Source organism: Calothrix sp. UHCC 0171, assembly GCF_034931845.1.
Lineage (GTDB): Bacteria > Cyanobacteriota > Cyanobacteriia > Cyanobacteriales > Nostocaceae > Brunnivagina.
In genome coordinates this window covers 1-108,212 of sequence record NZ_JAYGHN010000022.1, presented here as the reverse complement: position 1 = coordinate 108,212, position 108,212 = coordinate 1, and the positions used below count along the sequence as shown (strand labels likewise).

Sequence of the window (108,212 nt, the reverse complement as noted above, 5' to 3'; positions counted from 1 at the left end):
CTTGCCAAGCATGAAAGGCTGACACGGAGAGACGGGGACGCGGGGACGCGGGGAATAATAAATGACTAATGACTCTTTCAAGTCAGGAGGGTAAGGAGAGGTGTAAATTTTTTCCAGAATTTTCTGAACAGCAATAATCTTCTAATTAGACAGCAACAATCTTCTATACAGCAATACACATGATTCTATATGGTTATTTGAAAGTGTGAAAGTCCCTATCAAATTTCGGTTAGTGGTGTTCAGCCCTTACTAGTTTCCCATTGCTTACTGCCGCGATGCGATTAACAAGATTAACCTCTCGATCGCGATCGCCTTAATCTATGGATGCTAATCTCTAGATGCAGGGAATAATGGGGATCATAATTTAAGCGAACAGTTTTGAGTTGTTGTAATCAACCTCTCTACATTGTGCTTAGATTAAGGTGCTGTGCCACTTTTCATAATCCTGTCACAACAAGGAAGAATTGATGAATGGTACTGATAATCATCGCCTTAATCCCAGTCAGATTCAAAATCAACCCAAAACTGCGATCGCTTTTTTGTACTGAAATACAATAGCCAAAAACAGTGACAACTGTTACAATGCGACTAATTTTATTTTTTGCAACTGCCATTAGAGGTATATTAGGAGTTAAGAGTTGAGATTTTTGATTTTTGATTGCCGATAAAGCCTCTCAATTACATCCAATCACATACAACTCCATCTCCTAAAGACAGCCTTTCTGTGCCTCAAAGCACAACCTTGGGTGAATTGTGGGAATGTATGTCAGCGAGAAGTCTGCTCATCCCAACTTTACGGATTGACATTTATCTGTCCGCAACAACTTAGCTTGCCAGGGATTGTTGTTAAATTCTCAATCTCAACATCGCAGCCAAGATCAAAATAGTGTTCGTTTTCTGTTTCCGAATTCAAACACTGATATTTTGGATGTTCAAGGAGTGTTAGTTTTAACTCGTTGCCACTCAGTAACTCTAAGCCGATGCCGATTCTCAGAACTTCTGGAACTGTTATTTCTCCCTCAGTACCAGGATTTACAAACAGGATCAACTGGTTATTGCCAAGAATTATTTTTTGCCAAATAATTGTCTTGGAATTTACACCAAGTTCTGGTAATAATTTTACGAGGGCATCTTTTAAAGCAGCAGACAATAACGCAGATGTGAGGGAAGCGTTTAAGTCACTTTCCTCTAAAATTAGCTTGCCCGTTACTGGTATAATTTCTAACAGACGTAGAGGTTGACCTTTGAGAACGGAGCTAATATTAACGCGAATATTTTCGGCTGTGAGTTGAATTGATGTGAGGTGAAGTCCTTGATAAACGGCGCGGTTAGCAAAAATAGAAATCTTGGGTATTGTTCCGGTCAAAAGTTGCCTATCACTGGCTTGAATATCAATTTCCAAATCTTGGATGGCGCTAACTTGCGATCGCAAAAAAAGCTGAAGAGCAGCTTTTAACACCCTAGTAACTAAACGGAAGCCGGAGGTTTGTGTCATTTGTGAATTTATTTGGGACATCTTATTTTTCAACCACAAATATTTAGTTTAGTCAAGAAAAATGATTACTCAAACAAGTTTGAACTGTCACATTCGACTTTAGTTAGTAGATTGCAAAACATATACTATTTACTTAACTCTAATTCCTGTAAACTCAGTATTAATATCATGGAGGCTAGGTTACAAAAAATACTTTCTCAGTGGGGAGTAGCCTCGCGTCGCCAAGCCGAGGAAATGATTCGGCAATCGCGAGTGCGGATAAATGGCACATTGGCGCATATCGGACAAAAAGTCGATCCCGATTGTGACATCATCACTGTTGATGGTAATCCGATTACTGTAGCAGCACGTCCAGAATTGATATATTTATTGCTAAATAAACCAGTTGGAGTCGTTTCGACTTGTGACGATCCGCAAGGAAGACCAACAGTTTTAGATTTGCTACCGCAAGAATTAAATTCTGGTCAAGGGATTCACCCCGTTGGTCGTCTTGATTTTGAATCGACCGGAGCATTAATTTTGACCAATGATGGCGAGTTGACTTATCAACTTACGCACCCGCGTCACAGTATATCTAAAACATACCGTGTTCTCCTGCAAGGACATCCGTCCGAAAGTGTGTTAGAAACATGGCGACAGGGAGTAATACTTGACGGTAGAAAAACGCGAAAAGCATTAGTGCGCGTCATCAAAAGATTGGCAAACCAAACCAGTATAGAGATTGTGTTAAAGGAGGGACGAAATCGCCAAATTCGTCGTGTTGCTGAGATTTTAGGATATCCAGTAATCAAACTACAGAGGACTGCGATCGGTCCAATTAAATTACATTCACCAGGACAATCTTTTTTACCAGAGGGTTCCTATCGTTCCCTCACAGATTTGGAAATTGGCAATTTACATTCATCTGTTTCAATTAGTTCCTATTGACGATTTTGCTGAGTTAAGGAGTAGTAAAGAAAATGAAATGGTTGCGAAGGAAGGAAACACAAGCACTAAATCCTTCAGTTGAGGAGCAAAGAGAGCAAGCACTCGCAGAAATCGGAGCAAAACTAAAATCTACACGGGAAGGATATGGTTTTGAGCTTGATGATGTGGTTAACTATACAAAAATAGTTCGCAAATTGTTAGAAGCAATTGAAGAAGCCGATTTAAACAATCTGCCGGAACCAGTTTATATTCGGGGTTTAATCAGAAGATATGCTGATGCACTCGGTTTGGATGGAGAGCAAATGGCAAACCAACTTCCAATAGAGGAGGTTCACCGTGTCAACCTCAAACCCAGTTGGACAGAAAATTCCCGGCAACTCCGTCCATTCCATTTGTATTTACTTTATATCGGTGTCATTGTTTGTTCGGTTAGTAGCCTGTCGCATGTTTTAAATACAACCACAATTGCCAATAATTTAGAATTGGAAGCAAAATCTCCAAAAGAAGTATTTACTTCTAAACAGCAAGACAAGGAACTAACCCTAGAATCGGTAAACAATAAACAAAACAGTAACATTAATGGCGACTTGAACAATAAACAGGTACAAGTCGGTGTAGTCCTCAAAGACTCATCATGGATTCGTGTAGAAGTTGATGGGAAAACAGAATTTGAAGGACGTTTACCTCAAGGAACTAATCGGACTTGGAAAGCACAATCACAACTAACTGTCAAAACTGATAATGCTGGAGGGGTGATGGTTAGTGTTAACCAAGAACAACCCAAGCCAATGGGAAAACTAGGAAAAGCTGAACAAGTTACAGTTGCGGCGAATACTCGATCTTGAAGAAAGATGCGGGGATGCGGGAACAAAGAGATTTGGCAAATATCTCCTTTTCCCAGCTTCCTCTTTGCCTTTCCCACTGTCCAGGTTTTCCCTTCTTCGCTCTTGCTACTTCTTCTGGGGTGCGCGTCCGTAGAGAATAGTTAAATCCCGCAATTTTGTGCTTAGGTCTGAGGTTAGCATATTCGGTTGATATCGCCACTCCCAGTTACCTTCCGGTTTGCCAGGAAAGTTCATCCGCGCATCGGTTCCCAAGCCGAAGATATCCTGTAATGGAATTATCGCTTGATTTGCGATCGCGCTTAATGCCAAGCGAATTAAATCCCAGTGGATACCGTCGTTACTTATACTGCCTAAATACATCCAGAGATTGCGTTTTTCCCAATCATTAGCATTATTCCACCATCCCACACTCGTATCATTGTCATGAGTGCCTGTATAAACTACAGCATTGCGTTGGTAGTTAAATGGTAAAAATGGGTTGCCAGGATCGGAACCAAAGGCAAATTGTAAGACTTTCATTCCTGGAAATTCATATTTATCGCGCAATTGCTCGACTTCTGGGGTTATCACTCCCAAATCTTCGGCTAGAACGGGTAGTTTACCTAATTGTTGGCGAATAGCAGCGAATAACTCATCTCCAGGAGCTTTTACCCATTCGCCATTTTCTGCGGTTTCCTCGCCTTGCTCAACAACCCAATAAGCCTCAAATCCGCGAAAATGGTCGATACGAATAATATCGACATAATCAAGCATTGCTTCAAAACGCTGTATCCACCATTTAAAGTTTTGTTTTTGGAGTGCTTCCCAGTTGTAAACAGGATTGCCCCAAAGTTGACCTGTAGCGCTAAAGTAATCGGGTGGGACACCAGCCATTAAAGCTGCTTCGCTAGTTTCTTCATCCAAACAAAAGATATCTGGATTCGACCAAACATCGGCGCTATCCTGAGCCACATAAATGGGGATATCGCCAATAATTTCGATCCCTTGCTTGTTTGCGTAGGTTTTGAGATGAGACCACTGATAAAAGAATTGAAATTGGAGGAATTTATGGTAGAAAATTAAATCAGCGAGTTCTTGAGTAGCTTTAGCAATCCTTTCTGGTTGACGCTTTGCCAATTCTGGTTCCCACTGCATCCAACTAGCATTTTGATTAACTTCTTTCAAAGCCATAAACAAAGCATAATCGTCTAACCATTTGGCTTTTTTTTCACAAAATTTAGTAAATTCTTTTTTTTGTTTCGCTTCTGCTTGATTTTTAAAATTTTGACAAGCTAATTTGAGTAAATGAGTTTTGTAAGATATAGCTTGGTCATAATCAACTTTATGTGCTGGAAAACTCGGTATGCTGCCAAAATCCCAATCAGCTAAGAGATGTTCTTCCTGTAACTTATCAAGACTTATTAGTAGTGGATTCCCAGCGATCGCAGAATAAGACATGTAGGGAGAATTACCATAACCAGTAGGTCCCAATGGTAAAACCTGCCAATATTGTTGAAAACCCTCTTTCAGAAAATCAATAAAACGATAAGCTTCATCACCCAAATCACCAACCCCAAACCGACTAGGGAAACTGGTTGGATGTAACAAAACACCACTGGAACGAGGAAATGGCATAAATACCCTAACTTATAAAAGGAACCGATAACCCAACGAATTTAGCACGAAACAAAATCAGATTAATTCTATGTATCGAAATCCAGTACCCACAGTTGATATCATTATTGAACTGAGCGATCGCCCTCATCGTCCAATAGTTTTAATTGAGCGTCATCATGAACCGTTCGGATGGGCTATACCTGGAGGGTTCGTTGATTATGGTGAATCTGTAGAATTTGCCGCAAAACGCGAAGCCCAAGAAGAGACAGGATTAGAGGTGGAATTAATCGAGCAATTACTAGTTTATTCTGACCCTAAACGCGACCCACGCCAACATACATTAAGTATTGTGTTTCTTGCCACCGCCACGGGAGCAGCTAAAGCTGGAGATGATGCCAAGAATTTGGGGATTTTTGATCCTTGGCAGATTCCCAACATCTCAAATCAATTATGCTTTGATCACGATCGCATTTTAAGTGACTACTTGAAATATCGAAATTACGGTATACGTCCGCAATTGGCTCTTTAATTCTGGAGATAGGATATTAATTACCAAGCGGTTCCGGAACCGTAAATAATCAGACTTTCTCCTGCAACTCTGACATTCTCTATATCAATGGGGAGCAAAATACCTTTGCTGGTAATTTTCTCTTGGAAATAAACTTCCGAAATCCCAGTATATTGGGACAATTGGGAAATACTGATTGGCAAATTTCCTAACTTGAAATTAGTCTGATTTTCTAAAGCAATTAGATTGCGACTATTATTACTAACGATTGGTTTTCCCTCAACTTCAATATAGAGAGAATTATCTTTAAGTCCAGGTATCTTTGATAACGCTTGGGCAAATTCAGCGCGATTCCCTTCACCCAAATCATTGGCAATTCCTTGTGTATCAACTATGGTACTGATTTTCAACTTGCCATTTTCAATACTAGTAATTGCATCCTTAACAATATCTCCTACAAATTGCGATCGCACCAAAATATCTATATCATTTTGAGTTAATGTGACTTCCCCACGACTAGAGGGGAATTTTGCCAGAGTAGTAGTGATTTTAGTAAAAACACGATTTTCTGCTTCCCGAAGTTGTGCGGGGGTTTGCGGTAAAACTGGAGTTACAGTTTGCGAAGAATCGGCAGAATGCGATCGCTGAGACTGTAAACTAGTTGGCATTCGCGTTAACTGATACCAGACAAATAGCGAAAATAACGCCATCACCGTAACTAAACTACCAGATACCCATAACAACCGCTTTGCTAACACCATATTCAACCAGCTTTAAATACATTTACATCTAAAGACAACCGACTGGATAATCATTTCAGATTTTCAACGATGCAGACCTAACAGATGCGATAATGCCTGATGGAGAAATTATGCGATCGCACTAAACCTATAATATCTATGAAACACCAAGTAATTCGCACCGATAAAGCGCCGGCACCAGTTGGTCCTTATAATCAAGCAATAGCAGCTTCTGGACAAATGATATTTGTTGCCGGACAAATTCCCCTTGAGCCTGAAAGCATGACAATTGTTGGTGATGGGGATATTGTCAAGCAAACCGAACAGGTGATGGCAAATCTTAGTGCAATTCTGACTGCTGCTGGTGGAGATTTCAGCAATGTCGTCAAAACAGGTGTTTTTCTCAAAGATATGAATGATTTTGCGGCGATGAATGCAGTTTATGCCAAATATTTTCCTGAAGATTCTGCACCTGCACGAGCATGTGTAGAAGTCTCGCGTTTACCCAAAGATGTCTTGGTGGAAATTGAATGTATAGCGGTAGTTTAAGCTGTTGTCGCGACATTTTTGCTCAAGAAAGCAGGTGAAAATCCACACAACCATATTTTTGAGGCAAAACAAATAAAAATCAGCTTGATTACTAATAGGATGATTCAGTTTTCAGGTTTCGTTTCAAAGCTGCAATTATCTGAGTGTTTGCTTCTGGAAATGCAAATTTTTCCAATTCATCTAACCCAACCCAGCGTACTTCATCACACTCAATTGCTTGGGGAATTCCGGAAACGTAACAGCAATAATGAACCGTCAGTGTCACTCGTAAATGAGTATATGTATGATCAATAGTAATTAAACACTCTCCGACTTCAATTTCAATTCCTAATTCTTCCTGAATTTCCCGTTTAATACACTCTTCCACGGTTTCTCCTGGTTCTATTTTGCCACCAGGAAATTCCCATAATCCTCCCATGGTACCACCAGGAAGACGGCGATCGATTAATATTTGTCCTGCATCATTCTTGATGACGGCGACACCGATAATTTTGTGTGGTGGATTCATAGGATTAAGGATATTGGGGAAAGGGAAGAAATATTAACTATTTGATTTATCTGTGTTGGCGTAGCCACTCCTCCGGAGTATCGCTTAATTTTACGTATTTAGCCTAAAGAGTAGAAAATTAGATATGGAGAAGATTAGAACCATGTAATATGAATGTAGTTTGTCGTCTTCCTAGAAGAGCCGCACCCAAATAATAAAACTCGGCAAATATTACACATACCTGCCGATCTGATATTTTATAACGAATTGCAACTCATTTTTCGATTTCACCCTGAATATGCAGGGTTAAGATTAAATTTTTGAATATGGAATTTTACTTCTGGACAAGGATTTGGCAGAGAAATAGGCTAACTTTTAGTTGTTTAACTGCGTAGGGGTGAAACCATAAACCTCAAAAATGAAAGCAAAATAAAGTACAAATAATTAATTGACAATCTGCAATTGTTATTGACTATTTACACTACTTTTCGCTGTCATCAGTTTCAGTTCCTTTGAGTGCAACTTCAAAGTTCATCCGTTGTTCAGCATTCCGCAAGAAATAACCGCTCATCATCGCAGAAGCTAATAAACGCCCAAGATTCTCTCTGTTCGTTGTAATTGTCACCCCAAAATGCTCTGAAGGTAGATGCCCCAATAGCCCCATAATATTGCGCTCCATCACTTGAAATACCTCAGCCGAAGATGGCTTAGATAATTGGGTAACGGTTTCAGGACTCAGGGATTTAACGTATTGCCACAGTAAATTACTGGCTTCAGATTCGCTATCAAAAAACTCAGAAACTCGATTCGATTGGTTACTCACTTTTGCCTCCTATACTTCTACAGTTAGCTTATATTGTTATGCAATTTTAATTGTAGATGCTTGTAATCTGTCAGACGATTGTCCGGTTATTGATCGCGTTTTTCTCTTGCAACCTAATGTAACAAGCTTACTGTAATATTGGCAGTCGTTGTAACCGTACTATTTCGAGAGTGTTTTCTCACCAATCCAATATTAGCCAAAATTCATTAACCATCAATACTTACCCAGAATCTAACTTGCCAAATATTCCACCATATCCATCTTGGATTTGCGTAATTTAGTCAGTGCTTCACGTTCGATTTGTCTCACTCTCTCACGACTGATACTGAGGATTTCACCAATACGGGCAAGTGTCATTGATTGTCCATCAGCTAATCCGAAGCGTAGCGATATAACTTCACGCTGTTGGGGTGTGAGGTCTGCCATTAAACGCTCTAATTCTTTAGTAAGGGAAGATTGCATGACATACTCTTCAGGTGTGCCATTTGTATCTTCAAGCATTTCACCGAGTTCAGTGTCATGATTATCTCCCAAACGCAAGTCTAAGGAAAGGGGCGATCGCGATTTTTCGAGATATTCCCGTACCTGTCTGGGTGTCAGATCGAGTTCTTGAGCCAATTCTCCCACACTGGGTGCGCGCCCAAATTGCTGGGACAACTGGCGCTGTGCTTTCTTAATCTTATTTAATTTTTCGGTAATGTGAATTGGTAAGCGAATAGTCCGTCCTTTCTCAGCTATAGCACGAGTTATCGCTTGGCGTATCCACCAATAGGCGTATGTTGAAAATCTATATCCTTTAGTGGGGTCAAATTTTTCTACACCCCTTTGCATTCCAATACTACCTTCTTGAATTAAGTCAAGGAGGTCAACATTTCGTTTTATATATTTTTTGGCAACCGACACAACTAGCCGCAAATTCGCTTCCACCATTTTACGTTTAGCGAATTCCCCTTCGGCGATCGCATGATTTAATTCTTGCGTATCCAGGCTTGTGGCTTTTGCCCACTCGTCCAGAGAGGGTTGACGACCTAATTGAGTTACAAGAGACTCCCTCACGTCATACAAGCCTGCTATTCGCTGCACCTGTTTGCCATAGAAAATCTCTTCTTCGTGGCTTAAGAGTGGCACTTTACCAATCTCACGTAGGTAAGTCCGCACGAGGTCTGTGGGTGTCTGAGCGGTCTTCATGGGGCTAATCTTGAGTAATTGTGTGTGGATAGTTGAGTTGGATATGTAGGCAATTTATATACCTACGATGTGAGTCCCAATCAAGTTGGGATTCTGGGCTGAGATTGTTTTTATCCTGTTTCGGAACAGGTGCCTAGTTAGATAAACTAGTTGCTCTGAATATATGGTTAATTAATTGTGCTTAAGTTACTCTTTTATGCATTTAAGCTGCAAGTACCTTGGGTTAGATAAAGCGTAACTGAGTAAACATTTATTTTCTCATTTTGTATTAAAAATTGTAACATTTATTAGAAATGCTTGGCTACCCCTGATACCAAGATTTTCCAGTTTTGATTAACCATAGGGCGTAAAAATACGCAAAAACGACCCACAGATTTAATTCCGAGAATCATCAAGAAAAGTAAACTTCTCTCATATTAGAGGGCGAGGGAAAAAGGAAATATTTTTGAAATGAATCATTAAATCCTCTATCCCCACGTCCCCATACCCTAAACTGCCGTATATTCCTGAATTACACGCACATCTAAATCAGTGGTTTGTAACGAACGAATTGCGGCGGCAGTGGCTTTGGCTCCAGCAATCGTTGTGATAATAGGGATTTTGTAAGTTAAGGCAGTGCGGCGAATGAGTCGCGCATCAGTTTGAGCTTCTTCTCCAGAGGGTGTATTAATAATTAACTGGATTTTGCGGTTTTTGATGGCATCGAGGACGTGGGGACGACCTTCGTGTAACTTTAATATTAGCTCCACATCTAAGCCATGCTCCTTTAAAGTACGACGGGTGCCCTCCGTGGCAATTACCGCAAAGCCCATGTCAATAAACTCTTGGACTACGGTTACTGCTGCGGCTTTATCGCGATCGCTCATCGAGACAAACACGGTTCCTTGGAGTGGCAATTGCTCTCCGGCACCGAGTTCGGCTTTGGCAAATGCACGTCCAAAATCGATGTCAATACCCATGACTTCCCCAGTCGAACGCATTTCCGGTCCGAGTAATGTATCCGTACCTGGAAATTTGTTAAACGGTAACACCGCTTCTTTGACGGCAATGTGGGCAGGAATTACTTCTTTGGTAAAGTTCAATTCTGTTAAAGTTTTACCCGACATTATTAAAGATGCCAGTTTGGCAAGGGGTACGCCTGTAGCCTTTGATACAAAAGGAACAGTTCGCGAGGCGCGGGGGTTAGCTTCTAAGATGTAAACCTGTGGCGAGTAGCTTTGGGCGTTGATGACGGCAAATTGAATATTCATTAAGCCGATCACTTTCAGGGACTGTGCTAGTTGCACCGTCCAATTACGGATTTTGTCAAGTACCGCAGGTGGTAAAGATATGGAAGGTAAAGCACAAGCAGAGTCACCAGAGTGAATACCAGCTTGTTCGATATGCTCCATAATTCCACCGATGACAACCATCCCTGTGTGATCAGATATGGCATCAACATCGACTTCAATGGCATTTTCCAAGAATTTATCGATCAAAATCGGGTGTTCAGGTTCGACTAATACGGCAAACGTCATGTATCGTTCGAGTTCAGTGTCTGAATAGACGATTTCCATCGCTCGTCCCCCTAAAACATAGCTGGGACGGACAACAACAGGATAACCAATACGTTTGGCGACAACCAAAGCATCTTCATAGGTGCGGGCAATACCGTTGGGTGGTTGAGCAATATCAAGTTCCTTCAGGATTTTCTCAAACCGTTCCCGATCTTCGGCGGCATCGATAGAATCGGGAGAAGTACCCCAAATTTTGGTACTGATATTTTCCCCAGTTCTCTGCAAATACTCTTGCAATGGCAAAGATAATTTTAGTGGTGTTTGTCCACCAAATTGGATGATAATGCCGACGGGATTTTCAGCTTCGATGATGTTGAGAACATCTTCTTTAGTGAGGGGTTCAAAATAAAGTCTATCGCTAGTGTCGTAGTCTGTGGAAACTGTCTCTGGGTTGGAATTGACCATGATTGTCTCGTAGCCAGCATCTTTGAGAGCATAAGCGGCGTGACAGCAGCAGTAATCGAACTCAATACCCTGCCCAATGCGGTTGGGACCACCACCCAAAATCATCACTTTGGGCTTCGTAGTAGGCATGATTTCCGTTTCTTCTTCGTAGGTGGAATAGTGGTAAGGGGTAAAGGCTTCAAATTCCGCAGCACAGGTATCTACCGTTTTGTAAACGGGAATGACACCAAGTTGTTTACGGTAACTACGAACTTCATCTTCGGTGGTTTTTGTGGCATAGGCAATCTGCCGATCGCTAAATCCTTGACGTTTGATTTCATACATTTGCTCTTTTGTCAATTGCGTCAAAGGAATACGTTTGAGGAATTTTTCGACTTCGAGAATTTCCTGCATCTTATCGAGGAACCAATGATCGATTCCCGTGAGTTCGTAGATATCATCAAGACTCATTCCCAATTGCATTGCATGACGCAAAGCAAAAATGCGATCAGGGTTAGGAGTACGAAGTTGAAAGCGGATTTGTTCACCACTGGGTAGTTTTTCTTGGCGATCGCATCCCCAACCAGCACGTCCTGTTTCTAAAGAACGTATTGCCTTTTGGAAGGATTCATTAAATGTCCTACCGATTGCCATGGCTTCGCCGACGGATTTCATTTGCGTCGTCAGGACGGGTTCAGAGCCGGGGAATTTTTCAAAGGCAAACCGGGGAATTTTCGTGACAACATAATCTATTGTTGGTTCAAAGGAAGCTGGAGTTTGTTTGGTGATGTCATTTCTAATTTCGTCCAGGGTATAGCCTACTGCCAACTTCGCCGCCATTTTGGCGATCGGGAAACCAGTAGCTTTAGAAGCCAGGGCGGAACTGCGGGAAACGCGGGGATTCATTTCAATGACAACAACATCACCATTGACTGGGTTAACGGCAAATTGAATGTTAGAACCACCCGTTTCTACGCCAATTTCGCGAATGATTTTGATTGCCATATCGCGTAGGCGTTGATATTCTTTGTCGGTGAGGGTTTGGGCGGGAGCAACAGTAATCGAATCCCCTGTATGAATCCCCATGGGATCAAGGTTTTCAATGGAACAGATAATGACAACGTTATCTGCCAAATCACGCATTACTTCCAGTTCGTACTCCTTCCAACCCAATAATGACTGGTCGATGAGAATTTGAGAAACAGGAGATGCGTCGATACCTCCCTGTGCCATTTCCGCAAATTCCTCTTCGTTATAGCTGATACCACCACCAGTTCCCCCCATTGTGAAGGCAGGACGAATAATTAAAGGATAAGTACCAATCTTGTGGGCAATTTCCTTTGCCTCCGCTAAAGACGAAGCTGTACCGCTAGGGCAGACTGCCACGCCAATTTTAGCCATTGCTTCGTTAAACAGTTTTCGATCTTCGGCTTTTTCAATGGCTGGTAACTTAGCACCGATTAACTCAACACCATATTTTTCCAAAACCCCATTTTTTGCCAAAGCCACGGCAATATTCAGGGCTGTTTGTCCCCCCATTGTTGGTAATAAAGCATCAGGTCGCTCCTTGGCAATCACTTTGGCGACAAAATCTGGTGTTAGTGGTTCAATGTAAGTGCGATCGGCTGTTTCCGGGTCAGTCATAATCGTTGCGGGATTAGAGTTGACCAAAATTACTTCATAACCCTCTTCACGTAGGGCTTTACAGGCTTGGGTTCCCGAATAATCAAACTCACATGCCTGTCCAATGACGATTGGACCAGAACCTACTAATAAAATTTTCTTGATATCGTTGCGGCGGGGCATAGTATTAACTGGGGAGTAGGAGAATACAAATCCAAATTATTGTACGGGAAAAGGGAAACGGGGATGCGGAGACACGACTGGAGGACAAAGAATACATTTTTCTACGCCTCCCACTCTCCCCCTTGCTGTGTCTCCCTTCTGCTCCAATACCTATTCCCCATTCAAAGCTGGAAAATTCTATTATTTTATTTTGGATATTCCCCGTACCAATATTTATTAATCTTCAATTAATCTTGATTAATGGCGATCGCAGTTGCATCTGCATTTTTTACGTAGGCAAAGTTATTAATATAACTTCACTGCCTATTTGCGTAATAATTTAAACTCGTGTTTATTGCGTAAGTTTTAATTTTTTAATGATTTTTTTAATTTTTAATAATTTGATAATGATTGAGGATTGTAGAAAGACGCAAGTATAATTAAAAGGCAGAGAATTCAATGATTGTCTCTCTGCCTTTAGATACATTTTTGTTAAGACTTAAATATTGGTAAATTTTGTCCTAAGTGTTGTAAAAACTTTTGAATGTGTGTTGCATTCGCAAGTCTAAAAATCGCAATCTATTAGTTTCCGGCTAGTTCTCAACTAGTTATGTGCTGGTTGGACAAATCCTAAAGTTAAGCTATCTTTTGCTAAGAAGTGAGATAAATGATAAGCTCTTTCTTCAGTTTTCAGCAGAATTTGCTCGTACAAGTATCGAGTAGCTCTATCTCCTAAGCTTTCTGCCTGGGCAGCTTGACGGCGAATCAGTGCAATCATAGCTTGCTCTGCTTGCAGATCATTTTCTACCATTTGGCGGCATGAAAATACGCCATCAGGTTCTTGTTCAAAACAGCAAAGTTCAGCCAATTTTGTTAGGGATGCAACTGGTACACCTCCAAGCCCATCCAAGCGTTCACCGATGTCATGGACATGTCCTTGTACTTGCTCGTAGCTTTCATTGAAGAACTCATGTAATGAGTGAAATTCTGCACCTTCAACAACAAAATGATGTTTTTGATACTGTAGGTAAAGCGCTTGAAAACTTGCTAATACGACATTAAATCCTTCGCATACAGGAGTTGTGACACTTTTGTCGAGAAGGACAGGATTGTCATAAACTTGACCAAAGTTGCGTAACAAAGTTTTTGTCTCAGACATTGTTCTCCTCCTAATGAACAGTTTTATTTTTATAAACTGCTTAGTCTCTACATACTAGCATCCAAAAATATGAAAGCAAGCCGGATAAATATTAAATAGTTTGATATTTTTTTATGATGGCAATATCTTTGTTTTTGATATTTTGTATAAGTATTTATACAAAATAATTGTAATTAATCGTGCCTGTTCAAATACTCAAAATTAATACAAACTAGTCCTTACCTCTTCCCCCTACTGTGAAGACGACATAAAGCGATCGCAGGTATAATTCCTAAAATCAGGGCAGTAGTTCCTTGTTCGCTTAAATAAGATACTTGGTCGCGGTAAACTTCAGGAATGGAAGTTTGGGTTAAAGATAGTAACCACAATAGGAAACTGATTAATAAAAAAGCGCATGAATTCAGAAAAGTCCACCACCAAGATTTTTTGGTATACCGACGCAAAATCAGCCATTGACAAAAACCAATCCAAATCCCCGAAAAAATGTAAGCACTAGTCGATGCCACACCGAGAATTATTGTTTCCTGAAGAGATAATTCGCGGTTTAAAGACTCAGCAAACGTCCAAATGTAACTTATCCAAGTATCCGATACCTTAGTCGAAACTAGCCAGCCGAAACTAGTTGCAAACAGCCACCACCAACCAGAAATATAACGACGCATAACGATCGCTTGATCGCCGGCAAAAATTAGCGCAAAAATTGACAAACTAGCATAAGTACCCCAATCATACCAAATTTCCTGTACCCCTGGGGTCAATTTTGGCATCAATTGTTCAGTAATACCTTTTTCCACGGCAATACTAACAATCCCACCAACCACCCACCCCACCAGCGTCATGAAAGTAAACGTCAGGAAAAACTGCCGACGCTGCGATCGCGGGATGATGAAGTCGCTGTTCGGTGAGGTATCAATGGCATGAGTTGGAGTCGCATCAACATTAGCAGCATTTTGATTAGGTTCGGCTTGCATAAAAATTAAGTAGTGATTTAGTCTATTAATTTACGTTTTACATTTCTCTTCAAGTTATAGCTGAAGGGCAATAAAAACCCGAATAATTACTGTAAATCCCGATGAATAGGGACTTGTAACTCCTAGACACCTGACTTGACAAATTTAGCATTACCAGAGAACTGTACGTAGTAATGTATAGGAACTGACAAATTTAAACACAAATATGGATGAGAGAAAAGGAAAAAAAAGAAAAGTTAAATTGCCAATCCGTAATCACCAATGCCCAAATTTTTGATTTTTCTGGAACCGGAATTACTACAATTACATTTGATGCTAGATAATGAAAAAGCTTTGACCATAACTACTAAGTTCTCTAGCGCCCATAAAATCAGAAATAAGACCTATGCGAACTCACTATTGCGGCGAACTCCGCGCATCAAATATTGGAGAAACTGTCACCTTGTACGGATGGGTAGACCGTCGCCGCGATCATGGGGGCGTGATATTCTTAGATTTGCGCGATCGCACTGGCATTGTCCAAATTGCTAGCAATCCGCAACGTACCCCAGATTCCTACGAAACGGCGGATGCACTACGTAACGAGTATGTAGTGGAAATTATCGGCAAAGTCAGCCAACGTCCTGAAGAATCACTAAATAGCCGTATTCCTACGGGTGAAGTAGAAATATATGCTGAAAAAATTACACTTCTCAATCCTGTCCGCAAGCAGTTACCTTTCCAAGTATCGAGTGCAGACAGCGACCCAGTCCGGGAAGATTTGCGTTTAAAGTATAGATATTTAGATTTGCGCCGCGAAAGAATGGCGAACAACTTGCAGTTGCGCCATCAAGTGATTAAAGCCATGCGTCGCTTCCTGGAAGATGCTGAAGGCTTCATCGAAGTCGAAACACCAATCTTAACCCGTTCGACACCTGAAGGTGCCCGCGATTATATTTTGCCTAGTCGCGTCAATGAGGGTGAATGGTTCGCACTGCCACAATCCCCACAACTATTTAAACAAATATTAATGGTATCGGGATGCGATCGCTATTATCAAATCGCCCGTTGTTTCCGCGATGAGGATTTGCGTGCCGACAGACAACCGGAATTTACCCAACTCGACATGGAAATGAGTTTCATGTCCCAGGAAGAAATTATTGAACTTAACGAAAAGTTAATTTGTCATATCTTCAAAACCGTTAAAGGAATTGAGTTACACCATCCCTTCCCCCGTCTCACCTATGCAGACGCAATGGAAAAGTATGGTAGCGATAAACCGGATACCCGCTACGGCTTAGAACTTGTTAATGTTTCTGATATCCTCAAGGATAGTGGATTTAAAGTCTTTGCAGATGCCATCAAAAACGGTGGCATTGTCAAAATTCTCCCGATTCCTCATGGGAATGATGCCATTTCCAATGTCCGCATTAAACCTGGTGGCGACATCTTCAAAGAAGCAACGGAAGCTGGAGCAAAAGGTCTAGCATATATTCGCGTCCGTGACAACGGTGAGATTGATACAATTGGTGCTATCAAAGATAACCTCAGCGAAGCCCAAAAGCAGGAAATTCTTACCCGCACAGGCGCAAAACCCGGACATTTACTACTGTTTGCGGCGGCTGATACAGTCACTGTAAATAAAACCTTAGATAGATTGCGTCAATTTGTTGCTAGAGAATTTAATTTAATTCCCGCCGATAAAATCAATTTGTTGTGGGTAGTTGATTTCCCCATGTTCGAGTGGAATGCTGGGGAAAAGCGTTTAGAAGCATTACATCACCCTTTTACAGCTCCTCATCCCGATGACATCAATGACTTAAAAACAGCCCGTGCCCAAGCATATGACATCGTCTTCAATGGGTTTGAAATTGGTGGTGGTAGTCGTCGGATATATCAACGGGAAATTCAAGAACAGGTATTTGAGGCGATTGGCTTGTCTCCCGAAGAAGCACAAAGTAAATTCGGTTTCCTATTAGAAGCCTTTGAATATGGTACACCTCCCCACGGTGGTATTGCCTTTGGTATCGATCGCCTGGTAATGTTATTGGCAGGTGAAGAATCTATCCGGGATGTTATTGCTTTCCCGAAAACTCAACAAGCACGGTGTTTGTTAACAGATGCGCCTTCGGTGGTGGATGCCAAACAACTCAAAGAATTGCATGTGGCTTCGACATTCAAACCCAAAGCGTAATTAATGGGGGGAAGCAAATGTGGGGACGTAGTATGACTACGTCTCTATAAATTGTTGTGAATATTCTGGGCAGCCCATCATTAATTTTCACATTTGTATATATTGCCTGGGAGCCGCCAAGTTTACCAATAGCTTGATATATTGGTTTGCAAGGAGTTTATCCAGGTATATTAGAGAGCGATCGCCAGTTTTGGTTATAGTTAATAGTGGTTACTTACATTACAGTTATTTGAACTTTTGTAAATCACTTGTCATCAAAAATTTTCCTATTTCCTCATTTGTCGTTTCAACCTCTCCAATTCATCATCAGTTTCCAAACGACGAAATTGTTCTTCTAAATCATCAAAACTACTCGAAGACATTTTCGCGGCGGAACTCCACCAACCAGTGTTTTCTACAGGCTCCTGAGTTTTCGTTTCCTGGGTTTTAGCTTGTTGTTGGTTACGCACTTTCTGGGCTTCTGCCGCTTTTAACTGCACTTCTTGCTTGCGGACTTGAATTTTTTGCAATAAATCTTTAGCTTGCTTAGCACGTTCCTTCACCCCTTGCATATGTCCCCATTGCTGATTGCCTTTACGTAGCAATGAAGCTTCATGCTCCTGTGCTGCTGTGGCTAAATCTAATCGATTTGCAGCTTTTGCCTTTTCGATGCGGATATGCCATTTTTGAATTTCTGTCGCTGTTGCTAGGATATCATCCTGCGATCGCTTTTCTTGTAATTGTAATTCCGTAATCAACTTTAAAGTATCTTGTTCCTGCTCGCGCAACTGTTCTAACAGCGCCTCCAACTCCAAATGTGGATTGTTTCGCAAAAATTCTTCTAAACGATGTTCTAGAAACCGACTCAAGTCATCGAATAATCCCACTGTGAGAACTCCAGAGTTTAATTAATACAATTTATTGTAGTCATTATGCTGTCTTGCGGAAAGTCAAGCATCGCAAGTGAGTCATAGATTAAACTAATTTTTCTGTTCCCACTAACTCATCACGGGATGAAAATAGAAAGCAAATCCTAATACCGCATAGGCAGCTAACAACAAAGTTCCTTCCAACCAATTTGATCTACCATCTGAACTAATTGTATTCGCAATCAAGACTGACACCGCAACTGCCACTAATTCAAACGGTTTAAAATCTAAATCCATCGGTTGTCCAAGTGCTTTGCCTGCTAAAACCAAAACTGGGGCAACGAAAAGGGCAATTTGCATACTGGAACCAACTGCAACCGATAGCGATAAATCCATCTTATCCTTCATCGCCACACTGACTGCTGTCGCATGTTCTGCGGCATTACCAACAATGGGAACCAAGATAACACCAGTAAACAAAGCGGTTAAACCTAGTTTTGAGGTGGCAACTTCCAAGGAATCTACCAAGAGTTCCGACTCTACGGCAACTAACAAAGTACAAACAAGTAAAACACCACTCCATAACCAAATATTCGGTTGATGATTGGGAGTTTCTAAAGCTTCAGTTTCCGCTACACCCACTTCATACAGGTAAGAGTGGGTTTTCATGGAAAATAACAAAGTTAATATGTACACCAAAATCAAGATTACAGCTACAGCAACCGAAAAGTTTTCTACTACTTCCTGACTAATCCCTTGCGAAGTGTAATTCATTGCCGTTGGTAACAACATGGCAATTACTGCCAAATTCATCGAAGCTGCATTCACTCTGGCGACAATCGGTTGGAACGTTTGTTCTTTGTAGCGGAGTCCACCGAGTAACATTGCTAAACCCATTACCAGTAATAAGTTACCAATAATTGAACCTGTAATACTGGCTTTGACGACATCAACCAATCCAGCTTTTAAGGCGACAAGGGCAATAATCATTTCCGTCGCATTACCGAAGGTAGCATTTAGTAAACCACCAAGTAAAGGTCCAACCACAACGGCGATTTCTTCTGTGGCGACACCCATCCAAGCCGCTAAGGGGAGAATTGCCAAGCCCGCAGTCACAAAGACGACAAGTTCTCCCCACTCGAGGAAGTGTGCGGCTAGGGAAACCGGGATAAATAACAATAAAACTAGAAATACTATATTTTTAACGGACATTGTTCACCTTAATTTAGAAGCAATGGGTATTTGAGAAAACACGGAGACGCTGGGACACAGAGGTACGGAGACGAAGAAAAATAGAATTTTCCTATCTCTCCAGTCTGCGATGCTATATTCCCATCTAGCATAATCCTTGGAGTATGGATATATGGCTCCGAATTTTTACTGTTTTCTCTGGGATTCTAGTTTTGTAAACTCAAGTTATGTTTTAATTCACATTTATAACTTTCGTTAAACTTTTGTCGTAAAAATTAAAGTCAAGTCTGAGATAGTATCCTATTAATGAGGTTTAATGTATTAAAACACTATTAAAATTTAATTGTTTCTCAAGCTCAATTCCTGGAGATGAAGGTGATTGCAAATGCAATTTAATCAAAGCCTTTATCAACAAGTAATTGCCATTTCGCCAGCAAAAAGGTTTAAACCCCCATCTCATCCACTTTCTAGTTTGGTATCGGAGTTTCAGTTTCCGTCACAAAAATTAATTGTGTGGGGAGAACTTCCCCTCAAATGGGAATTGCGAACTGTTTTAAATAACATCTTCATCAAAATCAAGTCTTCGATACCCTAGGTAAAGGTGATTATTTACTACAATCTAGAAACAAGGTAATGACTCGCAAATTTGGAACTATTATTGCAAAATGAGTAGTAATGGTTGAGAACTTTCACCTTTAATGATTGTGGGCGTTGGCGTTAATCACTCCCTAAGGGGATATCACAACTGTAGAGAATTTTATATTTTGAATGTCTTTGACACAATTGCAAGTTTATCTAAATCATTTGGAATAATACTACATGACTTCTGCTGCTGAACGACCAGTCAATTCTGGTTCTAATCTGATGCCGCAAGCAAATATTGCGGTGAATAATAACCCTTTGCAGACTGCTGCGGGTGTATATGTGACGGTTCATGGGCACTTTTATCAACCACCCAGGGAAAATCCTTATTTGGACGCGATTGAGCGACAACCGAGTGCTTCACCGTTTCACGATTGGAATGAACGCATCCATCATGAGTGTTATCGTCCCAATGCTTTTGCCAGAGTATTTAACGATAAAGGCGAAATATTGGGGATCGTCAATAATTATGAGTATATGAGCTTCAATATCGGTCCCACCTTGATGTCTTGGTTGGAAAGGCACGATATGGAAGTATATCAACGGATTTTGGAGGCTGATAGAAAATCCCAAGCGCGCCTGAACGGACATGGAAATGCGATCGCACAGGTATATAACCACATCATTATGCCTTTGGCGAACGATCGCGATAAATATACGCAGATACGTTGGGGGAAAGCAGACTTCAAATCCCGATTTGGACGTGATCCCGAAGGGATGTGGTTGGCGGAAGCGGCTGTAGATTATGCCACTTTAGAGGCTTTGGTGGCGGAAGGGATTCGTTTTATTGTTTTGGCTCCATCGCAAGCACAGCGCTGTCGTCTACTGCCGACAGAAAATGATCCCCATCCCGAATGGCACGAAGTTGGCGGGGGACAAATTGATCCCACCCGTCCCTATCGCTGCTATTTACAAAACAATCATGGGGAGGCGGAAGATATTGCCTCTTCAGAAAGACCCTACATCGACATCTTTTTCTACGATGGTCCGATTTCAAGAGATATGGGTTTTAGCGACGTGGTTTATAGTTCCAGCCATTTCGCTGGACGAGTAGGTGCCGCCATAAGAGGCGATCGCCGTCAAGCCCAATTAATTTCTGTTGCCACCGATGGGGAAACCTTTGGACACCACAAAGGAGGAACGGAAAAAACCCTGGCTTATGCTTTTATTGGCGAATTTGCGAAACATGGCTGGACTGTGACTAATTTCGCCCACTATCTCAGCTTAAATACCCCCACTTGGGAAGTTGAATTAAAACCTGTTACAGCTTGGAGTTGTGCCCACGGTGTCGATCGCTGGCAAGATGATTGTGGTTGTGGTGGCGCTCCCGGTTGGCATCTCAAATGGCGGCGACCTTTACGGGATGCATTAAACTGGTTGCGGGATGAATTAATTAAGGTTTATGAAGAACATGGGCGCAAATTATTTATTGATCCCTGGCAAGCAAGGGATGAGTATATTGAAGTAATTCGCGATCGCCAAAGCTTTAGTCCTGCTGCTTCCCATGATTCCGCAAGTATCAATCGTTTTCTTGCTCGCCATCAAACCCACAAGTTAACTGAGGCGGAAAGAATTGATGCCCTGCGACTTTTAGAAATGCAGCGCCATTCTTTGTTAATGTTTACCAGTTGTGGTTGGTTCTTTGAGGAACTTTCCCGTCCGGAAGGTACGCAAATTCTCCGTTATGCGGCTCGTGCGTTAGAACTGGCAGGTGATGTATCTGGCTTGCAACTGGAAAGGGCATTTATTAAGCGTCTTGCTGCTGCCCCCTGTAATATTGAGCAATTCCGCGATGGTGCGGACGTTTACCACCAACTAGTGACAACGGCGCAAGTCAATTTCAAACAGGTTGCTGCCCAGTATGCGATTACTTCCCTATTTAACCGCCATCAAGCTCCGGCGCACCAGCAATCCAGTAGCAATGAGAAGCGTGTATATTGCTACATTGCTACAGAGTACGATTACCAGATACAACGTATGGGAGCTAGCTCTCTAGCGGTTGGGCATGTAAACTTGGTTTCAGAAATTACTTTAGAAAGCGAAGATTTAGTTTTTGCGGTGTTGCATCTTGGTGGTTGGGATTTTCATTGCTGCATCCAACCGTTTCAGGGTAGACGTGTCTATAGCCATTTAAAAGAGCAGCTATTTGCAGCTTTACAGCAGGCAAGCGCAGCGAATACGATTCTGGCAATGGTGCAAATATTTGGTGAAGAAGCATTTAGTTTGCAAAGTCTCTTTGCTGAGGAAAGACACCGAATTATGCGGTTGTTGAGTCAGGAAACCCTATTACGGCTCGACCAGCTTTATACTCAGACATATCGGGATAATTACGGAGTAATTATGGCATTTCACCGCGATGATTTGCCAGTGCCGCAAGAGCTACAAGTCGCTGCGGATATTGCTTTGGGACATCGTTGTATGTCGCTGTTACGGAAATTGGAGCAAGATATTGCCGAACCCACACAAATAATTAATGATTTAGTGGAGTTGAAAGCCGCAGCCACGGAAGCCGAGCATTTGCGTTGTCGGTTGAATATACCGGAAGGTAAAGCAATATTAGAACAGATAGTATTGCGATCGCTTTGGCAATTGTTGCACGATGCTAGTAGTAGTTTTGCCGATGATATGCAGCGCTTTGAAAATTTGGTGGATATTGCCCATCAGCTAAATATCGGTATTTCTTTGGAGCGATCGCAGGAGTTGTATTTCCATTGCTTGTACAATTATATTATTCCTGGATGTAATGATGCTGTGGCAAATAATGAAGATACTATGCAGTGTCAGCAGTTACTCAAGCTGGGACAGAAGTTAGGAATTTGTGTTAGCCCTTGGTTAGATAATTTGTAGTTGTCGCGGTGAGAAAAGTTGACAACTGGGGAAATGTGATGCTGTTCAATCCTCCCTGGTTGTTTAACTGGCTAAAACATCAAGATTTCACCATGAGATTCTACAGGTGTTGGTTCAATTTCCCAAACTAAACCTTCACCCTGACTCAATGCCACTTCAATATATAAATGTTCAACCGATGACATCGCCATATCTTCATTATTTTCAAAAGCTTGTAAATCTTCCGTCAATAAACGCAACTTAAATCCAGCCGGAATTAATCCACCCGATACAGCATTCCGCAATTCAATTCGCCAAATATAAGCTGAACTATTCGCTTTCGGTAGTACCCGCAACTCATATTTACCACCATCTATTGTCAATTCACGCACTAGTGCTGTGGTTGTTTCTGCTAATTCCGAACTCCTGGCTCCCAAGGAAATGGGCTGAATTTCTATTTTTCCCCAGCCAATACTTGCAGCTAAATCTGATACACCACGCTGCATCCAATCCAATACAGAAAATTGCGTGGGCATTCCCTGACGCAGTTGATATAGCTGTTGACGATAGTTGCTATTTTCCAGCAATGCGCCCCAAATTCCAAACGGTATCGCCAGACGTGGGGTAAATATTTCGGGATTGCCCAATCTTTGCAGAAGATTTTCGGCTTGTGTTGCAGGTAATGCCGTTAACAGGGGAATTTCGGCACGAATAACTTCATCGGGGCAAAGTTGACGCGCCATCCACAAGACATTGATATCGAATACCTCTTCTTGACTGATAGAATAAGTGCGATCGCTAGCATCATAATTTGCCTTGGCTTTAAGTTGGGCATGGGTTGTATATCCCCAAATTCGTAACCAACCTGCTTCTGGTTCAACTTGAACAGCGATATAGTATTCTGCTGCCCAGGTGGGAATATCTACCCATTCTTGGGGGACGCGCATTTCGCTAATATCAATTGCTTCACTGGGAATAATCACTAAACGTCCGGCTTCACAATCAATACCAGTACCATTCGTAATTTCCCAGAAGCTTGGTAAGGAGGCATTATTGGGAAAGACATTGGCTTCTGGTACGTATTCTTCCCGCAACCAAGGTAAGAGGATATTCAAACTTAATTGGTTGAGATAGGCATTCCAACGACTATTTACTGTCGAAAATCTTACAGTTTGTTGCCAAGCCCTGGTGATATCATCTGGTGCGATTTCTAACAGCATTTGAGATGTGTCAGTAAAGGTTGAGGATGTGTCAAAAGTCATAATTACTACTCCTGGGCTGAGAGAGGACGGCTGTAAAAACTTTTTAACCACTCCTCGATGACGGTATTTATATAATTCAGTACCGTCGAGTTGAGGGAAATATGCAGCGTGTCTCGGCTCCAGTTAGCTAGCTTGAGTAGTAAGGCTTCTCGTACTTTGGTTAACCGTCGAGAAATCGTATATTGCTTGATTTCTAGTTGTTTGGCGATTTGTTGTTGTGTCAATCCTTGGGCATAGTAAAGTTGGAGGATTTGTCTTGCTTCTGAGTCGATTTCCTTTAATCCTGCTTCTAAGATATTACCCATGTTGTTTAACTGCGCTTGTCTATCGCTTTCTTCTTCTTGGGCAATAAATTCTGATAATAGGGATTCTTGTTTCAACTCCGGTAACTTATCTGGTAGATTGTCAATAAATTCTGTCGAACCTTCATCCCCCCTCGGCGTATTTAATGAAGTAAAACTCGGATATAGGTAAGCACGGCTAGCTTTGGCACAAGCAACCAGGCATTTTTCCATTGTTTCTTTTGTAGATTCTGCACCGGGATTGGGTAAGTTATGCCGTTGAGAATTATACATTTGAGCAATTGCTGCCCAAGTTTCGGGTTCGGGTTTGGGGAGTTTGCGGGTTCCCGTTGGTTGTTGGGGTATGTACCGTGCTTGAAAGCATTTCCATGCCAAGACGTAACTCGCAATTTCTGCTTCTCGCAAACCAGCATTTTCCAATGATTCGACTAATCGCTTCTGTGTGAGCTTTCGCAACAGCCGCCAATTTGTACAAATATCAATTTCCCCTTGCTGCCGTAAAATTTCTTTAAGTTCGCTGCTAAAAATGGCGCTGGCATAGCTACTGAGACTAAATCCAACTTCCGGTTTAAACCCTTTTAATACCTTATCAACTTGGGCGATCGCCATTTGAAAGTAATCTGATAAACTATATTGGGTTGTGGAAATACTGGTGAGGGTTTTCTGGGCTGCCCAATAACAAGATTCCTGCAAATACGCCGATAAATGTGCTTTTGCTAAACTTTCTGGTTCAGTATTCCACAATTTGTACCAATAAACTACCCAAAATTTTTGTGAAGGTTCGATTTGGGCGAGGCTATTTTGGTAATTTCTCATATTTCGGCGTAGTCTCGCATCCGTAGCCCAACCACTGACTCTGTCGGACTCAAATTGCAGGAAACTCGAAAATAATTCTGTAATTTCTTGGCGCGATCGCATAATTTAATTACCCGGCAAGTGCATACTAAAGAAAATTACATTACATTTATAATGCAAAATGCAAATAATGAGAATTAGACTAATTCTCAGATGTTTTTCAAAAGTTTCCTATTTGATACATACAACTTTAGAGGATAAAAATAACGCGATTGTCAGAAAATAGTAGGATTACAGGGGGTAAAAATCTATTTTGCGAAACTTGCATAATTCTGCGAATCAACCCAGACTGTTTAATTAGGGGTTAATAATTGCGATCGCTTTTTACTGACAATTGACTCATCTGTTTTATGTATGGAATTTAACATATATTTTGCATGTGCCAGTAAAAAAATACAGATGATAAATACATAATCCTTTCTCTGTAAGCCTTTAATATTTAATAAATGATAGTTCGACTGTTTAAATTGTATTATATTACACAAAAAAATGACTGACGTTCAATCTTGGTGTTGTCACTAACTCTTCTTGGTTGTCAGAAGGTTGTTTGTCTTGTGTCACCTGTATTGTGAGAATATTGAACACCTTATATAAGTTAAGTGCGATTTAACAATGATGCAAAAATTGCCGATAAAATTACTTGCTTTTACAAATGCGATCGCATTTATTTCTTTTTCTATTCTACCTTTGCAAGCGACACCTATTCCGCAAACAAATTTAACTCCTGCTTCCACTCCCAATCAGACAAAGCTGAAGCTTTATGGAGGAGTAAAAACACGAACTCCAATGGTGCAGTGGTATTTGGAAGAATTAGGTATTGCTTATGATTACATATCGTTGAATATCAGTGCTGGAGAAAATCTGAAACCTGAATATTTAGCGATTAACCCAATGGGTAAAGTTCCAGCAATTTTAGATGGAAATTTGAAGTTATGGGAATCTGGGGCAATTTTGTTATATTTAGCCGAAAAATATCAAAAAAAACCGACTTTATTAGATGAGTCTGCTCAAGTGACACAATGGGTATTTTTTGCGAATGCCACTTTATCTCCCACTTTATTTACCGAGGAGAAACGTAAAACTGAAATGCCACGTTTGTTAACAGCACTTAATCAAATCTTAGAAAATAAATCATTCTTAGTCGGAAACAACCTTAGTGCCGCAGATATTGCCGTTGCTTCATATTTATATTATGCCAAAATACTTGTGCCTGTAGATTATAGTCAATATTCAGCAATTAATTCCTATTTGAACAAAATGGCAGTGAGAGCAGCTTTTAAAAATACTCTTGGTAAGCGTTAGGAACTTGGAATAAATGATTTGTATATAGAATATATAAGCCCTATGAGTATTTAAGTGGAATTGGCTTAATTATGAAAATATTAAAATTATTTATAGGATTAGGTAATAAACATGTCTCCTCTAGGTGTTGGTAACAGCCATTCACAAAACACACTCCAAACAGGAGAAGCCAAGCTCTGGGTTTTGCTAGTGGGAGTCAACCAATATCAAGATACGGGATTACCTTCATTACGATATCCAGCAGTTGACTGTAAAGGTTTAGGAGAAGCATTAACAATAGCGACACAGAGATTTCCCCAAAAAGAAGTCATAATTCATCATGACTTCGCCCCAGTCAAGCCCATAGTCACAACAGTACGTCAAAGCTTACAACATATAGTTTCGCAAACGCGATCGCAAGACACAATTCTGCTATATTTTTCAGGACATGGTATTCTCGAACCGAATACTCAGCAAGCTGTACTCTGTATGACAGACACCCAAAAAAATGACTTGCTGAATACAGGTATTCCCATGCAAGAACTATTACAAATATTAGGAAATAGTTCCGCGCACCAGCAATTAGTTTGTCTTGACACATGTCATAGTGGGGACATGGTGTTGATTGGTGGCGAAAATCCCCTATCTCGCGATGGCGAAAATTCCTGCTTTGAAACCACATCGCAAATGTTACAAGTATTACGCCAGCGTGCAGCACAAAGTAAAGGCTTCTGTGCTTTATTATCATGCGATCGAGGACAAAAATCTTGGGAATTTCCAGAATTGGGACATGGAGTATTTACCTACTACCTCATGCGGGGGCTTTTAGGAGAAGCCGCAGATGCAGAAGGAATCATTGAAGCCGACGGATTATATAAATTTGTCTATCGCCAAACCCTACAATATATAGATAAACTCAACCAGCAACTACGCTTAATTAACGAGCAAAAGCGCCTGCGGGGTGATAGTCACATGCAACCAGAATATCCCCTACAAACTCCCAAACGCATTGTCGAAGGAGTAGGAGAATTAATTATTGGATTTAAAGCCAATGTCAAAGCATTTCGTCAACCCCGTCACGCTTTATTAGTTGATGGTTTATCGCCTCGCAGTCAAATAATCTCTGATTTGAGCAGAGTTTTACGTGGTGCTGGGGGATTTGATTTAGAATCTCTCCCCCACAAAAATCAAAAATTATCGTCGATTCGCAGTGCTATGCACAAATGTTTGCAGACGACAGCCAATCAACAGGAAATTCCCACCACATTACTGTATTTGCGGGGAGAAATTGCCGAAATCGAAGATGGTGAAGCATGGTTAATTTTTGCTGATGGCACACGTTTGAGTCGTTCCCAATTACGACAAGAATTACGTCGGGCGACTACAGCACAGCAAATAGTTATTTTAGATTGTCCCGGTGCCACTACCTTAGAAAATTGGCTCGAAGATTTGCAAATGGGAAGTGAACAATCACAATGCATTATGGCATCGGCATCAACTCCCCAGCAACCAGATGCCTTTTCGCAAGCAATTTTAGCCACACTCACCATCTCCAACCCGCAACAAGGTTTACCCTTAGCTGCTTGGATTAATCAATTGCGATCGCATTTACAACCACAGAAGGTTTATACTCATGTTTGGCTCTCTGGTACGCGAGGTGTGATTGATATTTTGCCGGGTTGTATTAGTTCTATTTTTGCGCCGGAAATCACAGGAATCAAGCCTGTGAATGAACAGACAACGGAGAAAAAAATATCACTTGCAGACTTAGAATTACAAAAATTAGAATTATCGCCTCAGTATCATTTTAGCACATTTGAATCATTAGATGAAATCGCCCTTGAATCGCTTTTTACTATTGGTTCCACCCAACATTTACAACTCGAAAAAATATTAACTAAATTCATCGGCACAACTGCCCCAATTCTGATTAGAAAAACCCTAAATCAAACTACAAATCCTCGCCAAAAACTAGAAGAACTAGTATCTCACCTATTACCAAAACAACAAATCGAATTTACAACACAAATCTACCAGATTCTACCAACACTGATTCTCCAACCCCAAGCCAAAGACTCACCAGAAGAGAGAATATCCCCACCCAAACTATTAGCAGAAAACTTTCTGCAAAAATGCGATCGCGAATTAATTAACCTTATTGGACCAATTGGCAATTTTATTGTCAAGGAAGTATATAAAAAGTATCCTTGCATATCTCCAGCCGAATTTCTCCAAAAATTAGCCAAGGAAATACCGAATCAACAAATAGCGGCGGAATTTCTGCAACAATTCGCAAAAGAACTATAAGAAAAACAAGAAAAAGTCATTTGATTGCTGCTGACATTAAAATTATCTGGTTTGTATAATTAAGTTGCAAGAATCACATTTGGACAGAAAAATGAAAGCTCTACCTTTTGCTGTCTTGGGAATAGTCACAGCCTTGATTAGCTTAGTCAACCCCGTACAAGCACAATCCTCTAGAACCTCAAATACAACAGAGGATGCAACTTCTCTATCTGGAGACTCATTGACAGGAATTGACATTCGGACATCTGAAGATGACTTCTCAAAATTTTTTGGAGTCAGTAACTCCGAAAACACAGCCCCAAATAATGGTGCAACATTAGTTCAGTATAATGAAACCATCACACTTCCAGATAGTCCAGTTTACTTGCAACCTGCCCAACAATCAGTTAATGGTAATGAAGGGGTACAAGTACAACTAGATTTACGTAATGTTGATAGACCAAGTGAAAAACCTGCAAATAAGTAAATTCATCAACAACAATTATTTATATATATCCCCGACTGATGCAAAAAGTTGGGGATATTGCTATTCACCAATGAATTCCACTAAATTAAATATAGCCAGTTTTCGGTTGATGATTATTTGTGATTAAAAATAATTTGCTCGGTGGAATTTTGAGTGCTGGCAGTTGCAGTTCCCAAAAAATTACCACTACGGGTTAAAGCAGCACCGATTAACAGTAAGAAAATTGCCAATACACTGTATAAAACCGGTTTATGTATCGCTTGTGCTTCTTTCTCTGGAGAAATTTCCTGGTGACAAAAAGTCGCTTCATCTTTGATTAACGAAGTCCATTCGGCTCCACTATGCCACCAAAAACCTGATAAATTGAGGTCGTAGAAACGTTGTAAGTCTCTGTCATCAATTGGATGATTTTTTTCTCTAGACATAAGTATTTCCTAATTTGATGTAATGTTTACCTACTAACTCCTTCAGAAGTGCGATCACCCCATTATCCCGCACCTAAGTTATTTATAGAGGGTAAACTAATCCACTTATGCAAAGTATTTATTTGTTTACAAAATTTGAGTTAAATTATGTTCACCTCATCTCTAACAATTAAAAATTATCTGTCTCCCGGTGCTTCTAAGTCTCCGCGTCACTCTTGATGCCGCATCTTCGCCCCATCTCTAAGATTTATTTAACTCACCTATTGGATATTTAATATTTATTTACAATCTACTCATGCCAGAATATAACCAGAGGAAAATGTAAGAAATACTCATACATACAGGAGGCGAGCTATGGTAGCACTCACCGAAAAACCACAGAAACGGCTCACCATACAAGTTAAGGATATTGCTACCGATACAACGGCAGTGCGATCGCTTGATTGGGATAGGGACAGATTCGATATTGAGTTTGGCTTGCAAAATGGTACAACCTATAACTCGTTTATTATTAAGGGTGAGAAGACAGCCTTAGTTGATACCTCCCATGAGAAGTTTCGCCAGCTTTATCTTGATACTCTGCAAGGTTTGGTTGAAATTACAAAAGTCGATTATTTAATCATTAGCCACACGGAACCAGACCATAGTGGCTTGGTCAAAGATATTCTCCAACTCAACCCGGAAATTACGGTAGTTGGCTCGAAAGTGGCAATTCAATTTTTAGAAAATCTCACTCATACTCCCTTCAAACGTTTAATTGTCAAAAACGCCGATAAACTAGACTTGGGTAACGGGCATGAACTTGAATTTGTCATTGCTCCAAATTTACACTGGCCCGATACAATTTTCACATTCGACCACAAAACAGAAACCCTTTATACTTGCGATGCTTTCGGTTTGCATTACTGCTCGGATGCCACATTTGATGAAGATTTAGAAGCAATTTCACCCGATTACAAATATTACTACGAGTGCTTGATGGCTCCCAACTCGCGATCGGTACTATCGGCTCTCAAACGCATGGGGGAACTCAAAAAAATCACTACTATTGCCACCGGACATGGTCCACTTTTACACCACAACGTTGAAGAATTAGTGGGACGTTACCGGACTTGGAGCCAAACCCAAGCCAAAGCCGAAACAGCGATTGGGATATTCTACGTTTCCGAATATGGAGCCAGCGACAAACTTGCCCAAGCATTAGCCAACGGCATCACAAAAACAGGTGTAGCTGTGGAAATGGTTGATTTGGGTAGCGCACCCGATTTACAGGAGTTGCGGGAACTTGTCGGTCGAGTTGCCGGGATTATTGTGGGGATGCCTCCCGCCTCTGAAAATGCCAATATCCAAGCTGCTTTGGGTACAATCTTGGGTTCTGCAAATCCAAAACAGGCGATCGGTATTTTTGAAACCGGTGGTGGCAACGATGAACCCACCTATCCTTTACTAAATAAATTCCGAGCTTTAGGTTTACATGTCGCCTTCCCAGTCATTGAAATTCGCGAAGCCCCCACAGAAAATAAATACAAATTGTGCGAAGAAGCGGGAACTGACTTAGCGCAGTGGGTGACGAGGGATAAAAGCATTAAAGCCATGAAATCCCTAGGTGCAGAATTAGATAAGGCACTGGGAAGAATTAGTGGTGGTTTATACATTATTACCGCGAAACGGGGTGATATCCAAAGCGCTATGTTAGCTTCGTGGGTTGCCCAGGCAAGCTTCAAACCATTGGGTTTCAGCGTCGCAGTTGCCAAAGACCGGGCGATCGAATCGTTAATGCAAGTAGGTGATAAATTTGTCCTCAACATTTTGGAAGAGGGTAATTATCAAGGTTTAATGAAACACTTCCTGAAGCGATTTGCTCCTGGTGCAGATCGTTTTCAAGGAGTACGCACCCAAGCCGCCGAAAATGGTGCGCCAATCCTTACCGATGCGCTGGCATATATGGAATGCGAAGTCGCCAGTAGACTCGATGCTGGCGATCATTGGATAGTTTACTGCACCGTCTATGCTGGTAAAGTTTCTAAACCCGAAGGAATCACAGCAGTCCACCATCGCAAAGTTGGTAATCACTATTAAGTTGTAAGTTGAAGCCAAGAAGGGAATAGCAAGTAGATATTCGGGAGTGGGCAGAGGTCGATAAATATGCGAAGTCAAGGAAGAACAAGAAATTTTCCCCATTCCCATCCCCTATTCCCCATTCTCCAATTACCCATTCCCAATTCCCCAAGTTCCTATGAATAAGCCACGTGACGTACAAATTCATCCAGTTGCCACCGATACTCGTGTATTCCGTTCTCGTAGTTGGGCGCGTTTACGATTTGAAATCGAGTATGCATTAGCGAAGGGAACCACTGCCAATTGTTACTTAATTGAAGGCGATAAAATAGCTTTAATTGACCCTCCGGGTGAGACTTTTACCGAGATTTTTCTCCAAGCCTTACAGGAGCGAATTGATGTTAAAAAAATCGATTATGTCATTCTTGGTCATGTTAACCCCAACCGTGCGGCAACATTAAAGGCACTGCAAGAAATCGCACCACAAATTACATTTGTATGTTCCAATCCAGGGGCAATAAATTTACGTGGGGCTTTGGAAAATCCCGATTTACCAATATTAGTCAAACGGGGTGAAGAAACACTCGATTTAGGTAAAGGACACCACCTGGAATTTATCCCCACATCCAATCCTCGCTACCCCGACCAACTTTGCACCTACGACCCAGAAACAGAAATTTTATACACAGACAAATTATTTGGGGCACATATTTGTGGAGACCAGGTATTTGATGAAGGCTGGCAGTCATTTTTAGAAGACCGAAGATATTACTTCGAGTGCGTCATGGCTCCCCATGCCCGTCAAATAGAGACTTCCCTAGAAAAAATATCTGACTTACCAGTGCGGATGTATGCGCCAAATCATGGACCTTTGGTGCGCTACGGCTTAATTGATTTAACCAAAGCTTATCGGGAATGGTTGCAGCAACAAACTTCCCAGGAAAATACCGTAGCCTTAATTTATGCCTCAGCTTACGGGAATACCGCAGCCGTTGCCCAAGCGATCGCTCACGGGATTACTAAAGCTGGTGTACGGGTAGAATCAATCAACTGCGAATTTGCCGAACCTGCGGAAATTCAAGAGGCGATCGAAAAATCTGCGGGTTTTATCATGGGTTCCCCAACTTTAGGCGGACATGCCCCTACCCAAGTGCAAACAGCGTTAGGTATTGTCCTTGCTAATGCGGCTAAAACTCAGCTTGCGGGGGTATTCGGTTCCTTTGGTTGGAGTGGAGAGGCGATCGATTTACTTGAGAGTAAGCTTAAAGATGGGGGATACCGTTTTGGTTTTGATACCATTCGAGTCAAATTCAAACCCGACGACAAGGTATTGCAAGAATGTGAAGAAGCCGGAACTGACTTTGCTCAAGCGATAAAAAGAGTCAACAGAGTCCGTACAGTGAGCGCACCAGCCAGCAGTCTAGAACAAGCTGTGGGACGTATTCTTGGCTCCCTATCTGTGATTACAGCAAAGCAAGGGGATGTGTCGAGTGCGATGTTGGCATCATGGATATCACAGGCAAGTTTTAATCCTCCTGGTTTAACGATTTCGGTAGCTAAGGATAGAGCATTAGAACCCTTAATGCATTCGGGAAGTCCATTTGCTGTCAATATTTTGGCAGAGGGGAAAGAATTGCGGAAATACTTCATGAAAGCCTACAGTCCCGGACAGGATAGGTTTGCAGGCATTGAAACCCAGGAAGCAGCGAATGGTGCGCCGATATTAAGTGGTGCTTTAGCTTACTTGGAATGTACTGTGAAAGACCGGATGGAAGTAGGTGATCATTGGTTAGTTTACGCGACGGTTGATGATGGTAAAGTCTTGAATCAGGATGGTGTGACTGCGGTGCATTATCGCAAGTCGGGGAATCATTATTAGTAGATTTTAGATTGTGGATTCATTGTCTGCAATCTAATTTTTTATACCTGCTTTCTTAAATGGCTATGAAGAGATGAATACAAATACATCATTAATATTTTGAGTGGTTAAAAAATATTTAAACCCACGCGATCGCACTTTCGTCAAGAAAATTATTTAATATCAAGTCCGGTAATTCAGTTTTATCGTTAGTATTTAGACGGATATAACATAATTGCTACTCAACTCGGAAAGAGGAAACCAACACAGGCTGATTGACTTGGCTAATCGGCGCAGGTTTCATTTCACCACGAAAGTCCAGGAATTGTACAATAATTAGATATACAATTGCTAGAATAATTGAAATTGCACCAGTAACTACGGCTACTATCTTCGAGCGGTTCATTGATATATCCTAATGAGCTAACTTAATCAATCAAATGTATTCAATTCTAATATAACTTTTGTTTAATATCAATTTTAAATTCTAGATTACAAATACTTTTCCTAGATAATTACTTAGTAAGATTTGTTAAAAATTAAACTAAGTATTTGAATTGATGCATAAAAATATTCAAAACTGAGCGAAAGTTCTTTTTAGTAATTAAAATTAGGCAAATAATTCGCTCTGTATGTCGAAAACCGATGATTGCTCGAATCAAATGATAAAAGCGTCTTGTACTATTACCTTCAAAATCAGGAAATCGAGTTAAAGCGGCATCAACTAATTTTAAATAAAGAGAATAATCAATAAAAAGAGCAGTTCTAGCTAAATCAAAATAACAGGCAGCTATTGCCCGACGATAATTATTGGAAAGTCGTTTTAATTTTAGTAATTTTGATTCTGCCTTTTCTAAAATTAAGCAATGAGAAGCTATCCAGCGTGGTTTGGAAGATGTGGAAACAGTGACATCTCCATATCTTCGGTAAATAGAATAACAACCCGATTGATATTTCACTTTAGCTCCATTAATGACAACAGAAATCAAGAAATCTCTATCTTGTGCAGCAGGCAAGTTTTCATCCCAGCCATCACTATTTTCAACTGCTTGACGTTTGTAGAGTAGTGCGGCAACAGCTACCCACCATGTTGCTAAAAGTGATTCTAAAATATCGGTTTGTGTGCCGGAAACTTGAATATCGTCAAATTCGATAGTTTCATTGTCGCGATGAAATTGATAACGCCAATCTCCGTAGACAACATCTGCATCTGTGGATTCTAAAAATTTGACTTGACGCTCTATTTTCCCCGGCAAAATATAATCATCTGCATCTAAAAATTGAATATATTCTCCTCGTGACATTTCTATCCCCAGATTACGAGCATGATTTCCTCCACTATGGGGAATACTACACCATTTGATTTTCTTGGTATACTTATCACTGTAATTTTTGATAATTTCCAAGGAGTTATCTGTGGAATCATCATCAATAAGAATAATTTCAATATGAGGGTATGTTTGTTGCAAACAACTATCGATGGCTGCCGATAACCATCTGCTAGCATTGAAACAGGGGATAATAATAGATACTAATTTGGAAATATACATTTAACTTTGATTTGTAAATATATAAATATTACTATCTTCAAACCATCATTATCATGATTTTTATGACTCCTGATTAATCACTTTCCATGTCCGAGGTTGGTAAAATAAAGATTGGCTGATAACTTTATCTGACTTCACAACAAATCGGAAAGATTGCACGATATCTAAAGATTGTACACCTTGTTTGATGTATATTTTGGCATTATACAATCCCGGCAGTAAACAACAGTATGGCATTTGCATTTGAATCTCGACTTTTCCAGGAAATATTTGTAGAGACTCATCATCGCTAGCTGAGGTAATATAGAGAATGCGATCGCTTTCTCCAGATAAGGCATTGATTAAGATGCCAATATTCGCGTTATCTAGCTTTTGATTGACTTTACAGGTGATTGACAAGCTTGCGGGTTGACTGCAAAATAAAGCTGGAATGATCTCGTTGCGATCGTTTTTAAGACATAAGGAAGTAATATCAATTCCCATGCTTGCGGATTCTGCTTTGGCAGGTAAATGGATAATAGGTGAAGATGTATCCACGTTAACCATACATAAATCTTCTTCATACTTCCGAATCACATCAACAGTATTTCCGTAAGTAATTAATTCACCTTTTGCTAAATAAATTGAAGATTCACAGACATTAAGAATCACATGTGGGTTATGAGCAACTAAGATAAAAGCTGTACCTTCTTCTCGTAATTGTGCTAATTTTTTATAGCACTTCATTCTAAATTTAATATCGCCAACAGCCAATACTTCATCTATTAGCAATACATCGGGTTTGATATGAACTGCACAAGCAAAACCTAAACGTGCAGCCATACCAGAACTGTAGGTTTGTACAGGTGCATCAATCGCGTCTTCTATTTCGGCAAAATCAATGACATTTTCTATTTTTTCATTTATCTCTCTGGTTGATAAACCAAGTATTGACATATTTGCATAAATATTTTCCCGTCCTGATAAAATTGGGTTAAAACCTGCACCTAATGCAATCAATGGAGCAATTCTGCCACGAACTTTTATCGAACCAGTATCGGGTTTAATTAAGCCACTAATTAGACGTAATAAAGTGCTTTTACCGGCTCCATTTTCCCCAATTAAACCGATTGCTTCACCTGGCTTTAATTGAAAATTAATATTATGTAATGCCCAAAATTCTTGATGTCGTAATCTTTCGCTATTGCGTTTCTTGGCGATTAATTCTGTAGCAATATCTTGAATTCCATAAAACAAAGAAAGTTTGAGGTTGCGACAAAATTTCTTCGAGATATTTTCAACTGCAATTAATGTATTTTTACTAGTTGTTTTTATCAGGTTATCTTCAGCAATAAGTGGAAACATAATGATTATTTATTATTAATTTTTAGTCTTGATTTTGATACCTTTATGAACTAATACGTTCAATTACAAAAGGCATTGCTAGACGAAAAAATATCCACGTTATAATTAAACCCAAAAAAGTTAAACCACTAACCAACCAAAATTCTGTCAGTTGCGATAGTTGCGTGCTGGTTGTAAGCTCTCTGGCTGTGACTAATAAAGGTGTAACTGGATTTAGTTTGACTAAATTACTAAATAATCCACTTTTGGGAACTGGATAAACCACTGGAGTCATAAATAACCAAAATCCTGTAATTAAACTTAATCCTCTAGATACATCTAGATATAAAAGTCCTAATGGTGCTAATAAAATACCTAAAAATAAGCCTAGAAAAATTAGATGTATAATTGCGATTGGTGCTAGTATAACTGTCCAGTTGACTGATATTTGAAAACAAATAAATAATCCAATAATTAAAATTACTTTGATGCCAAAATTAAAAATAATCTCTCCTAATTTTGCTAGTACCAAGGCTTCACGGGGAAAGTTAACTTTAGCTAGTAATGCTTTTGCTTGTGTTAAGGCTTGCAAAGGTGCATTTAAGGATTCGACAAAAGTTTGCCAAAGTACGGTACTAAACATCACGTAAGCAGGATAAGGTAAATCAGTTTTACCAACTTGAATCACACTAGCTTGATTGGCAAGAGTAAATCCTAACGCCATAATTATTGGTGGTAAAAAAGCCCAGCTTACTCCTAATAAAGATTGCCGATATTGTGAATTGATATCTCGTACCATTAATCTCCACGCAAGTTCACGAGAAGCTAATAAATCTTCCCACATTTGCCGAAATAATTTAATTGGATGCTTGAGGCTACTTTCGGGTGTATATATTTTCTCGATGGGAGGTTTCATATAATTTCAATTCTGGGAAGTTGATTTTCAAGTTGCTGCATAATTTTCGATTATTTTTGCATAGATTCGGAAATATGTTTATTTATCCTATAGCGATTAGTTAAGTAACTATTGAGTTTTTTATCGAGAATACGTAATACTTTACTTGCTAATCGTGTTCCTAATTTACCAAAGGGCATCTTCCGAGTTATCGGGTTAATTATTGTTAGATTCCGTCGCCATCCTAAACGCTGATAGCGATTTTGAAAATATTCATCTTCGGTTAAATTCCATTTATCACGCAAGTGTTGTAAACTCGATTTTTCCCAAGCATCACTCCAACGCAACATATAATAAGGTATGTCTGTTATTGCTAAATTTTCTGTTGGTACATAGGTGACAATAGATTTTGGTTCCAGGTAAATTGAGCCACCAACTTGATTCACAAGTATACAGAAGTCAACATGTTCTTTTGTATTGAGTAATTTTTCGTCTAAATAGCCAATCTGATTAAAAATATTACTGCGTACCATGACACAATGATATTCGGCAAGGTGAGTTTTTTGACGTTGAATTGTTGGAGATATTTCTGCTAATTTTTTTCCTTGTTTGTAGATTTTTTCAAATATTCTGCGTCTAGTGATTTCGGCTTGATTCGTACCTGATTTGATTTCTTCGACAATTCCCGATTCTCCTCCGGCACAATGTATTTCTTCATGTAGAGGTGTGCCTTGACAAATTAAAGGGCTAATTACTGTTGCTTGTGTTTCTTCTGCACATTCGATTAATGCTTGTAACCATCCAGAGGTGACTACGACATCATTATCGATAAACACAATATATTGATTATTATTTTGTTGGTAGCTTGGATTATTATGGGCTTGTTTTAAACCTAAGTTACGGGCGTAATTTGGAGAAAGATAATAATCTGTACGAATTAATTTAAATTGTTTTTCCCTGGCTTGCGTTTCTAAATACTTTTGAATGTGTTTTGGTGAACCTCCATCAATGTAGATTAATTCAAAAGGATATTTTGTATATTCGTAAATGCTTTCTAGTGATTGACGGGTGTAGCTAAAGCGTTCGCGTGGAACTACAATTATTGTGACTTTTGGTATTGTAGACATAGGAATTTTTGATTACAACTCAATTTAATTGATTAAATTACCCGAAACTTGTTGATATATATTCACTAATTCCTGATTGAGTTTATGCATATTATAATGTTTTTCGACATAGCTACGTCCTGCTTTTCCCATAGACAAACAAATTTCTGGATTCTCAATTAAATAGATAATTTTATCTGCGATCGCATCTACATCTCGTTCTGGTACTAAAAAGCCGGAAACGCCATCTTCTACTAGTTCTGGTATGCCTCCATGGTGAGTACCAATTACTGCTAAACCCATTGACATTGCCTCTTTTAATGTATTTACAGGTGCATCTTGATTGCCATCTTTTGATGTGACGCTAGGGGCAATAAATATATGAGAGTTATCTAAAATATCAATGATTTCTTGTTGGTTTTTCCAACCTAAAAGCTGGACTTTATCACCTACTGCAAATTCATGAATTAATTTTTGTAAATGTTCTTCTAAATAACCTTTACCAATAATTTTATATTCAACATTTTGATAAATATTTAGCACTTTAATAACTGCAAGTAAACTGTATTCTATACCTTTTTTTTCGATTAAACGACCTGTTGTGACAATCTGAATTTTTGAATTATTTGCTTGATTATGTGATTTAACAATGGAATTAAAATATCGCTTTTTGAATTTAAATTTATCACAATCAATTCCCGACCCATGGACAATAATTTTGCTGTCTTTACAACCAATTTTAATGGCGCGATCGCGAAAAAAATTACAGTTAGTTAGAAATAAATCACCTTTTCTAAATAATTCTTTGTAAACATCATCTCCATATTCTTGAACATACCAACTAATATCGTATCCACGGAATGTTGTGATTAATTTCCCTTGGATTGCACCCAGTTCACGGAATATCATGCCTTCGATACCATACATGCCAAATTGACAGTGAATGATGTCATATGGCTGGGAATCTAAAAAAGCTAAAATGGAGTAAAATAATCGTAGTGAAATTGCTGATTTCCCATACTTAAAAAAATTTAGCGATCGCACGACTGCTAAGGGTGCTTTGTTTATATTTTTTACTATTAGCCAAATCGCCTGTAATACTCGCAAAAAATACTTTTCTGGCACCTTTTGAAGATAATAAGTGTGAGCCAATAAGTCATATTTAATCACATCTGGATGTACTTTCTCAGTATCATCTCGATAACTGGCATAAATATCAACATCATGCCCACACTCAATTAAACCAATCGCTTGATTGAGAATAAATGTTTCTGTTAAAGCTGGAAATTTTTCAACAATAAAGGCAATTTTCATATCATCCAAGTCAAACTTTTATGAACGATATTCTTGAGCATTCAGGCTATTGATAAACTAAACGTGAAGACTAATAAAAACAGTTTCTGAAATTTCAGCATTTAGCATTATCCTACTTGTGAAATGAGAAACGGGATTTTCCCCTACTCAATTAAGCTGAATAATCAATTCATATATGCTCTCTATCTAGGACAACTCAATAAATATTGATCAAAAGAGAATATTTATTCTCAGTATATACTTACAATTTCTTTATATTACCTTAAGATAAACTAAAAATTTTGACAATAATTGCCAATTTTCTATCAGTTTATTTACTAATTCCTCGGATATCTCCCCGCATCCCCTACCAGTCTAAACTTAAGTATCATGCTCAGAGGTACTCGTGCAGACAGCTAGAAATTACTCACCAGGGCAAATAGCCCAATTTGTCGGTTTCAATGATTCTGCATTTTTCTACAAAGGTATTGGTTATGTCACTTACAGAAGATATTCTTTCGCAACTACCTGGAGAGATTTTACCTGGCTTGCGGCGTGCGGATGCGCTTTTAGCCAGTTTGCGTGGAGAAAATATTCCCATACCTGAGGTTGTGCAGGAAAACTCCCAGCTTCTGGGTGATGTGGAATGGGATGTGGTGGTTTGCGGTGGTACTTTAGGTATTTTGATTGCTGCTGCTCTTGCTTATCGGGGAGTGCGGGTAGCTTTACTTGAAAGGGGAATTTTACGGGGGAGAGAGCAGGAATGGAATATTTCCCGTCACGAGTTGCGAGTATTTGTCGAATTGGGATTACTAAATGAAGCAGAATTAGAAACTGCGATCGCAACTGAGTATAACCCAGCAAGAGTGGCTTTTCACGAAGGAACAGAAATTTGGGTGGAAGATGTACTAAATATTGGGGTAAATCCTGTTTACTTACTGGAAACCCTGAAGCAAAAATTCCTTGCTGCCGGAGGTAAGTTATTTGAAAACACTCCATTTCAGGCAGCAGTGGTGCATCCAGATGGGGTAATCGTCAATAATCAATTCAAAACTAGACTTTTGATAGATGCAATGGGACACTTTTCACCCATCAGCCAACAAGCTAGAAATGGCAAGAAACCCGACGCACTTTGTCTAGTTGTCGGTACTTGCGCTACTGGTTTTCCGGAAAACCGTACTGGAGACTTGTTGTTATCAAATACATCTTTGCAAAATCAATGTCAGTATTTTTGGGAAGCATTTCCTGCCCAAGATGGTAGAACTACATACATGTTTACCTACATGGATGCAAGTCCGCAACGTTTGAATTTAGAAGCACTTTTTGAGGATTATTGGCGCTTAATGCCAGATTATCAAGGTGTGAAATTAAATCAACTGGAGATTAAACGGGCGTTATTCGGTTTTTTCCCCTCTTACCGTCAAAGCCCCTTACAAACACCTTGGCAACGCATTTTAGCAGTGGGAGATAGTAGTGGGAGTCAGTCACCGTTAAGTTTTGGTGGCTTTGGTGCAATGGTGCGACATTTACATAGATTAACTGTTGGCGTTGATGAGGCGCTGCAAGCAGATGAGTTATCAGTAAAAGCTTTATCTTTACTCCAACCCTATCAACCCAATTTAACTGTGACTTGGTTATTTCAAAAAGCGATGAGTGTCAGTGAAAACCAAGAAATTCATCCTCAACAAATCAATCAGTTACTCTCAGCAGTCTTCGTGGAAATGCAGAAACTGGGGGAACCAGTAATCAAGCCATTTTTACAAGATGTGATTCAATTTTCAGGATTAACTCAAACTCTGGTTAAAACAGGTTTATTGCATCCTCTGGAAGTTATAAAAGTAGTGCCGCAGGTAGGTTTATTTGCCTTATCGGATTGGACAATTCATTACAGTAATTTAGGAATTTACTCTGCTTTATCATTATTTAGTCCAGCCTTAGAACCTTGGATAAAAAAGATGTCAGCATCGCCACAATATTACTGGCATCGCTGGGTAGATAGTTGGAAATATGGCTCAGGAGGTGATTATTGATAAAAATAATTTTTTATATATTTAGAAAAGCAAACCTTGACTTCTAATGGACTTTAAGACCATTTTTTGGTGCGCCTGATTCTATTTTCCAAATATTTAGAGAAAGAGAAGGTAATTTTTACTTAAGCGTGATTAAATCAATTATGTTTTTGTTGGGTTTCCGTTCATAATTTTTTGCTATAGAAAAAATAATTCCCAGATAGCAATCAACCAAATAAACTCTGCCCATTTTTCCTTTCTACATAATATTCTTGCCCCAGCATGTGTAAAATAACCATCTGTTACCCTAAACTAGTTTTGTTTGAGCGTAAATGAGTCGAGGAAAATTTGGGATTAGTTAAGTATGGATATTCTCCAACTGTTTAGAGATGGTGGGGTTGTAATGTACCCCTTGCTGGGGTTCTCAATTTTAGCGATCGCATTAATTTTAGAACGTGTGGTATTCTGGATACAGATCAACGGTCGTCAAGATAGAGTTGTCAAAGAGGTTATCAATCTCTACCGACATAATAATGTTGTCAGTACCCTCGACAAATTGCAACAAAACTCAGACTTACCAATTTCTCGCATCTTTTTAGCAGCACTCGAACTCGAAGAAGCAACACCAGAAGAATTTCGACTCGCTTTAGAAAGTTCTGCACAGGCTGAAATACCAATACTAAAACGCTTTCAGACTGTTTTCGATACTATTATCTCCCTCGCACCTCTACTGGGACTTCTAGGTACTGTACTCGGACTAATTATTTCATTTGCATCTCTAGAACTTGGCAATGTTAGTGGCACAAAAACAGTTGGAGTTACTTCTGGAATCAGCCAAGCCCTAGTTTCAACTGCCACTGGATTAGTCGTAGCAATTATTACGCTACTATTTGCCAATGTATTTCGAGGGCTTCACCAAAGACAAATGGCATTTATCCAAGAATATGGTGGACAATTAGAACTGCTATATCGTCGTCGTTACGAGCGTGGAGAATAATCCTATGCGCCTTCCAGATGAACCGGATATTCCCGCACAAATTAATATAGTGCCAATGATTGATGTTATTTTTGCGATTCTGACATTTTTTATCATGTCAACATTATTCTTAACCCGCACGGGAGAATTACCTGTGAATTTACCCAAAGCGGAAACAGCACCACCGCAACTTTCCCAATCATCAACAATTACAGTCACAATCGAAAAAAATGGACAACTCAGTTTGAATAGTGTTGCTGTATCTCTAGAGAAATTAATCGCACAAATAAATACTTTAACAGGGGACAGTAAAAATGAGTTTTTAGTCGAAATTAGTGCCGATGAAAACGTCAGTCACGGTAGAGTAGTGGCTGTCATGGATAAACTACGGCAGATACCCGGTGCGAGACTCGCCATTGTCACAAAGAATTAACTTTCTTCCCACATGTAAATTACAACTTTTTGCGAAAGAATACAAACCTTATCGCCAAGTTTAAATAATATTGATATAGTTGCATAATCAAATTGGCAACCTAAAGATTTTTAGTGAGAATACTTGGGGCAAAGTCATGACTATTTGGGTAAACGAACAAATCGATTCATCTGGCATGATTCACGCATGTATCGCCACCCGCGATGAATCCCATGCTAAAGATTGTCACGAATCATTTCAGCAAAACTTGACTGACAAGCAAAAAGCATGGGGCTGGCAAGCAAGACTCAGGAAAGTGAATTCTTGGGATGAAGTTCCCGTTAATGCGTTGAAATTAAGTTAGTCAATAGTTAATGGGTAATGGGTAATAGTTGTTTATCCTTCGTGATTCACGAATACCCAATGCCCAACTCAAAACATCATACTGTGTTCTGCATCCCAGCATTTGTTATTATGCCATGTCTTGTCTTGATGCTCACAGTCTGATTTAGTTTCTATCCAAGGTAATGATGTTGGGTAAATCGTCGTATTTCTACTGTAGTAAGTTATCAAAGAAATTATAAATTGCAAACAGATACAGCCAGTAATTGCTAGTTTTACTAAAATGATTGCATTAATGAATAGATTAATTTTATGTTTGTATTGTTGCATTTTCTAAATCTGAATTTATCCCTGAATTATTTAGTATTTTTGTGATTTAAGTGAATTTTATTTTTGCAAAGAAAAATAAAAAGACAACATAATTTAGATGCTAATGCTGTCTGAAATCAAGCATTACACCTAAAATCCTTCACAATTCTTATTGGCAAAAACTAATTTGAACTACAACAAAGCGGTATCAAAAAAAGCGTTTGTAATAGTTTAATTATTACTGAGTAATCTTCCCAATGTGTAGGGTTTTACTTAATGTAGATATAAATTTTCCACAAAATTCTGGTAAATATACAGTCATAAGTATTTCCTAATATTCACTCTAGAGATTTTATGGTTCTTTAATATACAACTAATAATTACGCACGTAGGTGTTGTCTCTTGATTGATAAGGGTTTTGAGAGAAATGCCTTCTGATTGAGTTGTAATAAGTCACAGGAAAATCAGTATTAATTGCTTTGTTAGAAGATGTCAGGTAATGCCAATCCCCTAAAAGAACACTACAGATGACATTACAAGGTGATAAGGTAATTGATTTGCTGTTTTTTGAATACCTTTTTAGAGAAGTTCCATAACCCAAACCCATCATTTACCCAAAATACTCTCCAAAATTCCATGGATATGAACGGTACTTTCTCTGAAACTATTAAGAAAATATTAATTTTTCCTTAAATTATCCAAAAAGTTTTCAAGATAGCCAAATAAGTCTTGTATTTATTAAAAAATAATGTTTTTTTAGAAAAATTAGGAGTTATCATCATTAACGAGGATAGAAATTGCAAACGTACAAAAATAGTATTAAACAATAAAGTTAGGTGGACTATTTCCGGATTTCTACTTCAGATGAAAGCTGTCTCATCAATTGGGTTGGTGAGGAGGGACAAGCAGTTCAAATTTCCATTCATTCTCCTAGCGAATATATCTGTACCAACCGCGAACGGATATTACCAGACTGGAGAAATAGCACACCAATGTGGGTAGTGGTGGTGCTGATGCGATCGCATTATGATTTACTAGAAAGTAATGTGCTAATAGAGGCAGAAAAGCAAGTTTTACGTGAGCGATTTATGCGCTTTGGCTTAGATGTCGCCTTTAATTTGCGAGATATGGGATACATGGCTGATATTATAGATCCACGCACCGGTTATCCATTACTTTCACGTCCCGGTCAAGTCCCCCATAATGATACAGCAGTTATTGAAGCTTTACTGAATTATTCAATTATTAAAAATAAGTGTCGTGTTTTAGTACATCCGCAATGGGGAACATGCGTTTACCCAGGGATTTTACTTTCTGAAGCTCCCCCAATCGTGACTGAATGGATATTAAAAGATATTGCTAAGTACCGGGGATGGCAAGAAGTGAAAAAGAAACAAGCTGTGAATTCCTAATTAGTATGCTCTCAATACTTTGGGCGAGAAAGTATTGAGAGCATAGATTAAATTGCACGGGAAAGTTTTCTCTCTCGCGTAACTTTATGTGCATCAAAAATTACAGCAATATTGCGAACTAGTAATCTACCAATTTCGGTGATTGTAATCGATTGATTAGATAAATCCACCAAGCCATCATTTTCTAAGCGCTGCAATTCCTGCATTTCCTGAGCAAAATACTTATTAAAATCTATCTGATATTTTTGCTCAATTTCCTGTTTATTTACTCGCGTCCCCGACATAATTCCCATAATGACATCGCGACGCAAAATATCTTCCCAGTTTAGTTTATAACCTTTAGAGACTGGTAATATGCCAGCATCAATTGCTTGATAGTAATCTTTTAACTGCTTATGATTTTGGGCGTAAACTTCATGTAACATACTTACAGATGTGGCTCCAAAACCAAGTAATTCCGCTTGCCCGTGAGTTGTATATCCCTGAAAATTTCGCTGTAAAGAACCTTCATTCTGGGCTGTTGCCAGTTCATCATCAGGTTTGGCAAAATGATCCATGCCAATAAATAAATATTTATTTCTGGTTAATTCTTCAATTGTCATCTGAAGAATTTCCAGCTTTTCTTGTGGCGGTGTCAGGGCATCTGGATCAATATTTTTTTGTACTGCTTTTACCCAAGGAATGTAAGCAAAATTAAAGACAGCAATCCTATCTGGGTCCAATTCAATTGTCTTTTTAATGGTGCTGCGGAAGCTTTGTAAAGTTTGGTGAGGTAAGCCATAAATCAAATCAACATTAATGCTTTCAAATTCAGCTTCCCGCATCCATCCCATCACATTAAACAGCATTTCATCTGGTTGAATACGATTAATTGCTGCTTGTACTTTGGGGTCAAAATCTTGAAGTCCAAAACTAATCCGATTAAAACCAAGTTCTCTGAGGAAGAAGAGATAGTCCTTGTCAATATAACGAGGATTCACCTCAATGGAAACTTCTGCATGGGGATGAATTGTAAAATTATTAGCAATATTTTTCCAAATTTTTGCAACTTGTTCTTTACTTAAATAATTGGGGGTTCCACCACCCCAATGTATTTGAACAACGGGACGTTCTGGAGAAATTAACTTAGCAGTTTGTTGAATTTCGCTTCCCAAATATTCAACATAGGGAATCGCAATATTCTTATTGCCAGAAACAATGATATTACATCCGCAATAATAGCAAGCACTCTGGCAGAAAGGGATATGAAAGTATAAAGAAAGCGGAGTTTGACGTTGATTTGAGAGCGCGATCGCATCTCGGAAATCCTCTTTTTGAAAGCTTTCTCTGAGTTCTGTCGCTGGTGGATAACTTGTATATCGCGGTGTCGGAGTATCGTATTTTTTGATTAATTCTAAATCGATTTTTACACCAGGTACTTGAAAAACCATCTATTTTTGTTCCAATTTGAGCGGGAAATGGGGAAGGGTAATTCGCAATATTTGCTACCCTAAAAAAACAAAATATATTATGCGAGAAGCTAAAGTTACGCAATCAATCAACTACGTAATTAATAACTTCTCACTCAAGACTCAACACGATTAATTAGCAGGTGCAACTTCCGTACTTCCAGGATTGTGCGATCGCACCAAGGAATTGTATAGAACTTGCCCAATCGCTTGAATTAATGTACCTTCTAAATCTTGTGCTGCTAGCAAATTTAAATGAAAGGCATGATTTGCTTCTGCAACAATTTTATCTGCTGTGACATCATCAATTGGTAATGCATTCAACGCTTGCCGATATTTGTCCTTAAAGGCATTTTTATCGGGGATTTGTTCAAAGTTATAAAATGATGTTCCTTGATAACCTTCCAGCTTTAAGGCTGTTTGAGCAATCTTTTGAAACATCTGTCCCCCCGACAAATCACCCATGTAACGGGTGTAGGTATGCCCTAATAACAAAACTGGTTCTTTTGCAGAAATCTCCCGAATCCGATTGACGTAATTTTGAGTCGCCTGAGTAGGGACAATTTGCTCTTGCCAATTTTTTCCGTAATAAAATTCGAGGTCTTTTTCCAAATTCGCTTTCCGGTGCAATTCTGGAAAATAAAGCGGTTTAATTACCGGATGTTCACGATGCTTTTCGATTGCAGCTTCGAGTTCACTATATACGTAATATAAATTACCTAAAAATGTGGCAAAACAATTGCGATCGACTACTCCCTTAAGAAAACATTTTGTAAAGCCAGCATTTTCCGCAGATGTGTGTGCTTTTTGTGTTCCAGCACGAAGTTTAATAGCGAGATTGCTACTCATTTTAATTCCTTTATATTCAAACTCAAGATGAATTCAGCAGCCACAGACTCACAATGACTACCTATCTATCACTTGTCACAATTGCACACACGCAAAAAAAGAGTGGAGAGGAATGAGATAGCCTGCATCGCAACCCAAACGCTTACAGACTCCAACCATGCTTATTTCTAGCAAAAATCTCACTTTTTTTCTAGCTATATATCTACATAGACATACACAATTATTTACAATTGGGCAGTGACGGGGAGATGAAGAAAGCCGCAAATACTTGATAATCAAGGATTTTTTGCTTGTAGAGAACAGCAAAATCTACCAATATTTTTCTAAAATAATTTTCAATTCTCCCGAATCAAGAACGATTGGCGAGAAAATTTCAGCGTTAAATGGCAATGTAAGAATAGAGTGATGTAAAAGGATTTGCATGGTTCAGTCAAATTCGGCTTTAAATGCTGGTTTCCTTAAGCCAGGAGTCAAAGCGCCCGTTCGCGAAACATTATTAACACCCCGCTTTTACACGACAGACTTTGATAAAGTCGCGCAAATGAACTTGTCGGATGACGAGAAAGAACTGCGAGCGGTGGTAGCTGAGTTAAAAGCAGACTACAACCGCCACCACTTTATCAGGGATGACGAGTTTAAGCAGAGTTGGGAATGCATCGACGGACAAACGCGGCTGGCATTTATTGACTTTTTGGAGCGTTCCTGTACTTCGGAGTTTTCCGGGTTTTTATTATTTAAGGAACTAACACGCAAACTCAAAAATCGTAGCCCTTTATTATCAGAAGCATTTGAATACTTAGCACGAGATGAAGCCCGTCATGCGGGATTTATCAACAAAGCAATGGCTGATTTTAACCTATCCCTAGATTTAGGTTATTTAACTAAAAATCGTACTTACACTTTTTTCCCACCAGAATGGATTATTTATACCGTTTATTTGTCGGAAAAAATCGGCTATTGGCGGTATATCATTATGTTCCGGCATCTCGAACAAAGACCAGGGTATCAATATTATCCCTTGTTCCGTTATTTCGAGAATTGGTGTCAAGACGAAAATCGACATGGAGATTTCTTTAAAGCATTATTGCGATCGCAGCCCCAGCTTTGGGATAATTGGAAAGCACGTTTATGGGCAAGATTTTTCTTACTGTCGGTATTTGCCACCCATACGCTAACGGTACTCGAACGAGGTAACTTTTATAAATCCTTGGGAATAGATGCCAGGAATTACAATATTCAAGTCATTGAAAAAACCAATGAAACCTCTGCACGAGCATTCCCCGTAATTCTCGATACCAAACATCCCAAGTTTTTCCCACTTTTAGAACGCTGCTCTAACATCAACTTTAGATTGAGGTTGATGGATATCAAATATAGTGACAAACCAAAAATTCAGAAATTTTTCCTAAAACTTCCTCTCATGTTGGCAGTCACATTTTACATGTTACGACTGTTCATCATTAAACCTATTGATGCAGAAGCAATACGAATGGAAGTACATTAATTTTGAATCGTAATTTGCCCAATTTTGCCAATTAATTATTGTCTCTGCGTCAATCCTATATAAATTCTTATATTCCCGATTTCCCTTAGAGGACGCTAAGTGGAGGAAAGCACTTGACGTTTCCTCGCCTCTAGTGGGAGTAATCCCGCAAGTCTCTCTCTACCCCCAGTGTTAGAATTACCTTTCCAACCTGGAGGTTGGAGGTTGGGCAAAAAATCCCAAACAAACTTTGAACTTTAAACTTTGAATCTTACTTATACCGCCACCACTTCTCCCCATCTCCGCGTCAGTCTTAATCATCTCCTTAGTCGCAAATTCTTAGGTTTTTTATTCCTCCGCCCTCTACAATGGTTTGAGGCAAGGGAAAATAAAAAAGAGTCAATTTTGCAACTATTTGAAGAAAAGTAAATGGATACTAAGGCATTTAAGCGTTCTTTACAACATTCCGAAAACTACCACCGTCGTGGTTTTGGTCATCAAGAGGAAGTTGCTACTCAATTAAAATCAGAATATCAAAGTCATTTAATCCAAGAAATTCGTAATAGTAACTATAATTTCCAACGTGATAATGTCACAATTCGATTAGCACAAGCTTTTGGTTTTTGCTGGGGCGTTGAACGTGCCGTCGCCATGGCATATGAAACTCGGCAGCATTTCCCTACTGAACAAATTTGGATTACCAATGAAATAATTCACAATCCATCGGTAAACCAACGCTTACGAGAAATGGAAGTCAAATTTATTCCCGTAACAAATGGTAATAAAGACTTTTCAATTGTTGAAAGTGGTGATGTTGTCATCTTACCTGCCTTCGGTGCCAGCGTCCAAGAAATGCAAATTCTCAATGATAAAGGTTGTAAAATTGTCGATACAACCTGTCCTTGGGTTTCTAAGGTGTGGAATACTGTAGAAAAGCACAAAAAAGGTGAATTCACCTCTATCATTCATGGTAAATATAACCACGAAGAAACAGTTGCCACTAGTTCTTTTGCTGGTAAATATTTAATAGTTTTAAATATGCAGCAAGCAGAATATGTTGTTAATTACATCTTAAATGGTGGTGACAAATGTGAATTTATGGCGAAATTTGCTAAAGCTTGTTCGGCAGGATTTGACCCCGATATCGATTTAGAGAGAGTCGGAATTGCTAACCAAACGACGATGTTAAAAGGCGAAACCGAGGAAATTGGTAAATTATTCGAGCGGACAATGATGAAAAAATATGGACCGCAAGAATTAAACCAGCATTTTCAAAGCTTTAATACTATTTGCGATGCGACTCAAGAACGCCAAGATGCGATGTTTGAGTTAGTCGAAGAAAAAGTTGATTTAATGATAGTTATTGGTGGCTTTAATTCATCGAATACAACTCATTTACAGGAGATTGCAGTTGAGAGAAAAATTCCTTCATACCATATTGATTGTGTTGAGCGAATTAAATCGAACAATATGATTGAACATCGCGAACTCAATGGAGAATTAAAGCTAACAGAAAATTGGTTGCCGGAAGGTGAAATTGTAGTTGGTGTAACCTCTGGCGCTTCTACTCCCGATAAAGTGGTAGAAAATATTATCGAGAAAATTTTTGAATTGAAGCAATCAGTAGCGATGGTTTAAATAGAATTAAATAGGATTTAACAGGGTGAGTGTAGTGCTAATTTTTTGTAGAAGTTAACACTACAGTCCCTTTATTAGTTGTGATTGTCAGCACGTATTTGCTACCAGCTAGCTGAGATTCAAAGCATGTTGTTTTAATTCATCCAACGAAACATATTCCAGTGCTTTTTCATGCGTCGCCGACAACACGATTGGAGGTGCGACACCAGCATCAAGTGCTTCCTGCCAACGCGAAGCACATAAACACCACCTATCTCCTGGCTTTAATCCCGGAAAACTATATTGTGGCGCTGGTGTCATCAAATCATTACCACGGGATTTACTAAAAATCAGAAACTCCTCAGTTACTTCCGCACAAACGACATGAACTCCCATGTCCATCGCTCCAGTTTCACATCTTCCATTACGGTAAAAGCCAGTTATCGGCGAACCGCAGCAAAATTCAAGATTTTCACCTAAGACGTTTTTCGCATCAGTCATACTAAATTTAAATTTTAGATTTTAGATTAATATAACTTTAGCAAATTAAGCTAACCATCTCTCCTGGCTGTTATCTTGAAATGCATTCAAGGTTTCGCTGTATTTTATATCCAAAATCACAATGACGGAATTAGAACGTTACTTATTTGACTTGCAAGGATTTATAGTAGTTGAAAATGCTCTTACCAGCACACAAATAGTAGCCCTAAAACAGATAGTTAATCAGCAAATCGTCAAACATAATCAACCGGAAGCTAATAGACTTCGCTTTGATTCTTTACTAAGTTGGGGTAAACCATTTCGCGATTTAATCGATAACTCCCCTATTACTCCCTATCTTACCGAATTATTGGGAGTTCAGTTTCGTTTAGACCACGATTACATTCATATTATCCGCCAAGGTGCAGGTCCAGTCGGTTCCTTTCTCCACGGTGGTGGAACTCCTTATGACCCTTGCCAATTTTATGAATTTAAGCATGGGAAAATGTACAATGGCTTAACTGCTGTTGCCTACGAACTCAATGATGTCAATCAGGGTGAAGGTGGATTTGGTTGTATACCTGGCAGCCACAAAAGTAATTATCCCTGTCCTCAAGCATGGCTAAATTTAGAACAACCTAATTGCTGTGTACAAACTGTACCAGTAAAAGCTGGGAGTGCAATTATCTTTACCGAAGCCTTGACACATGGTACTGTTCCTTACAAAGTCAAGAAAGATAATTTTAACGATAATTTTGCCGAGTCTCGCACTACCATCTTTTATAAATATTCGCCGCAAATATCAGCTTGGGCTAGATATTATTATGATGCCGATGATTTTTCCGATTTAACTCCGTTGCAACGTCAAATTCTCAGAATACCTGGCATTTCTCATTAATTTCAGATGATGTATTTAGTTAGACAAATACTACACCTAAAAATCCTAATTATTTCGCTTCGCCGCCGCAGAAACAGGTAATTGTAAATTCTGGTTATAAACAAACTCATTACGAATCTCAATTTGTCGCTTAGGAAGTGAGTCGTTGCGATTGAGTATATCTTGGTTAGAAACACGCAACATGTATTGACCGACGGGAACCCCATCTAGACGGTACAAACCAAATCTATCGGTGATACCTGATAAAATTCTCGCACCACTAGAATTAATCAATTCCACCTTAACTTCCGCCATTGGCTGCCCTGTCACATCTGTAACACGTCCAGCAACACCAAACTCTGCCCGAACTGGGAAATCTAAACGTGTAACGGCTGAACTAGAAACTTCTGCTACCATACTGGTCTTTGGTACGGAGAGTTCAATGGGTAATTCATCCGGTTCAAGTTCGACTATATAGTTACCTTCGGGTAAACCACCAACAAAGAAATTACCTTTTAAGTCAGTTCTGGCAGAACCCAAAACTTCGCCCTTTTTATTGATAATCCGGACATTCGAGCCACTCAAATCAAAGTTACCTTTAGCACCTTCAACTTTAATCCGTCCAGCGATCGCACCACGTTCTTTCGTAATACCTGTATAACTGGCAGGTGCAATCTGACCCCGTGCAAAGGATAAATCGGATACCAGAGTCAGGCTCAGGCGATCGTTACCAAAACCACCAAAGTTTCCGCTAGTTGCTCTGGAGGGGATGCCTTGATATTCGACTCTTGCCAACAAACCAGGCAATACTTGCATACTTGCACTAGCTAAGGGCGCAACTTCACTATCTCGCAGCGCTAATCCGAGATTCCAACTTAACTGTCTGAGGTTATTGGGAAAGTAACCAAAACCTAAGGTGTAGCGTGGTGCAGAACCAGCCCCAAACTCTGTTCCCGCCGACACTTGATAGTTATTTTTAAACTTATAACTTAAGTCAGAAAGATAGGCATCGCCATAGGTGTTAAATGAAAAGCGAGTTGCCCAATTTGGTTGATAGAAAGCATTAAATAAATATCTACCATCAATATCGGGTCTACCGTTCAAAGATACAGTGGAAAAAGGTCTTAAAGTAAAGGTAGGTAAAATATAACTAGCTGTACTTGTATCGTCTTGGCGGTTGCGAGCAATAAATCCTAAATTAAATTTATTATTGAAGCGATACTTCAGTTCTAAACTGTGATTGAAGCGTTCAAAGCTGTCTCTTTTTCCTGAACGATATCCCCTTGGTAATGATTGAGAATTGGCATTAATGTCTAATTTATCAAGTTGAATATCTAAGTCAGCCGTATAACCAATTTGATCATAAGAACTACCAACACTGGCAGATAACACTACCGGATTTGCTAATCGCCACACTAAACCAGCCTGTGATTGTAATGTGTCAGGAATCGCTTGCAGAGAGCCTTCAAAAGTTAAGTTATTTGATAGCCCTTGTCTGAATTGGTAAAAGCCCATCAATTTACCATTGTAGTCAGAGTTAAATTCTCCAAACAATTGATCTTGGACTAAATTACCGCTAATCCCTAAACCAGCAAGTTGAACATTTCCCCCTGAAGGTAATAATAAATCCGATGCATTAATTCTGACTGTGCGGATTTCTGAGGGTACGCGCAGATTCGTACGGTCAAAAATCAAAAGTTCAATTTCATTAGTTTGACCGACTGGTAAATTAACATCAACAAACTCATAAATTCCGTTAAATCCTACCTGTTGTTGCGCTATTATCACCCCTCCAATACGTAACTGTACAAAGCTTGCAGGAGGAGCTTCACCACGAAATGTTTGGATAGGACGTGACCTTCTGGGTAGTAGTTCAGTGGCGTTAAAAGTCGTACCAAAGCTTTCAGGTGGTAAATTACTATAGCCAAATTGTAATCCAGTTAAATCAACTCCATTTAACAATGGATGTAAACCTAATTGTTGACGACCTATTTGATAGCGGAAGTTTCCATTTCGCTTATAGAAATAATATTCGGAAACATCTGGACTATTAACAAAGTTATTATCAAAACGAATGCCAACAGAACCACCTAATAATCGACCACCAAGACGTGTGGAACTGCGTAAGCTAGAATCACCGCCTCCACTAGTCCAGTTTAATTCTTGGCGCAAATTAGACAATCCATTTTGTGGTGCAAATACATCTGGTTTTAAGTTGGGTTGACTAGGGCGATATTGACCAGTTTGCGATCGCCAGGGTAAATCTGCAAGTAAGGTGAGGTCGGCAATATTTAAGTCAATAGTAATGTTAAGTTTATCGCGCATTTCGGCGCTGCTAATGTAAGAGACACCATTGATTTTCTTTAAAGAGTCTGGTGATATCTGTACAGTTCCTAAAGGTGTTTTAACTTGAGTTTTACCATCTATAATTTCAACAGTTAATCCTGTTAATCTCGCAAAAGAATCAAGAGGTATTAGTAAGATTTTGTTTTCTAAAATAACATCTAATGTGCCAATTTCTCGACCATTAACACTAAGTTCGACAAGAAATGGTTCATCGGGAGATTTAGCTAGTTGCAGTGAGTTTTCAGGGTTAGAATTTGGGATTGAGTCTCCTGGAGTAATTTTATGATCAGAGTTCGGCTTGAGTCGATCAATAATATTACCTGCGGCTGCAACTTTGCTGTTATCTACAGTTTGAGAATTGGATAGCGAGTTTGTGAGATTTGGCGGTGTATCTTGTTTAGGATTACTTGCTATTTTTTGTGCTTCTTGGGGATTGCTATTTGCAGAAGTCGTATCAATAATTTTATTATTAAGGCTTGCAGAAATCGAAATACTGATTAATTCTTGGACGAGTGTTAAGATTTTTGTGGCATCAAAACGGGGATTGTTTGCTACTGTTTGAATATTTGTATTTTTTTCAATATTTTGCTTAACTTGATTGTTGTTTGGATTATTTACTTTGGAAATTTCGTTATTAGCTACTGATAAATTATTATTAGAAGTTATATCTGTTTGTGCTTTACCAGCAATAGGATTAGAAGTGGAGCTTTCTAATTGAAGACTGTCAGTAATTGTATCATTAATTGATGTATACAAAGATATGTGAATTAGCTGTTGCACTGCTGCCAAAATAGTTCCAATAGTGTTCTTTTCAGCACTTTTATTGGATGCCAAATTACTGGCGATTTGTGGTGAATTGGCATCTTCTGGTGATAGGGCAGTGTCTTGACTGGTGACAGAAATATTACTGACTGATTTTTGTTGTTGACTTGGCAACTTTTGCTTTTGGGAATCGCAAGCAACGCCTTGTGTTTTCACACTGGTAGAAGTAGCCAGCATTCTTGCTAAGAGGTTATTCGCAAGGTTTTGTTTTTGAGACTGTGATTTAAATTCAGATAGCTGACATTCTAATGACTGTGTTGTTGCTGTACTGGCATTGCCACTATCTGAAGTTGAGTTTTTTGTCGGTTGATTCACTGCTGAAACTTTGACTGATGGTGGTTTGCCAGCAGCTTGTTCAGGTGCAATTGTGGCGACAATTGGGGGTGGTGCAGGTGGTAAAGCTAGGTAGAGCATACTAAGCACAAAGGTTGAAATGGTTATCCCAAAAGGGTGATGTAAGTTTTAATATCATTGGGCAGCAAATCATTTCTAGGTTTGGGATTGTGAATTCACCCAGAAAAGCAGCTATTTTGATTTCGGTTTAAAATTTCAGACTACAGTTCACTTCCTTAGAGGAATTACGGGATTTTTAGCCGCAGGAGTTGTCCCAGTTGCGGGAACAGTGAAAGGAATGCCTTGATCGACAGCTACTCCATTTAAGTCACCGTTAATGTCCAAAACGTAGTTACCAGGTGGTAATTTTTTGATTGGCATGACTAGCTTACGTCGCGTGCTAGCAAGAACGGGTGTGTCTCGTAAAATTCCCGCATCGACAACATTTGCAGGCAGTTTTACGTTTGCGGAAGCAGCACCAGATATTCCAGATATCGGCTGTGTTGCTTTTGCCCCAGGATAGTTAGCAGCGCGCCAGATAGAATACTGTCCCTTCATGCGGACGTTGGCGTTACCCGTACTCGAAATATCGAAGATAGCGTTAACAGAGTTGGCTTTGGCATCTACATTGATGGAGTTGAGAGTGCCAGCGCGTTTGATTTTACCAGCATAGCCGTAGACGACAATACCGACACGACCAATAGTCACAACTGACTGCGAGTTTTCTTTGCTTTGAGGTAAAACTTCCTCAAGGTAAATAACTGCTCGGTGTTCTCCCTCTTGGGGTTGAACTTTGGGGCGGATAGCAAAGCGGAGACTTTGAGAACTGCGTGGGGGAATTGTGAATCTGGCGGGAGTAAAGACAATCCACTGATCTAGGGAATTTTCGGTTGATTGTATCTCTTGCAGTTTATTTTCTTCATTGAGAGTCCAATTGCGGACGTAAGCTTGCATTTCTACAGGTTCCGCCGAAAAATTTGTAATTTTGATGGATTGCGATCGCCCTTTACCATTCATTTCTACTTCAAATTTTGGTGGGCTGACACCGATTTCTAGTGCTGTGGCTGGTGCTAATGCCAGATTCCAGAGAAGTCCTTGTGTGAATGCGCCTAATAAACTTAAGGCGATAATTTTTGTTTTTTGTAGCATTATAACCCTCGATTCTCTCTCACACTTAATTGGCACAAATACTTGATAATTATTAATGATTAATTAGAAGTGTTAGGTAATTGCAACTAATTTCACAACTAATCATTCACGGAATCAATAATTTACAAACATCCACCATCTTTACTTTGAATACATACTGATAAACGACCACCATGAACGCCAGCAATTTGGCTTTGAGTAGGGTCTAATGTCAACTCGACACGTCCTTCAACTACTGCAACATTTCTGGCTTCGCTACGAAAAATAAGATTATTTTCGAGCGGATTGAGAATTACACCAATTGTAGAATTAGAAGTAGTGGAATTATTTAAACGATTGGCAGTTCCATTATTACTCTTAAACTCGTAAGTAACTTTTAATGGCAATTGCATTTTGTCTAGGGGAATCCGCTTTGTCCAATTGATTTGACGTTTCACATTTTGAATTAAATCAGGCTGCTTATATAATTCCTGTGTATTCTGGGCATAGCCACTAGAATTAACAAATATATCTTTGATTGGGTCAAGGGTTATCTGAGTAGGTGATATTCCATTTACCCCTAAATCTTCTTCTGGGATTGTAGATGTTTGGGCGATCGCTGGTATTAATGGTAAACCTAGAGTCACCATGAATGTCGCCAAAAAACTTAATAATTTGCACTGATAACTCATTATCCTCATACTGGCAAAATGATAATTTTTGACAGGAGTAAAATGTAAATTAATCGAGTTAAAAATCATAGACCTTAATTCGACCTCATAATTACTTTGTGTAGGATCACACTTCTTTTTGATTGATAACTCCTGTTGACTCAGAATTATTTATAACTCAATAACTCACAATAATGTCTTATCTGTTATATCTGCTGAATTGCAAATTGAGTGAAATTTTAACAATTGACTTTTGGCTTTTAAAAACACACATAAAAAACTTTAAAAGCAAAATAAAAACAAAAGCCAAGAAAATGAATATAGTTGATATTTGGGGACTGGAAGCAGGCACAATGCCTGCACCAGAAATTATGATGACTTAAAGTGAGCTATCTATTGGTACTCTATTTGGACACAAAATTAGGGTTGAGCCAAAGCTTCAACAGTCAACTTACCACCAGTGTGAACACCAGCACTTGCAGCACTAACATCAAAAGTTAAATCAACACCACCAACTATAGGAGTGTTCGCATTTACAGGAGTTCCGCTACCATTATTAACAGTTACGTTTGTAAGTAGGATTTCACTAGCTGGATCGGCAGTATTTGTTAAGATGGTCGCTTTAGGAGCACCAGCTGCGCTGTTAGCAACTGGAGTCACGGTAACGTTAATTGGTTTGCCGCCATTCGACCAGACTGCGAACAATTCATTCACTTTCTTGGTGACTGTCGGTTGAGTACCTACTCCAACTTGAGGACGTGGAAGTAATGTCAACTTGGTAGTACCGTCTGTATCAGTAACCCCCGGATTGAAATCTTTTTCTAGTGCTGCGCCCAACTCACCCTGAGTGATTTGCAGCTTTACGTTTTGGAATGTACGTAGGAAGATTCCAGGTTGGATGGTAACTTCTACATTTACGTCTTGCTGAACTGCATTTGCGGGTGCTGCGAAAATAGCGCTACTTAATGCTGCTGCACCTGCGGCAATGATGCCCAAAATCTTCTTATTCATGGAAAAAACAACTCCTGAGGATAGATAATCTGATTTTTTTTGGAAGTAAAATTAACTCTCGTTTTTTGCTCGTTGTCGAGCTAATGTGATTTTGCTATTTATGACCCTATCGATATAGCTTCCCTGGATAAGCCCGAGAGTTGGAAATCAAGTATGACGTTTTGCAAGTAAAATCTGCCTTGATAAATTGCCGATTTTCTTTGCCAGCATGGTTTTGACTGTTAAAGCATCACCTCCTTTACATAAACTCTGAGAAAACCTTTGCCCCTCGCTTTACGTATCGATTCGCAGCCCATCGCATAATTATTGAACTCAATTTGCTTGGCAATTTTTACTCCGCTCCAAATTCAGTGAAGTCAGTAGTAACGCCATTGCCACCAAAATTGACAATTATGGATTCGTATTTGTTTGTGAAGCGATGAATACTAGGCTTCGAGAAAATAGCGAGAGCATATAATATTCATATACAGTTGTGGTAATGACTGTAATATTACTTTCCTCAAAAAATATTCACATGGAATGAATGTATTAATTAACACTTGACTAAAAATTAATTAATGCAATCCTCCATTGAGGAAAATAAAAGCTACAGCAGCAACCAAAATCATTAAGTTCGTCTCATTTATATTTTGAGTCCTTCACAATTCTTGATTACATCAAGAATTTAACCCTTTTGCGCTAAAGACTCCTTCAGTGAGAATATGGAATTATGAGGCAGGGATAACAAGAAGACGTAAGTGTTAGCACTGAAGCTGCATGGGAAATTTTATTTAAGTATTAGATTCATAAAAGGGGAAAGATGAGGGGACAAAGTTAATGTTTCAAGCTACTCGTCGTCGTCTGGCGCTGTGGTATACGGCAATTACAGCCGTGTTGCTATTGTTATTTGCCTGTGGTGTGTATTTGTACGTTCGTAATACTTTAATTGAGCGCATAGACGATACTCTCAATCATGTGGTGGAAGTCGTGGAGCGATCGCTTGTCATTGAGCCGGTGAATTTTTCTGTAACATCTGCGGCGAAGCAATACCGAATTAATATCGAAGCCAGTTTTCGCAACAACGCGAATACAGTAGAAGACGATCGCATTGATATTGAATGGTTTAGTTCTACAGGTGATTTACTGTGGTCAACTTTTTCCGAACCAATTAATATTCCGATTCATTCCAACCTCAATGGGGAGACGGTTCGTGTTGTTAGGCAAGAAAATGGCGCGGGGAGTTGGGGAGATTTGGCAGGTAGGCAAGAAAATAAATATGAGCATCAAGATTTTTCTCCCTTAATACTTCGCCAAGTGACGCAACGGGTAGAAATTGGACGGCAGGTTTTGGGATATTTGCGGGTGAGTCATCCTTGGTTTGAGGTGACAAAACCCAGCCGCCAGTTGATATTTGATTTGGCTTTGGGAACGGGATTAATGGTGCTTTCTGTGGCTGCGAGTGGCTGGTTTCTTTCCGGTAAGGCGATGGAACCTGTACATCAGTCATACCAGCGTCTCAAGCAGTTTACAGCAGATGCTTCCCATGAGTTGCGGAGTCCCATTGCTTTGATTCAAACTAATGTCCAGGTAGCACTTGCCGATTTAGAATCCTTAGAAGCAAGTGAGACAAGCACTGTCACAGCTTCCCATTACCGACAGCAGTTGAAGATTGTGGAACGATTAACCCAGCGTTTGGGAAAGCTTGTCAACGATTTGTTGTTTTTGGCAAGACAAGATAGTGGCATTGCTCAGGAAAGCTTTTCACTATGTCCCCTCGATGCTTTATTGATGGAGGTGGTGGAAGAACAGCAATTATTGGCGGCAGAAAAAAATATTATGCTGTCGTTGGAATTAATTGATCCACCGGCAACAGAGACAAATCTAGAGTTGTTGGAAAACTGGTTTACACTGACTGGTGATTGGAATCAGTTAGTCAGATTATTTACCAATTTAATTGGCAATGCCTTACGTTACACGCGCGATCGCGGTCATGTAAATGTGGAATTAAAAAGGTTTGAGGCGATTTACCGAGTTTCGGGGTTAGGCTATATGACTCCGCAATTACAAGTAAAAATTAGTGATAGTGGTATTGGGATTCCGGCTGAATCATTGCCGAAGTTATTTGATCGCTTTTATCGGGTTGATCCCGCACGTACTCATTCTTCCCCAGATAAAGCCACAGAAAAGACCACTGGTTCAGGGTTGGGATTAGCGATCGCTAGAGCGATCGTCGAAAATCATCAAGGTCAAATTCATGTGGAAAGTGTTTTGGATCAGGGAACGACGTTTACTGTAGTGCTACCAATTTTGGCAAGTGGGGAATAGAGGGAAGAGAAGGAAGATGAATTAGATTATGGAAGCGTTGTATTATAAGTTTTTGTCTGTGGTTTTGACATCAACTTTTAGGGGCTATGTATAAAGTGAACTGTAAAACTAAAGACATCAGCTTTCTGGGATTTAAGTATTGATTATCATCTTACTTTTTAATGATCACTGGTTTTCTCCCTGAGTGAATATATTTAATGTTTACTTGATAAATTTTACTTGAGAAATATCCCTTAAATAAATTTTAGAAATTTGATAATTACTCACTTGCAAAATGCCACAAGAATCAAAATCAAAATCAACAACACCTAACCTGCTCAGGGTACTACAAATTGTTACAGCCTACCCTTGGTTCCTTTTGGTTGCTATTTCGAGTTTGTTATTACTAATTTGTATAAATGCTTTGACTCCACAGTTATTTCGCTGGGGTATTGATCAAGGTATTAGTCAAGGTAATTTAAATATTATTTTTCAAGCTGCTATCTTTTTATTTTTAGCAGCAATTGGACGGGGAATATTTAGCTTTGGACAAAATTTTTGTGCGGAGATTGTTTCCCAAAATGTTACTTATAGATTACGCAATCAAGTTTTTCGTACAACTCAGAATTTGAGTTTGAGTTATTACAAAAATACTTCTGCTGGTCAGTTATTAACTCGTGTGACTAGTGATGTTGAACAAATTCGTACTTTTATTGGCACAACTATAATTCAAGTCATTAGCGGTTTAATTACTTTAATTACTAGTGCTGTAATTGTGTTAACGATGAATTGGCAGTTAGCATTAATTACGTTGACAGCAATACCAACAGCAGGCTTTTTGTTAACTCGCTTTTTTAAGAAAAATGGCAAGTTATTTGGGATGGTGCAATCAAAACTTGGGAATTTGAATAGTATTTTAGAAGAAAATCTGATTGGTGTACGAGTTGTCAAGGCATTTGTCCGAGAACAGGCAGAAATATCACGATATACAAGACTAAATGATGAATTATTAGCGGCAAATATGCAGACGGTGAAGGTATTAAGAAATCTTTTCCCCTTCCTGTTTTTGTTGAGTAATTTAATTAGTTTGACGGTAATTGGATTTGGGGGAGCGCAGGTAATTGGTAAACAGTTTTCACTGGGTGAATTAGTCGCTTTTAATTCCTATTTGGTATTTATTCTCCAACCTGTTTTGCAGATTGGTTTTGCGGCTGGTATCATTGCCCAAGCTGCCGCTTCTGCGAGAAGAGTTTATGAAGTGATTGATGCGGAAAATGATATTACTAATCATCCGAATGCAAAGGTATTGAATTCAGCTAATATTCAAGGTGAAATTATATTTGAAAATGTCGATTTTAGCTATCCTGGCTCCGCAACCCCAATACTCAAAGATATTTCATTTGTCATTAATCCTGGCGAATTTGTTGCCATTGTGGGGATGACAGGAAGCGGTAAAAGCACTATCGCCAATTTAGTTCCCCGTTTTTATGATGTGAATGCGGGAGTAGTGAAAATTGATGGCAACGACGTGCGAGAATTAGAATTAGCAAGTTTGCGATCGCAAATTTCGATTGTTTTCCAAGATGCGACTTTATTTTCGGGAACAATTCGCGACAATATTGCCTACGGTTTACCGGATGCGCCTTTAGCAGAAATTATTGCCGCCGCCAAATTCGCCCAGATAGATGATTTTATCAGCAGTTTACCCGATGGTTACAACACAATTGTTGGCGAAAGGGGAATCGGTTTATCGGGGGGACAAAAACAGCGAGTTGCAATTGCTAGAAGTGTTTTAACAGATTTTCGGATTTTGATTCTCGATGATGCTACCTCCGCAGTCGATGCCAAAACCGGGGCTTTGATTTTGGACTCATTAGAGAAATTAAGACAAGCAAGGCAATGTACAATAATTGTGATTTCCCAACGTATTAGTAGTATTCGCAATGCTGACAAAATCTTACTTGTTGATAAAGGGCAAATTGTTGCCCAAGGTAAGCATCAGGAATTGTTAGAAACAAGTTCGCTGTATGCGGCAATTTTGGCTTCGCAAGTCAAGCAAAGTCAATTGGTTGAGACTAGTGCTGAGTAAATGATGCTCTAGATAAACGAAGTCTAGCTTTGTACAAGATAAATTTTGATGAGTGCTGAGAGGAAAATAATAAAATTCTTAAACTATGGGATATTCAGAGAGAATTTGCAAGAATAATTACCAGGTAGATTCTGAATAGAGTCTGTACTCATTTTAGTAATTTTGATTAATACCAATCTAACCCTATTTTGGTGTGCATCTATGATTGCCATAACACAGGATTTCAGAGGCACTGATAATCATACTGAGAGTAATTTAGAACGACAAATTAAAATTAAAAAAATGCAGCTAAAAATTGCCCAAGAGGGAAATATGCCCTGTGTGATTGAGGCAATTCGGAGCCAATTAGAGGAATTAGAAAGGCTAGGATGCGATTCACAGCAAGATTCTGATTTCCATGCCTTAATGAGTTTATTAGATGATTAGGAATCATGTAAAAATAAGTAGTGCAAGCGTCTCGCTTGCTATTTCCCAAAGGTGTGTCTCGCTTGCTATTTCCCAAAAGTGCATCTCGCTTGCTATTTCCCAAAGGTGGGCAAGATGCCCCGAAGTTTTCCGTGAAGAACATCTCCCCGGAAACTCCTCTTCCCACTACTTGTTCAATTTATTTTTACACGAATACTTTAAGGACTTGAAATCTGGGAGTTAGAGTCAAGTATGCAATCAAATAGTTAAATAAATTCGCCAATTCAACCCCAATCAAAAATCATGACAATTGATATCCTTGACTTTTGCCCAAAGTCAGGAATAAAAGTTTTTACTTCACTTTTACTGCACTTGTACTGCAAATAATATCCCATCAAATACCTTAATGACTAACCCAAAAACACCAACACTACAACGCTTTGGACAATATTTAATTCCCCATCGAAAAGTAATTCCTGTTGCCCTAGGATTTGTAGTAGTTGCGGCAATAATGCAGGGGCTAGCACCATTTCTAATTGGTTGGTCAATTGATAATCTCATTTCTCAAGGTAATTTGCCAGGATTGATGCAAATGTTATTATTAATCTTGGCTGTTTACTTAACTGGATTTGCAGCTACACGCGCTCAAATTTTGCGAACAAACTGGATTAGTCAAAATGTATTAGCACAACTGCGTCAAGATATTTTTACCAAACTACAAAGTTTACCACTCAGTTTTTTTGATACCAGTTCCGCAGGGGATTTGATGAGTCGCTTGCTCAACGATGTCAGTACCGTAAATCAGGTATTTGGACTAGCAATCGCACAAATTGTTGGTAGTATATTTAGTCTATGCGGAATTGCGATCGCAATGCTAGCGGTGAATCTTAAATTAGGATTGTTAACTAATATTGTGATTCCAGTCGTGGTGATTATCACTACGTTATTTGGCAAATGGGCACGGGATAAATTTCGCCTCACCCGTCAAAGTATTAGTGAACTTTCCAGTAGAATTGAGGAAGATTTAGGCAGTATTCGGGAAGCACAATTATTCAACCGGAATCAATTAAATATTGAAAATTTTCAAAAACTCAATGCTGCCAATCGGAATGCGAATATTCAAGCAGTCGCCATTACAGCAGCATTTTTACCAACAATTGATGTTTTAAATACTTTATCTATTGCCGTTATTTTTGCATATGGTGGCTATCTTGTTGTCACCAATACAATGACGTTAGGAACAGTGACAGCTTTTTTAATTTATCTACAGCAATTTTTCCAACCTATACAAATTCTTAGTCAATTTTACACCCAGGCGCAATCCGCGATCGCAGGACTAGAAAGAATTTTTCGACTATTAGATGAACCATCACGACTTCAAGATGCACCGGATGCTGTAGAAATGACGAAAATTCGGGGTGAAGTTAGTTTTGAAAATGTCAATTTTGGCTATAAGCTAAATCAAACTGTACTGAAAAATGTCAGTTTACATGCACAACCCGGAGAAACAATTGCCCTTGTCGGGGCAACAGGTGCAGGCAAAAGTACAATTATCAATTTGATTTTGCGCTTCTATGATGTCACCGGAGGTGCTGTCAAAATCGATGGCATTGATGTTCGTCAGGTGACGCAAGTAAGCTTACGTCGTCAAATTGGCATAGTTTTACAAGATATGGTTTTATTTAGCGGTACTATTGCCGAAAATATTGCTTTTGGCTCTCCAGAAGCAACACCAGAAGAAATTATAGCCGCAGCAAAAGTTGCGAATGTACATGAATTTATTCTCACACTTCCCCAAGATTATGATACCCAAGTGGGAACGCGAGGTGTCACCCTTTCTCAAGGGCAAAGACAGTTAATTAGTATTGCCCGTGCGGTGTTAGTAAATCCGCGAATCATGATATTAGATGAAGCGACAAGTAGTATTGATACTCGCACGGAAGAATTGATTCAAGATGCCATGTCAAAACTGTTAAAAAACCGCACAAGCTTTGTAATTGCCCATCGTTTAAGTACAGTTACACAAGCTGATAAATTATTAGTCATTCAACAAGGACAAATTCTCGAGCAAGGTACTCATACTGAGTTAATTGCCCAAAATGGGGTTTATGCAAACCTCTATTCTTTGCAATTGGGGTAGATATAGCAATGTTGACACTTCCGGCTCTAAAGAGATGGGGTTCTCTGTTCAGTGAGATAAATTTCTCTAACTGTTTTGTACCCACTAAAGCATGACAGTTAATATTCTAGACAGTAAAACCTTATTTTTAACTTTTACTTAATAGGCTAGTTAACCTTAAATAGGCTAGTTAAACCTTCTCTTGCTTTTTAATTATTTTGCAGCAAACCCTAAGTCGTTATTTCTAATTATTTTCTGTTTCTTCCTGTCTTATATCTGCTGTTTGGGAAGTTGGTATTTTCATACTAATGAAAAATACTATATGATTTTTTTCAATATTTATATTAGTTACGTTAACCACAGTTTTATCAGGTGATATATCTAAACCTTTTACTTGAATGGATTGACTTTTATAGCCAGAATTATCAAGCCACTCACCAATATTTCTCCAATTCTCTACCTTCTCATCAGATTTATCCAACAAGTTTTTAACATATTTGTATATGGTTGCACACAAGTCAGTTTCTACGCCTTTACCATTTTTTCCCAGTTTTTCCGCTATTTCGCCAGGACTTAAACCGCACAGCAATCCCCGCAAGTGGCACTTTTCCACAGGTGTCAAGCGCTTACCCTTCGCAGAGGCTAAATCAGTGTAGAGAGCTTCTAAATCCCAATGGTTATAAGCCTGTGAAAATTGTTCATCGATTGATGCCATAGAATCGGATAGATATTTAGTAAAATTTTCCTGATGTAATCCTAGCACTATACCTGATTATTGCTAGTGGATAGTAATTAACTAAATTTTTATACTGAGGGTTAATGCATCAATAAACACTAGTAATATTTGATTGACGGGAGATTCACTATGGCTCAAGAAAAAATAGGTGAAGTGCAAACGCCTTCTGGTTCTACTTATTATATTTTCTGGGATCAAACTAGCGGTGACATACATGTTGGTAGCGAATATGCCGGTAATGCGTTATCTCAGAGCGAAGCGATGCGTCAAGCTAACTATTATGCAACTACTACGCAAATAATAAAATAGTCTGTGAATATCTGTTTGCTAAATTGTTTTTTTTGATTTTTTTGAGGAAGATTAATGGCTATAAATTTAGATTTGCTTTCATCATCAAACTTTATTTCTACAATTAGAAAATATTGTAATTCTATCGGATGGTCTATTTATGATATCAATGATAGAAGAGCAATCCTTAACTTTAATGCTAATTCTGGAAATACTCAGACACTTTTCATTATCAAGCATGAAAATACATTAGAGTTTTCCGTGCCTAGTGGGATAAAATACAGTGATACCAGTGATATTCCAGGATGGTTATCAGCCGCCCTTTTATCTCAAAATGCTACCTTTAAAGTTGGCTTTTGGTGTATTGAAGAAATTGGAGGAAAACAAACGTTTTCTATTATGCATAATGCAGAAATAAGCCTAATCGATGTCAATTATTTTCAACGACTTGGATTGGCTCTAGTCAGACAATGTGATGAGCTAGAACAAATCGTAGCAAAAGCATTAATTAACTATTAGCAATGATACAGAAATTGTATTTTATTTCTGTTATCTTTTGTATATAAGACTATTATAAAATAGTCCGAAAATACATCAAAATATCTGTAAATAAAAATCCAAGAATAACATCGATATTCTTGGATTTGATAATTTTCATACTGGAGAAATCTAGGAACCAGTATTTTTGTTCTTGTAAATTGTAGTGTTTGAATTTTGTTACATAAATTCCAAAACAGCATCAACCAAGTTCAACAGATTTCATCTATTCTTCAACACGGTATCCCAATTCAGCCAGACGAGTACGTGATTGTCGCCATTTTGGTTGTACTTTAACGAACAATTCGAGGTATACTTTGCCGGCAATCAATTTTTGAATTTGTTCACGGGCGGCGCTACCGATGGATTTCAACATAATTCCACCTTTGCCAATCAAGATACCTTTTTGAGAGTCACGTTCAACATTGATTGTAGCGAGAACACGGGTAATTGCAGGTGTTTCTTCGACTTTATCAATCGCTACGGCAACAGAATGGGGGACTTCTTCGCGGGTTAGCAGCAAAATTTGCTCGCGAATTAATTCACCCATAATAAAGCGTTCCGGTTGGTCTGTGACTAAATCGGGTGGATAATAATATGGTCCCGGCGCTAGCTGCGAAATTAATAAATCTTGTAGTTGCGGTAATCCATCACTATTTTTGGCTGAAAACTTTACAGTTTGCCAGTTATATTCTTCTGCAAGCTGAGTATAACTTGCATCGATCGCATCTCTCGAACTTGCTGCTTGTTCGTCAATTTTATTCAAACCCAGAACAACAGGTGTTTGACTGCGAGTCACTAAGTCGGCAATATACTTATCACCGGAACCACAATTTACCGATGCATCAACAACAAACAAGACAACGTCAACCGATTCAATGGCGATTTTGGCATTTTTTACCAGGACTTCACCTAACTGGTGATGTGGTTTGTGGATTCCTGGTGTGTCAACAAATATTAACTGTGCTGTGGGTGTGGTTAATATTCCCCGCAAACGGTTTCGAGTCGTTTGGGCTACGGGTGAAGTGATGGCAATTTTTTGTCCTACTAGTTGATTCATCAAAGTAGATTTACCGACATTTGGGCGACCGATAATGCCGATAAAACCAGAACGAAAATCAGGAGGAGCCTGAGGAATTGTAACGGCTCCTGAAAATGCATAAATGTCATTTTCAATACTGTTCACCTGAGTCTCCACCGTCATATTTTGCATTTTGGAGAAGTCAAAAAAGTGTTTGTTGCGAAAACAAGCATAAAATTACCCTGGATTTTCAGATATTGATGCTGTCTCAGTTTAACTAGCTTTCGCCACAAAAAACATTATTTTCTGTGACATACTCCCACGCTTCAGCAAGCTTTAAGTGTGGGATTCTCAGCGACTCCCGGTATTCCGTCGGACATTAACTGAGTTTTGTTTAGACTGCACAAGATGCCCCTCTGCACAGTTGAACAATACAACATGTTTCAATTTTCAGGCGATCGCACTTTGTAATTCATTTATAATTATTTGCAACTGTAACATAATTGGGGCATTGCCCAGTCATAACTGAAATCAAGCAGGCAATGCTCACCTCAAATAAGTTTTTATTCCGCTAACATTTCCAATAATTGGGCTTCACTCAAGATTGCAATTCCCAAATTTTCAGCTTTTGTTAATTTAGAACCAGCTTCTGCTCCGACTACCAAAAAATCTGTTTTCTTACTAACTGAATCTGTAACTTTACCTCCTGCTGTTTGAATTAAACCTTTGGCTTCGTCGCGTTTTAGTGTTGGCAATGTCCCTGTAATCACAAAGGTTTTGCCAGCTAACTTTTGATTGCTGTCTCTATTATTTGCAACTTCTGTGAATGTAGTTGTGAATTGCAATTCTGCTATTATTAAACGTTCGATTAATGTTTGATTAGAAGGGATGCGAAACCATTGATAAATACTATCTGCAATTTCTCCCCCAATCCCATAAATCCCTTCTATCTTCGCCCTGGAAGCATTAGCTAATTCTTCAACACAGGGGAATTTTTCCGCCAACAATTGAGCCGTCACGCTACCTACATGACGAATACCTAAACCATAAAGCACTCGACTCCAAGGTTGATTTTTCGACTTAGAAATTGCATCGACTATTTTCTCAGCCGATTTTTTCCCCATCCGCTCTAATTCGCATAATTTTTCAGGTGTTAATTCATATAAATCGGCAACTGAATGTACAACTTCCTTATCTACTAATTGATGCACCAACTTCTCACCCATCCCGCGAATATCTAATGCATCCCGACTTACCCAATGTTCGATTGAACCCTTTAAAATTGCCGGGCAAGATGCATTCACACACCTAGTAACTGCTTCATCTTTTTCCCGCACCACAGGTTGCCCACATACGGGACAATGGGTAGGCATGACAAAGGGTTCTGTACCGGAAGGGCGTAATTCCGTTAGCACACGCAACACTTCCGGGATAATTTCCCCAGCTTTGCGGACAATTACAGTATCGCCGATGCGGATATCGAGTTGATTAATGCGATCGCCATTGTGTAAAGTAGCTCTAGATACGGTTGTACCTGCTAGTTGTACCGGGCGCATTTCTGCCAGTGGTGTTAAAGCTCCTGTACGTCCGACATTCACGGAAATATTTTCGACAACCGTGGGCGCTTCTTCTGCTGCATATTTCAAGGCTACAGCCCATCGAGGAAACTTCTGCGTAAAACCTAATTGTTCTTGCAGTTTAAAAGCATTGATTTTTACTACTACCCCATCAGTCATGTAGGGTAAGTTTAATCTTTCTGTATCCCAATCTTCATAATATTTCGCAACCTCTGGTAAAGAATGGCACAATTTCATCTTCGGGTTGACTTTAAAACCCATGTTTTGCAATAGTTCTAAGGCTTCCCACTGAGTATTTGTAATACTGGCATCATCTTCTCCGGGAATATGCAAAGTGTAAGCAAAAAAGTCTAATTTGCGCTTATCTACAATCCGAGAATCTAATTGCCGCAGGGTTCCCGCAGTTGCATTCCGGGGGTTGGCAAATGGAGTTTCATGATTCTGAAGCCGTTCTTCGTTAATTTGTGTAAATACATCAAGTGGTAAAAATGTCTCTCCCCGCACCTCTACCCGTGCCGGAATTTTGCCACCAAAAGCTTCTGGATGCAAGCGCAAGGGTATGGAACGAATAGTGCGGATGTTTTGGGTAATTTCTTCACCCATCAAGCCATCACCCCTAGTTGCGCCTCTTGTCAAAATTCCCTCTTCGTAGGTTAATGCTAGAGCATTGCCGTCAATTTTTAATTCGCAGACATATTCAACATCAGCAGTTCTTTCTTCGGTGTTAGAGGGCGGTAAATTTCTTCTCCAGCGATTATCCCAAGCTTTCAACTCATCAACATTGAAAGCATTTTCCAAGCTATACAAGGGGATGTGATGACGTACTGAGTTGAATTGCGTGGCAGGTTTTTCCCCGACTCGTTGCGTCGGACTATCGGTTGTAATTAATTCAGGATGATTATTTTCGAGTTCCTGTAATTCACGATAAAGGCGATCATAAACAGTATCCTCTAAAGTGGGGCGATCGAGTACATAATATTCATAACTAGCTTTTTGGATAAGCTTTCGTAGTTCTTCAATTCGCGTTTTGATATCCAGCATTGATTAGTTCCAGCAGATTCTAGTTTCAGCAGGATAATTATAGTAATGAGAAACAGTGATAAATAGGAAGAGTGAGGAGATAGAGGAATGAGGGAAACAAGATAGAAATTTGCCTTCTGTCTCCCTTTATTGCCATTTTGTCCTATTTTGCCCAATCTTCTACTTCATAAAGGAACTTGGTATCAGCAATTAACTTCCGATTCGCTGAGGTACTTTGCACAAAAACGATATATTTTTCGATATTATTAGGTTTAATCCGCACTGTCGAACCTTCAGGTAAACCTAACATTTCCCTTGCGGCTTCCCCTTCAAATAAATCACCGGTTTTTCTGTCCATTAAAATGATTTCTTTATGTCCTTGGATGGTTTCAGTTTTGGTAAATTCGTAAAATCCTCGTCCAACTTTAAACGTTAAACCATTTTCTAACACAAAAGCTTTAATCGAGATATCATTATCAACTTCCAGAATTTGAAATCTTCCTGGAGAAACAGCCCGTAAATCAGCAGCTTCGTAAAGTGATGTTCCTTCGCGTTTCATCATCGAGTTAAAGATGCGACTTAACCCACGACTCATCCGCCCTTCGCTAATAATTTCTTTTTCGTATTCTTGAAGTTGCTCGTTTGATGATTGTTGATAACAAACTGCTAAAAATAAGTCTGTAATATAAGAGAATTGTTCAAGATTGACGTGAAAACCACCTGATTGTTCAGCTAATTCTTGATAAAATGGCGTTGCATGAGGACGATTTAAAGCTTGTACACCATAAACCATAATTTCCTGCTCTGCTAATTTCTTAATTTCTTGTCGCCAATTTAATTTTTTCGGGTTATGTGCAGGTGCATGGGGAATATCATCCCCAATTAATACGAGTGATTTTGATGCAGATTTTGACCAAGAAAATGATTGCGCTTCATGCAATACTAGTTCATAACATTCAGGTGCATCACCACCGCCTGTAGCTTCAACATTCATGACAAAATTGCAAATTTCCTCAATATCGGCGGATAAATCAAAATGTTTGGTAACGTAAGTTGAGCCTTCATCACAGTAATCACCGTGGGCAATAATCCCAATTTTAATTAAGGGAATTTCGTTAATTAAGCGTTGTACTGTTTCCTTGATTTTCCGGCGCACCTGAGTTAAACAAGGATACATACTGCCTGTGGTGTCAAAGCTAAAAACAACTTCAATGCTACTCATTATTTCACCTTTTATTTTATCTGTTTATTTTTGTGTCTATGGTGGTTTTTGAATTGATTCTAACTTTCGCTAATGATTGAGTTGCAAGAGAGAAATACTAGCTTTATCTAACTTTCATGGAAGCAGTTTTATCTAAATGTTTTTACTGAGAATTATCTGTCTAAGTAAAGAGTAATCTTTTTAAGAAAATTCACAATGTTTTCAGTATTTTTACGGTTGAGTTTCCAGATACGATTTATGCTCACAAATAACTGAAAATACAAGTAATCACACAAAAGTCATTTTAGATATCTCTAACGGCATAAACACGGAAATTTTGGGTGAGCAAAGATGATACGATCGCTTTGATGCCGATAAATAATAAAATAATAAATAGAAGCCAAAATTTAATTTTTGATGATGTGTTAGTCAAATAGCAAGTTCTGGAAATTAAACAGTATTTGGGCTGATATCATGTTCGGCTAATCACTTACAGTTAAAAATTCTCCGTGTCCCCGCGTCTCTAAGTCTCCGTGTCAGTCTTAATAATAAGTATTCAACCGGACATGATATGACCGCTACGCAGCAATACACCCGTTGGTGGATTCCAGAGTTTGATGGTTGTATCGTCACCGCCACTTGCTAAAATTTTTTCATTGGCAAAAAGTGCGATCGCGCGTACAGGTGCAGTATGTCCTGATAGAGTTTTTACTGTGAAGATGTTGTTTGTCGGCGTATCAACAATTACATTTAACGGTGAAGGAATACTCGCAAATGAAAAGTTGCTAACTGTACATAATATTAAGCTGCTAGCTGCAATAGATAATAATTTCATTCTAGTTAATTGATGTAAATTTTAACTCTTTCTACCTGATTCAATGTTAAAAACTTTCCCATAGTTCCTCAATTCCCCGCATCTCTCAACTCTCACAAGCGTAGAAAGGCAAGGTAAACTGATGAAATTGACTGATTCAAAGAAAATCCTATGCCTAGTTTTTTATTAGAAGTTGGTACAGAAGAACTACCTGCAAGTTTTTTGAGTGGTGCCATTGCTCAATGGAAGCAGCGCATTCCCAAATCTCTAGATGAAAATAGTCTTGTGAGCGATGGGGTGAAAATTTATGGGACTCCACGACGTTTAGCGGTGTTTATTCAAGGTTTACCAGTACAGCAACCCGATAGAGAAGAGGAAATCAAGGGACCACCAGCGAAGGCTGCATTTAAGCCGGATGGTACACCCACAGCCGCAGGAGAAGGATTTGCGAAAAAGCAAGGTGTGGAAATATCTGCATTTGAGGTACGTCCAACTGAGAAAGGTGATTTTATTTTTGTCAAAAAAATAATTCCTGGTCGCCCGGTAGCAGATATACTTACGGAACTCATACCGCAATGGATTTTTAGTTTGGAAGGTAAGCGGTTGATGCGTTGGGGTGATGGGGATACGCGGTTTTCCCGTCCGATTCGCTGGTTAGTAACACTATTAGATGATGCGGTGTTGCCATTGACATTGGATAATGGCTCGGAAGTAGTTAAGAGCGATCGCATTTCTCGCGGACATCGGGTTTTACATCCTGATAATATTAGGATTGCCCATGCAAATGATTATGTAGAAACGTTGCGTCAAGCTTATATTGTTGTCGATACTGATGAGCGTCAGAAGACGATTAAAGAGCAAGTGAATGCAGCTGCCACAAGTAAAAATGGGACAACAGAAATTTATCCCGATTTGTTGGAAGAAGTTGTTAATTTAGTCGAATATCCTTCGGTAGTTGTGGGTAATTTTGAAGAGGCATTTTTAGAGTTACCAACGGAAGTGACAACTACGGTGATGGTTACGCATCAAAGATATTTTCCGATTTTTAAAAATTTAAATAGCCAAGAGTTATTACCTAATTTCATCACGATTTCTAATGGTGATCCAAAAAAATCACAAATTATTGCTGATGGGAATGCCAAAGTAATTAGAGCCAGATTAGCTGACGGCAGATATTTCTATGAGAAAGATTTAGAAAAGCCCTTAGAAAGCTTGTTAACTAAGCTGGAAACAGTTACTTTCCAAGAGGATTTAGGTTCGTTGCGACGTAAGGTAGAGAGAATTTGCCAAATTGCTGACTTAATTTCCGCACAGTTAAATCTCGATGAAAATGACCGGAAAAATATTCAACGGGCGGCATTACTCTGCAAAGCCGATTTAGTTAGCAATATGGTATATGAATTTCCTGAATTGCAAGGAATTATGGGGGAGAAATATGCAGCGAAAAGTGGAGAAAATGAAGCCGTATCCAAAGCAATTTTTGAACATTATTTACCCAGAAATGCTGATGATATTCTTCCCCAAACTTTAACTGGACAAGTTGTCGGTTTAGCAGATCGCCTCGATACCTTGGTGAGTATATTTGGCTTGGGAATGATACCTTCAGGCTCCTCCGATCCCTTTGCTTTACGACGAGCAGCAAATGCCATTGTGAATATTACTTGGGTAGGAAATTTACAAATTAATCTACAGACTTTATTAGAGCAAGTCGCTAGTAATTTTGCTGCCGAATATAACAAAGATGCCCATCAATTAATTACCCTACTCAAAGACTTCTTCTTACAACGAGTTCGCACATTATTACAGGAAGAAAAAGGCATTGATTACGACTTAGTCAATGCAGTCTTAGGAGAAAGCGATAAACAGGGCTTAATGCCGGAGGCATATCGCGAATATACTGAAAAAGCATTACAAGACTTAATTGACGCGAGAAACCGTGCCACATTCCTCCAAGAAATCCGTAAAGATGGCAGACTTGGCGAAATTTACGAAACCGTCAACCGCTCTACCCGTCTGGCGGCACAAGGTGATTTAGATACCCAACAATTAGAACCAACACCATTAATACAAGAAAAATTATTCCAAAAACCCTCTGAGGCAGCATTTTATCGCGCCCTCGTGAATTTACTGCCGCAAACTCAAGCAGCACAAAAGTCACGCGACTACCAACAGCTTGTATCAGCATTACAGCAAATTGCACCGACAGTGAGCAACTTTTTTGATGGCTCCGAAAGCGTTTTAGTGATGGATGAAAACCCAGAAATCAAGCGCAACCGCCTATATTTACTAGGTTTACTGCGAAATCATGCCCGTGTTTTAGCTGACTTTGGCTGTATCGTCAAAAATTAGTAACGATTGTAAAAAAAAGCTGTGCGCGTGTAACAAATAAACGCTACTATAGGGAGGCTTAACCAGGGAAACTGCTACAGTCTATGTCCAAAGCTCATGTAATTGGATTAGGAAAGTCCGGTGTTGCTGCGGCAAGATTGTTGAGACGAGAAGGTTGGGAGGTAGAAATTGGTGACAAAAACACCTCCCCAAGCCTCCTCATACAACAACAGGAGCTTGCAGCCGAAAATATCACAGTCAAACTTGGCTATACCCTAGAATTAGAGGGTGCAGATTTAGCTCAATTACCTCAATTAATAGTAGTTAGTCCTGGTGTCCCTTGGGATATTCCACTATTAGTCAAAGCGCGAAAATTCGGTATAGAAACCATCGGTGAGATGGAATTAGCATGGCGTAATTTAAATACGGTACCCTGGATTGGAATTACTGGAACTAATGGTAAAACAACCACTACTGCATTAACTGCTGCCATTTTCCAAGCCGCAGGTTTACATGCCCCTGCTTGCGGGAATATTGGCTATGCTGCCACTGAAGTTGCTTGGGAATTTGGGAAATCATCTCCCCCCACTGCTAAATCCCTAGATTGGATAATTGGTGAAGTTAGTAGCTACCAAATCGAGTCTTCTTCAACGTTTTCGCCACGTATCGGTATTTGGACTACTTTTACCCCGGATCATTTAGCGCGTCATCAAACACTCGAAAACTATTACAATATCAAAGCGCAATTACTGCATCGTGCCGAACTTCAAGTATTCAATGGTGATGATGCATACTTACGTAAGATTGGAACTAGCGAATGGGCTGGTGCTTACTGGACAAGCGTCAACGGTAAAGAAGGACTGTTAGGGGAAAAAGGTTTTTATATTGAAGATGGTTGGGTAGTCGAAAAAATAACTGCAAATTCAGTACCATCACGCATTTTACCAGCCTCTGCTTTGCGAATGGTGGGAGCGCATAATTTACAGAATTTACTTTTATCTGTCGCTGCTGCCAGATTAGCAGGAATTGAACCTGAAGCTATTCTCCGTGGAGTTCGCGAGTTTCCAGGGGTTGAACATCGTTTGGAATATATTTGCACATGGGAAGGTATTGATTTTATTAACGACAGCAAAGCCACAAATTATGATGCTGCGGAAGTTGGTTTAGAATCAGTTAAAAGTCCCGTGATTTTGATTGCTGGCGGTGAAGCCAAAGAGGGTGATGATACTGCTTGGTTGGCAAAAATCAAGAGTCAAGCTGCTGCTGTTGTCTTAATTGGTAATGCTGCCCCCTTATTTTCTCAACGCCTAGAGCAAGTTGGCTATACTCACTTTGAAAATGTGGGGACAATAGAAAAAGCAGTTCCCAGAGCCGCAGCATTAGCCCAGAAACATGATGCAGCAGTGGTATTACTTTCGCCTGCATGTGCAAGTTTTGATCAATATCCCAACTTTGAAGTACGTGGTGATGATTTTCGGAAAGTATGTTGGCAATTTGTCGGCAAATATATCTAAATCATGATTTCGGGCTGCTATATATTACCAATGAAATTAAGTAATTGGTTACGACATTTGCAGCTTTAGCCAATTACTAATTTCTGCTGCTAGCCATTCACGCTCCAAAGTCGTTAAATTACTGTATGTATCAAAATCAAACACAAGTTTATTCTGATTAAAGATGAATAAATTCTCTTTTAATCTAGTTTCGTACGTATCATAAACCACTGTAATTTGAGCTATATCATAAATGGTAATAGTTTCATAACTCTGCCATGTAAAGCCAAAGATTTCGTTAACTATATTCATTTGGTTAGATTGTAATTGTAGCCGAGTGCGCTTATCAATAGCAGATAAAATTAAGAATCCCACAAAAGCGATCGCACTTATTTGTAATAGCCACACAATAAAAGCAATGAAAGCGTGAGTTTGGGCAAGCATTTGACTAAAAAAAGGACTCCCAATTGCAATGGGAGTGAGACAGGAAATCAATGTAATTAAACCAATCCCAAAACCCGTTGGAGGTAAAATAATTTCTAATTTTTCTGGAGTTTTAATTAAACGAATCTTAGTTTCTAATGGCTTATTTAAGGGTTGGTTTGAGTCTTTGACAAGGTTTGTTCTTGCTGGTGGATTTTCAATCGCGGCTAAGGCAATTTTGGCAGATGTAAAACGCTTTTCTAAACTTGGTTCTACCATCCATTCCAACCAACTAGCGAACTCTTGACTTGCATCAATAGCTTGACAAAATTGTATATGTAAATCTTGTTGCGGTAACTCTGTAGGATGTAACCCAGTCATAATATAAATCAAAGTAGCACCCAAACTATATAAATCTGATGCTGGTTTGGTTCTACCGCCAAATTGTTCGGGTGGCATATATCCATAGGTTCCGACGACTGTAATTGTTCCGCCTTCTTGAGCCGCAATATTTTGTACCGAACCAAAGTCCACCAAATATACTTCACCAACGCTATTACCCGAACGATTGGTAAGTAAAATATTACTTGGTTTAATATCACGATGAATTATAGGTGGTTCTTGCTCGTGTAAATAATCTAAAATTACTAATAAAGATTTTGCTAACTCTTTTACCTCGTCTTCACTAAATCTTCGTCCCGCTTGTAATTGTGCTTCTAATGATTGTGCTTCGATATAGGTTTGTACTAATCCAAATCCTTTATCATTGGTGGCATCAAATTCAAAATAATCTAAATAATTAGGAATTTGGGGATGATGGAGATTCTTCAATATTATAGATTCGCGTTCAAATAACTTTAAATCTTGCCAATCGAAATCTTGACCTAAATATAAAATTTTCACAACTACTTGCCTTTGAGTTTCTAAATCTAAAGCTAGTAGTGTGCGTCTACCTGTCTGTCTACTCAGTTCGCGAATAATTTGATATCGGTGGTTTAATACTTGATTTGATGTATTTGTATTCATAATTGTTTTAGTGAGTAATTACAAATAATGATTAACTTAGTAATTTATCTCTTTAAATATTTTCTTCTTCGATTTTCTTTTTCGTACCACTGAGCAAAAGATTTACTAACAGTGCCCATACTCAATCCAGTAATTAGAGATGGTGCGATCGCAAAAAATAATGACTGCTGGAATTCAGAAGAAATACCAATCTGATGACCAGCACCACCCAAACCTAATGATCCAAAATAAATTAGACCTGTTACAGTCCCAATAATAGTACTAGTCATACTCAAAACCAGTCGATGACGATGGGCATTGTTTAAAGGATAAAAAAATAACCTAGTAATTAACCCAATCAAAACTCCATTCGCCAAACCCAGAGGAAAAGCAACCATAGCAGCGCTAACTCCACCCAAAATAGTTCCCAAAATAGGAAGAACAATACTGCTGTAGAGTGCTGCACATAGGGTTATCATTCCGCCGCCAACAAAGGTGCTACGTAATAGGGCATTGACAAACAAAGAGACAGTGTTTACTGGTTTAATCAGTGCTTGCTGATGAACTCGACAAAATTGAGTGTCCAACTTTTCTAAAGTTGCTAATGCTTCCGTTGCCGAATTTAATCGTCGTTCTACACTCGGTTCTGTTAACCATTGCAACCAATCCACTAAACCAGGACTGAAATCAACCAAATCTGCAAAAGCAATTCGCATCTCCTTTTGTGGTAAGTCAGCAGGATGAATCCCCGTTGCCAGGGCAATCAGCGTAGCACCCAAACTATATAAATCGGATGCTCCTGTTGCGTAACCTCCAAACTGTTCGGGTGGCATATATCCGTAAGTGCCAACAACAGTGACAGTTTTTCCGGCTTTGCTGACTAAAGTTTGTACAGAACCAAAATCGACTAAATAAATTTGACCAAGGATTTGCTCGCCATTTTCCAGCAAAATAATATTACTGGGTTTAAGATCACGATGAATGACTGGGGGATGTTGGGAATGCAGATAAATTAGTATTTTCAATAATTGCAAGGCAATAATTTTGACTTCTTTCTCAGTAAAAAGCCTTCCAGTTTGAATATATTCTTCCAGGGATTTACCTTCTACATAGCTCTGGACAAGAGCATAACCTTGAGCAGCACCATCTAATTCAAAATAGTCAATATACTTAGGGATTGCTGGGTGATTGAGGGTTTTGAGAGTTTCGGCTTCCCGCTCAAATAACTTTAAATTTTCCCAAGCAAAATCACTGCTGAAAGTTAGTAACTTAATAATTACAAGTTTTTGCGAAATTTGATCGCTAGCCAATAAAGTTCTTCTTCCGGCTTTTTTCCCCAACTGTCGTTTAATTCCGTAGCGATTGTGCAGAATTTGCTCACTCATTCCTAACCCCACAGCATGATTATCTCTTTTTAGCTGAGTTTTTCGGAAGCAACAGGAGTAAAACTACTAAACACTTAATTGTCTACTAGTACATGAAGGCAGAAGTAAGAAGGCAGGAGGCAGAAGGAATAAAGCCGATAAAACAGGCTTTTCGCTTATTTTAAATGGTTGGCTCTCTTACAAAGTTTGGCGAAGAGAAGTTGCGTGCGGGGGTTCCCCCCGTTGAGCAAACTTCGGGGACGGAAACCGACACTGCCAACTTTGCGCTATTTACGCCGTGCTGTACTAGGTTACGTAAAGTTAGCTTAAATTTTACAAGCTCGCTTCAACATGGAAGGAAAAACACAATCAGAAATTGCATGAAGATTTTGTAATGTGAGATACGATCGCTTGTATTTTTCTGAATTTGGGACTAACTTTTAGTCTTGACCGAGATTGAACCGAAAAAAAATCACTGCGATCGCAATATTGCCATCGGTTTTGGGTACAACAAGAATAAGAACATAGCTTGATACTTTTGGAGAAAAGAAGCTAACAGTTAAAACACTTAAGGGATAAGGGATAGAAGTGCATTTTATTTAGATTATTCACCGCCACAACCACAGTAAAAAGCTACTTCTAACAGCCTCAAAATCCTATCTAAAACAGAAAACACCGAAAAAACTATCCGTAAAAATACTGGATTGTTGGGTATGACCCCTCCTAAGTTCAGTAGAACAACGAATGGTGTCTAAAAGGCTTCCTAAGGAAAATAATTACAGTTTGAAAAAAATTGACGCAACTCCATTAAGTCAGTATTGGGGTTACTAAATAAGGATATTTGTATGGCAGCGAATCAGTCGTGTATGCGTTATGGCAGTTGCTACAACGGGGGAAGTTCTCGCAATGCATTGCCTTCTGATAGTATGGAACTCTTGCTTCTATATCACCAGAATCCCACTATTAAACTTCGGAATCAATTGGTACAGTTACATACTGGCTTAGTTCGGAAAATGGCACATAAATTTAGCCATCAATGTAACGAACCTTATGAAGATTTGGAACAAATTGGTTACTTTGGCTTAATTCGTGCAATTGAACGTTTTGATCCTAGCCAGGGATATGCTTTTAGTTCGTTCGCTGTACCTTATATTCGCGGTGAAATGCTGCATTTCTTACGCGATCGCAGTACACTACTAAAGATTCCCCGTCGTTGGCAGGAATTATACAATGAAGGACAAAAAGTTCGTAAAGAATTATCAGAATCTTTAGGTCGTCCGGCGAAAGATTGCGAGATTGCGGAAATTCTTTGCGTATCTGTTCAAGAATGGCAAGAAACCAAACTAGCTGCTCAAAATAGAATGCCTTTAAGTTTAGATGCAACTGTAGTTCACTACGTTGATTGCCAAATTACTTTAGGTGAAGCACTTCCCTGTCCTCGTTCCTCTTCAATGCAACAAGAAGAAGAAGAACGTCAGCAACTCCAAGGTGCGATTAATCAACTTGAAGATAAGCCCCGTATGGCAGTGGAAATGGTTTTCTTGAAGGAACTTTCACGTAAAGATGCAGCGAAAAAAATCGGTACTAGCCCAATGACAGTGACGCGATATCTGCAAAAAGGGATTCAAGATTTAATGTGTATGATGCATCCCCAAGCCGTTGCTGCTAGTTCTTAGTCTCGCCTGTATCCTTGACAAGGTGAATTTGGGATTGTAGATTGCGAATATTTACTTAAAAGTAAATTAATAGCTGCCAAATATTCGTATTTCTGAATATTTCTCTCGTTAAAAATATATTTCTCTGTTATTTTTTTCAATCTGCCCTAGTATTTGCTGCTCTTAACCTGGAACATCAATCATCTTATCCAGATAACCATTGACTTTGTGTCTGCTAATTTTATTTCCTTATTTCTTATCAAAATCTATCTCCCGAATTAGTATAGGAACGCTGAGATAGTCAACGCACCTCCACACATTATTTCTTCACATTCAGTGTAATTACAGTAATCTCTGGGCGACAATTAAATCGCAAATGTAGTCCAGTCATGCCAATACCGCGATTTGTGTACAGCAACATCGACTCCAACTGATACATACCTGCATAATATTTTTTACCCAATTGGGGGAGATATAACGGCGGCAGAAAAGGTATACGAATTTGCCCGGAGTGAGAATGTCCCGATAGTTGCAAGTCAAAGCGGTTTTTTGTGGCAGTAATGTCGGCAAAGTCGGGTTCGTGGGCAAGTAAAATCGTTGCATTGTCATCTTCAGGTAAACTTTGCAATACTAAATCCAAGCGGTCTTTGCCCACATAAATATCATCAACACCAGCAATGTATAATTTCCCGTCACCTCGCTGTATTGTTTGGAAAGAATTAGCGAGATTGACAACGTTTGTTTGTGCCATTGCCTGAGAGACTAAACTTGCATCTGCCCAATAGTCATGATTTCCTAAAACTCCAAATTTCCCATCCTTGGCTTTGAGTTCCCCCATTGTCGCTTCCAGATTGGGGATAAATCTCTCTTGATGACGGGTAATAAAATCACCTGTAATGGCGATTAAATCTGGTTTTTGTTGGTTGACTAAGCGGAAAATTCGATGCAGTCGAGCTTGAGCCATCCATTTGTTGACATGAATATCACTTATTTGTACAATTTTATATTCATCAAATTCTCTTGCCAGATGCGGTAAAGTTAGTTGTAATGAGTTAACTTCAATCCAGTTAGGTTCAATAAAGTAAGCATAAAACAATACGCACAAGCTTATTATCAATAAACCCAGTTTCACTGGTAGATATTTAGATTTACGTGTTTTTTTGAGTTTTTTCATTCCGAAATTCGTTTAGTTAGTGATGTAATTAATACCTTTTAGCTTTGTCAAAATAACCAATAATCATTAACCAATCCTAACTAACCTTACCTAAACTCGCTAGAATAACTATTTGGAGCATTTAGCGCCTTTTTATGAGTTTACCTATTGTTGCTATTATCGGTCGCCCAAACGTGGGCAAATCGACCTTTGTCAATCGTCTTGCTGGTGTCCAAACTGCTATAGTCCATGATGAACCAGGAGTGACACGCGATCGCACTTATTTACCGGCTTTTTGGTGTGATCGGGAATTTACTGTGGTTGACACTGGTGGTCTCATCTTCAATGATGATACCGAATTCTTACCCCTGATTCGCCAACAAGCTATGGCAGCCCTTGCAGATGCAACTGCGGCTATTTTTGTTGTCGATGGGAAGCATGGAATCACATCTGCTGATGAAGAAATCGCCGAATGGTTACGGGTGCAAAAAGTCCCTGCGTTACTGGCTGTGAATAAATGCGAATCTCCCGAACAAGGAGCAATTCAAGCCGCCGACTTTTGGTCGTTGGGTTTGGGTGAACCCTTCCCAATTTCCGCAATTCACGGCAGTGGTACTGGTGAATTACTCGATGAGTTAATTAATCACCTCCCAATGACCATAGATGTACCGGAAAATGACGAAATTAAAGTTGCGATCGTTGGTCGTCCTAATGTCGGTAAATCAAGCCTTTTAAATGCATTTGTCGGCGAAGAACGGGCAATTGTCAGTCCGATTTCTGGTACAACTCGCGATGCAATTGATACTCAAATCGAACGCGATGGGCAAAAATACCGCATCATCGATACAGCAGGTATCCGCAAAAAGAAACATATTGAATACGGAACTGAGTTTTTTAGCATTAACCGGGCGTTTAAAGCGATTCGCCGTGCTGATGTGGTATTGATGGTGATTGATGCGCTGGACGGCGTTACCGAACAAGATCAAAAACTAGCTGGACGTATTCTGGAAGAAGGACGTGCTTGTATTATTGTCGTCAATAAGTGGGATGCTATTGAAAAAGATTCCCATACTATTTATCAATACGAGAAAGATTTAGAGGAAAGGCTGCATTTTACCGAATGGGCTGATACAGTCTTTGTCAGTGCGGTGACAGGGCAGCGCGTCGAGAAAATTTTAGCTTCGGTTGTGAATGCGGCTCAAGAACATAAGCGTCGCGTCAGTACATCGGTGATTAACGAAGTCTTAGAAGAAGCAGTACGTTGGCATTCTCCCCCAGTTAGTCGTAGCGGCAAACAGGGTAAAATTTACTACGGCACACAGGTGACAACAGCACCACCAACGATCGCATTATTTGTCAACGAAGCCAAGCGTTTTAACGATAATTATCGTCGTTATATTGAGCGCCAGTTCCGTCAGCAGCTAGGATTCCAAGGTACGCCCATACGCTTATTGTGGCGTAGTAAGAAAGTTCGTGATATGGAAAGTATCAATAGTAATCGGGCAACTCGCGTGTAAAAGAGTTAGGAGTTAGGAGTTAGGTTATAAATAATAACGTCTGGAATGACATCAACATTAAGGTATCAAGTAAAAATAAGTAGTGCGAGCAAGATGCTCGCACTACCAAATATTAAATTGTTCAACTTATTTTTACACGGCTCCTAATTACAGGCATCTTCATCAAGAAACGATAACTATGACTCCTAGCTATTAACTTTTAACTATTCAAATGGATTTACTTCGTTCCTTACCACTTGGACTTTACCTCGAACAACCACAAACTTGGTTACATAAAATTGATCCCCGCGTCAAGTTTATTTGGTTGATGAGTTTTTTAACTACCTATACTTTCGCTAATAACCAATGGCGAATATTGTTGGTAGTGCTTCTAGTTTTGACAACATTGATTTCGGGAATTCCCCGCAGAATTTGGCAGCAACCCCAACAAATGACAGGATTACTATTGCTGGCTTTTTTTGTATTTGCGATTGGTTGTATTACCCCGGATGGGTTGGGTTTACACTATCACCCCCGCTTACCTGCTCATCAAGTCGTTGCCGCCCCTGCCATAGCCAATCCAACTGTATCTGTATCCCCTGCCACTCCGCAAATTGCCCAAACCAAACAACCCCAAGGAAAAACCTACAGCTATACTTTGTTGGAAATAGCTTGGCTGAAAGTCACTCGCCGTTCCTTTGATTTAGCTTTGCGACTCAGTACAATTCTCTTTACAGTTTTGTATAGTACAAATTTATACTTGATTACGACTGCGCCAGAGGAAATTACAGCCGCAATTGAGAGTTTGATGCAGCCTTTAAATAAATTGAAATTACCAATTACAGAAATTACTTTAACCTTAACTTTATCGTTACGCTTTATACCTTTAGTTTTAGAAGAAATCCAAAACCTCATGCGTGCCATCATGACAAGGGCAATCAATTGGAAAAAACTGGGATTTAAAAGTGCCGTGAAAATTTGGTTAGTTGTGATTAATAGGCTATTAGAAAACCTGCTATTGCGTGCCGAACAAATGGCAAGTGCAATGACAGTCAGGGGTTTTACTAGCCCCAACAAACATAGAGTCCAGTGGCATGATTTGAAATTGCAGCGTCGAGATTGGGTGGCGATCGCAATTTTAGGTTTATTCTGGGGAGTACGCTTAGTATTTGGAAATGAAGTTTAACCAAATTTCAAATCGTGGGATGATTTTGTGACTGTTATTTGTAACTGTTAACTAAAAATTATCACCGCGTCACCAAAACCTGGAGATAGGGAGACAAGGGGACGCGGAGATGGAGAGACACGGAGATATAGTTGATGTGTTGCCAGATTTTGGAGAAACGATATAAATAATAGCTAAATTCTTTCCACTTCCCTAACTTCCTTGGGAACTCCAGCAGTTAAGATATCATGCCCTGTCGATGTGACTAAAACGTCATCTTCTATACGGATACCAATTCCCACCCAGCGTTCGTCAATCTCCGGTTGTCCCTCGGCTGGCTGCGTATCCGGCACTATATAAAGTCCTGGTTCCACCGTCAGCACTTGACCTGCTTGTAAAATTTGTGGTTTATCATCTCCGTATTGATATACACCCACATCATGCACATCTAAACCTAACCAATGTCCAGTGCGATGCATGTAAAAAGCTTTATATTTTTCCTCTTCGATGAGTTGATCAATTTCACCTTTGAGTAAACCAATCTCGACTAAACCTTCCGTGAGCGTACGCACTGCGACATCGTGGGCGAGGTTGTAGGGATTTCCGGGTTGAACTTGGGCTATGGCTTTTTTCTGGGCTTCCAGGACAATTTCGTACAGTATTTTCTGTTCTGGTGTAAATTTGCCACTAACAGGGAAAGTACGGGTAATGTCGGAATTGTAGTAACCGTAAGCACAACCCGCATCAATTAGTAGTAATTCGCCATCTTGCATTTGGCGATTATTTTCAATGTAATGTAACACACAAGCATTTTTCCCCGATGCCACAATTGATGGATATGCGACACCCATGGCACCCCGCAGGCGAAAAATATGTTCAATTTCCGCTTGAACTTCGTATTCATAATGCCCAGGTTGGGTAAATTCCATCGCGTGGTTGTGTGCTTCCACAGCAATATCTGCGGCTTTTCGCATTAATCCCAGTTCCATTTCGCTTTTAATTAACCGCAAACCATGCAAAACTGGTGCAGTATCTTCGATCGCAATTGGTCCAGTACCGCGTTTAGGATAAGTCCGCATCAACATTTGCCAATGTCTGAGAACCTTATCATTGAAATTGCGATCGCGTCCCAGGTGATAATAAATGCGATCGGCTTTTTCTAAGTATTGTGGCAATTTCTCGTCAAGTTCGCTGATTGGGTAAGCTGCATCTGCACCATAAATTTCTTTTGCCGCTTCAACACCACAGCGATAACCGCTCCATACTTCCTGTTCTCTGTCCTTTGGCTGAACAAACAGGATAAATTGATGTTCGGGGTGGTGGGGCGCTAAAACAGCCACAGCTTGGGCTTCGTTAAAACCTGTTAAATAGAAAAAATCACTGTCCTGTCGATAATTATACTCAACATCATTATGCATGACTGCCATTGGCGCACTACGAAAAATCGCTGTCCCGTTACCAATTTTTGCCATTAATTGCGATCGACGCTGCTGATATTCTTTATGCATGTGTGGATAAGGTAAGATATGTACTTATTTTTCTCTATCGATGTATTTTAACTTCTGTCACTCCGATTCTGACATAAACAAATCTTTTAGTATTCTTGATAACTAGAAAAGTATATTTTTTCATCTTGCGATCGACTAAATCAAAATTCATCAGGATTATACATCTAAGAGGACGTAAAAATAATTGTGACGACTTCACACTATTGGAAATTCTCTATCCTTACTTTATATTCCTTAGCTTTATTATTTACTTTTACCTAAAATAATCTATGAATAATATAGATTTGAAATTATCATCTCAGCAAAGTATAGGCAACAGCACAAATCATCTAGATGAGCTATTAGTTTTACGTGGAATTGCCTGTTTGATGGTGGTAACTATCCATTGCTCCCCTCCCCGAAATTCAATGCATTATTTAGGTTATGACTTTAGTTGGATCATATTCAGTAATGGATTAGTTGCTGTCTGGATTTTATTTTGCTTATCTGGATATTTAATGGGTAAAGCATTTTATTCTGGTCGTTATACTGTTGATACTAAAGGAATTTTTAATTTTTGGTACAATCGCGCTATACGAATTGTTCCCCTGTACTATTTTAATTTACTTATCTTATCGATTTTCGTTTACACAGATATCTTAAAAATGACCAACTGGGGTTATCTATTACGGTTATTAACATTTACATATCAACCATATTTTCATTCACATACTTTACCTTTTAATGATGCTCTTTGGTCGCTATCAACTGAAGTTCAATTCTATTTACTAGTTCCTTTTATTTATAGTATATTAGCTCCTTTAATTATAAGTATTAGGCGTTTTATTATCGTCTTTTTTCTAGCTATATTAGCAATTTTTTTAATCAAATTTATAACTTTATCTGGTTTTCAACAACAAATTATAGAAAATTTTTCTTATGCTTTTAGACGTTGGTATGCTCCATTAATAAATAATCTTGATTTGTTTATATGCGGATTTTTGATTAATCCACTTATTCATCACTATAAACAGATAAAAGGAGATGTCAATCATACAAAAAACACAATTCTAAAACATTTATTTCAATTTAATTTATTTTCTTTTATTAGTATAAAGCTTGTTGCGTTTTTATTAATTATTCTACTTTATCTATTCACATCACATCACTTTTATCATCAAGAACTATGGGGATTATCAACTCGCACTGGTGGGTTTAGAACATCGACAACAATATTTGTTCTTCAACCAATAACATCAATAATTACATGTTTTTTCATCTTTGCTTTTGAATTAAGAAAATATGAATCATATGCTGAGAATGAAAAACTATCATTCACAAATATATTAAAAAATCCGATGAGAATATTAGAAATTATGGGACATTTATCTTATGGTATATATGTATGGCATATGCCAATTATTCAAAAAATTACACCCATCTTTACTTCAGATATTCCATTAGAAGCTTTTACATTCAGAATTAGCATAGCATTGATTCTATCGTCATTCTTAGCTGCTATTACCTATTATTTAGTAGAGATTCCTGCCGCAAAATTTAAAATATATCGAGGAGTTAGAAATCAAGAATCAAAAGTCAGGATTCAGAATTAAATATAGATTTTGCACGATACTTTCTTTAAAATCGCACTTTGCCAATTAGTCTATCAGTTTACTCTCAGTATTTACACTTAAAAAATCTAAATCGTTAATTTTGAAGCTCGTAAAAATAACAATATAAATTCTATATCAAAAAGGCTTTTGAATTATTCTCAGTGATAGCACGTATAAAGCTTGACGTAATCAGAAAAAATAGTTAGAAGATTGGAAGTAATTATATATACTTTATTTTTATGTTTGCGTCAGATAATAGTTCTACCGTTTCTTCAAATTTTGATAATTCTCGGTTTACTAATCCTTCCACCCCTTTAGATGTCAGCTTACCCTTACAAATTAAATCTTCCCTAGGATTGCGTGAAGAATTCCTAGCACAACCTCTGGGTGCTTCTCCTTCATCTAATCCAAATCCTTTATTTAGTAAGACTTGGTGGGTACATCCAGATTCTAATGGTGACGGGAAAACAGACTTTTTTTGGCATAATACTCAAACTGGTGAAAACCGCTTGTGGTTGATGGATGGTGCAACAATCAGCAAAGAAAGTGATTTGTTTCGTACAGATTCAGATTGGAGTTATCAAGTAGGTGATGTTGATGGTGATGGTAAAAAGGATTTAGTTTGGCGCAATTTCACAACAGGTGAAAATGCTGTTTGGTTATTAAATAATTATGAAATTAAAGCAAGTGCATTTTTAACAAAAGTTGATGATTTAAGTTGGTCTTTTAAACTAGGTGATACTAATGGTGATGGAAAACAAGATTTAATTTGGCGTAATTATAAAACAGGTGAAAATGCTATTTGGCAAATGAATGGTTTGAATTATCAGCAAGCTGAATTTATTACCAAGGTTGATGATATTAAATGGGATTTTAAAGTTGGTGATACCAATGGTGATGGCAAAGCTGATTTAATTTGGCGGAATTCTCAAAGTGGAGAAAATGCAGTTTGGATAATGGATGGTTTTACATTGCAAAAAGCAGACTTTCTGTTTAAGGTTGAAGATTTAAATTGGAAGTTCAAAATTGCCGACACAAATGGGGATGGAAAAACTGATTTGGTATGGCGAAATTATAAAACTGGTGAGAATGCAGTCTGGTTTTTTAAAGATGATGGCTTAGAGTATGACTACGGGGCTTTTCTAGACAAAGTAGATGACTTGAATTGGGATTTTAGTATTGCTGATACTAATGGGGATGGGAAGACTGATTTAGTTTGGCGTAATTATCAAACTGGAGAAAATGCTGTTTGGCGAATTAGTGCTGCACGAGTTAGTGGAAGCAACTTAGGAGAGGGGAAAATAGACGATGCAAAATTTATTCAGTCAATTACAGACTTAAATTGGGATTTTAATATTGGCGACTACAATGGTGATGGCAAATCTGATTTATTTTGGCGCAATTTTCAAACTGGCGAAAATAAATTATGGTTCTTAAATGATTTGCAATTAAGTAGTGAAGCTACTATCTCTTCTCTGGAAAAGGGTTGGGTATTCTTTTAATTTTGTGGGAATGTTTTGGAAAATGAAATATCCCCAAATTCTGAAAATTTGGGGAATATTTCCTAACTTACATATTGTTAGACAAAGCAAATTGTCTGGTTAACAATACATCTGGTTTTTCCTCATTGACTTGATTCAACTTAGCAACAATTCCATCCACATTTTTCTTGGCATCACCAAATAGCATCCGTGTATTTTCTTTGTAAAACAGAGGATTTTCAACTCCTGCATAACCACTTGCCATACTTCGCTTCATTACCACGACGGTTTTTGCCTTCCAAACTTCCATAACTGGCATTCCCGCGATCGCACTATTTGGGTCTTCTAATGCGCTAGGATTAACAGTATCATTGGCACCAATTACTAACACCACATCTGTTTTGGTAAAATCTTCGTTGATTTCATCCATTTCCAAAACTATGTCGTAGGGGACATGTGCTTCTGCCAAAAGTACGTTCATGTGTCCCGGCATTCTTCCAGCTACGGGATGGATACCAAAACGCACTTGAATGCCACTACTCCGCAATAATTTGACAATTTCCGAGACGGCATGTTGTGCTTGAGCTACCGCCATTCCGTAACCAGGTACGATGACAACGCTTTTGGCATTGCGTAGAAATTCGGCTGTTTCCTCGACGTTGGCTGTCAGTGCATCCCCTGTAGGTAATGCAGATGCTGTTGAAGATGTTGTATTGGTATCTGCCCCAAAACCTCCCAAAATCACGCTGATAAAGGAGCGATTCATAGCTTTACACATAATGTAGCTGAGGATGGCACCGCTACTTCCGACTAATGCACCTGTAATAATGAGCAAATCATTCGACAGCATGAATCCCGCCGCCGCCGCCGCCCAACCAGAATAGCTATTGAGCATGGAAATCACAACTGGCATATCAGCACCGCCAATTGCCAATACCAAATGAATACCTAAAATATAACCGATCGCAGACATTAATAGTAATGGTTGCAGTCCTTCTGGGTGGGCTGTGCCCATAAATTGAATACCGAACCACACACAAGCTCCAAGCATTGCCAGATTGAGTAAATGTCTACCTGGCAAAAGTAAAGGTTTGCTGCTGATGATTCCCCGAAGTTTACCAAAGGCAATTACTGAACCGGAAAGGGTGATAGCACCGATAAATACACCAATGAAGATTTCGATTTCGTGAATTGTCGCTTCAACTGGTGTAAGTAGTGCTGGCTCTTGGAGGTAATTAGCAATACCAACTAAAACAGCTGCGGCACCAACAAAACTATGTAAAATTGCTACCAATTCCGGCATGGAAGTCATGGCGACACGGGAAGCTACGATCGCCCCAATTACTCCCCCTGGTATAACTACAGACACTAAAATTACGTAGGAATGACTAGAGAGGGAAAATGCGGTAGCAACAAATGCGATCGCCATCCCACAGATACCGAAAATATTCCCTTTGCGGGCTGTCTCCTGGTTGGAGAGTCCTCCCAAACTCAGGATAAATAAAGCACTCGCGACAATATACGCGACTGTTAGGAGATTATTTGTCATGTTGATTCTGGAATTAGTGAATTATTTTTTTAATTAAGTTGGGGTAAGTAGAAACGCGGAGAAGAAAAATATTTGATACCTCTGTATTTACCGCGTCCCTGTATCACTAGATTCTTTTTTTACCTTTGGAACATTTTCAGCATCCGTTGAGTGACAAGGAAACCACCGGAAATATTAATCATGCCGATAAAAATTGCGATCGCGCCTAAAATAGTTGTGGCGGAACTAGTATTTCCTGATAGTTGCAGCATCCCACCAATGATAATAATGCCGCTAATTGCATTGGTGACGCTCATTAAAGGTGTGTGTAAAGCTGGTTTGACGTTCCAAATTATTTGCCAACCCACAAAGCAAGCTAAGACGAATACCGTAAAGTGGGACAAAAAGGAAGCCGGGGCACTAATGCCAATGCCAATCAAGGCAAATGCAGCGACAAATACCCAAAGTAAGTCATTACTACCTTTGGCAGATGATGCGGTGACAGGGGCGGAGGCGGTGACAATTGTCTGCGTGTGATTCTGTTTTTGGCTCCCCGCATCACTCACTACCTCAACTTTCTTCTCAACCACCTTCTCAATCTTCGCCGGGAGTACGGGAACTTCACCCCCATGAAGCACTAATGCACCACGAATCACATCATCATCAAGATTAATGTGGAAATTATCGCCGCCACCCATCTCTTGGAGAAGATGACAAAGATTAGTTCCATATAGTTGACTTGCCTGTTGTGCCATCCGACTCGGTAAGTCTGTGAATCCGACTATTGTCACTCCCTTGTAGCGATAGGCTTCACCCGCGCGAGTACAAGCGCAGTTACCACCCTGCTCTGCTGCCAAGTCTACGATTACCGAACCATCCTTCATACTCTCCACCATTTCTTGGGTGATGAGTATGGGTGCTTTCCTACCTGGAATCAAGGCAGTGGTGATAATGATATCTACTTCCTTTGCTTGGGCGGCGAATAATTCCATTTCCGCTTTGATGAACTCATCGCTCATCACTTTCGCATAACCACCTTCACCAGTACCATCTTCGGCAAATTGGAGTTCCAGAAACTCCGCCCCTAAGCTTTCGATTTGTTCCTTCACCACCAGTCGCGTATCAAAGGCACGCACAATTGCCCCTAATCCTTTCGCAGTTCCAATCGCAGCCAAGCCAGCCACCCCAGCACCAATTACCAATACCTTAGCGGGTGGGACTTTACCTGCGGCTGTAATTTGTCCATTAAAAAAACGTCCAAAATTATTTGCAGCTTCAATAACAGCCCGATAGCCAGCGAGATTTGCCATCGATGAGAGGGCATCCAACTTTTGGGCGCGACTAATGCGGGGTATCGCTTCCATCGCCACAACATTAGCCTTGCGCTTGCTCAATTCATTAAGTAACTCTGGATTTTGAGCCGAATAGATAAAACTAATTAATGACTTACCCTCAGATAGCAATTCAACTTCATGCTTACCCAATTCTGAATGCATCTGTGGTGGACGAACCTTCAATACAATATCAGCTTCCGACCATAATGTTGGGGCATCGGCAACAACTTGGCAATTAACTTCTGCATAGGCATCATCGGCAAAATTTGCCCCATTTCCAGCACCAGACTCTATTAGGACATCAAAACCAAGCTTCATTAATTGCTTGGCTGTATCTGGTGTCGCGGCAACGCGATATTCATTTTGATAAATTTCCTTTGGGATACCAACCTTCATCCCCTAATTCTCCTTACTTATTTAACCGATTTCCCCAAACTTCAAAAGACACCGAACGAAAAACAATAACTTGTATAGACTTTGATTCAAAATAACATTATGTGTGGTGTTTTATATCTCTTGTTGTCGTAATTCTTCACAAGAATTCTCAACATTAATATTCTCAAGATTGATTATGAAGGTAATTATAGTCATTAAATTTGGAAAAAAGTTTTTATATAAATATTTGCGTAATAATTATGTAATATTTGCGTTGATTTATTGACGTTTATTTCTGAATTTTTACTAATGTTTCGATTTTGTAACAAGTTATGTGACGAAAAATTTTCTGAGGAGTTTAGATAGAAATTAAACCCAACACCTTCTCTAACAGGATACGATTGGCGAATAGTTTGGGGGGAAATCCGCTCAAAACCTTGGGTTAGGAATGTGGATTAAATAAATTACATTAAATAAATTACAAAAGAAGGGTGCCCTTAGCGCAGCGTTACGCACCATTTTATTATATGCAAGTTATTAAATTTTCGTTCCTGAGTAGAAAAAAGCTTCTATCTGCGTAACATGTCACAGATAGGGGAAACCAAAGCTATAAATTGCTCACAAAATTCACTGATACCTTAATCTGAGTTTTTCTTCCCCTTAACTTTTACGTGTCAAATTGGAATTGCAAGTATAACTTTCTTCTAGGAATTAAGTAAATTTTCAACTCAACAAAACTCTCATCGGTGAATTTTGCTATCTCAACTTAGGGTATTTGACAGATTCTTATTTGTGTTATTAACCCTTCTAGGTATTTAAGCATAACACCCACTATTAACGATCGCACGAGATTTTGAACTCAAATTTGATGTTTCTTGACTTCTGAGGATGGCGTTAAAGTTAAGCCGGCAATACACACATGAGCATTTTTGATATTACCAACTCCAGAAGTATTTGTACTTGATCGATTGAATGTCTAATAAGTGAATTGCTACCAGTACAGTAAAACATTCACTGTTACTCATCAATTTCTAAACATTTAACCAAACCAGGCGAAAACTCCAAAATGGCTAAGAACATAATTATTATGATTGGCGATGGTATGGGCTGGGAAATGGCTCGTACTGCGGCGATCGCCAAGCAAATTAACGAAGGTAAGACTGGCGCTACACTGAGTGATTTTTATACAGAAGGCAAGGGGACAGGGCTTAACTTTCAAAAACTAGAAAACTACGGCTTAGTAACCACCTATGGGACAACGATCGCGCGCCCTAATGGTTTATTCAGTACCACTAATCCGGCTCTAGATAGCTCGATTTCCGCCACTGGTGATAGTCCTTTACTTCCAGGTTTTACTTTTAATCCTGCCTTTAATCCCGGTACTACGGCATCTGGTGGTGCTACTAACACTGATGGGAAAGCGGTTGGTAACTTGGTTGGTTATGATCCCGCGCGCGGTGGTGTTAATCCTTGGACAGATGGGAATGACCCAGAATATATTAAATACAGCTATCCTGACTCTGCAAATACCGCTACCACTCTCTACACCGGAGTCAAAAGCTATAACAATGCCATTGGCGTTGATATTTTCGAGAGACCTCTGAAAACTATTCTCAGCACTGCCAATGGTCTTGGTAAATCCACAGGGTTGGTAAGTTCAGTTCCCATCGATCATGCAACCCCCGGTGCTGCGGCTGCTAATGTTAACCGTCGGAATAAATATGATGGTGAGTATCCTGGATTAGACAATATTCTCCAACAGGAACTCCGAATCTATCAGCCAACAGTCCTACTTGGTGGTGGTCATCCACTCTCTGCACCAGGAGACTTATTACCAGAGGGAGTGGAACCGAATAGAAGCACTGAATTTGTTAGTGAATCTACTTATACAGAACTGAGTAATAAACCCACCAATAACCTCTATGGTTACACCTTTTTAGAAAGGGGTACAGATGCGGCAAAAGTGTTAGCAGACACAGCTAGTCAAATTGATCCCGAAAAAGGTGAAAGACTTCTGGGTTTATATGGCGCACGCGGACAAAATGGGAATTTACCAGTCAGTTCCGCCAATGGTGACTACAGCACCACTGGTTTGGATATGTTCAGCGTTTTCAGTAGCAAAGGATTAAAGCAAGATGTTACTCGCCCTTTGTTACCTGGAGAAACTGATGCTAGCTTCATCGCTAGAGAAGTTAATGAAAACCCAACCCTTGATGACTTGACTCAAGCGGCATTAAAGGTATTAGAAAAAGACAAAGATGGTTTCTGGTTGATGGTTGAAGGTGGCGACATCGACTGGTCTGCCCATGACAACAGTCTAGACAACCTGATCGGAACCATGAATGACTTTGATAAGGCTGTTGGGAGTACCCTCGCTTGGATTGAGAACAATGGTGGTTGGGAAGAAAATCTATTGATTGTGACAGCAGATCACGACCATTATTTAACTTTGAATCCTAATTTCCCGGCTGAATTAGCAGCAAAGGGTGCAGAAGCATTAACCGAGATTGATAATTACCAGGAAGTTGGTCATTTCTGGGGTTCTAACCCGGAAAAAGATGGTAAATATGGCTGGGGAAGTCACACCAATCGTCCAGTCCCCGTTTACTACCAAGGCGCTGGTTCTGAAGTTCTCACCAGTCAAATCAGTCAAGGTTACAACAGCTATGGTTACGATATTGCCGGGATTCCTGGGTTAGCTGACCAAGTGAATATTTACCAGACAATGTATGAGGCTGTTACTGGTAATCCGGCGGTGGAGTTTGGGACTGCTAGCAACGACACTCTTTACGGAGATGATGGGAACGATAACATTAACGGTCTCGCTGGCGACGATATCATTTTTGGTAACGAAGGCGATAACACCTTAATTGGTGGCGATGGTAATGACCGGCTTTATGGTGGTTCCGGACGCGATCGCATCTATGGTGGAGAAGGTAATAACGTCATGTATGGTAATGAAGGCGATAATATCTTCATTGCTGGCAATGGCAATAATATTGCTTATGGCGGTTCAGGTGATGATATTTTCAGTTTTGGGAATGGGAATAATCTAATTTTTGCCAATGAAGGTATCAATAATATCGTTACTGGTTCCGGTAATGATACTATCTACGGTGGTTCCCAAGCTGACTATATCTATTCTGGTGCTGGAAATGACATTATCTATGCCAATGAAGGTGACAATGTCATTTCGGCTGGTACTGGAAATGATATTGTTTACGCTGGTAGTGGTGCAGATAAGTTTATTTTGGATGCGGGTGAAGGTTTCGTGAGCATCTTTAATTTCGGCAGCAATGACCAAATTAGCCGTGGTAGCACTCTTGCAGCTAACAGCATTTTGTCCACAACTATTAGCGGTAATGACACCTTGATTAGTGTTGGTAGCGATTTATTAGCAACCCTCAAGGATGTGCAACTCAGTTCTGTAAGCTTCGTTTAATTTTTTCCTCGCAACTCACTTTGTATTGGCTTGTGGTATGTGCTTCACCTACTGCGAGCTTTCATTCGGGAATCCATACTACCAAAAATATCAATTATGGCAACTACCAAACTCAAAGGTTTCGCTTCTCTTCCTGCCGATACATTTGCAGATGGAACTCCATCAGGTAAAGGTATCTCTGCAAATGGTCGCACAGGACCTTTTTCGGGACAACCCGTGCAGGGATTTAGTGGTGTCCAGTTTGCTGGCTCTGATAAGTTCTGGTTTATGGCAGACAATGGTTATGGTGCCAAGAATAATAGTTCAGATTTTTTATTGCGAATTTATCAAGTTGATCCCAATTTTCGAGGGATTGAAAACGGAGATGGTAGCGTTCAAGTTGGCAACTTTATTCAGCTAGCTGATCCCGATCAAAAAATTCCCTTTCCAATTGTTAACGAAGGCACAACCGAGCGATCGCTAACTGGGGCTGATTTTGATATTGAATCGTTTGTTTTAGCTAAAGATGGAACGATTTGGATTGGTGATGAATTTGGTCCCTATTTGCTCCATTTTGATGCCACTGGGAAGTTACTCTCAGCTCCTGTCACCACACCAAATTCTTTCAAACTGAATACTGTGACTGGAGAAGCTCCTTTAGTCGTTGGACACCGGGGTGCAAGTGGTGAACTGCCCGAACACACTTTAGCAGCCTATAAATTAGCAATTGACCGAGGTGCTGATTTTATCGAGCCTGACCTGGTTTCTACTAAGGATGGAGTATTAGTTGCTCGCCATGAACCAAATATTATTAATACTACCGATGTGAGCGATCGCCCAGAGTTTGCGAATCGCAAAACCACAAAAATTGTTGATGGAGTCGCGGAGGAAGGCTTCTTTGTCTCCGATTTTACTTTGGCGGAACTGAAGACGCTCCGGGCAAAAATGCCTCAAGATTTCCGCACCCAAGCCTTCAATGGGGTATTGGAAATTCCCACCTTGGATGAAATTATCAACTTGGTGCAGCAGGAAGAAACCCTAACAGGACGCAAAATTGGTATTTACCCGGAAACAAAACATCCAACTTACCATGATGACCTGGGTTTATCCCTGGAGGAAAAACTAATTGACACGTTGGTAAAAACTGGATTTACTGACCCCAAGCGTGTATTTATTCAGTCATTTGAAACTAGTAATCTCAAGGAACTGAATAATGTCATCATGCCCAAAGCGGGTATCGACTTACCTTTGGTGCAGTTATTAGATGCCGCAGATGTCCGTGTAGATGGCTCTCTAATTGAGGTTAAACCCTACGATTTCGTGGTGAGTGGTGACTCCCGCACCTACGCAGATTTACGCACACCTGCGGGACTAGAGGAAATCGCCACCTATGCTGATGGCATTGGTCCTTGGAAGCGGATGATTGTTTCTGTCAAGGGTGTGGATGCGAATGCTGATGGCAAAGCCGATGATATTAATGGGGATGGGGCTGTCAACGATGCCGATAAAACCACTTTACCCCCAACAAATTTAATCCAAGATGCCCATGCAGTTGGCTTGCAGGTACATCCCTACACTTTCCGCAACGAGGAACGGTATTTAGCAGCAGACTACAATGGCAACCCCGAAGCCGAATATAAACAGTTTATTAACTTGGGTGTGGACGCTTATTTCACCGACTTTCCGGGTACAGGTGACTTGGTACGTGAGCAAATTTTATCGCCATTTGTGCGATCGCCCCAAAATCCAGATATCCTGAAAACGAATGAGTTCAAAACCCTTGACAAAAATCCTCCCATTGTCATTGGGCATCGTGGTGCTAGTGGGGAACGTCCTGAACATACCTTAGCAGCCTACAAACTCGCGATCGCTCAAGGTGCGGATTTTATTGAACCTGATTTAGTTGCCACCAAAGATGGTATTTTGATTGCTCGCCACGAAAATGCTTTAGCTGTCATCAATGCTGACGGTAGTCTGAATAATACCGATACCAGTACCGACGTATACCTGCGTCCAGAGTTTGCCAATCGCCTCACCACCAAAGTCATTGATGGACGCAACGTGAAGGGTTGGTTTAGCGAAGATTTTACCCTGGCTGAACTCAAAACCCTAAATGCGATCGAGCGTTTACCAGCTTTACGGGGCACTAAGTTTAATAACGATAAACTCCAAGTTCCCACCTTGGCGGAAATTATTGATTTAGTCCAGCAAGTTGAGCAGGAAACCGGACGCAAAATAGGCATCTATCCAGAAACCAAACATCCCACCTACTTTGCCAGCGAAGGAAAACGCATTGATGGCACTGCCATTAATATCAACCTGGGACAAAAACTAGTTGATACCCTAGTTGCCAAAAACTTTACCGATCCCAAACGGGTATTTATTCAATCCTTTGAAGTTGGCAATCTCCAGGAACTCAACAATGACATCATGCCCCAGGCAAAAATCGATTTGCCTTTGGTACAGCTATTTGGTGGAGCCAGCGATCGCCCCTACGATTTTAGAGTCACAGGTGATCAACGTACCTACGGCGACCTGACAAAGCCCGCAGAATTAGCTGAGATTGCCAACTATGCGGCAGGTATTGGTCCCAACAAACGGTTAATTGTGCCGGCTGGTAGCGATGGTAAATTGCTTGCTCCCACTACACTAGTTGAAGATGCCCACAGCGCCGGATTACTTGTACATCTTTATACTTTACGTAATGAGGGCGTATTTTTGGCTCCCGACTATAACGGTGACCCAATTCAAGAATACAAGCAGTTTATTGAGCTAGGTGTTGACGGTTTCTTCACTGACTTCCCTGGTACAGGTGATACTATCCGTGACCTTTATGTCGGTACATCTGCGGTCTCAAACCTGGGTGGTTCTAGGGGATTTGAAGGGTTAGGAATTAACCCAGATAAAACCAAGTTATATCCGCTACTGGAAGGTACGGTTGTTGGGGATGCGCCAGGTTCTCTCCGCATCTATGATTTTGATATCGCCTCCCAGCAATATCAAGGTTTAGTGGGATATTACCAAATGGAAAATCCCAACCATGCGATCGGTGATATCGCTGTGATTAATGGGAATGAATATCTCGTCATCGAACGCGATAATAATCAAGGGGATGCAGCTAAATTCAAAAAAATCTACAAAGTTGACTTTTCTCAAAAAGACCTCAACGGTTTTGTCGCTAAACAAGAAGTTGCTGATTTACTGAATATCCAAGACCCCCAGGATTTAGACAAAGATGGTAGCAGCACTTTCAAAATGCCCTTCCAAACAATTGAAGATGTCCTAGTTATCGACGAGAAAACCATCCTCGTGGCAAACGATAACAACTACCCCTTCTCAGTTGGTCGTCCTCCGGCGATCGATAATAATGAAATCATCATTCTAGAGTTGGATAAACCCCTAAATCTCGATCCTCGTGTGGGAATTGCCGGTCAAAATCTGCCAGCGATGCAAATTCAAGGAACAGAAGGCGATGATGTCCTTTATGGTAGCGACAAAGACGAACTATTTGCTGCTGGGGCAGGCAACAATACCATTTACGGTAACGAAGGTCAAAATATCTTCATTGCTGGTAATGGAAATAACATTGCCTATGGTGGTTCTGGTAATGATGTCTTTTTCTTTGGGAATGGAAATAATCTGATTTATGCCAATGAAGGAATTAATAAAATTACCACTGGCTCTGGTAATGACTTAATTTACGGCGGTTCTCAAGCTGATGTCATTTATTCTGGTGTGGGTGATGACCTGATCTACGCCAACGAAGGTAATAATGTTATTTCTGCGGGCACTGGTAATAATACCGTGTATTCTGGTAGCGGAAGTGACAGATTTATCTTGGATACAGGTGTTGGTTCCACAACTATCTTTAATTATGGCAGCAACGACCAAATCAGTTTAGGTAGTACCCTGAATACTAACAGCACTTTATCGGTGAGTATTAGTGGTAACGATACCTTGATTAGTTCAGGTAGTGACTTACTAGCAACGCTCAAGGATGTCAAACTGAGTTCTGTGACTATCATCTAGATTCAGGATTGGACTGAAGTTTGGCAATCATGACGAAAAAATAAGCCTTGCAATTCAGATTAAGTTCTGGATTTTCCTAGTTCCCAGTCATAAGGCTGGGAATCTATTTTCGGAGGGGAATTATCCAGGGTTTGCTCTTTGTCAGCAAATTTACTGATTTCATCCGCTTAAACAGCCAGATATAACTTGATTAAAGATGGTCTTTGATAAATCTTGGATAAAGATTCTCAGACAGGATGTTCTACTGCATAGATTGAGTTATGGCTGTTTTGACTGCTGACACTTCTGTTTTATTGAATCAAATTGGCTCCGATGTCTGTCAAGCCATAGTTACCATTCAAGAACAGCAACCACATCTACTCCTAGAAAAGTATAGAAATATACCTTGGTCGAGCGATCGCCATCAAGCTGGTTTAAAAAGTAAGCTAACGGAAGTTCTCGGCACAGCTAAAGATGCAGCTAATATCCAGCAACGACTGCAAAAATTTCTCAAAGCCCTACTTTCCCCTGAATCGTTTGCATCGCAGATAGTAATTGACTTAATCGCAAAAGTGGTTCAACTCTGTTCGTTAAATATAAATTCAAATACCAATTCAAATTTAAATTTAAATTCAAATATCAGAAATAATGGTGTCGTTGCGCCACAGCAACCAGTTAATCCTCCCAATAGCGAAAATTTTCAGCCAGTCACAACAACTAAAACTCGGCAACCGCAAAACTTAGAATCACTACAAATCGAAAAAAATCCAGAAAAAATCGCGATTAGCGCCGAAAATAGCCAAAAAGTAGAAAAAGAAGCAGATAAAATCCCAGCAACCACCACATTAACAGGAATTACAGTCTTATTATTAGATGCAGAAAATCTGCAACTGAATCCAGAAACAGAAAAATTTTTAACCACAGTTTGTCATTCACCAATTCAAGTCAAAGTTGCATTTGCAAATTGGTCACGTAAAGGTAAACTGGACGCAGAGTTACATCAGCGTGGCTACGATCTTATTCACGTTCCTTCCGGCAAAGATAATGCTGATGGTAAAATGATAGCCTATGGTTCATCCATCTGCGATCGCTTCCCAAATGCCAAAGAAGTTTTAGTTTGTTCATCAGACAATGTGATGACAAACCTGTGCAATCACCTTCAGCAACATGGTTTAACTGTATACCGCGTCACCAAACAGGGTTGCAATCTCAAAGTGTTGGAAAACCAAAGTAGTAAAACTTGGCAGCACGTAGTTTTACCCAGTATTGACCAATTTATCACTCAAATTAAAGATATTATGCGAGATGAAGAGTCTCGTACTGGCAATCAATGGCTAAAATTGTCAAAATTATCGCAAATCTTTCATAGTAAATACAACATTGGTGTGAAGCAAGTAATTTTCTATCATTTTCCCGGTAAAACCGCTAAAGATATTTTTCTTACCAAACCAGAATTTGTTGTGCACCAATTGCCAGAAGATTCTGAGACATACATAGCGTTATTCAAAATTCCCCAACAGTCAAATAATGGGGATACGCCAAAAGGGAAAAAGTAAAACCATATCTATGTACAACATGTACTTACATGATAGTACAGCTTGAGCGTACTTGATTACTTGCAGGTAAAGCAAATGTAAATTCACCAGGTGACTTGTAAAGATTTGGTGATTTTCGCTTCACTATATTGTTTCATCCCTGATGCGAAATACTGTAGTTTGAATAGCTATACCTAATATTAGGTACTACTTATGGATTATTTGCCATACTAATTTTTGTGCTAATGTATCAGAAACATCACTGATAGCGACGAGCATGAAAATACTCTAGGTACGCTTTACTTCTTAAGTAGATATATATGTGTTTGTCATTAAACCATGTAATTTTTACATGAATTACCAGAAAATACACTCATCTTTTACAGGAAATTCTACATCAGGATTGTATCTAAATTAGCAAATTAATTAATTATTTTCTCGGCAATGTTACAGTGAGGGTCTCATGATAAAACAGGGTAGTCGCAAATCAGATATATCCCTGATTCTGGAGGAAAGTAGTAGTTCGCTCCAGTTTGGTTACTCAATTGCAGAAACTTTTCCCAACAAGATCAATAACATCACAACAGTAACCAAAACAAGTAGTCATCTGGAAGGAGTTGTACTGGAGCGAGTTACATCCCGGAAGGTAAGTAGCTCAAAAGCACAAAAACTAATCAACCCGGTGACGCGATTAAATCCTATTCTTAGAGCTTATGACTTTGAGGATACTAATGCAGGAGTTGAAGAAGATGTTGACAATTGTATCAGTTTAGACTTGGACACATTGCAATGTTTTGAATCCGTGGAACTTCAGTATGAAGAATTGGGGGTAGTTTTTAGTAATTGTATTGCCATACAGCCTTCTAATCCAGCATTCCCCACCGAGCGGGGAGTGACTGTATTAATGGGAGCGCCAAAAAGTGGTTTTTTAGAAGCCTCTTTTGTGCGTCCGGTAAATGTGGTTAATCTCCGGGTGACTAGTTCCCAAAGGCTTATTATGTCAGCTTATAATCGCGATCGTCAAGTGATTGCCCATGATATACTCCCTGGGGCAAATTTAGCAAATACCGACTCCATAATTCCTCCGAATGCTTTACTATCATTAAAAGCACAGGAAATTTGTAGTATCAGCCTATATGCCTTCGATGGTCAATTTACCATTGATGAATTTCACTTTTGTTTTGACTAGTTTTAACCACAAATTCCGAAAAAATATCCCCAATGAGCATATTCTCAGACTTTGCTAGTCATTTTGAGGTAGATGTTGAGATAAAAATATGTGATTGTTCGGTAATTGCCCCACTTTACATCCAAAAGCCATATATTATAAATCTGTCGATCAAGTAGGTAAATACAGTGGCACAAGCTTCGTCTTCGTGGCAGCAAATAATTAACCAGATACCCAACTGGGCGCTTCCAGCATCTAAGACAGGAGCCGCAAAACAGCTATATGTGAAGCGATTTCGGGAGCCAGGAAAAGCGCTAGGAATCTTAACTGTTGTTGTTGCAATGTTGGTGTGGGACTGGAAGTTGTTGCTTGCTAGTAGCATTGGTATTGGGGCAATGACATTAGCTTATTCGATGCAAAAGTGGAATTGGCAAAAATACTGGTTTGAGTTGAGTAAATTGCTTCACAGTCCCAATCGCCGTTTGACTGTAGCAGTATTGAGTGGTGGGATAGCTGCTTTGAGTACCTATATGGCGATCGCAGTTTGGATGGGTTCCAAAAATCCCTGGATTGCCACAGGTGCTATTTTACAAGGTATTGGTACTCTCATCACTCTGATTTTATTAATCGGAATAATTATTAATAGTCAAGATAATAAAGACCAAAATCAAATAGACAAACTACTAAGAAATCTCACTGAATCAGACCCTCTCAAACGTCTCATCGCCGTGCGTCAACTGACAAAGTTAGCAACAAGTTCGAGGATTAATATATCTGAGCAACAAAACATTACAGAATGTTTACAACTCTTACTCACTCAAGAAAAAGAAACATTAATCCGAGATGCAACGTTTGAAAGTTTGCAAATACTTGACACAGCTAACCAAAAACCAACTCCTTTAAAACCTCTAAAAATTAGAGTCAAAAAACAAGTTTATGAGATGTAGAATTGGGTACTACTCACCCTAAGTTATAAGTAACTTATTGAACCAGCAGTTTACCCAACACTCAAAACTTTTCCATCTCTTACCTGAACGACTCTATGGTTACAGCGACGCACTAATTGTTCATCGTGAGTCGTGATAATTACTGTGGCACCAAAAGAATTTAGCTTTCTCAATATTTGTATTATCTGCCAAGAATTATCCGGATCAAGATTTCCGGTGGGTTCATCAGCTAAAATTATTGGTGGTGTACTCACAATCGCACGGGCAATACTCACCCTTTGTTGTTCACCACCAGAAAGCTGACTGGGAAAACAATCCATTTTTGGTAGTAGCCCCACAAGTTTTAAAGTTGGTTGTAAACGTCTCTGGATTTCTTTACGAGTATAGCCCTGTGCTTGCAGAACTACGGCGATGTTTTCTGCTACTGTCCGTTGGGGAATTAATTTGTAGTCTTGAAAAACAATACCTATACGTCGTCGCAGCAAGGATAGTCTATTCCCCTGTAAATTGGGGACATAACAATCATCTACCAATACCTCTCCAAATGTCGGTGACTCTTCACCATACAGCAATTTTAAAAGGGTAGATTTTCCCGAACCACTGGCTCCGGTAATAAACAAAAATTCTCCCTTCTTCACCTCTAAATTGACATCAATTAAGGCATCGCGCCCATTTTTATACGTTTTGGTGACATCACGTAACTGTACCATTGCCGCAGTCTCACTCTTTGGTTCCGGCGCTGGTTTTTCCTGCTCAATAACGGATTGATAAGAAATTACTTTATTTTTGAGTTCGTTTGTGACTTGATTGGTTAAAACTGGCATTGCTGATTTTGGGTAATGAGATTACAAATTGCTCACAAATTCAGGATTCCCACGCAAAGCCAAAAAATATCAAGTTTGTGTAAATTTAATTGACCATTGCACAATATACTTAGGCAAAAAGGGGAAAGGTAAAAATAAAACAAGTGTTTTTACACACTTCCCCCATATGCGGCTCGCGACTAAGTATATAAATACATCAAGATAAATCAGGTTTAATGAGCAACTGCACCTTTACCTGTTAGCGAATATACTATTGCTTTCCAGGCAAATTCCGGTAAAGCTAACATTCGTCGCCAGCGCCAAGGCTCTTGATAAAGACGATATAACCACTCTAAGTTATTATTACCTAGCCAAGAAGGGGCACGGGTTTTAGTTCCAGACCAAATATCAAAACTACCACCTACACCAATCCAAATTGCTTGTGGGCATAAATGGCGATTTTTAGCAATCCACATCTCTTGACGTGGTACTCCCAGCCCAACCAAAATTACTTGAGGCTGCGTCTGAGCCAGGTTTTCTTTTAGTAGTTGTTCTTCTTCTTTTGAATGATAACCTGAATGGGTTCCGGCGATCGCTAATTCTGGTGTTTGCTGCTGCCAATATTCTGCGGCTTGTTGGGCAACTCCCGGAGCTCCACCATAGAAAAAAACCTTGGCATCGGAATGCGATCGCTCTAAGGAGAATAGCAGGTTTTCTGCCAGTTCAATACCGGGGGCACGCTGAACTTTTTGCTGTAATAGCAGTCGCAAATACAAAACTACCCCTGCGCCATCAGGAATTACTAGCTCTGCATTGCGAATCACATCGGCAAGGAGTTTATTTTGCTCGGCTTGCATGGTCATTTCCGCATTGAGGGTGACTACATGCGCCCCTTGACCTAATTGTAAACATTCTAGTAACCAGTCGGGGTAGTTTGGCATTACGTGAACTGGTAGCCCTAATACCGAACAGGATTGAGTCGAAACAGATTTAGGCGGATTAAACATAGCCTATTGTTAATTAGCCTCACACCATACCTTAACGAAGCTAGTTTATCAAATTTGTTCCTAATGTCATGTGTCTTATTTATGACAGATTTTTGTTTGTGGTTACTATTGCTGAAAATCTAATTATTTGCATTGTGAAAAATCAGGTCTGGAACCCGAATTTATTATCTACATCAGGCAAGGGAAGTAAACATATATCCATCTCTAAAGCCAAGGTAGGTAAAATATTTTTGCTGCTCAACAAGGTCGAAAAAACTATCGCCAACAAAGTCTCTGAACAGATAACAACAGAATTAGATTAATTTATATAGTAGGTGCTGTTTTAAGGGTTAAAATAATCCTTTCTTGAAGTTTGGCTTAAAGCTTGGCTTAAAGTTTGAGATATGAAGCTGGTATCGGATGCAAAAACTCATTAAGCAGAAGTTTCCTGCTACTGCTGGCTTGATTGACAAAACTTAATATTTTAGCTTTGTGAAAGATGTTTGAAACTACATCTGGTGAAACTTTATTCGTAAACTCAATTTTACAGTCAACAGTGAGACGGGCGGAAATCAACCATGAGTAAAATGCGTGTTGCTCTAATTGAAGATCATGACCTTACCCGTGTGGGTATCCGTACTGCTTTACAGCAAAAAGACGAGATTGAAATTGTGGGAGAGGCTGCCAATGCTGCGGATGGACTAAAATTGTTAAATACTCTACATCCTGATGTAGCAATTGTCGATATTGGTTTACCTGACAAAGATGGTATTGAACTCACAAGAGAAGTAAAATCGGCAGTGGGAACTGATGAGTTAGGCAAAACTAAAGTATTAATTCTAACTCTTCGTGACAATAAGGAAGCTGTACTAGCGGCTTTCGCGGCTGGTGCTGACTCATACTGCATGAAGGATACGAAGTACGATAATTTAATTGAAGCTGTCCGCGTCACCTATAACGGCAATGCCTGGATTGACCCTGCGATCGCCCGAATTGTACTTCAACAAGCACAGCAAAATCCTCCCAAGCTTGACTCTGCAAATTTGGAAACCAAGTCAGGACAGCGATTACCAACCTCTTCAGTGTCATCAGAAGAAATAATTGATCCCTACACCCTCACCGAACGCGAATTGGAAGTTTTGCAGTTGATTGTTGAAGGTTGTAGTAATGCTGTCATTGCTGATCGACTTTACATTACAGTCGGTACTGTCAAAACTCATGTCCGTAACATTTTAAACAAATTATGTGCCGATGACCGCACTCAAGCTGCTGTCCGTGCCTTACGTTCTGGTTTAGTTGGTTAAGATTACTATGTATATCTATATACATATAAACCATCAACTAAAAATGTTAATTTGTTGTGAATTATAGTGTTGAAACTGGGTATTCTGTAAATAAGGATGTAATTTATTATTCTTTACACACTGGGCGCATCGGTCTGAGATTATATATCTGAGACTAATTCGTCTGCAAACCAGCACGACATTTAAAGTCAAATATGACTGATACAGGGTTAGAAAAATTGAAGTTGATGGTGGTAGATGATGAACCGGATAACCTAGAATTACTCTACCGTACTTTTCGACGAGATTTTCAAGTTTTTAAAGCCAGCAATGCCCTAAGTGCGATCGATATCCTGGAAAAAGAAGGCGAAATGGCTGTAATTATCTCAGACCAAAGAATGCCTGAGATGAATGGTACAGAGTTTCTCAGCCTCACGGTTGAACGTTTCCCCGATACGATTAGAATTTTGCTGACTGGTTTTACCGATGTCGAAGACTTGGTTGACGCGATTAATTCGGGTCAGGTATTCAAGTATATTACCAAACCTTGGAAACCTGACCGTCTCAAAGCTGTGGTTGAACAGGCGGCGGATACCTATCGCGTTGTCAAAAAACGTACTCAGGAATTACGGCGGGCTTTGCGGCGCGAGTCACTTTTTAATGCTGTGACTATGGCGATTCGTGAGTCACTTGATTATCTCAGTATGCTACAAAAAATTGTTGCCACACTGGGACAGAGTTTTGATGCGACCTATTGCTTTTTGCGTCCGGTGGAAAGCGATCGCCTCACAGTCGATGAATTTTTTTACCAAGATACAAAATCGACTGATGTTTTTGTGCCCATAAATTCTGAAGCTTTAATAGACAAAGTTTTGGAAACAAGACATTACCAACTTAGCGAAACTTGGGACGAAAGCTATCCTGGCTATCAACTCGTAATTCCGCTTATCTACCAAAAGCAATTACTTGCCATATTGACTTTATGCCAATATCGGCGCGATCGCCCCTGGAAAGAAGAGGATATCCAACTAATCGCAGATGTTTCTGAGCAAGCTGCACTGGCACTGTCACAAGCCAAACTCTATCAAAGACTACAGGAAAAACAAGAGCAAATTCACCTGGAATTGGAAGTTGCCCGCCAAATTCAAAACAATCTACTCAGACAAGAATTACCCGAAATCAAAAGCGCCAAAATCCAAGCCAGTTGCTTACCAGCACGGGAAGTCGGAGGCGACTTTTTTGAGGTATTTGTCCACCCTAAAGGTGATTTGTGGGTGGCAGTCGGAGATGTTTCTGGTAAAGGTGTTCCCGCAGCTTTATTTATGGCTAGTGCCATCTCAGTTTTGCGTCGCGAACTTTCCCAAGAAACGCCCGCAATGCCAAATGTAATCATGCAAAACCTCAATCATGCTCTATGTGATGATTTAATCAGCAATAACTGCTTTATTACTTTGGTATTGGCACGTTACACCCCCAAGACTAAAGAACTAGTGTATGCAAATGCTGGTCATATCTATCCCCTGTTGTGGTCTAGTGATATCAGCAACACCCAAGAACCCAAATACTTAGAAACACGTGGTGTTCCCTTAGGAATTTTACCAAAATGGCAAGCAGAATCAGGTCAGGTGTTTCTCTCCTCTGGAGACACACTACTACTTGCGAGTGATGGAATTACAGAGGCGATCGTTGATAGCACCATGCTCAAGCAAGATGGTTTGTGGAAACTATTACAAGAGCAACAACTACCTTTATGTCTCGATAATTTACTCGCTCGCATTCAAGCAGATGCAGATACTCAAGAAGACGACCAAACTATACTTGCTTTGGAGGTTTTGTAAATGATGAAGACAGAGCTTCACGTACCAAGCGACG

At 39.5% G+C, this 108,212-nt stretch carries 83 protein-coding genes and 1 pseudogene; 43 read left to right on the top strand and 41 right to left on the bottom strand.

Annotation, left to right across the window (positions count from 1 at the left end; all coding sequences use genetic code 11):
• Positions 1-437 precede the first annotated feature (437 nt).
• Together VB733_RS17150 and VB733_RS17145 are read right to left on the bottom strand one after the other, a co-directional pair.
• Positions 438-614 (bottom strand): hypothetical protein, encoded by a 177-nt coding sequence (locus VB733_RS17150; protein WP_323341276.1) that lies wholly within the window; start codon positions 612-614, stop codon positions 438-440.
• 179 nt (positions 615-793) lie between these two features.
• Entirely contained in the window at positions 794-1,516 is a 723-nt protein-coding gene (locus VB733_RS17145; RefSeq protein ID WP_323341275.1) for a DUF2993 domain-containing protein, read from the bottom strand.
• 147 nt (positions 1,517-1,663) lie between these two features.
• On the opposite strand from VB733_RS17145, the gene VB733_RS17140 reads away from it, so the two are divergent.
• Together VB733_RS17140 and VB733_RS17135 are read left to right on the top strand one after the other, a co-directional pair.
• Positions 1,664-2,422 carry a pseudouridine synthase gene (locus VB733_RS17140; protein ID WP_323341274.1) on the top strand — a complete coding sequence of 253 codons (759 nt, stop codon included), beginning with the start codon at positions 1,664-1,666 and terminating at the stop codon, positions 2,420-2,422.
• 32 nt (positions 2,423-2,454) lie between these two features.
• A complete protein-coding gene (locus VB733_RS17135) occupies positions 2,455-3,267 on the top strand; it encodes a helix-turn-helix domain-containing protein (RefSeq protein ID WP_323341273.1) in 813 nt (270 codons plus the stop codon).
• 105 nt (positions 3,268-3,372) lie between these two features.
• On the opposite strand, the gene malQ is transcribed toward VB733_RS17135, so the two are convergent.
• Positions 3,373-4,881: a 4-alpha-glucanotransferase gene (malQ, locus tag VB733_RS17130; protein WP_323341272.1), complete on the bottom strand. Its 1,509-nt coding sequence runs from the start codon at positions 4,879-4,881 to the stop codon at positions 3,373-3,375.
• A gap of 70 nt (positions 4,882-4,951) precedes the next feature.
• Between malQ and VB733_RS17125 the strand changes: the two genes are divergently transcribed.
• Positions 4,952-5,392, top strand: coding sequence for an NUDIX hydrolase (locus tag VB733_RS17125; RefSeq protein ID WP_323341271.1), 441 nt, complete (start codon positions 4,952-4,954; stop codon positions 5,390-5,392).
• 20 nt (positions 5,393-5,412) lie between these two features.
• Here the strand turns inward: VB733_RS17125 and VB733_RS17120 are convergent, their stop codons facing one another.
• Positions 5,413-6,132, bottom strand: coding sequence for a hypothetical protein (locus VB733_RS17120; protein WP_323341270.1), 720 nt, complete (start codon positions 6,130-6,132; stop codon positions 5,413-5,415).
• 138 nt (positions 6,133-6,270) lie between these two features.
• Between VB733_RS17120 and VB733_RS17115 the strand changes: the two genes are divergently transcribed.
• Positions 6,271-6,660: a RidA family protein gene (locus tag VB733_RS17115; protein ID WP_323341269.1), complete on the top strand. Its 390-nt coding sequence runs from the start codon at positions 6,271-6,273 to the stop codon at positions 6,658-6,660.
• 91 nt (positions 6,661-6,751) lie between these two features.
• Here VB733_RS17115 and mutT read toward each other — a convergent pair whose 3' ends face one another.
• The 6 genes from mutT to VB733_RS17085 all read right to left on the bottom strand — a co-directional run bounded on the left by mutT (position 6,752) and on the right by VB733_RS17085 (position 15,013).
• Entirely contained in the window at positions 6,752-7,168 is a 417-nt protein-coding gene (gene mutT / locus VB733_RS17110) for an 8-oxo-dGTP diphosphatase MutT (protein WP_323341268.1), read from the bottom strand.
• Positions 7,169-7,628: 460 nt separating this feature from the next.
• Positions 7,629-7,970: a DUF760 domain-containing protein gene (locus VB733_RS17105; RefSeq protein WP_323341267.1), complete on the bottom strand. Its 342-nt coding sequence runs from the start codon at positions 7,968-7,970 to the stop codon at positions 7,629-7,631.
• A gap of 231 nt (positions 7,971-8,201) precedes the next feature.
• Positions 8,202-9,158 carry an RNA polymerase sigma factor, RpoD/SigA family gene (locus tag VB733_RS17100; protein WP_323341266.1) on the bottom strand — a complete coding sequence of 319 codons (957 nt, stop codon included), beginning with the start codon at positions 9,156-9,158 and terminating at the stop codon, positions 8,202-8,204.
• A gap of 488 nt (positions 9,159-9,646) precedes the next feature.
• A complete protein-coding gene (carB, locus tag VB733_RS17095; RefSeq protein WP_323341265.1) occupies positions 9,647-12,904 on the bottom strand; it encodes a carbamoyl-phosphate synthase large subunit in 3,258 nt (1,085 codons plus the stop codon).
• Between the two features lie 583 nt (positions 12,905-13,487).
• Positions 13,488-14,042 carry a Dps family protein gene (locus tag VB733_RS17090; RefSeq protein ID WP_323341264.1) on the bottom strand — a complete coding sequence of 185 codons (555 nt, stop codon included), beginning with the start codon at positions 14,040-14,042 and terminating at the stop codon, positions 13,488-13,490.
• 218 nt (positions 14,043-14,260) lie between these two features.
• Positions 14,261-15,013: a hypothetical protein gene (locus VB733_RS17085; RefSeq protein ID WP_323341263.1), complete on the bottom strand. Its 753-nt coding sequence runs from the start codon at positions 15,011-15,013 to the stop codon at positions 14,261-14,263.
• A gap of 385 nt (positions 15,014-15,398) precedes the next feature.
• Here VB733_RS17085 and aspS point away from each other — a divergent pair, with 385 nt between their 5' ends.
• A complete protein-coding gene (gene aspS, locus VB733_RS17080; protein ID WP_323341262.1) occupies positions 15,399-17,186 on the top strand; it encodes an aspartate--tRNA ligase in 1,788 nt (595 codons plus the stop codon).
• Between the two features lie 266 nt (positions 17,187-17,452).
• On the opposite strand, the gene VB733_RS17075 is transcribed toward aspS, so the two are convergent.
• Both VB733_RS17075 and cax read right to left on the bottom strand, forming a co-directional pair.
• Entirely contained in the window at positions 17,453-18,052 is a 600-nt protein-coding gene (locus tag VB733_RS17075) for a TIGR04376 family protein (protein ID WP_323341261.1), read from the bottom strand.
• A gap of 111 nt (positions 18,053-18,163) precedes the next feature.
• The gene (gene cax, locus VB733_RS17070; RefSeq protein WP_323341260.1) at positions 18,164-19,246 is read right to left on the bottom strand and encodes a calcium/proton exchanger; all 1,083 of its coding nucleotides are present in this window, start codon (positions 19,244-19,246) and stop codon (positions 18,164-18,166) included.
• Positions 19,247-19,610: 364 nt separating this feature from the next.
• Between cax and VB733_RS17065 the strand changes: the two genes are divergently transcribed.
• Positions 19,611-19,820, top strand: a complete 210-nt coding sequence (locus tag VB733_RS17065; protein ID WP_323341259.1) for a hypothetical protein — start codon at positions 19,611-19,613, stop codon at positions 19,818-19,820.
• A gap of 224 nt (positions 19,821-20,044) precedes the next feature.
• Complete coding sequence (locus VB733_RS17060) at positions 20,045-22,714, top strand: DUF3536 domain-containing protein (protein WP_323341258.1); 2,670 nt, start codon at positions 20,045-20,047, stop codon at positions 22,712-22,714.
• Positions 22,715-22,785: 71 nt separating this feature from the next.
• On the opposite strand, the gene VB733_RS17055 is transcribed toward VB733_RS17060, so the two are convergent.
• Together VB733_RS17055 and VB733_RS17050 are read right to left on the bottom strand one after the other, a co-directional pair.
• Complete coding sequence (locus VB733_RS17055; protein WP_323341257.1) at positions 22,786-23,955, bottom strand: DUF1822 family protein; 1,170 nt, start codon at positions 23,953-23,955, stop codon at positions 22,786-22,788.
• Positions 23,956-23,960: 5 nt separating this feature from the next.
• On the bottom strand, positions 23,961-25,175 hold the full coding sequence (locus VB733_RS17050) for a sigma-70 family RNA polymerase sigma factor (protein ID WP_323341256.1): 1,215 nt from the start codon (positions 25,173-25,175) through the stop codon (positions 23,961-23,963).
• A gap of 549 nt (positions 25,176-25,724) precedes the next feature.
• Here VB733_RS17050 and VB733_RS17045 point away from each other — a divergent pair.
• From VB733_RS17045 to VB733_RS17035, 3 genes are all read left to right on the top strand, one after another.
• Entirely contained in the window at positions 25,725-26,414 is a 690-nt protein-coding gene (locus VB733_RS17045; protein ID WP_323341255.1) for a glutathione S-transferase family protein, read from the top strand.
• A gap of 111 nt (positions 26,415-26,525) precedes the next feature.
• Positions 26,526-28,700 (top strand): caspase domain-containing protein, encoded by a 2,175-nt coding sequence (locus VB733_RS17040; protein ID WP_323341254.1) that lies wholly within the window; start codon positions 26,526-26,528, stop codon positions 28,698-28,700.
• 91 nt (positions 28,701-28,791) lie between these two features.
• Positions 28,792-29,166, top strand: a complete 375-nt coding sequence (locus VB733_RS17035; protein ID WP_323341253.1) for a hypothetical protein — start codon at positions 28,792-28,794, stop codon at positions 29,164-29,166.
• A 113-nt stretch (positions 29,167-29,279) separates the two neighbouring features.
• Here the strand turns inward: VB733_RS17035 and VB733_RS17030 are convergent, their stop codons facing one another.
• Positions 29,280-29,591, bottom strand: coding sequence for a hypothetical protein (locus VB733_RS17030; RefSeq protein ID WP_323341252.1), 312 nt, complete (start codon positions 29,589-29,591; stop codon positions 29,280-29,282).
• A gap of 354 nt (positions 29,592-29,945) precedes the next feature.
• Between VB733_RS17030 and VB733_RS17025 the strand changes: the two genes are divergently transcribed.
• Complete coding sequence (locus VB733_RS17025; RefSeq protein WP_323341251.1) at positions 29,946-31,670, top strand: diflavin flavoprotein; 1,725 nt, start codon at positions 29,946-29,948, stop codon at positions 31,668-31,670.
• 157 nt (positions 31,671-31,827) lie between these two features.
• Positions 31,828-33,528: a diflavin flavoprotein gene (locus tag VB733_RS17020; protein ID WP_323341250.1), complete on the top strand. Its 1,701-nt coding sequence runs from the start codon at positions 31,828-31,830 to the stop codon at positions 33,526-33,528.
• A 217-nt stretch (positions 33,529-33,745) separates the two neighbouring features.
• Here the strand turns inward: VB733_RS17020 and VB733_RS17015 are convergent, their stop codons facing one another.
• From VB733_RS17015 to VB733_RS16990, 6 genes are all read right to left on the bottom strand, one after another.
• Entirely contained in the window at positions 33,746-33,913 is a 168-nt protein-coding gene (locus VB733_RS17015) for a hypothetical protein (protein WP_323341249.1), read from the bottom strand.
• Between the two features lie 133 nt (positions 33,914-34,046).
• A complete protein-coding gene (locus VB733_RS17010; RefSeq protein WP_323341248.1) occupies positions 34,047-35,057 on the bottom strand; it encodes a glycosyltransferase in 1,011 nt (336 codons plus the stop codon).
• A 60-nt stretch (positions 35,058-35,117) separates the two neighbouring features.
• On the bottom strand, positions 35,118-36,401 hold the full coding sequence (locus tag VB733_RS17005) for an ABC transporter ATP-binding protein (RefSeq protein ID WP_323341247.1): 1,284 nt from the start codon (positions 36,399-36,401) through the stop codon (positions 35,118-35,120).
• Positions 36,402-36,444: 43 nt separating this feature from the next.
• Positions 36,445-37,296: an ABC transporter permease gene (locus tag VB733_RS17000; protein WP_323341246.1), complete on the bottom strand. Its 852-nt coding sequence runs from the start codon at positions 37,294-37,296 to the stop codon at positions 36,445-36,447.
• Between the two features lie 50 nt (positions 37,297-37,346).
• Positions 37,347-38,402, bottom strand: a complete 1,056-nt coding sequence (locus VB733_RS16995) for a glycosyltransferase family 2 protein (protein ID WP_323341245.1) — start codon at positions 38,400-38,402, stop codon at positions 37,347-37,349.
• 24 nt (positions 38,403-38,426) lie between these two features.
• Positions 38,427-39,695, bottom strand: coding sequence for a glycosyltransferase (locus VB733_RS16990; protein ID WP_323341244.1), 1,269 nt, complete (start codon positions 39,693-39,695; stop codon positions 38,427-38,429).
• A gap of 473 nt (positions 39,696-40,168) precedes the next feature.
• Here VB733_RS16990 and VB733_RS16985 point away from each other — a divergent pair, with 473 nt between their 5' ends.
• The 6 genes and pseudogenes from VB733_RS16985 to VB733_RS16960 all read left to right on the top strand — a co-directional run bounded on the left by VB733_RS16985 (position 40,169) and on the right by VB733_RS16960 (position 45,134).
• A complete protein-coding gene (locus tag VB733_RS16985; RefSeq protein WP_323341243.1) occupies positions 40,169-41,704 on the top strand; it encodes an FAD-binding oxidoreductase in 1,536 nt (511 codons plus the stop codon).
• Between the two features lie 47 nt (positions 41,705-41,751).
• Positions 41,752-41,874 (top strand): annotated as a pseudogene (locus VB733_RS16980) (actin-binding WH2 domain-containing protein); the annotation flags it as partial.
• Positions 41,875-42,047: 173 nt separating this feature from the next.
• Positions 42,048-42,680, top strand: coding sequence for a MotA/TolQ/ExbB proton channel family protein (locus tag VB733_RS16975; RefSeq protein WP_323341242.1), 633 nt, complete (start codon positions 42,048-42,050; stop codon positions 42,678-42,680).
• A 4-nt stretch (positions 42,681-42,684) separates the two neighbouring features.
• Positions 42,685-43,092, top strand: coding sequence for a biopolymer transporter ExbD (locus tag VB733_RS16970; protein ID WP_323341241.1), 408 nt, complete (start codon positions 42,685-42,687; stop codon positions 43,090-43,092).
• A gap of 136 nt (positions 43,093-43,228) precedes the next feature.
• A complete protein-coding gene (locus tag VB733_RS16965) occupies positions 43,229-43,435 on the top strand; it encodes a glycogen debranching protein (protein WP_323341240.1) in 207 nt (68 codons plus the stop codon).
• 1,123 nt (positions 43,436-44,558) lie between these two features.
• A complete protein-coding gene (locus VB733_RS16960) occupies positions 44,559-45,134 on the top strand; it encodes a methylmalonic aciduria and homocystinuria type D protein (protein ID WP_323341239.1) in 576 nt (191 codons plus the stop codon).
• A 47-nt stretch (positions 45,135-45,181) separates the two neighbouring features.
• Here the strand turns inward: VB733_RS16960 and hemN are convergent, their stop codons facing one another.
• Complete coding sequence (gene hemN / locus VB733_RS16955; RefSeq protein ID WP_323341238.1) at positions 45,182-46,564, bottom strand: oxygen-independent coproporphyrinogen III oxidase; 1,383 nt, start codon at positions 46,562-46,564, stop codon at positions 45,182-45,184.
• A 150-nt stretch (positions 46,565-46,714) separates the two neighbouring features.
• Entirely contained in the window at positions 46,715-47,431 is a 717-nt protein-coding gene (locus tag VB733_RS16950; RefSeq protein WP_323341237.1) for a heme oxygenase (biliverdin-producing), read from the bottom strand.
• A gap of 421 nt (positions 47,432-47,852) precedes the next feature.
• Between VB733_RS16950 and acsF the strand changes: the two genes are divergently transcribed.
• Together acsF and VB733_RS16940 are read left to right on the top strand one after the other, a co-directional pair.
• Positions 47,853-48,935: a magnesium-protoporphyrin IX monomethyl ester (oxidative) cyclase gene (acsF, locus tag VB733_RS16945; RefSeq protein WP_323341236.1), complete on the top strand. Its 1,083-nt coding sequence runs from the start codon at positions 47,853-47,855 to the stop codon at positions 48,933-48,935.
• 408 nt (positions 48,936-49,343) lie between these two features.
• Positions 49,344-50,552, top strand: a complete 1,209-nt coding sequence (locus VB733_RS16940) for a 4-hydroxy-3-methylbut-2-enyl diphosphate reductase (protein WP_323341235.1) — start codon at positions 49,344-49,346, stop codon at positions 50,550-50,552.
• A gap of 108 nt (positions 50,553-50,660) precedes the next feature.
• Here the strand turns inward: VB733_RS16940 and VB733_RS16935 are convergent, their stop codons facing one another.
• Entirely contained in the window at positions 50,661-51,032 is a 372-nt protein-coding gene (locus VB733_RS16935; protein WP_323341234.1) for a DUF2237 domain-containing protein, read from the bottom strand.
• A 121-nt stretch (positions 51,033-51,153) separates the two neighbouring features.
• Between VB733_RS16935 and VB733_RS16930 the strand changes: the two genes are divergently transcribed.
• The gene (locus VB733_RS16930) at positions 51,154-51,909 is read left to right on the top strand and encodes a phytanoyl-CoA dioxygenase family protein (protein WP_323341233.1); all 756 of its coding nucleotides are present in this window, start codon (positions 51,154-51,156) and stop codon (positions 51,907-51,909) included.
• 45 nt (positions 51,910-51,954) lie between these two features.
• Here the strand turns inward: VB733_RS16930 and VB733_RS16925 are convergent, their stop codons facing one another.
• The 3 genes from VB733_RS16925 to VB733_RS16915 all read right to left on the bottom strand — a co-directional run bounded on the left by VB733_RS16925 (position 51,955) and on the right by VB733_RS16915 (position 57,209).
• Positions 51,955-55,470: a carboxypeptidase regulatory-like domain-containing protein gene (locus VB733_RS16925; protein WP_323341280.1), complete on the bottom strand. Its 3,516-nt coding sequence runs from the start codon at positions 55,468-55,470 to the stop codon at positions 51,955-51,957.
• Positions 55,471-55,617: 147 nt separating this feature from the next.
• Positions 55,618-56,538, bottom strand: a complete 921-nt coding sequence (locus VB733_RS16920; RefSeq protein WP_323341232.1) for a molecular chaperone — start codon at positions 56,536-56,538, stop codon at positions 55,618-55,620.
• A gap of 122 nt (positions 56,539-56,660) precedes the next feature.
• Positions 56,661-57,209: a hypothetical protein gene (locus tag VB733_RS16915; protein ID WP_323341231.1), complete on the bottom strand. Its 549-nt coding sequence runs from the start codon at positions 57,207-57,209 to the stop codon at positions 56,661-56,663.
• 173 nt (positions 57,210-57,382) lie between these two features.
• Here VB733_RS16915 and VB733_RS16910 point away from each other — a divergent pair, with 173 nt between their 5' ends.
• Positions 57,383-57,571: a hypothetical protein gene (locus VB733_RS16910; protein WP_323341230.1), complete on the top strand. Its 189-nt coding sequence runs from the start codon at positions 57,383-57,385 to the stop codon at positions 57,569-57,571.
• Positions 57,572-57,608: 37 nt separating this feature from the next.
• On the opposite strand, the gene VB733_RS16905 is transcribed toward VB733_RS16910, so the two are convergent.
• Positions 57,609-58,199 (bottom strand): hypothetical protein, encoded by a 591-nt coding sequence (locus VB733_RS16905; RefSeq protein WP_323341229.1) that lies wholly within the window; start codon positions 58,197-58,199, stop codon positions 57,609-57,611.
• An 816-nt stretch (positions 58,200-59,015) separates the two neighbouring features.
• On the opposite strand from VB733_RS16905, the gene VB733_RS16900 reads away from it, so the two are divergent.
• From VB733_RS16900 to VB733_RS16880, 5 genes are all read left to right on the top strand, one after another.
• Positions 59,016-60,503 (top strand): HAMP domain-containing sensor histidine kinase, encoded by a 1,488-nt coding sequence (locus tag VB733_RS16900; protein WP_323341228.1) that lies wholly within the window; start codon positions 59,016-59,018, stop codon positions 60,501-60,503.
• Between the two features lie 274 nt (positions 60,504-60,777).
• Positions 60,778-62,571, top strand: a complete 1,794-nt coding sequence (locus VB733_RS16895) for an ABC transporter ATP-binding protein (protein ID WP_323341227.1) — start codon at positions 60,778-60,780, stop codon at positions 62,569-62,571.
• 201 nt (positions 62,572-62,772) lie between these two features.
• Positions 62,773-62,997, top strand: coding sequence for a hypothetical protein (locus tag VB733_RS16890; RefSeq protein WP_323341226.1), 225 nt, complete (start codon positions 62,773-62,775; stop codon positions 62,995-62,997).
• A 20-nt stretch (positions 62,998-63,017) separates the two neighbouring features.
• Positions 63,018-63,206: a hypothetical protein gene (locus tag VB733_RS16885; protein ID WP_323341225.1), complete on the top strand. Its 189-nt coding sequence runs from the start codon at positions 63,018-63,020 to the stop codon at positions 63,204-63,206.
• Positions 63,207-63,382: 176 nt separating this feature from the next.
• Positions 63,383-65,116, top strand: a complete 1,734-nt coding sequence (locus tag VB733_RS16880; protein WP_323341224.1) for an ABC transporter ATP-binding protein — start codon at positions 63,383-63,385, stop codon at positions 65,114-65,116.
• A gap of 223 nt (positions 65,117-65,339) precedes the next feature.
• On the opposite strand, the gene VB733_RS16875 is transcribed toward VB733_RS16880, so the two are convergent.
• Complete coding sequence (locus VB733_RS16875; protein WP_323341223.1) at positions 65,340-65,810, bottom strand: helix-turn-helix domain-containing protein; 471 nt, start codon at positions 65,808-65,810, stop codon at positions 65,340-65,342.
• Positions 65,811-65,960: 150 nt separating this feature from the next.
• Between VB733_RS16875 and VB733_RS16870 the strand changes: the two genes are divergently transcribed.
• Complete coding sequence (locus tag VB733_RS16870) at positions 65,961-66,140, top strand: hypothetical protein (RefSeq protein ID WP_323341222.1); 180 nt, start codon at positions 65,961-65,963, stop codon at positions 66,138-66,140.
• Positions 66,141-66,194: 54 nt separating this feature from the next.
• On the top strand, positions 66,195-66,638 hold the full coding sequence (locus VB733_RS16865) for a hypothetical protein (protein WP_323341221.1): 444 nt from the start codon (positions 66,195-66,197) through the stop codon (positions 66,636-66,638).
• Between the two features lie 244 nt (positions 66,639-66,882).
• Here the strand turns inward: VB733_RS16865 and era are convergent, their stop codons facing one another.
• From era to VB733_RS16845, 4 genes are all read right to left on the bottom strand, one after another.
• Positions 66,883-67,860, bottom strand: a complete 978-nt coding sequence (era, locus tag VB733_RS16860) for a GTPase Era (RefSeq protein WP_323341279.1) — start codon at positions 67,858-67,860, stop codon at positions 66,883-66,885.
• 380 nt (positions 67,861-68,240) lie between these two features.
• Entirely contained in the window at positions 68,241-70,295 is a 2,055-nt protein-coding gene (gene ligA, locus VB733_RS16855; protein ID WP_323341220.1) for an NAD-dependent DNA ligase LigA, read from the bottom strand.
• A 142-nt stretch (positions 70,296-70,437) separates the two neighbouring features.
• Positions 70,438-71,496: a vWA domain-containing protein gene (locus tag VB733_RS16850; RefSeq protein WP_323341219.1), complete on the bottom strand. Its 1,059-nt coding sequence runs from the start codon at positions 71,494-71,496 to the stop codon at positions 70,438-70,440.
• Between the two features lie 535 nt (positions 71,497-72,031).
• Positions 72,032-72,310: a hypothetical protein gene (locus VB733_RS16845; RefSeq protein WP_323341218.1), complete on the bottom strand. Its 279-nt coding sequence runs from the start codon at positions 72,308-72,310 to the stop codon at positions 72,032-72,034.
• A 150-nt stretch (positions 72,311-72,460) separates the two neighbouring features.
• Between VB733_RS16845 and glyS the strand changes: the two genes are divergently transcribed.
• Positions 72,461-74,638, top strand: a complete 2,178-nt coding sequence (glyS, locus tag VB733_RS16840) for a glycine--tRNA ligase subunit beta (protein ID WP_323341217.1) — start codon at positions 72,461-72,463, stop codon at positions 74,636-74,638.
• Between the two features lie 83 nt (positions 74,639-74,721).
• On the top strand, positions 74,722-76,131 hold the full coding sequence (gene murD, locus VB733_RS16835; protein WP_323341216.1) for a UDP-N-acetylmuramoyl-L-alanine--D-glutamate ligase: 1,410 nt from the start codon (positions 74,722-74,724) through the stop codon (positions 76,129-76,131).
• Between the two features lie 48 nt (positions 76,132-76,179).
• Here murD and VB733_RS16830 read toward each other — a convergent pair whose 3' ends face one another.
• Both VB733_RS16830 and VB733_RS16825 read right to left on the bottom strand, forming a co-directional pair.
• Positions 76,180-77,559, bottom strand: a complete 1,380-nt coding sequence (locus VB733_RS16830; protein ID WP_323341215.1) for a serine/threonine-protein kinase — start codon at positions 77,557-77,559, stop codon at positions 76,180-76,182.
• 44 nt (positions 77,560-77,603) lie between these two features.
• The gene (locus VB733_RS16825) at positions 77,604-78,923 is read right to left on the bottom strand and encodes a serine/threonine-protein kinase (RefSeq protein ID WP_323341214.1); all 1,320 of its coding nucleotides are present in this window, start codon (positions 78,921-78,923) and stop codon (positions 77,604-77,606) included.
• 845 nt (positions 78,924-79,768) lie between these two features.
• Between VB733_RS16825 and VB733_RS16820 the strand changes: the two genes are divergently transcribed.
• Complete coding sequence (locus VB733_RS16820) at positions 79,769-80,578, top strand: RNA polymerase sigma factor SigF (protein ID WP_323341278.1); 810 nt, start codon at positions 79,769-79,771, stop codon at positions 80,576-80,578.
• A 298-nt stretch (positions 80,579-80,876) separates the two neighbouring features.
• On the opposite strand, the gene VB733_RS16815 is transcribed toward VB733_RS16820, so the two are convergent.
• Positions 80,877-81,731, bottom strand: coding sequence for a metallophosphoesterase (locus VB733_RS16815; protein ID WP_323341213.1), 855 nt, complete (start codon positions 81,729-81,731; stop codon positions 80,877-80,879).
• Positions 81,732-81,865: 134 nt separating this feature from the next.
• Here VB733_RS16815 and der point away from each other — a divergent pair, with 134 nt between their 5' ends.
• Together der and VB733_RS16805 are read left to right on the top strand one after the other, a co-directional pair.
• Positions 81,866-83,227, top strand: a complete 1,362-nt coding sequence (gene der, locus VB733_RS16810; protein ID WP_323341212.1) for a ribosome biogenesis GTPase Der — start codon at positions 81,866-81,868, stop codon at positions 83,225-83,227.
• Between the two features lie 211 nt (positions 83,228-83,438).
• Positions 83,439-84,392, top strand: a complete 954-nt coding sequence (locus tag VB733_RS16805) for an energy-coupling factor transporter transmembrane protein EcfT (RefSeq protein WP_323341211.1) — start codon at positions 83,439-83,441, stop codon at positions 84,390-84,392.
• Positions 84,393-84,565: 173 nt separating this feature from the next.
• Here VB733_RS16805 and VB733_RS16800 read toward each other — a convergent pair whose 3' ends face one another.
• Complete coding sequence (locus tag VB733_RS16800) at positions 84,566-85,879, bottom strand: aminopeptidase P N-terminal domain-containing protein (protein ID WP_323341210.1); 1,314 nt, start codon at positions 85,877-85,879, stop codon at positions 84,566-84,568.
• 269 nt (positions 85,880-86,148) lie between these two features.
• Between VB733_RS16800 and VB733_RS16795 the strand changes: the two genes are divergently transcribed.
• Together VB733_RS16795 and VB733_RS16790 are read left to right on the top strand one after the other, a co-directional pair.
• A complete protein-coding gene (locus VB733_RS16795; protein ID WP_323341209.1) occupies positions 86,149-87,471 on the top strand; it encodes an acyltransferase in 1,323 nt (440 codons plus the stop codon).
• Positions 87,472-87,710: 239 nt separating this feature from the next.
• A complete protein-coding gene (locus VB733_RS16790; protein WP_323341208.1) occupies positions 87,711-88,973 on the top strand; it encodes a VCBS repeat-containing protein in 1,263 nt (420 codons plus the stop codon).
• Positions 88,974-89,040: 67 nt separating this feature from the next.
• On the opposite strand, the gene pntB is transcribed toward VB733_RS16790, so the two are convergent.
• Both pntB and pntA read right to left on the bottom strand, forming a co-directional pair.
• Positions 89,041-90,501: a Re/Si-specific NAD(P)(+) transhydrogenase subunit beta gene (pntB, locus tag VB733_RS16785; RefSeq protein ID WP_323341207.1), complete on the bottom strand. Its 1,461-nt coding sequence runs from the start codon at positions 90,499-90,501 to the stop codon at positions 89,041-89,043.
• A gap of 119 nt (positions 90,502-90,620) precedes the next feature.
• Positions 90,621-92,210: a Re/Si-specific NAD(P)(+) transhydrogenase subunit alpha gene (gene pntA / locus VB733_RS16780; protein WP_323341206.1), complete on the bottom strand. Its 1,590-nt coding sequence runs from the start codon at positions 92,208-92,210 to the stop codon at positions 90,621-90,623.
• Between the two features lie 1,045 nt (positions 92,211-93,255).
• Between pntA and VB733_RS16775 the strand changes: the two genes are divergently transcribed.
• The 5 genes from VB733_RS16775 to VB733_RS16755 all read left to right on the top strand — a co-directional run bounded on the left by VB733_RS16775 (position 93,256) and on the right by VB733_RS16755 (position 103,268).
• Positions 93,256-95,631, top strand: a complete 2,376-nt coding sequence (locus tag VB733_RS16775; RefSeq protein WP_323341205.1) for an alkaline phosphatase — start codon at positions 93,256-93,258, stop codon at positions 95,629-95,631.
• 93 nt (positions 95,632-95,724) lie between these two features.
• On the top strand, positions 95,725-99,639 hold the full coding sequence (locus VB733_RS16770) for a glycerophosphodiester phosphodiesterase family protein (protein ID WP_323341277.1): 3,915 nt from the start codon (positions 95,725-95,727) through the stop codon (positions 99,637-99,639).
• Positions 99,640-99,899: 260 nt separating this feature from the next.
• On the top strand, positions 99,900-101,174 hold the full coding sequence (locus VB733_RS16765) for an NYN domain-containing protein (protein WP_323341204.1): 1,275 nt from the start codon (positions 99,900-99,902) through the stop codon (positions 101,172-101,174).
• 442 nt (positions 101,175-101,616) lie between these two features.
• Complete coding sequence (locus VB733_RS16760) at positions 101,617-102,342, top strand: hypothetical protein (protein ID WP_323341203.1); 726 nt, start codon at positions 101,617-101,619, stop codon at positions 102,340-102,342.
• 167 nt (positions 102,343-102,509) lie between these two features.
• Positions 102,510-103,268 carry an armadillo-type fold-containing protein gene (locus VB733_RS16755; RefSeq protein WP_323341202.1) on the top strand — a complete coding sequence of 253 codons (759 nt, stop codon included), beginning with the start codon at positions 102,510-102,512 and terminating at the stop codon, positions 103,266-103,268.
• 50 nt (positions 103,269-103,318) lie between these two features.
• Here the strand turns inward: VB733_RS16755 and ftsE are convergent, their stop codons facing one another.
• Together ftsE and VB733_RS16745 are read right to left on the bottom strand one after the other, a co-directional pair.
• Positions 103,319-104,092, bottom strand: coding sequence for a cell division ATP-binding protein FtsE (ftsE, locus tag VB733_RS16750; RefSeq protein WP_323341201.1), 774 nt, complete (start codon positions 104,090-104,092; stop codon positions 103,319-103,321).
• A gap of 212 nt (positions 104,093-104,304) precedes the next feature.
• Entirely contained in the window at positions 104,305-105,078 is a 774-nt protein-coding gene (locus tag VB733_RS16745) for a WecB/TagA/CpsF family glycosyltransferase (RefSeq protein ID WP_323341200.1), read from the bottom strand.
• Between the two features lie 557 nt (positions 105,079-105,635).
• On the opposite strand from VB733_RS16745, the gene VB733_RS16740 reads away from it, so the two are divergent.
• Together VB733_RS16740 and VB733_RS16735 are read left to right on the top strand one after the other, a co-directional pair.
• Positions 105,636-106,361 carry a response regulator transcription factor gene (locus VB733_RS16740; RefSeq protein WP_323341199.1) on the top strand — a complete coding sequence of 242 codons (726 nt, stop codon included), beginning with the start codon at positions 105,636-105,638 and terminating at the stop codon, positions 106,359-106,361.
• Between the two features lie 194 nt (positions 106,362-106,555).
• Entirely contained in the window at positions 106,556-108,178 is a 1,623-nt protein-coding gene (locus VB733_RS16735) for a SpoIIE family protein phosphatase (protein WP_323341198.1), read from the top strand.
• The last annotated feature ends 34 nt before the right edge of the window (positions 108,179-108,212 follow it).

Bases quoted from the DNA above. Each gene is read 5' to 3' on its own strand.
- VB733_RS17150 (WP_323341276.1), bottom strand. From the start codon at position 614: ATGGCAGTTGCAAAAAATAAAATTAGTCGCATTGTAACAGTTGTCACT.
- VB733_RS17145 (WP_323341275.1), bottom strand. From the start codon at position 1,516: ATGTCCCAAATAAATTCACAAATGACACAAACCTCCGGCTTCCGTTTA.
- VB733_RS17140 (WP_323341274.1), top strand. From the start codon at position 1,664: ATGGAGGCTAGGTTACAAAAAATACTTTCTCAGTGGGGAGTAGCCTCG.
- VB733_RS17135 (WP_323341273.1), top strand. From the start codon at position 2,455: ATGAAATGGTTGCGAAGGAAGGAAACACAAGCACTAAATCCTTCAGTT.
- malQ (WP_323341272.1), bottom strand. From the start codon at position 4,881: ATGCCATTTCCTCGTTCCAGTGGTGTTTTGTTACATCCAACCAGTTTC.
- VB733_RS17125 (WP_323341271.1), top strand. From the start codon at position 4,952: ATGTATCGAAATCCAGTACCCACAGTTGATATCATTATTGAACTGAGC.
- VB733_RS17120 (WP_323341270.1), bottom strand. From the start codon at position 6,132: ATGGTGTTAGCAAAGCGGTTGTTATGGGTATCTGGTAGTTTAGTTACG.
- VB733_RS17115 (WP_323341269.1), top strand. From the start codon at position 6,271: ATGAAACACCAAGTAATTCGCACCGATAAAGCGCCGGCACCAGTTGGT.
- mutT (WP_323341268.1), bottom strand. From the start codon at position 7,168: ATGAATCCACCACACAAAATTATCGGTGTCGCCGTCATCAAGAATGAT.
- VB733_RS17100 (WP_323341266.1), bottom strand. From the start codon at position 9,158: ATGAAGACCGCTCAGACACCCACAGACCTCGTGCGGACTTACCTACGT.
- carB (WP_323341265.1), bottom strand. From the start codon at position 12,904: ATGCCCCGCCGCAACGATATCAAGAAAATTTTATTAGTAGGTTCTGGT.
- VB733_RS17090 (WP_323341264.1), bottom strand. From the start codon at position 14,042: ATGTCTGAGACAAAAACTTTGTTACGCAACTTTGGTCAAGTTTATGAC.
- VB733_RS17085 (WP_323341263.1), bottom strand. From the start codon at position 15,013: ATGCAAGCCGAACCTAATCAAAATGCTGCTAATGTTGATGCGACTCCA.
- aspS (WP_323341262.1), top strand. From the start codon at position 15,399: ATGCGAACTCACTATTGCGGCGAACTCCGCGCATCAAATATTGGAGAA.
- cax (WP_323341260.1), bottom strand. From the start codon at position 19,246: ATGTCCGTTAAAAATATAGTATTTCTAGTTTTATTGTTATTTATCCCG.
- VB733_RS17065 (WP_323341259.1), top strand. From the start codon at position 19,611: ATGCAATTTAATCAAAGCCTTTATCAACAAGTAATTGCCATTTCGCCA.
- VB733_RS17060 (WP_323341258.1), top strand. From the start codon at position 20,045: ATGACTTCTGCTGCTGAACGACCAGTCAATTCTGGTTCTAATCTGATG.
- VB733_RS17055 (WP_323341257.1), bottom strand. From the start codon at position 23,955: ATGACTTTTGACACATCCTCAACCTTTACTGACACATCTCAAATGCTG.
- VB733_RS17050 (WP_323341256.1), bottom strand. From the start codon at position 25,175: ATGCGATCGCGCCAAGAAATTACAGAATTATTTTCGAGTTTCCTGCAA.
- VB733_RS17045 (WP_323341255.1), top strand. From the start codon at position 25,725: ATGATGCAAAAATTGCCGATAAAATTACTTGCTTTTACAAATGCGATC.
- VB733_RS17040 (WP_323341254.1), top strand. From the start codon at position 26,526: ATGTCTCCTCTAGGTGTTGGTAACAGCCATTCACAAAACACACTCCAA.
- VB733_RS17035 (WP_323341253.1), top strand. From the start codon at position 28,792: ATGAAAGCTCTACCTTTTGCTGTCTTGGGAATAGTCACAGCCTTGATT.
- VB733_RS17030 (WP_323341252.1), bottom strand. From the start codon at position 29,591: ATGTCTAGAGAAAAAAATCATCCAATTGATGACAGAGACTTACAACGT.
- VB733_RS17025 (WP_323341251.1), top strand. From the start codon at position 29,946: ATGGTAGCACTCACCGAAAAACCACAGAAACGGCTCACCATACAAGTT.
- VB733_RS17020 (WP_323341250.1), top strand. From the start codon at position 31,828: ATGAATAAGCCACGTGACGTACAAATTCATCCAGTTGCCACCGATACT.
- VB733_RS17015 (WP_323341249.1), bottom strand. From the start codon at position 33,913: ATGAACCGCTCGAAGATAGTAGCCGTAGTTACTGGTGCAATTTCAATT.
- VB733_RS17010 (WP_323341248.1), bottom strand. From the start codon at position 35,057: ATGTATATTTCCAAATTAGTATCTATTATTATCCCCTGTTTCAATGCT.
- VB733_RS17005 (WP_323341247.1), bottom strand. From the start codon at position 36,401: ATGTTTCCACTTATTGCTGAAGATAACCTGATAAAAACAACTAGTAAA.
- VB733_RS17000 (WP_323341246.1), bottom strand. From the start codon at position 37,296: ATGAAACCTCCCATCGAGAAAATATATACACCCGAAAGTAGCCTCAAG.
- VB733_RS16995 (WP_323341245.1), bottom strand. From the start codon at position 38,402: ATGTCTACAATACCAAAAGTCACAATAATTGTAGTTCCACGCGAACGC.
- VB733_RS16990 (WP_323341244.1), bottom strand. From the start codon at position 39,695: ATGAAAATTGCCTTTATTGTTGAAAAATTTCCAGCTTTAACAGAAACA.
- VB733_RS16985 (WP_323341243.1), top strand. From the start codon at position 40,169: ATGTCACTTACAGAAGATATTCTTTCGCAACTACCTGGAGAGATTTTA.
- VB733_RS16975 (WP_323341242.1), top strand. From the start codon at position 42,048: ATGGATATTCTCCAACTGTTTAGAGATGGTGGGGTTGTAATGTACCCC.
- VB733_RS16970 (WP_323341241.1), top strand. From the start codon at position 42,685: ATGCGCCTTCCAGATGAACCGGATATTCCCGCACAAATTAATATAGTG.
- VB733_RS16965 (WP_323341240.1), top strand. From the start codon at position 43,229: ATGACTATTTGGGTAAACGAACAAATCGATTCATCTGGCATGATTCAC.
- hemN (WP_323341238.1), bottom strand. From the start codon at position 46,564: ATGGTTTTTCAAGTACCTGGTGTAAAAATCGATTTAGAATTAATCAAA.
- VB733_RS16950 (WP_323341237.1), bottom strand. From the start codon at position 47,431: ATGAGTAGCAATCTCGCTATTAAACTTCGTGCTGGAACACAAAAAGCA.
- acsF (WP_323341236.1), top strand. From the start codon at position 47,853: ATGGTTCAGTCAAATTCGGCTTTAAATGCTGGTTTCCTTAAGCCAGGA.
- VB733_RS16940 (WP_323341235.1), top strand. From the start codon at position 49,344: ATGGATACTAAGGCATTTAAGCGTTCTTTACAACATTCCGAAAACTAC.
- VB733_RS16935 (WP_323341234.1), bottom strand. From the start codon at position 51,032: ATGACTGATGCGAAAAACGTCTTAGGTGAAAATCTTGAATTTTGCTGC.
- VB733_RS16930 (WP_323341233.1), top strand. From the start codon at position 51,154: ATGACGGAATTAGAACGTTACTTATTTGACTTGCAAGGATTTATAGTA.
- VB733_RS16925 (WP_323341280.1), bottom strand. From the start codon at position 55,470: ATGCTCTACCTAGCTTTACCACCTGCACCACCCCCAATTGTCGCCACA.
- VB733_RS16920 (WP_323341232.1), bottom strand. From the start codon at position 56,538: ATGCTACAAAAAACAAAAATTATCGCCTTAAGTTTATTAGGCGCATTC.
- VB733_RS16915 (WP_323341231.1), bottom strand. From the start codon at position 57,209: ATGAGTTATCAGTGCAAATTATTAAGTTTTTTGGCGACATTCATGGTG.
- VB733_RS16910 (WP_323341230.1), top strand. From the start codon at position 57,383: ATGTCTTATCTGTTATATCTGCTGAATTGCAAATTGAGTGAAATTTTA.
- VB733_RS16905 (WP_323341229.1), bottom strand. From the start codon at position 58,199: ATGAATAAGAAGATTTTGGGCATCATTGCCGCAGGTGCAGCAGCATTA.
- VB733_RS16900 (WP_323341228.1), top strand. From the start codon at position 59,016: ATGTTTCAAGCTACTCGTCGTCGTCTGGCGCTGTGGTATACGGCAATT.
- VB733_RS16895 (WP_323341227.1), top strand. From the start codon at position 60,778: ATGCCACAAGAATCAAAATCAAAATCAACAACACCTAACCTGCTCAGG.
- VB733_RS16890 (WP_323341226.1), top strand. From the start codon at position 62,773: ATGATTGCCATAACACAGGATTTCAGAGGCACTGATAATCATACTGAG.
- VB733_RS16880 (WP_323341224.1), top strand. From the start codon at position 63,383: ATGACTAACCCAAAAACACCAACACTACAACGCTTTGGACAATATTTA.
- VB733_RS16875 (WP_323341223.1), bottom strand. From the start codon at position 65,810: ATGGCATCAATCGATGAACAATTTTCACAGGCTTATAACCATTGGGAT.
- VB733_RS16870 (WP_323341222.1), top strand. From the start codon at position 65,961: ATGGCTCAAGAAAAAATAGGTGAAGTGCAAACGCCTTCTGGTTCTACT.
- VB733_RS16865 (WP_323341221.1), top strand. From the start codon at position 66,195: ATGGCTATAAATTTAGATTTGCTTTCATCATCAAACTTTATTTCTACA.
- era (WP_323341279.1), bottom strand. From the start codon at position 67,860: ATGACGGTGGAGACTCAGGTGAACAGTATTGAAAATGACATTTATGCA.
- ligA (WP_323341220.1), bottom strand. From the start codon at position 70,295: ATGCTGGATATCAAAACGCGAATTGAAGAACTACGAAAGCTTATCCAA.
- VB733_RS16850 (WP_323341219.1), bottom strand. From the start codon at position 71,496: ATGAGTAGCATTGAAGTTGTTTTTAGCTTTGACACCACAGGCAGTATG.
- VB733_RS16845 (WP_323341218.1), bottom strand. From the start codon at position 72,310: ATGAAATTATTATCTATTGCAGCTAGCAGCTTAATATTATGTACAGTT.
- glyS (WP_323341217.1), top strand. From the start codon at position 72,461: ATGCCTAGTTTTTTATTAGAAGTTGGTACAGAAGAACTACCTGCAAGT.
- murD (WP_323341216.1), top strand. From the start codon at position 74,722: ATGTCCAAAGCTCATGTAATTGGATTAGGAAAGTCCGGTGTTGCTGCG.
- VB733_RS16830 (WP_323341215.1), bottom strand. From the start codon at position 77,559: ATGAATACAAATACATCAAATCAAGTATTAAACCACCGATATCAAATT.
- VB733_RS16825 (WP_323341214.1), bottom strand. From the start codon at position 78,923: ATGAGTGAGCAAATTCTGCACAATCGCTACGGAATTAAACGACAGTTG.
- VB733_RS16820 (WP_323341278.1), top strand. From the start codon at position 79,769: ATGCGTTATGGCAGTTGCTACAACGGGGGAAGTTCTCGCAATGCATTG.
- VB733_RS16815 (WP_323341213.1), bottom strand. From the start codon at position 81,731: ATGAAAAAACTCAAAAAAACACGTAAATCTAAATATCTACCAGTGAAA.
- der (WP_323341212.1), top strand. From the start codon at position 81,866: ATGAGTTTACCTATTGTTGCTATTATCGGTCGCCCAAACGTGGGCAAA.
- VB733_RS16805 (WP_323341211.1), top strand. From the start codon at position 83,439: ATGGATTTACTTCGTTCCTTACCACTTGGACTTTACCTCGAACAACCA.
- VB733_RS16800 (WP_323341210.1), bottom strand. From the start codon at position 85,879: ATGCATAAAGAATATCAGCAGCGTCGATCGCAATTAATGGCAAAAATT.
- VB733_RS16795 (WP_323341209.1), top strand. From the start codon at position 86,149: ATGAATAATATAGATTTGAAATTATCATCTCAGCAAAGTATAGGCAAC.
- VB733_RS16790 (WP_323341208.1), top strand. From the start codon at position 87,711: ATGTTTGCGTCAGATAATAGTTCTACCGTTTCTTCAAATTTTGATAAT.
- pntB (WP_323341207.1), bottom strand. From the start codon at position 90,501: ATGACAAATAATCTCCTAACAGTCGCGTATATTGTCGCGAGTGCTTTA.
- pntA (WP_323341206.1), bottom strand. From the start codon at position 92,210: ATGAAGGTTGGTATCCCAAAGGAAATTTATCAAAATGAATATCGCGTT.
- VB733_RS16775 (WP_323341205.1), top strand. From the start codon at position 93,256: ATGGCTAAGAACATAATTATTATGATTGGCGATGGTATGGGCTGGGAA.
- VB733_RS16765 (WP_323341204.1), top strand. From the start codon at position 99,900: ATGGCTGTTTTGACTGCTGACACTTCTGTTTTATTGAATCAAATTGGC.
- VB733_RS16760 (WP_323341203.1), top strand. From the start codon at position 101,617: ATGATAAAACAGGGTAGTCGCAAATCAGATATATCCCTGATTCTGGAG.
- ftsE (WP_323341201.1), bottom strand. From the start codon at position 104,092: ATGCCAGTTTTAACCAATCAAGTCACAAACGAACTCAAAAATAAAGTA.
- VB733_RS16745 (WP_323341200.1), bottom strand. From the start codon at position 105,078: ATGTTTAATCCGCCTAAATCTGTTTCGACTCAATCCTGTTCGGTATTA.
- VB733_RS16740 (WP_323341199.1), top strand. From the start codon at position 105,636: ATGAGTAAAATGCGTGTTGCTCTAATTGAAGATCATGACCTTACCCGT.
- VB733_RS16735 (WP_323341198.1), top strand. From the start codon at position 106,556: ATGACTGATACAGGGTTAGAAAAATTGAAGTTGATGGTGGTAGATGAT.